Genomic DNA, 104811 nt, shown 5'->3' with positions numbered 1-104811 from the left:
CTTTGCCAGGTTGAAGCGGACGCCGGTCAGATCCTCGGACAGCCGCCACAGTCTTTTTGCGAGGTCGGGGTCGCGTGCCGCATCAATTGGCTGGACAACCTTGGGATAGCCGCTCATTTCGCGCCTGCCGTCCGGCCCGATGAACTGCCCGCTTGCTGCTGTCGGTGCGGTTGCCGCGTAAAGCTGGTTGAGTGCGCCCATGGCCACGTCCTGCGCAAAGAAGCGGTTGCCGAAGCGCATGAACAGTTTGAGGATGCCGGTCGGGCCGCTCAGCTGCAGATTGGTGGCGGCATAGCCGGGATGGGCGAGCAGGCTGCGCACCGGCAGGCCCACGGCCTTCAGGCGACGGTCGAGCTCCAGGGCAAACAGCACATTGGCGAATTTCGACTGGGCATAGAACGCCATGCGGCCATAATCCCGCGCTCCGGAAAGGTCGTCGAAATGGATCTTCCCGCGCTTGTGCAGGTCGGAGCTGACGGTGACCACCCGGCCGTCGCTGCTCTGCGCCAGATGATCGATGAGAAGCGCCGTCAGCACGAAATGGGCGAGATGATTGACGCCGAACTGCTGTTCGTAGCCCTGCTTGGTCAGGCTGCGCGGCGGCATCATGATGCCGGCATTGTTGACCAGCACATCTACGGGCAGCCCGTCCGCGATGATGCCGGCGGCAAAGCGCTTCACATCGTCAAGATCGGCAAGATCGAGCTTGCGCAATTCGAGCGAGCCGCGGACACGCTCGGCTTCGATCCTGGCCTTTGCCACCCGGCCTTTTTCCTCGTCACGCGCGGTCATAACGACATGGGCGCCGTGGCGCGCAAGTTCGAGCGCCGTCTGGAAGCCGAGACCGCTGTTGGCGCCGGTGACGATGATCGTGCGCCCGGACTGGTCGGGAATATCGGCGGCTGTCCAGTGACTTGGTGCAGGAGGATCATTGACGGCGGCATGCGGGATTGCCGACAAGACTGCAAACGAGGGCTGGGTAGCTAAGCTGTAAGTGGATAAGGACTGGGTAGACATTGGGGGGATGTCTCCTGGGGTTGATGTGCGGTCATCTTAACAGCGTTAAGTGACAAGTAACGCAAAATCTGTACACTGTAAAGATTGGGTGCGGGAGAAATCGAATGGCCGTCGAAACGACGCGTGACGCCTATCACCATGGCGACCTAAGGGATGCCCTGATCAAGGCGACGGACACCATACTCGCCGAGCGCGGCCTCGAAGGTTTTACGCTGCGCGAGGCGGCGCGGCGCGCCCATGTGTCGCCTGCAGCCCCCGCGCACCATTTCGGCAGCTCCGCCGGGCTGCTCACCGAAGTCGCCATTCTCGGCTTTGAGGAACTCGCCCGCCATATCGAGGTTGAAGGGTCGGCCGAGAGCGCGACCGCGCGGCTGAAACAGCAGGCGGCCGGCTATGTGCGTTTTGCGCTGGCCTATCCCGGCCGCTTCCAGCTGATGTTCCGGTATGATCTTCTGCTGCCGGACGACGCACGGCTGGCGGCGGCGTCCGAACTGGCAAAGGTACCGATCGCTCGCACGATCCTTGCCTTGCGCGGGTTGCCCGAGGATGCCGAGCTTGACGCGCCAACGAACGCCACGATGCTGGCAGCCTGGTCAACCGTGCACGGCTTTGCCCATCTGGCGCTCAGCGGCAAGTTTTCGAAGCTCACACCGGAGGCGAAGTCCCAGCATCTGCTAGACGACCTGTTGCCGCAGATGCTGGACATATTGTGGCCGGAGCAGCCTACAGGATCGCGCTGATCAGCGGGAGGATCTCGTAGTGGAAACCGCGGCCCGAACTCGACACTGGATCGCCCGTCGGTCACCGCCCTCGCCTCGGCTTCGCTGCCGACACGCAGGATCAGCAGCCCCCAGGGGCCAGCCGGGTCAGCGACCGGGCCGGCCAAAATCATGGTGCCTTCGCGCAGCTTGCCTCTGAGATAGTCGGCATGCCTGCCCATCAGCTCCCTCTCCTCCTCCGTCATGGTGAAGGCGAAGTCCGGCCGGGGCGGGATCAGCCGGCAATGGAAGATTTTGGGCACCTTGGTCTCTGCCTTGCTGGCCATCGGTTGCTCCCGAAGTGCAGCCCTATTCGTCCGGGCCGGGCTCCGGCCACGTCTCCTTCGCCGCTTCCGCATACCAGTGCCGCATCGCCGGCGTCGCCAGCACCGCGTCGACATAGGCGCGTGTATCCGGCGCTAGGTCGCCGCCATAGGTGTCGAAGCGGGTGACGATCGGCGCGTACATGGCATCTGCCGCGGTGAAATGGCCGAACAGGAACGGGCCGCCCTTGCCATATTGTTCCCGGCACTGGCGCCAGATCGTTTCGATCCGCGCGCGCTGCAGTTCGCCTTCGGCGTCGAGCGGCTTGTGCCCCTTTGGCCGGCGCAAATTCATCGGCCAACCATAGCGCACCTCGCGAAAACCGGAATGCATCTCGGTCGCCACCGAGCGCGCCAAGGCACGAGCGCCAATATCCTGCGGCCAAAGCCTCTTCTCGGGAAACAGGTCGGCCAGATATTCAAGGATGGCAAGGGTTTCCCAGACGATCCTGCCATTGTGATTCAACACCGGCACGAGGCCGGTCGGCGACACTTTCGCCAGATTGGCAAAGGTCTCGGGCGTGCGCAGGCGCACAAAACCTTCCTCGAACGGTATCTCCAGATGCTTCATCGCCACCCATGGCCTCAGCGACCAGGACGAAAAGCATTTGTTGGCGATGATCAGCGTGAATTCGGCCAAGATGGTCTCCCCAAAATTTTCGTCACACTAGCCATTCGACATCATGGCGGCAAAGCGCTTCGGCGACCAGATAAGCGACCAATGCGACGATGATTTGCGTTCTCATCGGAACCTAAGCCAGCCGGCTCCGTTTGCTTCTGGCGAAATGAAATCCCAGGAGATGCAAAGATGGTGAACAAGGATCAAGTTGCTGGCGTGGCCAAGCAGGTCAAGGGCTCGATCAAGGAGGCCGCCGGCAAGGCGACCGGCAACAGGCAGACCCAAGCCGAAGGCACGGCCGACAAGATCGCCGGCAAAGTGCAGAAGGGCTATGGCGACGTGAAGGACAAGATCAAGAAAGCGCTCTGACCCGTTCATGGTTTTTGCAGGCAATGAAGAAGGCGGCTCAAGGCCGCCTTTTTCGTGGGAGGTGTCAGAAGGTCAGTTTCTTGCTGAAGGCGTTGGTGAACTTTACCTCGCCATGGTCATCGGTGGCCTCGCCCAGCACCACATCCATGGCCTCGCCGGTTACCCTGGCCAGCGCGAAGCCACCCATATAGGCGGCCTTGGGCTTGAACAGGTCGAGGCCATCGCTGTTATAGATCATCGGCACTTCATGCTGGTGGCCATGGAAGATGGCGATGACATTGTAGCCCTTCAGCGCCGCCAGCAGCGCCTGACGGTCGGCCTCGCTCCACCAATGCGGCGCGCCTGAGCCGTCATCGTCATAGGTGCGCTTTGCCGGATCCCAGCGCTCGACCGAAAAAGTATCCCAGCCATAGTGCTGGAACAGGATGACGGGACGCCCGTCCGCGGCGTAGGTCGCCAGGTCCTGCTTCAGCCATGGCAGGCTGCTCACCGCGCCGTGGCCGGTGTCGCCGGCAAAGCGATGCGTCTGGACGAGATGCAGACCGCCCCAGTCCCAGGAATAGCAGTCGGTGTCGACATCATATTCGGTGGCCGGCACCGGCGGCTTGAAGAACACGCCAGGGCGGTGGTTGACCTCGACATAGTCGCGCAATTCACGCCGATACCAGTCGACATGCGGCGGCGAGCCGTTCTGGTCGAGATCATGATTGCCGAGCCCGACATAGACCGGCATGTGCACACGGTCCTGGCCGACGCCCTGTTGATAGCGCTGGCTGAACTGCAAAAGCTGCGTACCTTCGCTGGGCTCGGTGATCTGGCCGCCGCCATCGTCGGTGATGTCGCCGCCGACGACAAGGCCGAGCGGCGCGCCGATGCGGCCGCCGGCCGAACGCAGGCCAGTGGCAACGCCGCCGATCTCGGCCGGCCACTGCCGGTCGGCGAGGCCGTTAAGGGCCGCGACGTTGCGCAACAAAGCGGCGTCGGTCTTGCCTTCCTGCTGGCAATTGGGGCTCAAGCCGCTCGCCATGCGACAGGCGTGGACGTCGGCGATGAACAGGAAGGTAGCGTCGATAGGCTGGATGCGCTTTCCGGTCTGGCCAAAGGCGGCGCGCGGCAGCAGGCCAGACATGGCAAGGCCGGCTGCCTGTGCGAGGAAATTGCGCCGGGTGAAGATGCGATTCATGGCCTGAGTTTCAGCACAGCCGATGCCCCGCCGTCCAGTTGCCACGATTGGCAATCAATAGTGCATCATAGTTCCGGCATTTCTTGCTAATATTGGCGCATGGCAGACTGAGCAGAGGGGGAAGCATGAAAACCGCATCGATCGGGATGATTTTGGTTGTGTTGTTGTCGGCAAGTGCGGTGCATGCCGCCGATTGCGTCGACGCAAAATCCGCCAAAGCCGGCTTCGTGCTGGAAATGCCCGGCGTCCGCAGCGAGTTTCGGCCGGTGGCCGGCGACATGGTCTCCGTCACCAACGCCTACGAATCGCAATCCCCGCAGACGCAATACCTGTACGGCCTGGTCGAAGTGCTTCGCGACAGCGATACCGGCCGGGTGGCCTCGATCCCGTTTTCGGATCTGCGAAAACTGTTTCCGCTGAAGACCGGGGCAAAAAGCACGATTGAATTCGTCGAGCTGTCGCCGAGCAGACAGCCGAAGAGCACCAAGACATTGAGCCTGGTCGTCAAGGGCAAGGAGACGTTCAGTGTCGGCGGCTGCAAGTATAATGTTCTGGCCGTCACGGAGACTTTCAAGAACGGCGCCGGCGAGACGCTGGACACATTCACCGCGCTCTATGCGCCCGATCTGCAAGCGGCTCTCGCCCGGCGCTACGACGAAGGCACCAGCTCGGAACGGTGAACGGTTACGAGACGATCAAACCGCTTTCCAACTAGGACAGCGCTGTAATGACCTCAAGGTTTTCCCGGCCGCAGCAGAATCCTGCGACGTCGCTTCGCTAGGCTCGGGAATGGCGGCGTTGGGCTTGGCTCAAGCTCGGCCAGGCAATCGCGCAACACGCTGGCGTCCTGCGTCGTCTTGGCCATCGACATGGCGCCGGAATAGGCAGCGATGGCGAGTGCCGCAAAGCGTTCGGGGTCGGTGCCCTGCTCCCTCCCTGCTTGCTGATCGGCCCTGATCTTGTCGGCGATCGCCTGGCGCCATCCGGCAAAGATGCCGGCCAAAGCGGCGCGGAAATCCGGGTCGGCGAGCGACAATTCATGCGCCAGATTGTTGAGCGGGCAGCCGCGTACAAAGCCCTGCTGCTCAAGCTCGGCCGCCACCGCTTCGAAGACCGCGCGCACACCTTCGCGCGCCGTATCAGCCGCCCTCACCGGGCTGATCCAGGTCTCGTCCAGGGCGGCAGCCACCCGCTCCTCGATCACCGCCAAGGCCAGCGCTTTCTTGGTCGGGAAATGGTGATGCAACGCGCCGCCGCTGACGCCGGCGCTAGCCATCAGCTCGCCCAGGGCGGAGGCGTGATAGCCGCGCGCCTGGAACGATGCTTCGGCGACATCGAGCACCTTGTTGCGCAGGCCTTCGGGATCGTTGGTGCGTTTTCGCGGCGGCCCTTTTGAGACCTGAGCAATCTCTGCTGACATTCGCGGACGATAGCAGATTGACAAAACAGGACAACCGGTCTGTTTTATAAACCGGATGATCATCCTGTTTTGGAGACGACACCAATGACCGTGCCCCTGAATGTGCCTGCAACGACCAGTCTGCTCGCTTCGCGGGTCGTCGAGTTGCGGCAATACACGCTGAAACCCGGCCAGCGCGAGACGCTGATCGACATCTTCGACGGTCGGTTCATCGAAGGCCAGGAAGACGCCGGGATGACCATCATTGGCCAGTTTCGCGACCTCGACCGGCCCGATATGTTCGTCTGGCTGCGCGGTTTTGACGGCATGGAAGCGCGCAAGGAGGCGCTCACCGCCTTCTATGACGGGCCGGTGTGGACGACGCACCGCGACGCCGCCAATGCGACGATGATCGATTCCGACGATGTGCTGCTCTTGAAGCCGGCATGGCAAGGCGCCGGTTTCGACCTGTCTGGCGCGCGGCGAGGTGCTTTGCCAAAGGAAGGAAAGCCGAGCACAGACAATCGCTTGACCGGTGTTGTTGTCATCCGGATTCATCATCTGCGGCCCGGCGCCGAGGCCGATTTCGCCGGCCGCTTCGAATCGGATGCAGGTCCGATCCTTGCGGCCGCCGGCGAGAGATTGCTCGGGGCCTTCATCACCGAACACGCCGAAAACAGCTTTCCCCGCCTGCCCGTGCGCCTGGGCGAAAACGTCTTCATCGCCGTCACGGGTTTCGACAGTGTCGAAGCGCATGGTCGCCACGAGGCAGCCCCGGCGAACGCGCCGCAGTGGCAGGCGTTCCTGCAAGCGGCGCAGTCGGCCATCGCCAAACCAAGCGAAACGTTGCGCCTGTCGGCGACCTCGCAATCGCTGCTGAGGTAGCCCCTCGTATCAGGCCCCTGCCCTGAATTTGCCGGCAATGGCTGCGGCGACGAGCGCTGGATCCTCCCAGTGCGGATTGTGGCCACAGCCCGGTGCCCAGATAAGACGTGACCCGGCCAGCGCCTCGGCCAGAGCCTGTTGGTGCGCCGCGCCGAAAAGCGGATCGCAAGCGCCGGCTATGATCAGCGTGCGAGCGTGGATGGTCCGCGCGGTGGCGGCCAGATCAGTGCGGCGGACTTCCTCGAGGATCGCCCGCCAACGCGCAGCAGGCATCGCCGAGGCGTCCCTGGCCAGGCTGGAGAGAAAAGCCTGAGGCACTCCTGGCCCGCAGGCATGCCACCAGTCGAAAAATGGATCGGAGGGCGAAATCGGGTCGTGGAGCGCCGCCACGCCGACAACCAGGGGATGATCAGGCGGTTGTTCGGGCTTCAACGTACTGGCCATGACAACCAGCCCATCGACAAGCTCACCATGCCGCGCGGCCAATGCGATGGCCACCATAGCACCAAGCGAATGGCCGACGACGACTGGCCGCTCGAGCCGCAGGCGCCGGATCAGCCCGGCAATGTCTTCGGCGAAATCTGCGACGCTGCACCCCCTGCCTGCCTGCGAGGCGCCGTGGCCGCGCAGGTCCGGCATGATCAGCCGGCGGCCGGAAAGATGCGGCGCCAGCAGCGAAAAGCTGCGGCTGGTGTCGGTGAAACCGTGCAGCAAGAGCAGCGGCGGCTCCACGCCGGCAATCTCGACATATGCAAGGTCGAGCCCACCGACATCGATGACCTTCTTGCGGCCGGTCCAGGCGTCCTGCTCAGCCGCGAGCGCCTCATTCTCGGGCGGGGCTCCCGGAACCGCAGGCCTCATAGTCCGAGCTTCTCCTTGACAGCGGCGAGACCTGGCTTGCCATCGAACGTGGTGACGTCGGCGAGCCATGCGTCCAGGCGTCCCTTGTTCAGCGTGATCGCCTTCAGCGCAGCCTCTTTCGGCTGCATGCCGTCATTGATGAGGTAGCCTATGCCGACATTTTCGAGATCCACGTCGAAGGTGAGGTTCTTCAGGAACTGGCCGACGTTCGGGCATTCCTGCAGGTAGCCCTTGCGCACCTGGGTCGTCACCGTCGCGGCGCCGAAATTGGGGCCATAGAACTTGTCGCCGCCGGTCAGGTACTTGATGTCGTACATCGTGTTCATCGGATGCGGCGCCCAGCCGAGGAAGACGATGAAGTGTTTTTCCTTGATCTCGTAACCGACCTCCGAGAGCATGCCTGCCTCGCTGGACTCGACCACCTGCCAGCCGTCGAGGCCGAGCGACGGGTCGGCGATGGCGTCCATCATCAGTTTGTTGGATCCCGGCTCGATGCCGTACATCTTCCTCCCGAACTTGTCGGCGAACTTGTGCAGGTCGGAGAAGTCCTTGACGCCGGCTTCCCAGACATAGGTGGGCACCGCGAAAGTGAACTTGGCGCCGGTAAGATTAAGGCGCACGTTCTCGATCAAACCGTCTTTCTTGTAGGGTTCGAAATAGGTGACCCCGGCGGGATCCCAGTAGCCCAGAAACGCGTCCAAATCCTTGTTCTTCATGCCCTCGTAAATGACGTTGATGCCGAGCACATCGCTTTTCGTCTCGTAGCCGAGGGCTTCCAGCAACACGCCAGCTATCCCCGTCGTAAACGCCAGGTCGTTCCAGCCTGGCTCCGCCATCCGCACCGCCCTGCACTGTTCAGCCTCGGCGGCCCAGGCCACCGATGGGGCCAGTATGAGGGTGGCGAGGCAAACGCCATTTGCAAGCACGCGCAACATCCAGGTTCTCCTCTTAAATTGACCCGCTGGTCATATTATTGTCCCATTGGTCAATCATTGATCTGAGCGGGCGAAGATGTCAACATGGATTCGCTACCAGGGATCGATCCATTGAAGCTCACGCGTCTCAGCGACATACGCCGGAAGGAGTTGCGGCAAGCTGCTCTCACATTGCTTGAGCGCGAAGGCATTGCCGGAGCCACGTTGGAAAAGGTCGCGGCCCAAGCCGGCGCCTCCAAGGGCATCGTGCTGCACTACTTCCGCAACAAGAGGGAACTGTTCGAGCATGCGATGCGCGAGGGCAACGCCGTCCTGCGCGACGCCGTGATCGCAAGACTGAAGCGGGCGCGGACACCGCTCGAACGGCTGGACGCCGTGATCGAGGGCAATTTCGAACCGGATCAATTCCGGCCGGCCCTTTGCCACGCCTGGCTTTCGCTGTGCGCCGAGGTGCCACATGACGAAAAGCTGGCGCGTATCCAAAGGGTGATTCACGCCCGCATGCGCTCGAATCTTTTGTCCGGCCTGCGCGGCCTTGCGTCGCCGCAAGAGGCCGACGAGATCGCGCTCGGCGTCACGGCGCTGATCGACGGGCTGTGGCTGAGGCTCGGCCTGCAGCCGGGAAGTGTGTCGCGCGAACAGGCGATCCGCCAGGTGAAGAACTATCTCGGGGGGCGACTGGCCATGCGTGAGCCTGTACCAGCCGGCGCTTAGGCGCAGCCTGCCCGAGCCAGCCGAAGTTCATACTGTGCGATACGCCTTCGGCTTGACCGCGCTTGCCCGTCAGCGCTGCATTCGTTGCACCAAAATCACGGGAGCATACCATGAGACTTCATGGCAAACGGGCGCTGGTGACGGGCGGGTCGGACGGGATCGGCCTGGCGATAGCGGGGGCGTTTTCGCGCGAAAGCGCCGACGTGCTGATCGTCGGCCGCGACGGCAACAAGCTGGAGGCGGCACGCGACATGCTGGCCAGGGAGGCGAAGGATGGCGCTGCAATCGAGACACTGTCGGCCGATCTCGCCACCGAGGCCGGCATCGATGCGGTGGTTTCCCGGGTGAAAGCAACCGGCCCGCTCGACATCCTCGTCAACAATGCCGGCGTCGCCTATCTGGTGCCGTTCGAGACCGTCACCGAAGACCAGTTCCAGCAATCCTTCTCGCTCAATGTGACGGCGGCGTTCTTCCTTACCCAGCGGCTGCTGCCGCATTTCGGGAACAAACCCTCGGTCATCAACATCTCGTCCTACTTCGCCAACAAGATGATCCCGAAGCGGCCGTCGAGCCTCTATTCCCTGTCCAAGGGCGCGCTGAACTCGCTGACCAAGTCGCTGGCCTTCGAGCTCGGCCCACGCGGCATCAGGGTCAATGCGATCGCGCCCGGCACGGTCGACACCGCCATGCGGCGCAAGTCGATCGAAAACCTGCCGGCGGCTGCGCAAGCCGACCTCAAGGCCTATGTCGAGCGCAGCTACCCGCTCGGCCGCATCGGCCAGACCAGGGATCTTGCCGGCATCGCGGTGTATCTCGCCAGCGATGAGGCGGCGTGGACAAGCGGTGGCATTTTTGCAATCGATGGCGGGTATACGGCGGGTTGATCCTCGTAGCTGTCTCCACCAAGCAGCGCTTGACCAGCCTCTCAATCCCGCGTCTGTCTAGCCATCGAGCAATATTTCAGACACTCATGGCGCCATGCCGTCAAACGATCCCCTCATTCTTTTCTACACGACGGTCTTCGGCAAACCCGTCGACATAGCGTCGATACAGTGCGAAATGCCCGGGAGGTGGACGCTGGACAAACGCCAGGTATCCGAGGCAGCGGCGGTTGTCTTCCATCTTCCGGACTATCGCGAAATCGGCGATGCCTGCAAATATCCCGGCCAATACTGGGTGGCCTGGTCGATGGAATGCGGTCAGAACTATAAACGCGTCACCGATCCGAAGTTCTTGCAGCACTTCGACATCACGATGACGCATGAATCGCGGTCCGATGTCTGGACGCCCTATCTTCCGCCCGCTCCGTGGTGGAAGGGCGTGCTGACGAAACCAATCATGCCCAAAATGGAAGAAGCACCTGTCGCACTCTTCCAATCGGCCGGCACGAATTCCAGCAGACGGGTCGATCTGGCGACCGCACTGGCACGCCACATCAAGATCGATTCCTATGGCCGCTATCTCAACAATCGATCTGTCGCAGGCCCCGATCTCGGGCCGCAAACCAAGATCGAGACCATTGCGCGGCACAAATTCTGCTTCGCCATGGAGAACGCGATCGAGGCCGACTATGTCACCGAAAAAATTTATGACGCGTTCCTGGCCGGCACGGTGCCGGTCTACCTCGGCGCTCCGAATGTGGGCGAGTTCGTGCCGGCGAATTCCTATATCGACGCCAGTGCCTTTGCCAGCGCCAGGGAACTCGCAGCCTATCTCCAGCACCTGATCGAAACGCCGCAAGAGTACGAGGCCTACTTCGCCTGGCGCTCAAAGCCATTGCCCGACAGCCTCGTCAAACGCATGCGAATGCTCGAAACTCCGGCCCGTTGCAGACTGATGGGTCTCGTGCATAGACGGCTGGAGGAGCGGTCGTATCAGCCGTCCGGACGGCGGACACTTCCATTCGGCTATATGTCCTATCTGCGAACCAAGCTGCGCCGTTGGCGGAAAAAGATTCCGAGCTGACAGCCGCCAGCGCGGCGTTCAGAGCGCTTCAACCGATTTGTATCCTTGACCACTGCAATCTCTGCTTGAAGGCCATTGTGCAACGCGATACGCCGTTGCCGAATTCGATCGTCGGAGAGACACGTGACCGCTGCCAAGACCAGAACCGAAACCGACACGTTCGGCCCCATCGAGGTCGCCGCCGACCGTTATTGGGGCGCGCAAGCGCAGCGTTCCCTTGGCAATTTCAAGATCGGCTGGGAAAAGCAGCCGGCCTCGATCGTGCGGGCGCTAGGCATCGTCAAGCGGGCGGCGGCGGAAGCCAATATGGAGTTGAAGCGGCTCGATCCGGCCATCGGCAAGGCGGTCGTCGAGGCGGCGCAAGAGGTCATCGACGGCAAGCTCAACGACCATTTCCCGCTGGTGGTCTGGCAGACCGGCTCGGGCACGCAGTCCAACATGAACGCCAACGAGGTGATCTCCAACCGGGCGATCGAATTGTTGGGCGGCGTCATGGGCTCGAAGAAGCCGGTGCACCCCAACGACCACGTCAATATGAGCCAATCGTCGAACGACACCTATCCGACGGCCATGCACATCGCCTGCGCCGAGCGCATCGTCCATGACCTGTTGCCGGCGCTGAAGCATCTGCATGCCGCGCTCGAAGCCAAGACCAAGGCCTTCGCCCACATCATCAAGATCGGCCGCACCCACACGCAGGATGCCACCCCCCTCACCCTCGGCCAGGAATTTTCGGGCTATGCCGCGCAGGTGGCGTCCTCGATCAAGCGCATCGAGATGACGCTGCCCGGCCTGCAGGAGCTGGCGCAGGGCGGCACCGCGGTCGGCACCGGCCTCAACGCGCCGGTCGGCTTTGCCGAAAAGGTGGCGGCGCGTATTGCTGACATCACCGGCATCGCCTTCGTCACCGCGCCAAACAAATTCGAGGCGCTTGCCGCGCATGATTCCATGGTGTTCTCGCACGGCGCCATCAACGCGGCCGCCGCGGCGCTGTTCAAGATCGCCAACGACATCCGCTTCCTCGGCTCAGGCCCGCGCTCGGGCCTCGGCGAACTGTCGCTGCCGGAAAACGAGCCGGGCTCCTCGATCATGCCGGGCAAGGTCAATCCGACGCAGTGCGAGGCGATGACGCAGGTCTGCGTGCAGGTGTTCGGCAACAATGCCTCGCTGACCTTCGCCGGCAGCCAGGGCCATTTCGAGCTCAACGTCTACAACCCGCTGATGGCCTATAATTTCCTGCAGTCGGTGCAGCTGCTCTCCGATGCCTCGATCTCCTTCACCGACAATTGCGTCGTCGGCATCGAGGCACGCGAGGACAACATCAAGGCGGCGCTCGACCGTTCGCTGATGTTGGTGACCGCACTCGCCCCGACCATCGGCTACGACAATGCCGCCAAGATCGCCAAGACCGCGCACAAGAAGGGCACGACATTGCGCGAGGAAGCCCTGGCGACCGGGCTGGTCAGCGCGGCCGATTATGACCGGCTGGTGCGGCCCGAGGACATGACGCATCCGGGATAAGCAGTTCCAGGCGCCTCGCGATTCCCTGGGGAATTGCGTCGACCAGCCGTCAGGAATTTGGCGGTGGGAAAATGTACTGCCGTTGAAGGCTGATCCGACAGGAATTTTGCGCCTTTCGACCGATCACGGAAATGTACATTCTGTGAACAATGCGTCGCCGAACTGACGGCTTTGGTGAACAGTCGGCTTGGTCTATCTGACAGGGCATCAACCCATTTCGGAGAGCCACCATGTCCATCAACACTTCCACCGCCGGCGCCGGCACCGCGTCCAACAGCTCCACCACCATCCTGCTCGGCCGCATCCTGCTCGCCGCCATCTTCCTGCTTTCCGGCTTCGGCAAGCTCACGGCCATTGCCGGCACCGCCGGCTACTTTGGCGCCATGGGCCTGCCGGTGCCGACCGTAACGGCCATTGTCGTCGGCCTGATCGAGTTGGTCGGCGGCATTGCCATCCTCGTTGGTTTCCAGACCCGCATCACCGCCTGGGTGCTCGCTATCTTCACCATCGCAACGGCTCTTGTGGCCCATACCGGCTGGGCCGACCAGAACCAGATGATCCATTTCCTGAAGAACGTCGCCATCACCGGCGGTTTCCTTGTGCTGGCTTCCTCCGGCCCCGGTGCCTACTCGATCGACGCCAGGCGCGGCTGAATTTCCTCCCAAGCCTGAAAAAAGCGGCGCGGAATTTTCCGCGCCTCTTTTTCGTTGTCCCTCTAAGAGCGCCCGCGTCCCATCCCTGCTAGGATCGGCTCAGAACAGCGGGCGGACAGACAACGGAGATGACCATGCCCCGCGACGCACTGCTTCTGCTTTCCCGGCTGCTGCTCGCCGCCCTGTTCATCCCGTCCGGCTATCATGCGCTTGCCGACATTGCCGGCACGACTGGCTATTTCGCCGATCTCGGCCTGCCGCTGCCGACGCTTGCCGCCTGGGGCACAGGGCTGTTCGAGCTGATCGCCGGGCTGTTGATCCTGGTCGGCTTTCAAACGCCGGTGGTCGCGTTGCTGCTTGCCGCCTTCTGCATCGCCGCAGGCGCCATCGGCCATTATGGCCAGGGGGGCGACGATCCAATGCTGGCTTTCCTGCACCAGCAGATGCTGATGAAGGACATTGCCATCGCCGGAGGCTTTGTGGCGCTGGCCATGGCTGGCGCCGGCGCATGGTCGATCGACGGGCGCCGCGCCGCAGCCTGACTGCGTCAGGCGCGCCGGAGATTTGCCAGGATGATCTCGCGCCAGACACGGGTCGGAGTCACCCAGGCATCCCAGGCATTGTATTTTCCGGCATAGATCACGGCGGCGATGTCGGCCTCGGGCATCAGCCAAAGCCGCTGGCCACCATTGCCGAAGCCGGCATACCAGGGTTTTGGAGCCTCGAATGCAGGCGCAGGCGCATCGCCGATGAACCACAGCCGGCCATAGCCCAGGCCGTCCGGCGTCGAGATTGCGGGCGTGAACGACGCCGCTATCCAGCCCTCGGACACGATCCTTTGTCCGTTCCAAATGCCTTTGCGAAGAAGCAGTTGGCCGATCTTCAGAAGATCCGGCGCGGTCAATCGGAGCCCGGATGCCGCCGAAGCGACGCCGTCATTGCCGCCTGACCAATGGAAGTGCTCGATGCCGAGCGGCGTAAACAACGCGTCGCGTGCAAAGTCCGGCAGCGTCTGACCCGTGCCTCTCGCGATAATCGCGCCGATGAGCGCAACGCTGCCGCCGGAATAGATCCAGCGGCTTCCGGGCTCGGCAATGATCGGGCGATCGATGACGAAGCGATAGCGGTCGGGGGCGAGTTCCATGGCGATCTCGCTGTTCAGCGGATCGCTGTAGGGGCGGTTTTCATCCCACTCCATACCGAGCGTCATCGTCAGCGCGTGACCGATGGTGATCCTGGCGCGAGCCGGATCCACAGCGAGATCGGCGTACTCCGGAAACTGCCCCAATAGCGTTGCTTCGAGTGGCGGCACCAGTCCCCTATCGAGCGCGATGCCATAGATCAGGCTGACGATGCTCTTGGTGACCGAGCGCAGATCGTGCAATGCGCCAGCGTCGAAGGCGACTTGCCCAAGCGGGCGACCCCATTCCTCGTCGTTGCCCTGCGTGTAGTGATCGAGAAAGACGCTCCCGGAACGGGCGGCCAGAACGACATGCAGGTCGCGCAACAGGCCAGCCTCGATGCCGGCAAGCAATTTGCGCTTGATCGCCGGATCGAAGCCGAGCGCTTCGGCTGTGGATACCGACGAAGACGATGGTTCTGCGCTGGTCATAGATTTTCCGCTCCGCGTTTGCCCACCGTCACGAAGTTCCAGATTGCTTCACCGAGGCGTCTACCCGACGAAGAGCCTTACTTCACCGACACGCTCGGCCCACCCTCGACCGCCAGCACCAGCCGGCGGTTGGTAATCCGCGCCAGTTGCGCCAAGCGTCCGGCCGGGCGCTCGCCATAAAGGTCGGAAAGTGCCGCCGGCAGCACCAGCGCCAGCGTGCCATTGCCGCGGTTTTCCCATTTCAGCCTTGGCATGACGCCAGGCATGGCCGCCGTCAGCAGATAGACGACGCGCAGCACCGCTGCCAGGATGCGGGCGCGTTCGAGATAGCGCGGCGTCGCCAGGCCGCGGATTTCCGGCGCGGCATCGTTGAGTACACCTTCATGGCGAAACAGGCCGACCAGCGCCAGAAAAGCGCGGCCGGGATGATCGACGCCGATGAAGGAGGCGTGAGCGATGATGTTGAGCGACTGCTTGCCCCGATATTCCGGGTGCGCGCGCCAGCCTATATCGGCGAGCAGACAGGCGGCATGACGATAGCGCGCCTCGTCCTCGGTCTCGTCGATGCCGAAGGCGGCAAAGGTCTTGCCCGTCCATTCGACAAGCTCATGCGCATGGGTGACCGAACGCGAGCGCAGCCGGGCAAGTTCCTCCGAAGCGGAGACCAGCGGATCCGCCTTCTGCTCGGCCTGGTCGAGCAGCGAATAGAGGAAGCCTTCGCGCACGCCCAGCGCCGAAACGATGATCTTCGACGGCTGCATCGCCGCCATGATCTCCTGCAGCACGACCGCGCCATAGGGCAGCAATGAGCGGCGGTTCTTGGAGACGCCTTCGATACCCTTGACCTTCTCGATCTCGCCTTTCGCAACCTGCCGGAGGAAGTTGGCGGCGCTTTCGACACCGATCTCGTAGTGGTGCATCACGCCAAGCGGGTAGTTGGTCATTTCCATGTGCAACCGGGCGAGGTTTCGCCAGGTGCCGCCGACGGAATAGAAGGGCCTGCCCTGTCCACCCTTCAACAGCTTTGCCCGCGCCAGTTGCTCGCGGGCGATCTTGGCCGCCTGGCCGAGCGAATTCTTCGCCATGTCCTGCAGCCGCAGGCCGCCCAGCGGCAGCGTGATGCCGTCGCCGATCGCCTCGCCATTGATGTCGATGAGTTCCAGGCTGCCGCCGCCAAGGTCGCCGGCAATGCCGTTGGCTGGGTGGAAGCCGGAGATGACGCCGAGCGCCGAATAATGCGCCTCCTGACGCCCGGAGAGCACGCGGATCTCGGTCTTGAGCACATCCTCGGCGCGGTGGATGAAATCGGGGCCGTTGATCGCTTCGCGGGCCGCGGCCGTTGCCAGCACATACATGTGCTCCGCGCCGGCCTGGTTGGACAACGCACGGAAACGGCGGAACTCTTCCATCGAACGGGTCACCGCCTCGGGATCGAGCTTGCCGGTCGAAACGATGCCGCGGCCGAGGCCAGCCAGCATCTTTTCGTTGAACAGCACGGTGGGCGAGCGCGCCAGCCCTTCATAGATGACAAGGCGGATCGAGTTCGAGCCGATGTCGATGATGGACAGCGGTCGGCGATCCTGCAGCCGGCCCTGGGATGATGAAATCATACGCCGGCGTTCAGCTTCTTGCGACGCTTGAACTGTGCGATGCGCTTGGGCGCATGCGACTTCAGCGCGTCACCCCGTCCGGACAGGCTCGGATTGGTCATGAAATATTCCTGCGCGTTGAACGGCTCCTCACCCTCCTCCAGCGCCACGCGCCGGGAGGTCCCGTCAGCCAATACGTCGAAACTTTGCTGGTTGTCCATGATGTTGCCCAGCATGATCTGCCCCAGTATCTGTTCATGCACAGTTGGATTGGTGATCGGCACCATGGTCTCGACGCGGCGGTCGAGGTTGCGCGGCATCAGGTCGGCCGAGGAGATGTAGACGATCGCCTCGTCCGACGGCAAGCCATGGCCGTTGCCGAAGCAGTAGATGCGGCTGTGTTCGAGGAAGCGGCCGACAATCGACTTGACCCTGATGTTTTCCGACAGGCCCGGCACCTGCGGCCGCAGGCAGCAAATGCCGCGTACGACGAGGTCGATTTCGACGCCGGCGCGGCTGGCATCATAGAGCGCGTCGATGATGTTCGGATCGACGAGCGCGTTCATCTTCATCCAGATGCGCGCCGGCCGGCCCGCCAGCGCATGGGCAATTTCGTCGGCAATATGCTTCAGAATGCGGCTGCGCAGCGTAAACGGCGAGATGGCGATCCGCATCTCATCAGTCGGCTCGGCATAGCCGGTGATGAAGTTGAACAGCTGCGCGACATCGCGCGCGATCGTTGGATCGGTGGTGAAGAAGGACAGGTCGGTGTAGATGCGCGCGGTGACCGGATGGTAGTTGCCGGTGCCCAGATGCACGTAGTTGCGCAGCTTGCCATCCTCGCGCCGCACCACCAGCGACATTTTCGCGTGGGTCTTCAGTTCGAGGAAGCCGAACACGACCTGAACGCCGGCGCGCTCCAGGTCGCGCGCCCAGCGGATGTTGGCTTCCTCGTCGAAGCGCGCCTTGAGCTCGACAAGTGCGGTCACCGACTTGCCCGCCTCGGCGGCGTCGACCAGCGCGCGCACGATCGGGCTGTCATTGGAGGTGCGATAGAGCGTCTGCTTAATCGCCACCACTTCCGGGTCGGCCATCGCCTGGCGCAGGAACTGGACCACGACGTCGAAGGATTCGTAGGGGTGATGGACGACGATGTCCTTCTCGCGGATAGCCGCGAAGCAATCGCCGCCATGCTCGCGGATGCGCTCGGGAAAGCGCGGATTATAAGGGGTGAACTTGAGGTCGTCGCGCGGCACGGAAACGATCTCGGAAATCTGGCTGAGCGCCAGCGGGCCGGTCAGAACGCTGATGCGGCTCGACGAGACGCCAAGTTCGCCGGCAACGAACTCGCGCAATTCGCCGGGCATCAGCTTGTCGAATTCGATGCGGATGACCGAGCCGCGGCGGCGGCGCTTCAGCGCCGTCTCGAACAGGCGCACGAGGTCTTCAGACTCCTCCTCGACCTCGATATCGCTGTCCCGGATGATGCGGAAGGTGCCGGATCCCTTGACCTCGTAGCCGGGGAACAGCTTGCCGATATAGAGGCCGACCGCCTCCTCGAGCGGAATGAAGCGAACATGCTGCTTGCGGTCGGGCAAACGGATGAAGCGCTTCAGCGCCACCGGCAGGCGCAGAAGCGCGCTCATCTCCTCGCCATTCTTGCGATGGCGCAATTGCAGCGCCATCGAGAAGCCGAGATTGGGAATGAACGGGAATGGATGCGCCGGATCGATCGACAGCGGGGTCAGCACCGGGAACACCTGGTCCTGGAAATGGTCTTCGAGCCAGACCTTCTCATCCTTGGTCAGTGCATCGCGGGTGATGCTCTCAATGCCTTCCTTGTTGAGCAGCAGCATCAGCGCCGACAGGCTGTTCTGCTGGTCCTCCTGCAGCCGCTCGACCTCGCGCAAAAGCTGTTCGAGCTGCTGCTCGGGCGTGCGGCCGTCGGGGCTCTTGAGCGCAATGCCTTCGCGCACCTGGCCGGCAAGGCCAGCGACGCGGACCATGAAGAACTCGTCGAGATTGGCGGCCGAGATCGACAGGAAACGGACACGCTCGAGCAGCGGGTGGTGCGCATTCTGCGATTCCTCGAGTACGCGCCGGTTGAACTGCAGCCAGGAGAATTCGCGGTTGACGAAACGGTCGGGATTGCCACCCTCGGGGCTTGCCACCTCGACATTGATGAATTCGCTCTGCACCGGCTTCAGTTCATTCATGGTTTCCTGCCCGCAACCGTTCCTTTTGGAGCGCCGCATATGCCGAGATGGCCATGGACGCTTTAACATGTGTTTGTGACGCACGATCCGTCGCGGAATCGCTCAGCTTCCGGGGTCATGCGCTTAACCGGCTCAACTTATCCTCTGCCAGCCTTTTGCGACAGTTTCATTTCATCGATCTTGCAAAGAGAGCTGTTATGATCCAGATGCAGACGAGACTGCGTTAAGGAGACGACGATGGCAGGCGGTTCCATTCCCCATTTCCAGAACGATGCCGGCCATCCGGCGATCGACATCGGTGTCAGGGAATTCATGTGCACCGGCGCCAACCCACCCTTCGACCATCCGCATGTCTTCCTCGACATGGGCGACGACAATGAGAAGGTCTGCCCCTATTGCTCGACGCTGTACCGCTATTCGGCGAAGCTGAAGGCGACGGAAACCCAGCCGCCCGGCTGCCTCTATATCGACCAGGCCGCCTGAGCCTTTCGCGACAAGCCCGATGCAGGACGCACAGGCCCGGCAGGTCATTATCGCCGGGGCTGGCATCGCCGGGCTGACCGCGGCGCTTGCCTTCGCCGAACGCGGCTATCCCGTAAAGCTGTTGGAACAAGCGTCGCGCCTCGAAGCGGCCGGCGCCGGCATCCAGCTTTCGCCCAACGCAACGCGCATCCTTCGAAAACTCGGTGTGCTCGACCGCCTGCTGCCGGCGGCCTTGCGGCCGGAAGCGGTGGTGCTGAAGGACGCGGCGACGCTGCGCGAACTGGCCCGGGTGCCGCTGGGGCAAGCCGCCGAAGCGCGTTGGCAGGCGCCCTATCTGGTCGCCCACCGCGCCGATCTGCAGGCGGCCCTGCTGGCGCAAGTGGCCGAACGGCCGGGGATTGAGCTCATCACCGGCGCACGCGTGGCCGGCATCGCCATCAACCCGCAAGATGTTGTCGTGACCGCCGAAGCGGATGGCCGCGCGATCGAGGCGCGCGGCAAATTCCTGGTCGGCGCGGATGGCGTCTGGTCGTCGGTTCGGGCGCAGCTCGCAGGCTTCGGCAAAAGCCGCTTCTCGGGCGAACTCGCCTGGCGGGCCACGATCGCAGCCGAGAGCGCCGCCGGCGAAGCCTTTGCCGCCATCGGCGCCGTCGACTGCGTCACCACGTTCCTGCATCCCGGCTTCCACATGGTCGCCTATCCCGTCAGCAACGGCCGCGCCTTCAATCTCGCCGCCTTCACCAAGGGCGAGCGTATTGCCGAAGGCTGGTCGGGCCATGCCGACCCGGACATCCTCGTCGGCGCCACCCGCGGCACTGCGCCCGGCCTGGCGAAGCTTGTGGCGCTGGCCGGCCCGTGGACAGCCTTTCCGATCCATACGGTTGTGCAACAGCGGTGGACGAGCCCGCAAGGCATCGCCCTGATCGGCGACGCCGCGCACGCGATGACGCCGTTTGCGGCGCAAGGTGCAGCCATGGCCATCGAGGATGCCGCGACGCTGGCTGACGTCTTCGCCGATTTCCCAGCCGATCAGGCCGGAAGTCTTCAAATCTGGGAAAAGCTGCGGCGGCCACGAGTCGCCAAAGCCGCACGTCGCGGCGCCGTCAACCGCCTTGCCTGGCATGCCGCCGGCCCGGTGGCTGTCGCCCGCAACCTGTTCCTGGCCGTGCGCCCACCCGAAAAGCTCGCCGCCGACCTCGACTGGCTCTATGGATGGGAGGCGCAGAAAGTTATCCGGCGCTGAACGGCGCCGGGATGCCGTTTTCAGCTAGTTATACAGCCGCATCGACAGGCCGAGCGAGGCCGGCAGTGGGTTCCACCAGCCGGTGCGCAGACCGGCAGTGCGCAGGCCCGCAGCCGTCCAGGTGTTGCAGCCGACCAGCGCGTTGAAGTGGCCGTTCGCCTCGAAGAAGCGGTCGAAGCGGGAATAGGCGGCGTTCTCGATGACAACCGGACCGTTCGGCCCCTGCTGGAAACTCGCATCGATGTAATCGAGCAGTGCTGCAAAACGCTGCTCATCGATGTCGAAGCCGGTGACGGCGGGATGCGGCTCGGCGATGTTCCCGGCGATATCGACATGCATGACCGAGGCGTCCAGCGTCAGCGCCTTGAGCACCGGCACCGCTTTCAGTTCAGACCAGGTCGGCGTCTCCAGATAGAAAGCACGGCCGCCCCAGCCGAAGACAATGTAGCGCACCTCGGGAGCGTCGGCAGGGATGCCGGCATCGACCAGGAAATGAAAGCGCTGGCGCACGGCATCGTCGACCGGAATGGCGATGTCGGTGTGGATCGGGTTCTTCAGCACCAGAATATGGCGCGTGCCCTCACCCGCCGCCGATGCCGGCCATAGCGGGCGCGGCACCAAAGTGCCGAGCGTTGCGGCAAGCGCGACCGCGACAACCAGCATGGCCAGGAAACGCAGGGCTTTTCTCATGCGGCGGCGGCTTTGCGGTCTCGCGACGTCATCGTCCGGTCCCAAATAGCAAAAGAGCCCGGCCGCATTGCGGCCGGGCTCTTCTGGTTTGGATGAAAATGCTCAGTGCAGGATCTGCGACAAGAACAGCTTCGTGCGCTCGTGGCGCGGATGGTCGAAGAACTCGGCCGGCGTGTTCTGTTCGACGATCTGCCCCTGATCCATGAAGATCACCCGGTTGGCGACCTTGCGGGCAAAGCCCATCTCGTGGGTGACGCACAGCATGGTCATGCCTTCCTCGGCCAGGCCCACCATCGTCTCCAGCACTTCCTTGATCATTTCGGGATCGAGCGCCGAGGTCGGCTCATCGAACAGCATGATTCGCGGGTTCATGCACAGCGAGCGGGCGATCGCCACGCGCTGCTGCTGGCCGCCGGACAACTGGCCCGGATATTTGTTGGCCTGTTCCGGGATTTTCACGCGCTTGAGGAAGTGCATGGCGATTTCCTCGGCCTGCTTCTTCGGCGTCTTGCGCACCCAGATCGGCGCCAGCGTGCAGTTCTCCAGGATGGTCAGATGCGGGAACAGGTTGAAGTGCTGGAACACCATGCCGACCTCGCGGCGCACCTCGTCGATCTTTTTGAGATCGTTGGTCAGTTCCTTGCCGTCGACGATGATCTTGCCCTTCTGGTGTTCCTCCAGCCGGTTGATGCAGCGGATCATGGTCGACTTGCCGGAGCCCGAAGGACCGCAAATGACGATGCGCTCGCCGCGCATCACCTTGAGGTTGATGTCCTTCAGCACGTGGAACTCGCCATACCATTTGTGCATGCCGATGATGTCGATGGCGACATCGGTGGTCGAGATGTGCATCTTCTTGGCATCGACCTTGATCTCTTCGGCGCTGACGGCGTTTTCTATGACCATGGCAGGTTCCCCTTTTTGTTCTTAGCGTTTGTGGCCGGTGTCGAGCCGGCGTTCTGTGTACATCGAATAGCGCGACATGCCGAAGCAGAACAGCCAGAAGACGAAGGCTGCGAAGATGAGGCCGGACTTGGCCGTTACCGGCGTCGCCCAGTTTGGGTCGGAGAAGTTCTGCTTGACGATGCCCAGCAGGTCGAACATCGAAATGATCGAGACCAGGCTGGAGTCCTTGAACATGCCGATGAAGGTGTTGACGATGCCTGGAATGACCAGCTTCAGCGCCTGCGGCATGACGACGAAATACATCTTCTGCCAATAGCCAAGGCCGAGCGAGTCGGCGCCTTCATACTGGCCTTTCGGAATGGCCTGCAGGCCGCCGCGCACCACCTCGGCCATATAGGCGGCCGAGAACAGGGACACGCCGATCAGCGCGCGCAAATACTTGTCGAAAGTGACGCCGGCCGGCAGGAACAGCGGCAGCATGACGCTGGCCATGAACAGCACGGTGATCAACGGCACGCCGCGCACCGCCTCGATGAAAATCACGCACAGCATCTTGACGATCGGCATCTTCGAGCGCCGGCCGAGCGCCAGCACGATGCCGAGCGGCAGTGACACGACGATCGCCACGAAGGACAAGCTAAGCGTTATCAGCAGACCGCCCCAGCGCGGCGTCTCGACGTGAGGCAATCCGAACGTCCCGCCGGAAAGCAGGAAGAAGGACACGATCGGCAAGACGACGAGCAGAAGGACCGCGTTGAGGCCCTTGCGCGGCGCCTTAGGCATCAGCATCGGCACCAGCAGCACGACAAGCAATATGCCGACCACGATCGGCCGCCAACGCTCCTCGATCGGGTAGGTGCCGAACATGATCTGGCCGAACTTGGCGTTGACGAAGGCCCAGCAGGCGCCGGACCAGCCGTTCGGCTGGATGCCGCCCTGCGCCTGCGCTGCCGTGAGACAGACGGTGCGGTCAGGGCCAGTCCACTGGGCATTGATGAAAGCCCAGTTGATAATTTGCGGCACGATCAGCGCCACCAGCGCGATACCGATGATGGTCAGGACTGTATCGCTGACCGAACCGATCAGGTTCTTGCGAACCCAGGCGCCCATACCGGTTACCCCGGCTGGGGCAGGCTGCGCCAACACCATTTCCGTACGGACCCAAGACATGTCGTGTTCTTGCATGGCCCTACCTCTCCACCAGCGCCATCTTGGCGTTGAACCAGTTCATGAAAAGCGAGGTGAGCAGGCTGATCGACAGGTAGACCGTCATCATGATCAGCACGCACTCGATCGCCTGGCCGGTTTGGTTGAGCACGGTGCCAGCTGTTGCCGTCAGATCGGGATAGCCGATGGCGATGGCGAGCGAGGAGTTCTTGGTCAGGTTGAGGTATTGGCTCGCCAGCGGCGGGATGACGATGCGCATCGCCTGCGGTACCACGACCAGGCGCAACGCCTGCCCCGACCGCAGGCCGAGCGCTGCCGAGGCCTCGCTCTGGCCCCTTGCCACGCCGCGAATGCCGGCGCGCACGATCTCGGCGATGAACGCTGCCGTATAGAAAGACAGAGCCAGATAGAGCGACAGGAATTCCGGCTTCACCACGAAGCCGCCGGTCAGGTTGAAGGTCGATTGTTTTGGAAAGTCAAAGCTCAGCGGGAAGCCGCTCAGCGCGTAGGCCAGCACTGGCAGTCCGACGATCAGCGCCAGCGAGGTCCAGAACACCGGGAATTGCTGACCGGTCGCCATCTGCCGCTGACGCGCCATGCGGGCGACGAACCACGCCATCGCGATGCCGACCAGAAAAGCGACGAAGATCAGCCAGGAGCCGTCGCCCCACACGGCACGCGGAAAGTAGACGCCGCGCTGATTTAGAAGGGAGCCGAACGGCAGATGGATGCTTTCCTTCGGTGTCGGCAGCACAGCCAGCACGCCGGAATACCAGAAGAAGATGACCAGCAGCGGCGGGATGTTGCGAAAAACCTCGACATAGACCGTGCAGATCTTCTGGATCAGCCAGTTGTGCGACAGTCGGCCGATGCCGACAAAAAAACCGATGATGCTGGCCGTGACAATGCCGACGGCGGCGACGATCAGCGTGTTGATGATGCCGACGATGATGGCCCGGCCATAGGTCGAATCGGAGGTATAGGCGATCGCACTATCGCTGATATCAAAGCCGGCGCGCCCTCTCAGAAAGCCGAACCCCGATGCGATGTGAAGTCGCGTCAAATTGTCGATGACGTTGTTGACGATCCAGTAGACGCCACCCACCAGCAGGACGACGACCACAGTCTGGAAGACAAAACTGCGGACTTTTGGATCGTTGATGAAGGAACCGCGGCTCGGCTCCTCGCGAAGAACTTCCTGCGATGCCATTTGACCGTCCCCTGGAAAGAGAAACCGGAAGGCAGAGAATCTGCCTTCCGGATCACATTTCGATCAGCGGATCGGCGGAGCGTACTGCAGGCCGCCCTTGGTCCACAGTGCGTTGATGCCGCGCGCGATCTTCAGCGGGCTGCCCGAACCGACGTTGCGTTCGAACATTTCGCCATAGTTGCCGACAGCCTTGACGATGTTGACGACCCAGTCATTGGAGACGCCGAGATCGGTACCGATCTTGGTATCTGCTTCCTGGCCGAGCACGCGCTTGATCTCAGGGCTCTCCGATGCCTTCATCTCTTCGACATTGGCCTGGGTGATGCCCAGTTCCTCGGCCTGCAACAGCGCGAAGTAAGTCCACTTGACGATGTGGTACCACTGGTCGTCACCCTGGCGCACGGCCGGGCCGAGCGGTTCCTTGGAGATGATCTCGGGCAGCACGACATGATCGGCCGGCGCGCTGAGCGTCAGACGGATGCCATAGAGACCCGACTGGTCGGTGGTGTAGACGTCGCAACGGCCAGCGTCATAGGCGGCGTTGACCTCTTCCAGTTTTTCGAAGACGACCGGATTGTACTCCATCTTGTTCGCCTTGAAGTAGTCGGCAAGGTTGAGCTCGGTCGTGGTGCCGCTCTGCACGCAGACCGCCGCACCCGAGAGCTGCAGCGCCGAATTGACGCCCGGCAGCTTCTTGGCGTTGATCATGAAGCCCTGGCCGTCATAGTAGGTGACGCCGATGAAGTTCAGGCCGAGCGCGGTATCGCGATTGATGGTCCAGGTGGTGTTGCGCGACAGGATATCGATTTCGCCCGACTGCAGTGCGGTGAAGCGCTCCTTGGCGCTAAGCGGGGTGAACTTGACCTTGGTGCCGTCACCGAAGACGGCAGCCGCGACAGCGCGGCAGAAATCAGCATCGATGCCTTTCCAGTCGCCCTTGTCGTCAGGCGCCGAGAAACCGGCCAGACCAGTCGAGACACCGCACTGGATGAAGCCCTTCGCCTTGACGTCGCCGAGCGTGGTCGCCGACGCAGACGAAGCCATCCATCCAAGCGCAGCGGCGCCGAGAATGCCAATTGCAATGTGTTTCATAACCCACAGACCCTTTTCTGTTTTCAGGTAAACCCTGATCCTCAGGCAAATCCTGATCTTTTTCCCGCGTGAACCCGGCTCCCATCCGGTGCATTCCGGAACCCCGCGTCGTAACCGACGCCCGGCCCCTCCCATTCACGAACTGCATCGAAGGCGATTATTCCTGTGAGGTCAAGGGAAATGACCGATTCACGACAGCTTTGAAAACCAATTGCCGCGAATGCCTGAAATGCGCACAAGAGCACCAGGAAATCGGCAACCCGTGCAAACAAATCAGTCAAAGAAGCAGCCCCACAAGTCCATAGCTCCCGGCAGACTCCGCCGTCACTACAGCTATGCTTTGCTGGAGGCGCGAACCGATGGATTGGCCCATGTAAACCCCACCGCTTGGCGGATCCACGGCTGTTGCGCGGGCTTTGCCGCCGCTTTATGGCTGATCTCCTGACATCCTTTGACAGGCGGCGAACCATGGCGACAGACAGCACCGAACTGGGCATCAACACGCGGCTTGCCCATTCGGGCAACGATCCGCACGACTATTTCGGCTTCGTCAATCCGCCGATCGTGCATGCCTCGACCGTGCTCTATCCAAATGCGGCGACGATGGCGGCGCGCAGCCAGAAATACACCTACGGCACGCGCGGCACGCCGACCACCGACGCGCTGGCCCATGCGATCGACGCGCTCGAAGGTTCGGCAGGCACCATAATTGTGCCGTCGGGCCTGGCGGCGGTGACGATCCCGCTGCTGGCGTTTCTCTCGGCAGGCGATCACATTTTGATCGTCGATTCCGTGTATCATCCGACCCGCAATTTCGCCGATACGATGCTGAAGCGGCTGGGCGTCGAAGTCGAATATTACGATCCGCATGCCGGCGCCGGCATCGCCAAGCTGATCAGGCCCAACACCAAGGTCGTGTTCACGGAATCGCCGGCCTCCAACACCTTCGAGGTGCAGGATGTCCCGGCCATCGCCAAGGCGGCGCACGCGGCCGGCGCCATCGTCATGATGGACAACACCTGGGCGACGCCGCTCTATTTCCGCCCGCTCGACCACGGCGTCGACATCTCGATCCATGCGGCGACGAAATACCCGGCCGGCCATTCCGACGTGCTTTTGGGCACGGTGTCGGCCAATGCCGAGTGCTGGAAACAGCTTTGCGAGACGTTCTACACAATGGGCTGCTGCGCCGGCCCCGATGTCGTCTACCAGGTGCTGCGCGGCTTGCGCACCATGGGCGTGCGGCTGGATCACCATCAAAAGAGCGCGCTTGCCATCGCCAGCTGGCTGGAGAGCCAGCCCGGCGTGGCGCGCGTGCTGCACCCGGCACTGCCCAGCCATCCCGACCACGCGCTGTGGAAGCGCGATTTTTGCGGCTCGAGCGGCATCTTTTCCATTGTGCTCAAGGGCGGCGGCCAGAAACAGCAGCACGCCTTCCTCGATGCGCTGAAGATCTTCGGCCTCGGCTATTCCTGGGGTGGCTATGAGAGCCTTGCCGTGCCGGTCTTCCTCGGTGATCGCACCGTCGCCAAGGGCCCCTATGACGGCCCGCTGCTGCGCCTGCAGATCGGGCTGGAGGACGTCGAAGACCTCAAGGCCGATATTTTGCGCGGACTCGCCGCCGCAGCCGCTGCGGTATGACACAAGCAGACCTGCGATGCTGATTCCGCAAACCCGCCCAACGTGTTGAAAGGACTTGCCAGGCGGCTTTCGCAGGACGATCGGCGTCGCAAAGCCGCTCATTGCCCGATCGCGCGCAATGTTATTTTCCCCAATGCGCACCTTTCCGGATTGGTTTGACTTTCAAAGTCGGCGGTCCGGCGTCATTGCAGGCGCTTCGTGCCGCAGATTCCAGCCAGACTGAGCTTGCTATGGCCTTTCGTCTCTTTGTCCCCATTCTCGCCGGCGCAACGCTGCGTGAGCGCCTCATCGCCTGTATCGGTGCGATGATCGGCATTGCGCTGACCGGGGCGATCGGCGCTCTGGTGCTCGGCAACGGCCCGCATGTGCCTCTGCTTGTGGCGCCGATGGGCGCGTCGGCGGTGTTGCTGTTCGCAGTGCCTGCAAGCCCCCTGGCGCAGCCATGGTCGATCGTCGGCGGCAACACCATATCCGCGCTGATCGGTGTGATCGTTGCGCATTTCGTGCACGAGCCGGCACTCGCCACGGGCCTGGCCGTGGCGTTGGCCATCGCCGCAATGTCGTTCACGCGCTGCCTGCATCCGCCGGGCGGAGCCGCCGCGCTGACCGCGGTGCTTGGCGGACCGGCTGTGACCGGCGCCGGCTTCCTGTTTCCCTTCGTGCCGGTGGCGCTGAACTCCATCATTCTGGTCGCACTCGGCTACGCTTTCCACAGGCTGTCGCGCCGCAGCTATCCGCACCGGCCCGCCCCTGTCGCCAACAGCCATGGAACGGCCGACCCGCCGGCGGTGCAGCGCGTCGGCTTCCGGCCCGAAGATATCGATGCCGCTCTCGGCGCTCTGGACGAGACCTTCGACATCGACCGCAGCGATCTCGAACTGCTGCTGCGCCAGGTCGAACTGCAGGCCATGGTCCGCTCGCACCGGACGTTGCTGTGCGCCGACATAATGTCCCGCGACGTGGTGTCGGTGCCTGAACACGCCTCGCCCGATCAGGCGCGACAGCAACTCCTCGACCACAACATCCGCACCTTGCCGGTGGTCGACGCGGAGACAAGGCTGGTCGGCGCCGTCGGCCTGCGCGAATTGACGAGAGCCACAGAAACGGTGAAAGGCGTGATGTCGAACGCCGGCACCGCCTCCCCCGACACACCGGCGATGAGCCTGCTTCCCGTCCTCACCGACGGGCGCAGCCACGCCGTCGTCATTGTCGACAGCGAGCGGCACATTCTCGGCTTGATCACGCAGACCGACCTCCTGGCCGCAGCCGCGCGGGTGCAGACGGCAGACAAGCCGCGGCCAGAGGCTGTAGGATAGATCGCTCCAGGTGGAGAAAGGTTGGGAACCTTTTGCCCGCGGCCGCGTCCAATGTCCCGAGCAAGCGTCTGTCCAGGGAGTGCGGTCGTGATCAGGAAGTCAGCAATGCAAACTGCCGCGGTTTCCGCGTCCGGCGAGATGCTGCTTGTCCACCGCGCAATGGCGCACGAGGCGGACGCCTTCCGCGCCATCATCAAGACGCACAACCAGCGGCTCTACCGCATCGCGCGCGGCGTCGTGCGCAGCGACAGCGAGGCCGAGGACATCGTCCAGGAGGCTTATGTCCGGGCCTTTGCCGCTCTGGCGACGTTTCGTGGCGATGCTTCCCTGGCGACCTGGCTGTCGCGCATCGTCATCAACGAAGCGCTCGGCCGCTTGCGCAAGAGGCGGCGCACTGTGGCGATGCCTGCGAACCCAGAAGCACAAATCATCCAGTTCCCCTTGAACCCAAGTGACGATCCGGAGCGGACGATGGCGCAGCGGCAGATCCTCAGGCTGGTCGAGCGAGCGACCGACAACCTTCCCGACGTCTATCGGACAGTCTTCATCGCCCGCGTTGTCGAAGGCCTGAACATCGAGGAAACGGCTGATCTGCTTGGCGTGCGTCCCGAGACCGTCAAGACCAGATTGCACCGGGCGCGAGCGCTGGTGCGCAAGGCGCTGGATGACGAAATCGGCCCGGTGCTGCTCGATGCATTTCCCTTCGCGGGCCGGCGTTGCGAGCGATTGACCGAAGCGGTGATGAAGCGGCTCGGCCTGCAAAGCTGATCTTCGTTCTTCGCCGATTCCTAGAGCGTTTCACCGTTTCACGGAAACGGCGAACCGCTCTATCTATTTTTATTTCTACGCAATTCCGGTCGGAAAACCGCTCACACTTTTCCTGGAATTGCTCCAGGGAACGTTTCTTCCCCTCCCGCATCCAATACGCGTCAACCCAGATGAAGCCCGCTGCCTTCGCGGTCGGGCGAAGGAGATGCCATGATTACCCGACACATAGCCGCGCTCGCCACCGTCCTGTTGATGGGCACGGCCCCGCTTGCGCAGGCTGCGGACAAGCCCACCGATCCGCAGATCGCTCATATCGCCTACACCGCGGGCGCGATCGACATCGAGGCAGCCAAGTTGGCTATCAAGACGTCAAAGACCAAGGAGATTGTCGATTTCGCCAAGGACATGGAGCGCGACCATGAGGCGGTCAACAAACAGGCACTCGACCTGGTCAAGAAGCTCAAGGTGACGCCGGAAGACAACGCCACCAGTCAGGCGCTGAGCGCGGCGGCGAAAGAGGAGCGCGCCAAGCTCGCCAAGCTCGAAGGTGCCGCCTTCGACAAGGCCTATATCGAAAACGAGGTCGCCTACCACAAGCAGGTCAATGGCGCCCTTGAGACGCTTTTGATCCCCTCGGCCAGCAATGCTGAGCTGAAGGACCTGCTCGAAACCGGCCTCAAGATCTTCCAAGGCCACGAGCAGCATGCCGAACATGTCGCCGGCATGCTGAAATGACAATGGCTGCGCTGATATCGACGCTCTCGGTCGCGCTGGTGCTTTCCGCGTCACCGGCGATGGCGGCAACGATCGACGTTACGATCGAGAAGCTTGTCTTCTCGCCGGCAAGCGTCGAGGCCAGGATAGGCGATACGATCGAGTGGGTGAACAAGGATGCTTTCGCCCACACCGCCACGGTGAAAGGCGGCTGGGAGGTGACGATCCCGCCCAGGTCAACGGGAAAAATGACCCTGAAAGCAGCAGGAGCAGTCGACTATTTCTGCCGCTTCCACCCCAATATGAAGGGTCACCTGGACGTAGCGCAGTGAATCCACAAGGGTTGGCGGCGGAAAGAGAACCGCCGCCGCTCGCCGAAAGCATCAGACCTGCTCCTGCGCAAGCAGCCAGTCGATCATCTGCGCCGCCTGCGCCGGCGGGCGGTCCGGCGCCAGGATCGACAGGGTGAGGCCGGTGGCGACGCGCCTCGGGAACGGCGCCACCAGCGACCCGGCGGCGAGCGCGCGCGACACCAGCGCCTCATGCCCCATCAGCACGCCGGCGCCGTCGATCGCCGCCTGCAGGGCCATGCTGTAGAGCGAAAACTCGGAGCCGGTGTCGATCGATGGCCCCTTCACCCCGGCAGCCTCGAACCACAGGCTCCAGTCGCCGGTCCAGGTGGTGTCCCAAAGCAGAAGCTGCGACGACAGATCGGCCGGCGTTTTCAGCTGCTGCGCCAGGGCCGGCGCGCAGACCGGAAAGATGACGTCGTCGCAAAGCTTGAACGCGCGGCTGCCCGCTGGGGCATGCCTGGTCAGGAAGATTGCGAGGTCGAACGGCTCGCGCCTGAAGTCCGGCGGCTCCTCCAGCGCATGAATGGATGGGCGAAGCGCCGGAAGGGCTGAACGAAGCGCCGGCAGGCGCGGCGCCAGCCAAAGCTGGGCGATCGACGGCAGCGCGGCGATGCTGACCTGCGGCCTCGGCGCCGAGATGCGCAGCTCCTGGACGGCAAGGCCCATGGCGTCGAATGCCGTGGAGAAGGCCGGCAACGCTGCCCGGCCGGCCTCGGTCAAATGCAATCCTTGTGCATGGCGTGCAAACAGCGCCGAGCCCAGCCATGCCTCGAGCGCCTTGACCTGATGCGATACGGCCGCAGGCGTGACGCCGAGCTCGTCGGCAGCCTTGGCAAAGCTTTCGTGACGGGCGGCCGCCTCAAAGGCCCGCAAAGCGTTGAGCGGCGGCATTCGGGGTCGAGGCGGGTTGACGGCCATCGTCCGGCTCCCAGAAGCATCGGCGACGGGTTGCCTCGACGCCGATGCAAAGTTCGATCTTATTTGAGGGCAACAGGGGTTAGCTTGCCCTCGACCTCCCGCCACTCAAATACGACGAAGCCCGGCTGCTTGATATCCCCCTTGCCGTCATAGGAGATCGAACCAAGCACGGTCGAAATGCCTGCGCCGGAATGGAGATAGTCGGAAGCGGCCTTGGGATCGTCGGCCTTGGCCTTGGCGATCGCCTCGGCGATGATCTGCGTCGCGGCGTAGGCATAAAGCGTCACCGCCTCGGTCGGCACGTTCCTGGCTTTCAGGTCGGCAACGGCGTCCTTGGCCTCGGTGAAGGTGGCAGGGTCGGGAAACGACGTCATCAAGGTTCCGGCAGCGCCCGCGCCGCCAATGGCGCCGAACTCGCTGTTGGAGATGCCGTCGCCGCCCATCAGGATCGTTGAGGCGCCCCGGTCATGCATCTGCCGGACGATCAGCCCAGCCTCGGTGTGCTGGCCGCCATAGTAGACGAGGTCCGCGCCAGACTGCTTGATCTTGGCGACGAGCGCGCCGTAGTCCTTCTCACCGGGGTTGATCTCCTCGTGCAGGACTTCCTGGCCGCCGCCGGCATTGTAGGCCTTGGCCATCTCGTCGGCGAGGCCTTTGCCCGCGTCGACTTGTCGTCGACAATCGCGATCTTCTTGTCCTTGAAGCGCTCGAGCACGAACTTCGCTGCGATCATGCCTTGCTGGTCGTCGCGGCCGCAGGCCCTGAAGGCGTTCCACAGACCGCGCTCGGTCACCATCGGGTTGGTGGCTGTCGGCGTGACGAACAGAACGCCGTTCTCGGCATAGACCTCGGAAGCCGGAATGGTGACGCCGGAATTGTAGTGGCCGACGACATAGTGGACACCGTCGGCCACGAATTTGTTGGCGACGGAGACGCCCTGCTTCGGGTCGGAAACATCGTCGCCGACCGAGACGGCAAGTTTCTGGCCGAGCACGCCGCCATTAGCGTTGATGCGCTCGACCGCCGTTTCGACGCCGATGCGATACTGTTCGCCATAGGCGGCGTTCGGTCCCGACATCGGGCCGGCCACACCCAGCACGATATCCGCCCTCGCAACACCGACGGCGGCGGCCGTCATCAGGGCAGCAGTCATCATCCGCAAGATCATGCGCATTTTATTCCCCTTTGTTTTTTGAGAAAGCGGGCTTTGCCCGCGGGTTCAGGCGGTCAGTTCACGAAATGCATTTTCTGGAACCGGCGCCGCAATAGCGTGACATCGGCTGCGACCGCTTCGCTGGCGTCGTTGCCGCGCAGCCCCCTGGCGATAAGGGCGGCCAGCTCGGGCATGTCATGCTCGGTCATGCCCCAGCGCACAATTTCCGGTGTGCCGAAGCGCAGGCCGTTCATGTCGCCCTCGACCGCGTCGATGGGCAAGCCGATGCCGCAGGTCAGAATATTGGCCCGCCGCAGTTTCTTTGCCGCCGCCTGGCCGCCGCCGAACTCGGCCGCGCGAACCGCGAACTGGTGCGAGGTCGTGTGGCCCTTGCTCGTCGAGAAGACCGGCAGGCCGCGATCCGCAAGCTCGCGCGCCAATGCCCTGGCCGTCCCGGCCATGGTGGCCGCGTAAGCCTTGCCATGGTCTTTCCAGTCGAGCAGCGTGATGGCCAGGGCAGCCGATTTGGCGGCATCGAAATTGGCCGTCATGCCGGGAAAGGCGATCCTGTCCAGCTTTTCGGCGACATCGGCATCGTTGGTCACGATCAGGCCAGAAGGCGGCCCGCCGAGGCTTTTGTAGGTGCTCATCGTCATCAGATGGGCGCCCTCTTCCAGCGGCTGCTGCCAGGCGTGCCCGGCGATCATGCCGCAGAGATGCGCCGCATCGAAGAGCACCAGCGCGCCGACCTCGTCGGCGATCGCCCGGATCTCGCGGATGGGATGCGGCAGAAGGTTGAGGCTGCTGCCGATGGTGATCATCTTCGGCCGGACCGCGCGGGCGAGTTCGCGCAGCCTTGCGACATCCACCGTATAGCCATCGGCATCGACAGGTGCGGCATGGATGTCGAGCCCATAGAGCCCGGCGCAGCCCGCCATGTGATGCGTGACATGGCCGCCGATGGCAGGCGAAGGCACGATGATCGCGTCCCCCGGCCGTGCCGCGACCATGAAGGCATAGAGATTGGCGATGGCGCCGGACGGGACGCGGATCTCGGCATATTTCGCGCCAAAGACTTCAGCTGTGAGCTCGGCCGCGATGATCTCGATCTGCTCGACGCCTTCCAGCCCCATCTCATATTTGTCGCCGGGATAACCGAGCGAAGGGCGGGATCCGAGGCCGGATGACAGCGCCGCCTCGGCTCTCGGATTCATCACATTGGTTGCCGGGTTGAGGTTGATGCAGTCAGCCTCATGGATCGACCGGTTGAGGGCGATGCCGCTCTCGATCGCGGCAAGCACGGCCGCGCCCCCCTGCCCGCTCGTCGTCTGGGCGAGCCGTTGCGCGAAGTCGTCGCAATGCCAGGGAACCCAGGGCCTGCGAGCAAGAGCGACCATTTCCGCCTCCGATCTGCCAACCGCCGACGCCGGCATTGGATGAGGGATGGTGGCTTTGGTGGCTGGCCTGATGCAAACGAGTAGTTCTAGCGCCTAGGCTTAGAAAAATTAGGTCTATCGATGCCCATTGGTCCCGTTATCCCGACTTCGATCGCGATGCAGGTGGCTATGGAGCCCCGGCCTGCGCGGCCTGGTCGAGCCGCAACGAAGCGCGCCTTGCCTCGTCCGGCCGCGTGACGTGCGTCCATGAACCGTCATAGCCGGGCCTGCGCCGTTCGATCCAGGCGTCGAGGCCTTCGCGCAGGTCGGCGGTCGGAGCCATGCGGGCGAACTGCTCGGCCTCGACCAACAAGCCTTCGGCTATGCTGTGGTTGAGGCCGCGCGCCACTGCGGTGAGGATCGCGGAAATTGCCGCAGGCGAGTGCACGACGATGCGCCGGGCGAGATCGAGCGCGGCCGGCATCAGTTCCTCGTGCGGCACCACCTGGTTGACGAGGCCGAGGTCGAGGGCGCGCGGCGGCGGGAACCAATCGCCGGTCAGCAGCAGTTCTAGCGCCCGCTTGCGCCCGGCCAGTCTCGGAAGCCGCTGCGTGCCGCCGAAGGTAGGTGGCATTGCGAGGTTGATCTCGGGCTTGGCGAAGAGCGCGCGGTCGCTGGCGATGGCGAGCGGCACGGCTTCGGTGATCTCGCAGCCGCCGCCGAAAGCGATGCCGTTGACGGCGGCGATGACGGGCTTTCGGAACGCTTCCAGCCTCGTCGTCAGCCGCTGTCCGCGCATGACGAAATCGCGCAGCGCGACATCTGCACCCCTGGCCACGCTGCCTGAAAATTCATGGATATCGCCGCCTGCGGAGAAGGCGCGCTCTCCTGCTCCGGTGAGGATGATGGCGCGGATGGCATCGTCCGTCTCGATCGCATCCAGGAGCGCGAGCAGGCGATCGATCAGCGCATAGTTCAAGGCGTTGAGCTTTTCTGGGCGATTGAGCGTGAGGATGGCGATCCCGTTGCGGGCCTCGGTGAGCACAAGCTCGGTCATGTCTCTTCCCTTTCCTGCGTTTACCACCGGAAAAGGATCAGGCTTTCGATTGTATGTATATTCACTAGTCGGTATACTTGGCGTATGATCGAAGCACCGAGCCCTACCCGCAAACGCCTTGTCGATGCCGCAACGAAGCTGTTCTATGCGGAAGGGATCGGCCGTGTCAGCGTCGATGCTGTGGCTGAAAAAGCCGGGCTCACCAAGCGCACGCTCTACTATCACTTCAAGAGCAAGGACGACTTGATCGCCGCCTATCTCGACGGTCGTGACCAGCCGAACGTCAGACAGATGGGAGGCTGGTTCGAAGCGGCCCAAGGCAATGTCGAAAGTAAGGTCGAGGCCATCTTCACCAATTTGGCGCGTGTGGCGCGACATCCCAAATGGAAAGGCTGCGGCTTCCTGCGCACGGCAGCTGAACTCGCTTCGATGCCCGGACACCCGGCGGTCAAAGCCGGGTCACGGCACAAGAAGAATTTCGAGGCATGGCTGGCCGGCGCACTCTCAGATCATGGCGTCAACGAACCGCAAATCCTGGCGCGCGAAATCGTGCTTTTGATGGACGGCGCCTTTTCGATCATGCTGGTCCACCGCAACCCCGATTATGTCGAGGCGGCCGGGCGTGCGGCAGCCATGCTGGTCCGGGCAAGGTCCGGATCAGCGACTGTCTAAAAGCCCGCCGCCAGCCAAGCCGTGCCGGCGGCAAGCGTCAGCAGTGTCAATGGCAGACCGACCTTGAAGAAGGCTGAAAAGGACAGCTGCGTACCGGCGGCCCGCGCCTGTTCGGCGACGATCAGATTGGCGACCGAGCCGAGCAAGGTGAAGTTGCCGGCCAGCGTCGAACTCATCGCCACCACCAGCCAGGCCCGCTCAGGGTTTTCAAGACCGGGTATGAACGGCCTCAGCGCCAGTACCGCCGGAACATTGCTCATGACGTTGGAAAGCACAGCGGTAAAGCCGGAGAGACGCCAGACGTCGTCCAGGCCAAGGCCTTTGGCCGAGGCGATGATATCCGGCGTCAGCAGTGTTTTCTCGGCGCCGGCGACGACGATGAATAGGCCGGCGAACATGAACAGCAACGGGCCGTCGATCTCGCGGTAGATGCGCGCCGGTTTGATGGCGCGGGTGAGCAGCAGAATGGCGCCGCCGATCAGTGCTGCCTTGGCAACCGGAACGCCGGCGAAGAAGGCAACCGCCAGGCCGACGCAGACAACCACCGCCTTCAGCACCTGCCCGGGCAGCATGCGGCCGCGATAGACTTCCGGGCTGAGTTCGGCGCTACGCGCGAATTCGGTGCGGTAGACGATGCGCACGATGACGATGACGGCGACAAGGCCGAACAAGGCAACCGGCGCAAGAGCGGCCGAAAAGGCCGGATAGGAGATCCCCGACAGGGCGCCGATGACCATGTTCTGCGGGTTGCCGGTGATTGTGGCGACGCTGCCGCAGTTGGACGCGGCGGCGGTGGCGATCAGATAGGGGATGGGATTGCGGTTGATGACGCGGGTGACGTGGACAACGATCGGCGCCATCACCAGGCAGATGGCGTCGTTGACCAGGAATGCCGAAAGGATGCCGGTCAGGAGCGTCACCATCACCAAAAGCATGAACGGCGCGTGTGCATGCTCGATCGCGTAAGCGCCGAGAGCGCGGAAAGCGCCCGAGACTTTCAGGTGCGCAACGACGATCATCATGCCGAGCAGCAGCGTGATGGTGTCGAAATTGATGGCGCGATAGGCGTCTTCCATACTGAGCGCGCCGATGGCGATCATCGCCGCGCCGCCGAGCAAGGCGATCCCTGCGCGGTCGAGACGCAGGCCCGGGATGCGGCCGATGGCGACGCCGGCATAGGTCAGGATGAGGATCAGCAATGCCGCCGCGCCCATCAATGTCATTGGCAAACCATCCCTGTTCAAATGAACCGACGCCGGGATGGATCGTTCCCGCTCAGGCATTTGCCGCGCAGCTTTAACGTCGCTCCAGCAAAGCGAAAGCGCCTATGACGATCCGAGCGCGAAAATCAGTGGGCAAATCGCGGGCTGACGGAAGCGAACACAGCCGGCCGCCAGCGCGGCGTGTCCCGGCGGCCTGTGGCTGACACGCCGTCGCGAAACTTCTCTGTTGCCAAGGTCGTGGCTTATATAATTAAACTCTAATTTATCCTTTCAGGGTATGGATAGGTTAGCCGTATTTCGGCCTTGGGTTTTTTAGATGGTCCACAGCCTTGAGAGGGAATGCCGCGTTTCAGAGAAGGAGACCTTGCTGGCGCGCGCGATGGAATGTCCGCGTTGCCAGGGAGCTCGCAAGGTCTTTGTTTGCGCCCGGTGGGTCAGTTCGAATGGCCATTGCTGCCCCGGGGGGACACATCGGCTCAACTGCCCAGGTCACAGCGTCGCGTGCCTGGAGTGCGGCGGACGGGACTCTTGAGCTGATCTGAAGCGATTGCGACAAGATTGGTGTAAGCCGTCCAGCGTGCCGATGCGCAAGTGTCCTGAAACGAAAAAAGCCCGCCCCGGCGAACCGGAGCGGGCCTGCAACCATAAGCGGAGAATGCCATGGGCACTCCCTATAGATAACTCAACGGTTGGCCGTCTTGATCATCAGGCACAAAGCACGCAGGTCGCTGTCATAAGCACCTGAATTCAGCACATCGACGCAGCGGAGCTTCATTTTCGCCAGCTGGCTGTTCGACATGCTCGCGATGGCGCTCGGCAGCCCAGGCTTCGCCGGGGTAGCGGGGTTGGCCGGGTTGGTGCCAATGCCGACACCGACCCCCGCGGCGACGCCATTGCCGATGCCGACACCAGCGCCGACCCCGACACCACCAGTACCGCCGACGGTTGCACCGACGCCGGCCTTGATGCCGCTCGCACCACCGACGGATGCGCCGGCCCCTGCATTGACGCCGTTGCTACCACCTATGGAGGCGCCTGCACCGGCATTCACGCCGCCGCTGCCGCCAATCGAAGCGCCAGCCCCGGCGTTGACGCCGCCGCTACCGCCGACGGACGCCCCGGCGCCGACGCCAATTCCAGCCGCATTGGCTTGCATGCCAAGGGCAGCCAGAATCGTGGCGGCCGCCAATGTCATGCCAATCCTGCTCACAATGTTCATGATGCTCTCTCCTTGGTTTGCTTGAAGCAAGCCGGATTTCCGGGATGCATGGAGGAACAACAATCTTCTCTATTTTTAGTTGCATTTCTTTGTCATGCAACTATAAGTTTGGTTACGGAATTGCTGTGCGCATAATGAAAATTAGAGACGAATCAGTGGGTAACCTTGCCGGAATTTCGATGCGACATGGCGGGAGGCAAAGACGTGACGCTGGCGCCAACCACGCGCGAGCGGGCTCGCGCGTCCTCGCCACACACGGCCGCAAACAATTGATAGCGGCATTTTCAAACGCAGTGATTAGGGGTTAGCCGCGCCGGATTATTCGCCCGACGATCCGTCGCCATTCGCGCTGCTGCCCAGAATTCCAAAGTCCTGCGACTTTGCTCCTTGCCCAGCAGTCAGAAATCCGTCGGCATCGAGGCCGCGCCGCAGCAATTCCCGCACCGCCGCCGAACGACTTGGCATGCGCTTTTCGAAGCGCCAGTTTTCCAAGGCAGCCAATTCCTCGGCCGTCAGCATGATCTGCAGTCGCTCGGGTCGTTCCAGTTCGGCCATCTTGCGCTCCAACGCCAGGACCAAAAATACGGTGAGTTAGTATGTGGCTCAATAAGAGTATAATTAGGAGTCTACGCACAGCGCGTCAAGAGCGGCTGATAGGCAACCCACACACATCACCAACGATGCGGATGAAACGCCGATTACACAACCAGCGTCATCTACTAACTAATTGATTTATTTAAGAATATTGAAGATTTCGCTTGTCATTCGACGATGGCCGGCGCATGTTGAAGAGGAGGGATAAACCACTCTCAACGGGAGGTTTTCCATGCGCTACGGATATTCGGATCGGCTGCGGGAGGACCTCAACTCACAGGTCCTGGCTGCCCTTCGGTCCAGGGGAATAATCAATATCGCGACGGTCGCCGAGCAAGTGCGATTGCGCAATCTGGACGAGAACATCGCGCTCGAAGACGTCGAGCGCCTCGTGATGCAGGTGGCGCAACTCTACGGCGCGGTCATGGAATTCGACGGGCTTACCGCCATCGAAGCGGGGAGATTCAACCCAATGCCGGAAAATCGGGATGAAATGCCTGGCGACAGTGTCGACGCCACCGATAGCCATACCCGAAGTGTCATGCTGGAGGGATAGCCGCACCATCAGCCGGCAAATCGGCCCTGCCCTATCTGTTCTTCAGTATGCGCGCCTCGCGCAACAAGGAGTTGCGATCAGTACCGATCATCTCGATGAGGCTGCGCGCCTCGTCGAATGTGATGCCCGTTTCTTTGGCCAGTGCGCTTGCCAGGAAAGCCTCTTCGTCCATCTTCCGGGCACGTTCGTCATTTTCCATCGACCGTGCCTTCTCTCGGTATGGCAGAATCGCGCGGCGGAACGATTGTTACCTTCAATCGAGCGCAATATCGGCGAACGACGTTTGGACGGAGCGCAGAGGTGCTTCGAGGGTCCAAACGACGCCTTCTTCCCTAAAATCCAACTGTCCGGTGCCGCCGACCGCCTGTGGCGCGACCCGCTTGAGGACCACAGATCCAAAACCGCGGCGCGTTATCCCGCCCATGGTCGGCCCACCCAGCTCACGCCAGGTCAGGCGAAAGTTATCGGTGCCGTCGGTCGTCGGTGCGGTATCCCATTCGATTTCGACTCGTCCGCCGTTGCGCGACAGCGCTCCGTGCTTTGCTGAATTGGTGGCCAGTTCGTGGAAGGCGATGCCGAGATACTGCACGGCATTCGGCTGAAGCGTGATCACCGGTCCAGTCACCGACAGACGGTCTTGCATCGCGAAGGCCTTGAGCTGCGCCTGGATCAGGTCGCCGACGGTGGCGCCCCGCCATTCGGCGTCGACCAGAAGATCGTGGGAATCCGAAAGCGCCGTGATGCGCTCACGTACCTGTTCGACGAAAGCGGCCGGCGTGCCCGCCGATTTGCTGGTCTCGCGGATCATCGAAATGATGACCGAATATTGGTTCTTCACCCGATGGTTGACTTCGCGCATGAGCAGACGGATGCGTCGCTCGCTCTCCTTGTGGGAGCTGATGTCACGCGCGATCTTGGAAGCGCCGATGATCCGCCCGATGCCGTCACGGATCGGTGAGACGGTCAGCGAGACCGGGACGAGGCTGCCGTCCTTGCGCTGGCGCATGGTTTCGTATGACGGCACACGCTCGCCGGCGCGTATTCGCGAGATGATCGAGGCCTCCTCGCCGAGGCGCTCGGTTGGAATAAGCATCGTTACCGGCCGGCCTACTGCCTCGGCGGGCGTGTAACCGAACAAATGTTCGGCTGCATCGTTCCAACTGGTGATGGTGCCGTTAATGTCTTTCGAAACGATTGCGTCCATGGACGATTCGACAATCGCGGCAAGTCGCATGCGCGCCTCGTCCGCCTGCGTCTGCGTGCGCAGATCAAGCAGCGTGTTGATGGCGCCGAGAATTTCGCCTGACTCGTCGCGAACCAGGCGTGGGTGGGCTCTGAACGGAACAAGTTCGCCGTCCGGTCGCTCCGCAATCGCCTGATCCCAGGGGATATCGCGTCCTTCAAGCATGGAGATTGCCATTGGGCACTGGCCATGCGCCATAGGCCGGCCATCGAGATGGCGCAACTTCCAGGAGCCGCACCAAAGGTCTCGGCCTATAACCGGACGGTGTCCCCACAGATCAGCTGCGGCCTCATTGAAGAATGTGATGCGGCCCTGTTTGTCGATTGTGTAGACGGCAACCGGCAACGCCTCCATCAAATGGGCAGAGGAAATTCCTGGAATTCCAGGCTCCAGCCTTTGGATGACATCAGCGTATTCCCCTGCCACGAATTCCCCTAGCCGCTCGACTTCAAGCGCTTGCTACCAGCAACTGAAATGCCTGGGAAAGGTTTCGGTTCCCGCCGCCCCTTCAGATGCGGCATTGTCGTCTGGCGCGCGCCGGTTCCCCTACAAGCAGCGCCCCGATCGGGGGCGCTTGCGCAATGCTGACAACGGAGCGCAACTCGCGCAAGTCGCCCGCTATCTACCCAAGGCACCGCGCGCCTGTGCCACAGCCTGGCTATTGCACCTCGGCATCGCACGGGCAGGAACCAATTGACGGTCGGAGCGTTTGCCGCTGCGTACTCTTTTTCAGATATAGCCAAACGGAGTGAGGGACATGGCTTCATCGGTACTTATCGGCATCCTGATCACCTTTCTGGTGATCATCCTGGTGCTCTATCTCGTCCAGCGCCTGCCGCTCGACGGCCGCACCAGACAGATCGCACAGATCGTCGTCATCATCATCGGCATCATTTCGCTGCTGAAATATCTGGCGGTGTTCTAGTATAAGAACCGCTATGAGATTCCAAAGGCTCGCATGGATCGCCGGAACAGCGTTGTTTGCTGCGACCACCGCCTATGCGCGACCGGATACGCGCACGATGACCTGCGATGAGACACAGCGCCTGATCCAGAGCCATCACTCGGCCGTGCTGACGACAGGCCGAGACACTTACGATCGCTATGTCCGCCAATTCGGCAACGATTGCGACTGGCCGGAGGTGCCGGTTGCCGCCTCCGTTCCAACACGTGATGGACAATGCCGCGTCTATTGGTGCCGGGAGCCGGTATTCGACCTCCCGAATTGATAGAACCAGCAGGGGTGGCGACGGCACCTGCAAAAGCACTCGGCGAGGCGACGTGGAACCCTTGCGCTTCGCGTGAATTGATTCTGCGCACGGCGCTGCGAGGTGTAGCAGTGTGATGCCCAACAAGACGGAGGAGCGGTCATGCCCAATGACACAAGGCGGAGCGGCAGCTGCCTTTGCGGCGGCATCCAGTTTTCGGTGACGGGAGATCCCTTTCGGATCGGCCTTTGCCATTGCAAGGATTGCCGCAAGTCCAGTGGGTCGACTTTTTCGGCGTTCGCGGTGTGGCCGCTCGAGGCGTTTGAAACCACGGGTATCGTCAACAGCTATGGCGACAGAAGCTTTTGTCCAACCTGCGGCGGCCGGGTGCCCTTGGTTCGTGAAAATGAAGTCGAGGTAACGATTGGCAGCCTCGATGAGGTGCCCACCGAAGGGCTGGAACCCAGCTATGAACTCTGGGTCAACCGCCGCGAACACTGGTTGCAACCGTTGCCTGGCGCCCGGCAGTTCGAGCACGACCGGGTGGAAGACGGTCCGACAAATGATGGCCTGACAGCTGAACCGGCTTCTGAAGACGCTGAAACACCGTCAAGCCATTTTCCGCGACGCAAATCTGCCTAGTGTACGCGCTGTAGAGCCTTAGCCAGTCGGCGGACAGGAATCGTTCTCTAACACCCCGATGCGACAAAACCGGGCTTCGACACCATTTCACCACGCGGAAGCCAAACGCAAAAAGGACCCGCCTTGGCTTTGAGCCAAAGGCGGGCGGTCGATTGTCTGGGTTGCGCTGCCGGCAGCCTCGGCCGAAGCCTGGTTCAAAGCTCGCTGCTTTCTGTAACCGGAAATCGATTTATTGTACCAGCAATCGATTTACCGGGGCCGCGCATCAGTTGGAATTCGTCTTGCGATTGCAGAGCGGTGCTGGCTTGTTTAAAAACGAGAGCTTAAGACCGCGTAGTATCGTTACGTCAACTAAGGTGTCCAAGTATGTTCTGGCGTGACATAAAGAAATCTTGCCACCTCGTACAAAAGGACAACTTGTTTATTTCCTTTTTTGTTACATAGTGTAGCGAATCTTGAAGCCGAATGGGGCGGTTTTCATGCAGCCAGCGCCAGGACAGGGCCGCGGTCCACACGTGCAATATCCACCGATTGATGGGTTCTGGACCTGGGATATCAAGCGCGACCGTGTTTACGACGACGCAAATCTCTCGGACTATTTCGGGCTGACGCTCGAAGAGTTCTCGCATGGCGCATCCATGGAAAGATGCATGCAGAGCATCGACGCCGAAGATCGGCCCCGGGTGCAAATCGCGATCCGCAAGGCGGTGGAGCGGAGAGCGGGGTTCAGGGAAATCTATCGCGTCCGCTCGGACAAGATGGGGCGTCGCAGAATTCTGGCGGTTGGCCAATGTTATGTTGACGGTCAGGGAGAAGCGGCCTTGTACCCCGGCTGGTTCATCGATCTGACCCGCGACGTCGATTTGGGTGAGACAGCACTTCGTGAGGTCCACCGCCATATCGAACAGGCCAAGGAAATCTCGCAATCGATGGGACAGGACCTGCTGTTCTACCTTCTCGAAAATGCCCAGGAAGAGGCGCAGCAACGCCTTGACGGCAGGGCGATGAGGCGCAAATCGGCTTGGAGCAGATCTTGTTAGCTTGTGCGGGAAACCTTGCCGCGGCCGCGCAGTTCAGCCGTCACCATGCGGGCAAAATGGCTTTGAGGCGAGCGGCGCTCCAACAGGCTGGCGCGCTCAAGAGCAGCGTCGCCGTAAAACTCGACTAACACCGTCGCGGCGCTGGCGGCGTCGACCCTGAGCCGGCCAAGGTCGGCGTGTCCGTCCCGACTGGACGACACGCTGCCGCCAATGACATCCATCATGGCCTGCAACTTGTCGGGGAAACTGCCCTCGTCTTCGTGCATCGTCGCGGTCCGATTGCCGGCGTAAAATATCGACATTTTCGCAAAAAGTGCAATAGGGTCGTTGATCAAGCGCTAATACAACCTGATACAGCTCCACCGTGAGCTTTTTCGCAATCTTCATGCAAGCATAGTCGGCGCAAAGTTCCTGCGCAGACATTGGGGGCACCGATGGACCAGCCGAGCAAGATGGAGAACCTGCAGTTCGCGCAAGGCATATTGCGGGAACTTCGGCAGAAAGCCGAAGCCGACGGCGAGAAGCTTCTGACCTATCTCATCGACATGGCTTACCTTGAAGCCAGTGATCGCATCCGCGCGCATTGGGTCGGCAATCACGAGCCCGAAAGCCGCAGGGCCAAGGGGTAAACGGAGCGCTGGCGGCGCCCTCAAGGGGCGCGTTGGATCAGGCGCTGGAGGCCATCCAGCCTACTGTCAGTTGTGACTACCGACTGAAAGGCCAGCCAGCGCCTCCCTTACCCGGGTTTCGCTGATCCCGCGCGTATCCTCGACCCAGCTGGGCGTCGAGAGCGGCGGCTCGATGAAGCGAACATGACTGTTTACCGGACCGTGCACGTAGGGGCGATTTAGCCCATAAATGAGCGCACATGGGACGTTCAGGGCAGCGGCGGCGTGCGAAATGCCGCCGTCAACCCCCAGGAACACGGTCGACGCAGCGATCTGGCACATCGCATCAGCAATCGATGGGGTCGAGGTGAAGTCGATTGCCTCAGGAATGGCGGCGCGGATTTTTGCAGCACCGGCCCGCTCGCGCGGTCCGCCGACAATCCAGATTGCCCAGCCGCGATCATGGTGGTCTCTGGCGACCGAGATGAAGCGCTCGATGGGCCACGAGCGGAAATTTTCGATGTCTGCCGTATACAGCGCCAGCGCCGGCCGGCCGGCATCGATCTTCTGGCGCTCGCGCCATTCGTCGAGCTCAGCCGGATCGACCACAAGCCGGGGCGCCGGCCATTCTGTCCCCGCAGCCGGCTTTTCGCCAAGAGAGGCAATCGAGCAGACCTCCTCGAAGAGCCGCGTCTTGCGCGGGCCGAAAGCCCATAGATGTGCAAGCCAGCCGGCGGGGAAGCGATTGAGGAGGCCGAATTGCAATTCCTGCGGATAGCCGATGCGCTCCTCTATGCCGGCCATGAACACCATCACCGCCGCCTTGGTGCTGCTGGTCATCAGATAGGCCGCGCGGTAATTTTCCTTGCGCAACTCGGCGACAAGGCGGCTGCGCTCTGCAAAACCAGGGCGCTGATGACGCTTGGCAAGCGCCCAGCCTTTCCGGACATGCGGCATCAGGCGTGCCAGCGGTGCTGCGACCGGCGAGGTGACGACATCGATGGGGCGATCAGGAAATCGCTCGGCAATGATCTGGATGGCGGAGTGGCAACGGACAAAGTCGCCGACTGCGGGAAAGCCGACGAAGAGGATTGGATCACCGGTCATCAAGTAAGCGCTTCGCCGTAGAGGACACGGAACGTCGAGGTCCTGCGGATTGGCTGCGCGGCATTGGCCAGCCATTCGACCTGACGCTGGATCCCGCCGTAGCCCCGACAGGCTATCACGCCCTTCAAAACGAGCGTCACCCGCATTGATCCTGCCTCATAATCCCTGTCAAAGCCGGTCTCAGTTGCGTCACGGGCTGGGCATTGTCAAGGTCGCGCCGGAATCGCGAAAGGCCGCGCCTGCTGTCAGCCTTTGTCACCGGGTTACGGAATCGTTAATCAGCGCTTGCTACTATGCCGAATGACCAAGAATCTCGGCAATGCACCCAGGATCCTCCCCAGGCAACAGCCAAAGAGCTCCGCTCTTGGTCGGCTGGCGCCTGCCCTGTTTCCGCTGGTCGTCGTTGCGCTTGGATATATGATCGGCCGTCAATTCTTCGGCTTCTAGGCCACCGCTCTCCGGATGCGCTCGCGGTGGAAACGCCGCGAACAAACGCAAAAAACGCCACACCCTTTCGGGTGCGGCGCTCTGAAGCGATACCGGTATCGGCCGGTCATGAGTGTGTTACGAAACGGCCTTTTCGCGGACCGGAAGCTTCCAGCCCGGCCTGACAAAGTGGCAGGTGTAGCCGTTGGGGTATTTCTCGAGATAGTCCTGATGCTCGGGCTCGGCCTCCCAGAAATCACCCACCGGGGCCAGTTCGGTGACGACCTTGCCGGGCCACAGCCCCGAGGCATTGACATCGGCAATGGTATCCTCGGCGACGCGCTTCTGCTCGTCGCTGGTATAGAAAATCGCCGAGCGGTAGCTCATTCCGACGTCATTGCCCTGGCGGTTCTTCGTGGTCGGATCGTGGATCTGGAAAAAGGATTCGAGCAGCGTGCGAAAGCTGATCCTGGCCGGATCGAAAATGATCTCGATGGCTTCGGCATGAGTGCCGTGGTTGCGGTAGGTGGCATTGGGGACATCGCCGCCGCTGTAGCCGACGCGCGTCGAAATCACGCCGGGATAGCGCCGGATCAAATCCTGCATGCCCCAGAAACAACCGCCGGCAAGCACTGCACGTTCGGTGGACGTCACCATATCATACCTCCTTTGGATTGCTCCTTAAGTAGGCATTGTCGCTGGCTTCTTCCAGCACCTCAAGTGCATCACGGCGTCGGTCGTTGTAGTCGAAAACGTATAGCCAAGTGCTGCCACCGATGTTGCCGCCGCCAACGCGCTGGCCGCGGCATTGGTGGCGGAGGTCGCTGCGTTGGTCGCCGAGGTGGAAGCAGCGGTGGCTGAACCTGAAGCGCCACTCGCAGAACCGACCGCCGCCGTGGCCGAGTTGCTGGCGTTGGTGGCACTGGTCGCCGCGCCCGACGCAGACCCAGCAGCCGCCGTCGCCAAATTGGCTGCATTGGTAGCGCTGGTCGCGGCCGTCGTGGCGGAGCCCGATGCTGCCGTGGCCGACCCCGCGGCTGCGGTGGCTGAGGTCCCGGCATTGGTGGCGCTGGTGGCGGCAGCGTTCTTCGAGGTCAGCGCCGCGGCGGCGCTGGCAGCGGCGGCGCCGGCTGCGCTCACCGCATCGCCCAGCGTGTCATCGGACAGGTAGAAGGCGAGTGCAATCGCGTCGGCGCCGATCACCGGGTCGAGTGTTTCGAAGACATAGACGAAGTCGGCCGAGACCGTGCCCTCCTGCACATGCACCGTCGTGCCCTTCTGCATGGTGCGGCTGCTGCGGGCGTCGGCGGCGCGGAACCACTCGCCTTCGCTTGCCGTATAGATGCCGTTGTCGCGGGCTTCGGTCTGGTTCTTCACCAGCACGCGGTCGCCGACCTCGGCAGGCACGCCGTCGATGGTCTGCAGGCCGTAGAGGGTGACGTTGTTCGTCGTCGCCAGGCGCACGGGTTCGCGTTCGCCGGTCAACAGGCGAACGGCGGCAGTTGCAGGTCGGGCCATAAGGCTTGCTCCATGAAAAAAGCCCCGCGAAAGCGAGGCTGAAAGATTTCGGGTCGGTGGCGGGCTGGCGCTTTGGTCGGCGGAGCGGCCCCCGCCCGTTTTGGCCGGGTGCTCTCGTTGTTCCCGGATTGAAAGCACTTGCGCCTGGACTGTCCCATCACCTTCGAGGCGCTGACTGGTGGTGTCCCGCGACTAAGGGGGGCAGATCAACTCCGAAGCTCTGGCAGAATCCTCTCATCGAGGAACTTGAGGCGACCTGCCAGCATCTCGGCGTTGGCGGGAGTCGCATCGACATTGACTGGTATCAACTTCGCCACGGATTTTCCCTGACGCGCGGCATCGACCCAGTCTTCAAGCGCACCGATGTAACCATCGAGAGCCTCGAAAGGGGTCCTGGTGTCGTCGGCCGGGATATATGTCGGCGGCACGTCGCCGACGATCACCCAAATCCATGCTGGTATGTCCGGCCTTCCAGGCTCAATCTCGAACAGAAAGATGTAGATGATACCTTCGGCGCCGTAGCCGAGATACTCGCCCTTGACGGACAAAACCCAATCATAGAATTCGAGGTGTTCGCGAGCCTCAACGCGGGTGGAGTCAAGTTCGCTCTCGCCGGTGCTGACATTCACCGGCGGCAATCGCACGACATTCGCTAGGTCTGGTTTGTCCATCACCGTGCGCCGCCCAACCCGCCAGCCACCTATCGGTCAATGCAAAAATACTCACCGGTCATTAAACGGGTTGCTGGATGAGATAGCCAAGCAACTTTTCAGTTCAACCCTAGGCACGAACCGGCGTCCCCGGTGGAAGCTGTTACCTTGGCGATGACTTGGCCCATGATGTGCCAATACACTTCCAGGTCGATGAGTTCCTGATTGGAGATGTCATCTTCTCCCCCAAGAAACAGTGGTTTCTTGTAGCCGATGCATTGATCAAAGGCAGGTTGTGCCCCGCCGGCCGCAAGCCAGTCCTCAACGTATATGTTGGCTGTCAGCGCAGCATCCGGATTTTCTATCATCAGCGCATCGTGGAAGGTTTCGATGTTCGCAGGGATCTCAAGTATTTCGGCTGTACCGGGCTCGAACATGAGGACGCCGGGCTGTCCCTCCTCCAACCTTTGAGTATCGACCCCAAGGCAGTGCCCTGCCAATCGTAACCAAAGCAGGTGATCCGTCCCGCGAACTCTGGGAAGCCCAGGTTCCCCCTCGCGTTCCACGCTGCGAGGTCCTGCGCTCTGATAATCCGGTACAAGCCTTGCTTGAATGAGGCGCCGCCGAAGCTGGCAAGCAACTCGCCAAGTCCCACTATGCGTGTATCCGGGAGAGGATTTCCGTCCGCCGGCGCCCTGGTTTCGATAGCGAAATTTTGACGGAATGTCTCGAACACCATCGCTCTCCAATCATGACCTTATCTGAGTGGACAGCGGATATTCCGTCGAAGACCTTTCCGATTGCAAGCTCGCGGACGGGTGTCCCTCACGCTTTTGCATTTCATGCTGCGTGGCCAGTACGCATCATTCGTCTTCAGGATAATTGCGCGCCCAGGCTCTTAATTCTGGACTGCCAACATTTGGCGAGTCGTGCTCTCGGAGATATTTGCGCAAGGCCTTCTTGTCGATCGACACAAACACCTTGCAGCCCGTTTTCTTTTCCCAGGCAAGATCCTCTTGCTCGGACTGGGCCGCCAGCGCTTCGTATTCGGCTGGATCGCACGTCGCCAAGCGCCACTGCCAATTTATCTTCGCCGAGGATTGTTCGCTAACTAATGCCTGGTGTTCAGTTTGGTCCGGGTTGTCGGCCAAAAAATAGCTCGCCGATTTCAGGCCGGAACCGCGAAACCGCAAACGCCCGTTCCGCTCCGGCAGATCCTTCAGAAATTCGCTAGGCGGCTTGGTCATGCGTAGCCCTATCAGGCGGCGCGACGCAAGTGCGCGCCCAACCTGCTCACATCCTATAACCACTGGAGTTTTGGAGCAACGCCTCAACCGTCTCGGCAATCCGTGCGCTACAGCTTGCCGCCTTGTAGGCTGCCACTCTCCGCCCTGCTGGCAACCGCAATACCTGCAACGGTTCCAGCGGCTACGAGCAGGCTGTTGAATTGGATTATGTGCTTCAACACAGGATGCATATTGACCACATCCTGTATCTTTGCAGCAAAAATAGGAGCAACTGTTTTGAAATAGTTTGGATTTGCCATATATGCCCGGATAGCTTCGGCGACGTATTCGTACTGTGCTATTTGATCTTTATACCCTTGGCGATGCGGAGTGATTACATTTTCCGAAGTATCGCCCCCAGCCAGGATCGAATAATTTGGCGCCACCTCGTGCAGTGCCCCTTGAGGAGATATTGGGCCTGCCGTGAGGTCTATCGCATGCGCAACCTCATGTAGGATGGCCTCATTATACTCCTTTTCACTCAATCCAGACTGAATGTATATCTGGACAGGTCGGCCAGATTCATCGACCTCGATTTTGCCAATCCAGGCTCCTTCCCCCGGCTTTGGAAATTCAAATTTTATTGGATTTCCTGTAATTTTCTCTCCAATCACGCGAACATCTGTCGGTGCTATTGCCAGATCGGCCCCGCCAACATGGTTTCTGCCTGCAACATATTTTGCGACGAGTTCGTGATCTCTGCTGCTGACTCGCAGTTGGATCTTTTCGTTAGCAAACGGCCCATTCGGGTAGTCTTCTTCAAAAGGCCTCTGTGGTAGATCTGGAACGTCTGAATAAAGGTCTGATACCTTGGAAAAAAGCTTGTCCAACTTGGCGAATTTGCCCAACCGCTTGAAGCCCGCCGCCGCCGGGCCGGCAGGAATAGCGCCTGCTGCATTCAAAGCAGCTTCACCGTAGTTGCCTTTGTCAAAGGCTCTCTTCGCCTCATCAGCCGCAAAGAGGGCGCCAAGCGGCGTGAAATCGACCAAGGAACTCTGAGTTTTCATAAATTCCTCGGCTGCCAAGCGTACCCAGGACGAGATTCCCCCAGGTGCTGCTTGCTCGCTGGTCTAGCAGCGCCCATGCCGCAAGCCGCTGGCGCATTGTCGGCCTTGTCGGGTCACTAGCGTCGGGACTTTGCCCCCACCGAGCCAATAGCGCATCACGCTCCTGCTTCTCCGCCACCGTACTCGGCAATTCGAACGCTGTGTCTCGCAGTAGCCGGGATAACCCCTCGCGCGCGAGTTGTCCGGACATGGCCGCAAGAACATTCGGATCTGTCGTTCCTGCAAACAACGCGCTGAAAGCTACATCCTTCTCGCGTTGCGATCTGGTCCGGTCGAGCACGATGTCTATGTAGGTTTTAACAAGCCTATCCGGCAGCGGTTGGATGTCCTTGATGCCAAGCTGCTTTTGCACGGCGACAGAGCGGGCAATCGCCTTCTGATAGCCAGCTAGATCATAGCTGTCCGCGCTCAATGTCGCGTCCCAGTAGCTGTCCGCCATCGGATCGATCTTGCGAACAAGATCGGCAGGATCGGCGGCGCGAGCCTGCAAAACCTGCCTGGCTGCGGACGTGGTTATGTCAAACTGCGCCTGGTCCTGCTCAGGGGTCGCACTGCCTGGCTTGGGCTTGGCCGCGAGCACTTTCGCCTCGACGGAGTCCTTCGGCATTCTGACCATATCGAATGCCTGAGCTCCGACCTTGAAGGTCCGGTCGAGCTCAATAGACTGTCTGCCGCCCTCCTCAACGCCATAGACCGCAGCAAGGTCTTCGTCGCCCGGCCTCTCTCCGGAGTAGGTGCCGGTGTACATGAGGGCGTCCGGCGCATTCTGATAAGCGAGTTGGACGTTGGTGCGTGCATCAAAGATCTGGTCCGTCATCGCGACCTCGGCCTTCTGGCCAAGATCCTGCAGATCATTCGGCGGCAGGTCGGCAATCCATGGAGATGCCGCTCGCACAGCCATTCCGTTGGACTGTGCCTCACCTTCTTCGGGCATAAGCTCGCTGACGTGATCGCCTGTTGAAGCCAGGGCGCTTGTGGCACTCCTCGGCTGATCGCTAACAGCCTCTGCCGTGCCATCCTCGGCCCGCCCTCCCGCCTGCACCGCCCCCAGCATCTCGGCAGCCCGCTTCGGGTTTGTGGCGATCATCGCCTGAACCAGCGCCTTGGCCGAGTTGGTGCGCCACGATGCTTCCGCGGCTTGCCGGGTGAGCGGGTTGCCGATCTTGGCGATCAGGTCGAGCCCGCTCTGCCGGATCGCCTCGAAGGTCGCGGTGTCGTTCGGGTCGCCTTGTGCGATCGCGATGGCATTGGTCGTCAGCGTCGTGTCAACGACGGCCTTCTCGTAGTCGTCGCGCTTTGTCTTTTGCCGCAGCGCCATGCGGTATGCGCCAACGACGCGCTTGTTTTCCTTCTCACCTGCGAAAGCGGCTTGCTGGCTTTCGGGCATCGTCCGCTTCGCATCGTCGAACAGTTTGTCGAACAGGCCTGTTTTCACCACCCGGCCGGCGCGCAGGTCGACCTCGCCATACATGGCTTCATGCATACCCGCGCCATCCTTCGGCGCGTTCGCCGTCACGTCACCTTCGGCCTGCGCGATCCGCGCGTCGAAGCTGCGACGCGCCAGCTCGGCGTCGAACGCGTCCTGCTGGTCTTTCATCTGCTGGTAGCGTTCGGCCAGAGCGGAAAGGTGGTCGCCAAAACCCTGCATGGCGCCGCCGATCGGCGACCCTTGGGGATACTGCACCGCATTGCCGGTATCGAGCCGGCGCTGGCCGACGGAAAGGGGGATGATGTGAACCATCTAGGTGTTCCCCACCCACGGAGCCCTGACGGCTGAGCCCCCGAAGATCACGGAACGACCTGGCACGGTGGTCGCACTGGAAGCCATCGCCTTCGTCGGGTCGTAGATTTTGGAGAGGCCGCCAACCAGCGCATCGCCTGCCTTGAAGAGCGACGCTGTCACCGCCTGCTTGCCGGAAAAGCGCGAGATGGCGGCCTGAGTGTTCAGATTGTTCTGGCGCAGCTTCGAGCCGTAGAGCAGCGCGCCGAGATCCGTCTGGCCCTGGCGGGCGTTGGCCGCCAGCACCTCGGTCGGCGAGCCGGCAATGCCGACGCCGGACGCGCCGGCCTGGGCGAGGGCCTGCGCCTGCAGCAGATCCTGCTTGTGGCGCTCCTGGGTCTGGTCGAAGGCGGCTTGCTGGGCGTCGGCTTGCGCCTGCTGCTCGTAGACCTTGGCCTGATAGTCGGCCACCTGCTTCGACTGCTGGCCCTCGACCAGCGCGCCGCCGACAGACAGGGCAGTGCCTGCCAGTCCGAGAAGGGCAAGTGTGCACATGGTTCAGCCTCGCGCCGTTGCAGGAATGAATTTGGTTTTGACGCCGGCGACCGGCGCGCCGAGCTGCGGGCGTGGGTCGAGCGCGCCACCGGTGGCGAGCAGGGACAGAAGCAGCCGGTCGGCCTGGAGGCCGGCGCGGCTGAGGCGCGCCGGTGCGGCGGCGCGCGCGCCGGCCATGGCGGCACGGCGGGCAGTGGTGAGGTTGACCTTCAGCTCGGTGACACCGGCGGCATCGAACAGGCCGTTGGCGGTGGCGATGGCGCGGACAAGCGCATCTGCCTCGAACAGTTCCTGGCGAAGCTGCTCGACCAGGCGGGCGGCCGTGCGCCAGCGTTTGCCGAGCGCTTCAGCCTTGGCCGCGATCTTCTCGCCGAGCGTGGCAATGTCGGCACGGGCTTCGCTCTCGGCGGCTTCGATGCGGCGCGTGTCGGCGGCGCAGATGGTCTTTTCCAGCAGGGCGATATCGTCGTTGCAGGCATCGAGCGCGGCACGCGCGGCGGCGAGATCACCGTCGCCGAAGACCGCCTGGTCCTCGGCCTTCTCGAGGTCGCGCCGGCGGGAGACGGCGTCGTTGAGGTCGGTATCGAGCAAGGCGATGACGGCAGCGAAATCGGCAGCCGTCCGCGCCCTGCCGAGGGTTTCGGCATGGGGGGTCATGGGAGTGGGTTCCTTGGTGAGAGGAGCGGGGCGGCGAAGAGCCGATCTCCCCCACGTGGGGGAGATGCCCGGCAGGGCAGAGGGGGGCGCGAAGGATCGCTGCGCTGGAGTTAACTCAGATGTACTGAAGACCTGCCGAGGGGGTTTCGATCTTCTGAGACGCCAGCGGGACAGCGCCCCCCTCTGGCCTGCCGGCCATCTCCCCCACGAGGGGGGAGATCAGCAGTTTCTACGGTTCAGCATCAAACACCGGCGTGAAAGCCCGGATCGTGCAGGGCGTGGGATTGACGTGGCGGATCCTCACCCGGCCCTGCCCCTCCCAGCTGTCGTCGATCGGTACATCGACATTGCCGCTGTACAGTTTCGCCTTGCCGTCCGGCGCGACGATGCTTGGCATGCGAACCGGTTCCCAGCGGCCGCGGAGGAAGGACTGCACCTGAAGTCCGGTGGTGTCGGTTTCCAGCAGCGACAGGATGATCCGGGCCACCTTCTTGCGACGGCCGACGATTGAACCGTCCCTGCCGCCGACATCGAGTTCCAGCGTTGCCACCTCGGCCGCATAGGGCAAGCCGACCTGCCATTTCGCCGCGGTGGCGCCGCCGGGAAGCGTGACCTGCCCTGAGCCGACGGTCAGGCTCTTGTAGACATTGCCGTCGGCCAGCACATCCACCGATTGCCCGTTGAGATGCGAGAGCCCAGAAACCGTGGCCACGGCCACGCCCGAATAGGTCAGGCCGCAGTCGACCTCGAAAGCATCGCTGATGTCGCCATATTCGAAGGGTGACGTCTTGATTTCGATATAGCGTTTGGTGGCGCCGCCAATGGTGCGCTTCACGATCAGCCACAGATCGTCATTTCCATCCTGCCCGGGGGTGACACATGCGCTTTCGACCATCCCCCAGGCCGAGCCCGAAAACGAACCGGCGATGTCGTGCCGGTGCATGCCCCGGACTTCCTGCGAAGGCTGATGTGTGTAGCCGCCCAACTCGCCATTATCGAGCGGGAACCACAGCAACGGATCGGGATCGGTCTGGAAGGCGAGTTCGATGACACCCTGCTTCGGGATGTGCTCGGAGATCTGCCCGACATCGTCCGAGGTGTATTTGCCGGTCGCTGCCTGGGTGAGCTCGGCGATCGCCATGCGCGAGCGGGTGACGTAGAGGAACGACTGTCCCGCATCGACCGGCCGTATGGCAGCCGCGCCAAACGTGCGCGATTTCCTGTTCTTGAATGACGAAGGGGTCAGGGCTTCATCGACACCGGAACCCGACATCGCCCGGATACCGCCGGCGGTCGCAATCAGAAGCGCGCCATCGGCGTCCGCAACCCATGCGATGTCATTGGCCTGGCCGCCGCCGGCCTGGATGAACTCCAGCGCGTCGGTGTTCTTTTCGCCGAGCGCGAAATTGTCGAAGTCGCCGGTCTGCGAGGCATAGACGGAAAACTTTCGGCTGAAGGTTAACCGCTCTTCATAGAGGGAACCGCTCTCGACATATTTGCCGGGCACAAAAGTGCCGAGCCGCCAGCGCGTGATCGGGCTCAGGTCCGGCAAGGCGTGTCCATACATGCGAACGGTAACGACCGTCGCGCTCGTGCGCGCGACAATCTTGGCCCAGCGCCACCGTCCGTCCGAACCGAGCAGCCGGATGGCGCGGCCGACATCCGATGTCTGAAACCCGGCGCCGTCGTTGATGCCGGCAATCGACGATGCCGTCAGGTTGAACGGCGTCATCGTGTCGCCGTCTTCGTTGGGCGCCCACTCCGCGAAATCGGTTCTGGTGCTGTCGGCACCGCCGCCGCCTTCCACGTCCATGCGCAGATATTCGAAAGCAGTCTTGTTGACGAACTCGAAGAAACGCCGCTCGGAGTTTCCCCATCCCATCTGCCCTACCTGCGAATCGATGGTTGTCCATGTCGACCCGTCGTTGGAGCCCTGGATTTCCCATTGCGTCGGCATGTTTTCGGCTTCGGAAGCACTGTTGGCAGCCTGCACCCAGTAGGCGTTGCAAACCTTCTGCGCACCACCCGGCTGCCGGTACTGTATCCAGCCATTTGTTCCCGAGCCCACCTCGGCAACCGTCCTGCTGTTCTTGTCCATGATCAGATATGCATCACTGGACGCGTTCGATGCACTTACTGTTCCGCTCGGTGCCGTGTTGCTCGTCATCTTTGGCGCGTAGCCGCCGTAGCTGGCCGACGTCATCGTCGTCCCGGTTGTATTGATCGGGTCATAGGGCCCGTCGAGAAATTCGAAATCGGTCAGCGTCCAAATCGTGTGGGCCGTACGGGTCAGCACCTTGGGCGGGTAGTTGCGATGCGTGATCCACATCTGATCCGCGGACTGGACGTATTGCAGATCGAACAGGTCAGCCTCGAGATACGGGCTTGCCACCTCGACCGTGCCGACGCGCGCACCGTAGGCGTAGACACGGATGTAAAGGTCGCCGAATTCCAGCGCATAGGCCTGGTCGGCGCTGAAGATGAACGGGATCAGCCGCGTCGCCTTGGCGGGGGTTTTTACCCCGCCAACGAAATACGTCCCGCCACGCTTCCTGATGCCGCCATGCGGCAAGGTGACGAAGTTCTCGCATTTCGCCAGCGCGGCGCGATAGAAATCGAGCGAAGCACGGGCGTGCAGCCTGGGCGAGATCTCGCCACGCGTGAAGACGTCCTGGACGGGATAGAGCGCGGTCATCGGCCAAACACCCGGAAGTCGCCGCGCTGCTGCGCCCAGGAGGCGGTGTAGAGCCGGCCGCCGCGCTGGATGGCATTTGCGGTAAAGGCGGCGTCGAGCGCACGGTCATAGGCCGAGCGGGCAATGTCGATCATGCCGGCCTTGTGGGTCAAGGGATGTGCGATCTTGATGGCAAGGGCGGCCACCAGCACTTCGGTGAACAGCGCGTCCCAGTCGTTGGGATCGGTGAGATTGGCGATGTAGCGGATGACCAGCGGACCGGAGCGGTCTGAGTAGATCAGCCCGGCCTCCTGGCGCCAGGAGATCGGCACGCCGTCGGGCTCGCCATTTGCAGTCGGCGGCAGCGGCCGCAGGCAATCGGCGGGCAGTTCATAGGCGAAGTTCAAGGTGCAATCGCCGCTGCCGGTGTCGGCGCCGGCAACGCTGGCGGCGAGGATCGCGAACACCCAGGCGTGTTTGGTGAGTTCCGCTTCCCGCGTCAGGTCGAAATGCAGATTCAAGAGACGCGCCGCCTTGACGTCCTGGTCGAGACTGTCCACCGGCGCCTCGTCGAGGACGGCGAGCGCCATGTTGGCGATGTCGAGCGGGGTGATGGCCATCGGGTCAGACCTTCACGGTCACAGTCGCGTAGTGCGGTTTGCGGCGTGGCAGGCCGCGACTATCGAGCGGGACAACACCAGGATTTGGCGCCAGCCTGAGCGCCTGTTCGCGGAATTGTCGACGCACCGCTTCCTTGCGGGTTTCTTTCGGTTTCCGTTTGGATTGGATCATGTCGGTCCTCGATAAGAAAGGCGGACAGCTGGAGCCGCCTGTTGCTGTTCAGCCTAATCAGGCTTCAGTCGTCTTCAGCGCGATGAACGTCATGTTCTTGACGCTGGACGCGGTGCGGTCCCAGTTCGCCGCCAGCGCGAGTTCCGCGTCGGTGGCGAATTCGCCGGCCGAGGACGCGTCGAGGAAACGGGTGCCGGGCACATGCGGCACGAAATGCCGGCGTCCCACCATTTCGGTGACGCCGCCGCCATGGCCCTGGCGCGGCTTGCGGTCGAACTCCAGCGGCCCGCCCTCGGTGTTGACCGGCAGCTCGTTCCACAGGATCGCCTTGTCCTTGAACATGAAGGCGGTGTAGACGCCCGCCGCCACCGGAATGTCGTCATCGACCACGCAGCGCAGCCCCATGTAATAGGGGATGAGCGGCCCGCCCTGTTCGGAAGACGGCACATAGTCGATGAGGTCGGCGAGCTTCAGCGCCTTCATCTGCTTGGAGTGCATCCAGATCGTCTTGAACTTGTCGGCGCGGTCGCCCATGAGATAGGCGGCCTCGATGATGTCGGTGTCGACGATGGAGGCGCCGGTGACACGCACCAGGTCGCCGCCGTCATTGGCGATGTTGTCGGCGACGACGCCTTTCAGGATGCCGAGCAGGGTCAGCTTGTTGGCGCGCTGCCAGTACTCGGTCTGCCGTTTGACGATCAGTTTTTGCGGATCGTCGCCGGCCAGGATCGAGGTCAGGTCGGGCACGCCCCAGGCCTGGGCACGGACATTGCGGGCGGCGACCTCGCGGCGGGCGCCGATCTTCTTCATCTCGATGGAATCGGCCGGATCGTCATTGACGGGTTCCGACGGGTCGTTGCCGAGATCCTTCCAGCCAGGCATGTCGACGGAGCGGCCGCCCAGCGAGAGCTTGGCGGTGATGGCCGGGTCGTTGAAGAGGATGCCGGCCTGGTAGATTTCCAGCGACTGGACATGCTCCTCGAACGAGTACTGGGCATAAACGGACGGAACAATCGCGTCCGCGATGCGGGTATAGGCGTCTGCCATTTTTTGACTTCCTTTGAGGTTTGATGTGGCGGTGATCCGCTCGTCAGAGCGGGTTGTTGGGCATCCAGAGGTCCGGATTCTCTCCGGCCTCGCGTGCCAGCCGCCGGGCGCGGGCGGGGTCGCTTTTGACAAGGGCTGAAATCGCCGAAATGTTGCGTTCGCCGGCGGCGTTGCGTTTGAACGGATTGCCCGTGCCCAAACGCCCACCGCCGTCGATCGTGTCTTCCCTGAACATCGCCTCGCCGATGGCGTGAAACGCCTTGGCTATCTGCGGATCGGTCAGCGCGCCATCAGGCAGAAGGATGCCCTTTGCCTTGTAGGCGTCGACCAGGCCGAGCTTCTTCATCGCCCGGTTGGCGACTTCGAGCTTTTGGCGAAAGCCATCGCTCTGGGTCGGTCCCCAATCCCTGACAAGATCGTCGTGCGTGGCTTCCACCGAACGGGCAAGGGCGACTTCCTGCACCCGCGCCTGCTCGGCCATGTAGCCGACGAACTTGTCGTGATAGGCCTGCGCGGTCTTCGGCGAAGCACCCGCTTCGACCGCCCAGGCCTTGGACGCATTGGCGAGCTCGTCCGAATAGGCGAAGTTTTCCGGCAAGCCGTCCGGCCGTCGGTATTCGAGCTTTTCGGATGAGGTGACCGGCCGCATGGTCTCGGGAAGCCGGGCATGAAATTTGTCCCAGTCTTCCCGCGATGCGTCAGGTCCGGGAACGCGCAGGCTTTCACCCTGCTGCCGTTCCAGTTCGGCGTAAGATGTGAAAAACCGATCGAGGTTTTCGGCCTTGGTCCAGCCCTTGGCTTCAGCGAGCTTGCGGTTGCCTTCGGAAAGACCGTCAAACCAACTTTTGCCGGCCGGCGGGGCGGACCCGTTGTCCCCGCCGGCCGGAGGCGTTGCCAGGTTGCCCGCCGGCCGCGAGGCCACGGACCCGGCGTCTGCCAGATCTGTCATGTGAGATTTCCTTGTGTTGAGGTGATGAAGCGCCGGCCGCGAAGCTGCTGATCTCCCCCTCGTGGGCAGGGCAATCGCATATGGACTCTTTCGAGGAATCGAACGGCGAACAAATCGGAATCGCGTCGAGAACAAACGTCGCGAGATTCCATCTTTGTTCCGCATATGCGATTCCCCTGCCCTCGTGGGGGAGATGGCCGGTAGGCCAGAGGGGGGCGCGAAGGAACGCGGCGTTCGCGTCCACTTACAGCGCGCTACCCTTGAAGGATTGAGTTTGGATCGGCGGAAAGGCCGGCGGGACAGCGCCCCCCTCTGCCCTGCCGGGCATCTCCCCCACGAGGGGGGAGATCAGCAGTTCGGGCGCCTACGCGTTGTCGCCCCAGTTCTCCCACAGCAGCGTGATCGTGCCGGTGATTGCCAGCATACCGTCGGCGTCGATGTCGGTGCCGGCGGCAAACGCCAGGTTGAGATAGAGATCCACCGGCGTCGCCGTGCCATCCAGCGTCGCTGCAGCAGCGACATCCGCGGTCGAGGCGGTCGACAGCGCAGCACCAACACCGTCCAGCGTGCGGCTGGTCGAAGCCAGCACATTGACCATGGTGCCGGCGAGCGTGGCGCTCGATGCCGCGGCCGAACCCAGCGACCAGGTCAGCGCCGCATTGTCGTTGATGGTCGCCGCGCGGGTGCTCAGCACCGCAAATTGCAATCGTGCCGTGCCGCCTTTGATGCGCACCTTGCCGTCGGCGAAGTCGAAGAGTTTCTGGCTGGCGTAGGCCAGCGCATCTGTCACCGGCACCTGCATGCCGGCAAGGGTGAACACGGTGCGGTACGATCCGCCCTGCCCCGTGGTGACGGCCTTGAGACCGAATCTGGGCGGGGCAAGTCCGGATTCGCGCGCCGCGGCACGCGACAGCGTCCGGGGAAGACCTCGGGTCATTGGTATCTCCATTCTTGGGGGGAATTTTCCGGGAAGGACGTCGTTCAGAAAGCGCCGGATCAGCGCTGGCGTATCGATTCAAGCCGAGGCGCTATCGTTTTGTTCGCGAAAGGCGTTTCCGCTTTGGCGACCATCATCTTCAAGGCCTGAGAAACCATGTCTCATTTCGTGAGCCTGCGTGCCGCCGTTTGGCCGCAATGCGCCAGCAACTGGCAACCATTCGCCCCATTCCGCGTTTGGGGCTTCAAAGGAGTTCCAAGATGATGATCAGACAAGCCATTGCCGCCGTGCTCATGACTGCCGCTCTGGCGGGCTGCGCGACACAGACCGAACAGCAGCAGAGGGCAACCACCGGCGCACTCATCGGCGGCGGCGCCGGCGCCCTCGCCGGCCAGGCGCTGGGCGGCAACACCAAGAGCACGGTGATCGGCGCCGCCGGCGGCGCCCTGCTTGGCGCCGTCATCGGCCAGGCCACCACGCCGCAGCGCCGCGGCGAACAGCTCTGCCGCTACCAGGACCGCTACGGCCGGATTTACACCGCGCCCTGCGACGACCGGTATTACAACGGCGATTATTGAGGGCTGGCTCGGCTCTGAATCTTCCCTTCTCCCCGTTCACGGGGAGAAGGCGCCCGAAGGGCGGATGAGAGGCAGCGCCAGGCTCTGAAAAGCTGGCGCTGCCGAATAGACATCCAAGTCCGACAACTCGAACCTGCTGCATAGCTATCGGCACAGCCGAGCAATTGTCCCTCCGAAGGATTGCGGCCGGAAGTTCTCAGTGGCTGGCTAACTCCGTCACGCTTTTAAAAGTTTCATTACGCCGAATTGCAGACTGAAAGGGAACTAATAAAAAGCCCAGAAACATCAACCAAATAGGGGCAAGGACGGCCAGCTGCTCTGTTATTTTACTGCTCTCAAACTTTGTAGGATTAATCCGTCGCTCATTTATCGTCAGCGATCTAGCCGTGCCCAGGAATCTTATTTTGCCGCCATCAGTGCCTACTGCCCGGAACGCTCCAATGGCTCTGTATCGGTCTGTCGGTCGCACGTCTTGCTGCTGCCCATCGACATCCATCGACAAATTTCCGTTGCCCTCGATCAGACTCGCGACGCCTTGTGGCATATCCTGAATTGATTGATCGTCGATGTCATCCACGGCGAGCCACCCACTTTCGCCGGCTATGCTTAGTTCGCTGTCTTGGCTCGAAACCATCTCAGTTGGCCGTATTGAAATGGTAACTCTTACTCCGACATTTAGAGCCGAGTTGGGCAGCGTAAGACCACCGTTTTCGAAGGGGCCGCGACTTGCAATGAATTTGCACTCAACCCGATCTTGAGCTTTGGATGGCGGTGTAACGAAGTTGATTTGGTGCGGTTTGCCGTCGATCTCCACATGAAGCTTTCGTTCGCCAAGTTCTATGATGTCAGCTTCGTCGTGTGGCTCCAGAAAGGATGTGCCGGCGTAGAAGGTAAGCGTTCTTCCGCCACTTCCGTACGCAAGAGCCGACTTACTGCCAATGAATTGCCAAATATTCTTGAAACCAGGCTTGCTACCCTTTTCGATTCCAAATGAAGTAGCCAATTCTGTCATCACAAGGGATAATTTCGCCGGACCCCGGTCCTTCGTTAGGATCCAAATATCCGAAGCGCCGCCGTCGAAAGAGACTGACATTCGTCTGACATCGTTAACGCGGAAGCTCGACTTCTCAGTTCCCCGATCGGGAATCCAGTCGCTTTGCAGGCACCCGGACAGAATGTCGACTTTCAAGTCGAACTTTGCATTTGGGTTGGTAGCATGCCACGCCGCGCTCAGGCCTCCATCTGGATTATACCACCTAATAGGCGACGCCTTGAAGCTTGTAGGAAACAGCGAGAAAGGCGTTTCCCCGTCATCGAAGCTTGATAGATCTGTTCCAAGATCTCCATTCAGCGGCGCGTCCAGATAGGTGTCTATTTGAACAGGTAGCGGCCTGTAGAAAAAATCTGCAGCATAGAAAATGATTACATTGGATACGAATCCAAGTGCACAGACTTCGGCGCATACGTACAAAAGAACATACGCCTTATGTACCTGGAGGTAATCAATCGTCCACTCCACGACTTGTGTCCAGGTGACGATTGCGCATGCCAGGAAAAATGCTCCTAGCAGGTTGGAAAGCAAGGATTCGGCCAATATAGAAAGGTCGAACGGATTTAGGATTAGATCATTTATTGCCAGTGCGCCGAATCCAATCGCGGTTGCTCGTCCCAGCATACGGCGTGGAGATCCTTCCGTGATCGATAAAACGGAGATCGCAAATGCGATGAGTATAAAGTTGGGTTGATAAGCTTCGGTAAGCCATTCGCCCAAGGTTGCAAAGAGGGTTACCCGATCACCATACGCAGCCTTATAAATTGACGCGGAATCGCCATTGAGGATGCTTATCAAGAACCCTTGGAGGCGGGGACCAGGCCCAAGGAGCAGCGTGACAGCGATGCAGTACGACACGATAACCGCAGCACTTCGCAATGGTTCTATATTTTGGAACGGGAACGCGAAGTAATGTTTAGTCATCAAAAATCAGCTCACCAGAATCGACTCGCGGGACGTTCGCCACATTTCTGTGCACTTTTCAGCTTGGGAAGCTAGGCCTTTCGCAGTTACGCGAAATTCGTCTAGGTGGCCCATCATCAGATCTTCACCAAAGATGGGGGCGCCGATCTAGTCCTAGGGCTCCATCCTCGCCGCCTTCTCCAACGCAGCCAGCTGCGCCGCGTCCAGCGTCAGGAACCCCATAATGTGCTGCACCACCTCGGCGCGCGCATTGCTCAGCGCACTGTGCAGCTCGAAGCCGTTGGGCGTCCTGGTCCTCGCCATCCACTCGCCATAGGATGGGCGGCGGTAGTACCCGACGGTGGCCGCGAGGTCGGCCAGCACCATTTCGCCGTCCTCGCCGGAAAACACCCTGAGATAGGCCTTGGTCAGCGCGTCGCGCGCCCTGACGGGGCCGCCGGCCTGGCCGGCACGGGCGAAGCGTTTGGCACTCATGCGCCCTGCTCCGGCGCGGCCGTTCCGGCCGTCGCTTGCCCGGCGCCCGCCGCGGCCGATCCGGCCGTCGCCTCTCCGCCGCCGCCTGCCTGCTGCATCAATGCATCCAGCAACCCGCTGTCGCGCGCCTGCACGGCTGCCGGCACGGCGTCCTTGGCGACCTTGCCGGCGGTGGCGATCGCCGCCATGCCGGCCTGCGCCTGTTGGGCTTGCGCCCTGGCTCCGCGCATCCCCTCCACCTCCTCCTTGCGGCGAAAGATGCGCTGCGGGCTGCGGCCGGCGCTCTGCACGATCTTCAGCGCCTCGTCGCCGTCGATATTGTCCATGATGCCGGGATCGAACTGCGCCATCTGCATGGCCGTCGTCACCACCTGGATGGTGTCGCGCGCTTCGGCCGAACGGCGCAGCACATCGAGCGGGCCGGTGAAGGTCGGGCGCACCGCCTTGCCGGCGAGGCTGTCCGGCGGCGCGAAGCGGCTGTCCTCGTCATAGAGCCCCTTGTCCTCGAGAATGCCGAGCTCGCGGTCGAGATTGCTGGCAAAGCCGGCCTGGATGATCGAACCCGAGGGGCCGAGCAGTGCGCCCTTCTCCTCCTGGCGGATCAGCGCCTCGGTCGCCGTCATCTGCGGGTTCTGCACCAGCGTCTGGAACAGATTGACGAACATCATGTCGCGGATTTCTTCCGCCCGGTTCGCCGCATAGTTGAAGGCGTAGGTCGGGTTCTGTCCGGTCGCGATCGGCTGGATCAGCGGCCTTCCATTGTCGTCGATGAGGCCGGGATAATTCTCGCCGGGATTGAGCACCGGCACATAGTCCAGCCGGGCTTTCGAGGCCGTGGCCGGGTCGGTGATCTGCTGCAGCGCGCGCAGGCCGGAGCGGCGCACGGCGTTTTCCTCGCGCACCGTGGTCAGCGCTTCGATGGTCGGCGAAATGCCGTAGGGATCGCCCTCGTAGCGGCGCCAGTTGAAGGTCGACACCGGGAAGGAGCGGAAGCCGCTTTTCCTGACAATCTCCTCCTCGTCCTCGATGACGTGATAGGAGGCAAATTCCGTGTCAAGATACTGGTAGGCGCCGCCGAGCCGATACATTTTGCGCTCGTCGCGCGGCTGGATGCACTGGATCAGCGAGATCCTAGTCTCGCATTTGGTGGGATCGTCGACCAGCATTTTGATGCGCGCCGGCAGTTTGTCATAGCCGAGCAGCTGCGCCGCCTGCCTTGCCGTGCGCTCGTAGCGGCGGTGGAAAATGTCGACCTGGCCCCAGCGGTTGCGTGCGAGATAGCCCTCGACCACCGGAATCGAGGCATAGCGGATCAACGTGCCGCCAAAGCCTTCCTCGGCATAGAGGTAGGCCGGGCCATAGCGAACGACGTTGCGCAGGCAAGCCTGCGTTGCGGGGACAAAATTCGAATTGGCGGAATAGCGCAGCGCGAACAGGAAATCGCGCAGGTTTTCCGCCCATTCCTTCTCCTCATCGGTCTCCTCGTCGTTCATTTCGGCGGTGGTCAGCCCGTGCCATTTTTCCGACTGCGGGATGATCAGGCTTTCGAGCCCGGCGGCCAGCCGGTTGGCGGCCGAATTGATGGTGTTGGCATAGACGCGAGCGCCGCGCCGCTCCTGACGCTCGGCCTGCGAGTCCGGGCCGCCGCTCCTGCGGCCGTTCCAGACATCGGGCGCATCGGGATCGCAGAATTCCGCCACCTGCTCCCACACCGCCTCATACTGGCAGCGCTCGGTTTCGAGCTCGGACTGGCGGGAGAGAATATCGCGGGCGCGGGAATCGGTCATGGGAGGCTCGCTGGGTCAGGAAGGGATGGACGGCGAAGCGGCTAATCTCCCCCCTTGAGGGGGAGATGGCCGGCAGGCCAGAGGGGGTCGCCGCGCGTGGAGCGCTAGCGTTATCTGTTGATGTAGGGAGGTCGCGTCAGGACGCACCGACCCCCTCTGTCGCCTTCGGCGACATCTCCCCCTCAAGGGGGGAGATTATCCGCGCCTCTTCAACAACTTCGCGTGCCGTCGCCAGAACCACCACGCCAGCACCCGCTTGCGGAAGCTTCGCTTCATCGCGGTCATTGCGTCACACTCCCAAAAGCACGCGGCGCTGGCCGGTGACATCGCCGGGCGCGAGGTCGGTTTTCACAGTGCTCAGCGTGCCCTGGCGCTGTTCGAGCTCGGTCCGCAAGGCGGCCTCGCGTGCCTGCACGTCCTTGTCTTCAGCGGTCGGCACCGGTGGCAATGGTTTCAGCGCCGGTGGTTTTTGAAACAGACACATGGTTCCAGCCTTCTCTTGTCCAGTCGTAGAGGAAAAAATCTTCGCCGTTCTTGCCATAGGCCGGCAGCAGGCAGCGTTGGGTGGCGCCGAGCCGGCCGAGCCAGCGCAGCGCAAGTTGGTTGACGGCAAGCGCTCGCGCCTCGACCCGCCAGGCGCCGCGCGCCGCCACGTGCGGCCGGAGCACGGCATGGAAGTGCGCGGTGATGCCAGGCACGCAACGCTTCATGCGGCGCGTGCCCCAGCTCCAGGCGATCCACAGCCCGCAGCGCTGTTCGGCAGCGCCGAAGCCGGCCTCCGGATTGCCGTCGAGCTCGGCGACATAGGCAAAGCCCTGCAGCGCGGTGAGCGCCAACAGCGCCGGCGACCAATGATCCAGCTGGCAGTCGATCTCAGCCCGGTCCTCGGCGCGCAGATTGGCGGCGATGTAGGAGAGATCGCGCAGCGTGGCGGGGATGATGCGGAGGGTCATGCAAGGGCCAGAGCCATAACGGTGCGAATGGGAGTGGAGGGCTGCGGCCTTGACCGGCCCAATCGCTGGTGAGCTAATTCGGACGTCGAACGCGCACGTACAGAAACATGATGCCGAGTGCCGGATTGTGTCGCGCGGGAGAGCTGGAACCCGCAGTTTGCCGAGACCTTACGGCGCGGTATGTCGGCGCAAGATATTGGGGGCAATGATGGCAAGTTTCCCGGAGATGTACGAGCGGTGGCTCGCGGGCCCCCTCTTCCAGCCGTGGGTCGAAATGATTCTCGACGAGGTGAAGTTGTCTCCAGGCGATCGTGTCCTCGACATCGCTTGCGGAACAGGAATAGTGGCCCGCGTTGCAAGGGAGCGGCTCGGTGACACCGCATACGTCGTCGGCATCGACGTCAGTTCGGAAATGCTTGCCGTTGCGCGCGCCGTGGCACCGGGCATCGACTGGCGCGAAGGCAATGCCAGCGCCTTGCCTCTCCATGACCGAGAGCAGTTCGAAATTGTCGTCTGCCAGCAGGGACTGCAGTTCTTTCCTGACAAGCCCGCGGCGGTGGCGCAGATGCGGCGGGCGCTGGCGAATGGCGGCAGGCTGGCGGTAGCCACATGGCGATCCGACGATGAAATCCCGTTCTTTCGGGAACTGCGCCGCGTGGCGGAGCGCCGCCTGGGCACCATCGCGGATCAGCGGTACGGCTTTGGCGACGCGACCGCGCTTGAGGCACTGCTCCGGGACGCCGGCTTCCACGCAGTCCGGTCAACGACGGTATCGCGCACAATACGCTTCCAGGACGGCGCACCCCTCCTGCGATTAAACACGATGGCGCTCGTCGGCATGAGTGCCGTCGGGAGGGAAATGGGCGATCAGGAACGCAAGCGCGTCGTGGAGGCCATCGTGAGCGAAAGTGCGCCCGTGCTGCGCCCCTACGCCGACGGACCGGGACTCGCTTTCGAGGTCAGAACCAATTTGGCGACAGCCAAAGGCTGACGTGTTCCATCGCTGTGTCGATATCGCCATAGTGGTCATGCGACTGGAGGAGACGGGCGAATGGACATTCGATCGACACTGACGGAGCTATGCGATGCCTTCAACGCGCACGACCTCGATCGCATCATGGCGTTCTTTGCCGACGACTGCGTCCTGGAGATGCCGCGGGGAAGCAACCCCTGGGGCTCTCGCTTCGAGGGCAAGCACAGCGTACGTGATGCGCTGGCGACACGCTTCGAGGGCCTGCCCGATGTCCACTACGGCGACGGCGAGCATTTCGTCGATGCGGCTGCCGATACCGGCATGTCCAAATGGATCCTCACCGGCACCACCCGCGAGGGCGTGAAAAAGAAGGTCCGGGGTTGCGACTTCTACACGTTCCGCGACGGCAAGGTGATCCGCAAGGATTCTTACTGGAAGATCGTGGAGTAGAAGCTGGCGAGGGGTCGCGCCCCGAGTAATATGCTCAGTCCCGGCTCGGCTTCGCCGCCAGCCGGTTGTCCATGTCGGTCAGTTTGGCCAGGATGCCCTCCGGCGCTCGCACCATCGCCTTCAGAACGCGGATGAGTTTGAATGTGAGCCAAATTTGGATTGCGAGATACATCAGGTATGGCAACCAGGACATGAAGTAACCGAACAGTGAATTTCCCGATTCCATAATACCCCCGAATTATTGATGCCGTGATGTCCTCTATTGCCGCCCGGGCACGCATAAAGGCAAGCCTCAAGCTTGCAATATTGATGAACTGGCTAGTCGCCGGCGATGCACGCATTCGTTCACCGAAACGCCCCCAGCGGATCGCTCTGCCCCGCCGGCCTTTTCGCCGCCCTGAACTCCGCCGGATCGACCACCGCTTCCCGCAGCATCATCACGCCATAGCGGGTCGCGGCCATCAGATCGTCGCGCAGCTTCACAACCTTGCCGTCCTTTCTGTGGAACAGCCGAAACTCCTCGAACCAGGGCAGCAGCGTCGAAAACACCTTGAAGCGGCCGGATTGCATGCGGTCGAGCATGTCCATCAGCCCGGCCTCGACCGAGACCGAGCCGTCGGCGAAGCGGGCGTGGCCGATGAGCATGTTCAGCCCGTGCGCGGCATATTGTTTGGCAAGCGCGGTGCCCGCCCCTTCCAGCGTCTCGCGGCGGCCGTCGCGCGGCCACGCCCAGGGCAGCCATTCGCCCCACGGTTTTAGCGCCAGCACCTGCATGGCCGGCGTCTGCTGCGCGGCCCGGGCTGCCTTGGTGACGTAAACGACATCGGCTTCCGTATCCCAGGCGAGCTCGACCGCGGCCGACGGGTGGTCCCAGCCGAAATCGAGCGCGCCGATGCGCGGCCAGTAGCGCGGCAGCCGGAACGGCTCGCAAGCGATCAGAGCTTCGGCGATCGGGAAGATGCGGCCGGAGCCCATGACCGGAATGCCCTTGGCCCTGGCTTCACGCTCATGCTCGGGATAGGCGGCAACGATCGCGGCCCGCTCCTGCGGCGAATAGTGCCCGGCATCGTCGATGGTCATGAAGGTGACGTGACGGGACATGAGCGTTTCCATCTTCGTCAGATGCCGAGATTTCGCTTGGTACGACAGGAGAGACAACCCTGCGGCAGTCTCCCCCATTCCGTCGGGCGGCTGCTCTCAACCGTTTTGAACAGCACCCACAGCTTTCCGGATTACGTCGATGACGACGGCAGGCTGAGAGAGCATCGGTACATGGCTGCTGGCCACCTCGGTGACGGTCGCTCCCATCCGCTTCGAAACCCAGCGCTGGAGATCGGGATGCACGGTGTGGTCGTTCGTCGCCAGCACATACCAACTCGGCTTCGACTTCCACGCAATGCGATCGGCGCTCAGCTTCTGCTGGTGGAATAGATCGAAGACCGGTGCATAGTGCGTAGCCCAGACGAGCTTCTGCTCTTCCGCGGAGAGGTCGCCGGCAAAGAACTCCGTTCCGCTCGGAAGCATCCAGGCACGCCCATCCGCGACCTCGACGCGAGAGAAGATGTCCGACGGATACTTGTCGAGCTGGTCTTGCACAGTCTCGCCGACATCCGGGGCAACGGCGGCGACGTAAACCAGGCCGATCACACGCTCATCGACGCCCGCAGCTGTGATCGTGGCGCCCCCGTAGGAATGGCCGACGAGAATGACTGGGCTGCCGACGCGATTGAGCGTGCGTTTGACCGTCGCCACGTCCTCTTCGAATGAATCCAGACCATATTGGACAGCAACCACTTCATGTCCGTCCGCCTGTAATGCCGGGATCACCTTACTGAAGCACGAACCATCGGCCCAGACTCCGTGGCAGAACACGATGGTAGGCTTGGGTGCTATAGTCATATTTATTTCTCCTTCGTTGACTTCAGCGCGAAGGTAAATGGACCTTTTATCGGTGACAAAGACCTTGTACGTTCGACCTATGCCTTGGAGGTATAGCGGGGACCCGATGGAACTTCGCCATTTACGCTACTTCATTGCAGTTGCCGAGGAAGGCAGCTTGTTGACCGCCGCCCAGCGGCGACTGAACACCTCGCAGCCGTCGTTGAGCCGGCAGATTCGCGATCTCGAAACTGAAGTCGGCGCACAACTGCTGGAGCGGCAGGCGCGCGGCGTTGTACTGACCGCTGCGGGGCGCGTTTTTCTGGATCACGCTCGGCTGGCACTTCTCCAGGTCGAGGCTGCGGTCGAAGGCGCCCGGCGGACGGCACAGCCGAAAACGCCCGTACTTGCCATGGGGTTTCTCGTTGGGCTTGAGGTCACATGGCTACCTCACCTATTGCGCATGATTCGTGAGGAAGCGCCGGAGATCGAAGTCACGCTGTGTAGTCAGTCCTCCCCGGAACTCGCTCTTGCGTTAATGCGCGGGAAGTTGGACGTAGCCTTCCTTCGCCCCGAGAAACAGAGCTTGGGCCTATCCTTCAAATTGTTAGCGAAAGAGCCTCTGATCGCCGTGCTGTCGGCAGGCCATCGCCTGGCGTCGCAAAAAAAGATTCGGCCGCAGGATCTTGCCCGTGAAATTTACGTCAGCTCGGCGAGAACATCTCCGGTGTTGCAATCTGTGATCCAGGATTACGCATTAAGGGCCGGGATCACACTCAAGGCAAAATACGAAGGCGAGAACATATCGTCGGCAATGTCGCTCGTCGCGTCCACGGGCGGAATTACTCTCGTCCCGCTTTATGCGCAAAACATGCTGGCACCAAACGTTGTTGCCAGAGCGCTCGATGGTGTACCTCCGACAGTCGATCTCACTTTGGGATACAGCGATGCAAATTCCTCTCCCTTGCTCCGCCGGCTTTTATCTCGTGCGGATGAATTGGTCGAAAACGTGCAAAATCAGAGCATCATCCGATACGCTGAAGCTCTACAATGAGAGCGAAAATAGCTGCTTGCCAGGCCTTTGCCTTCACCATTGAATTGACCTAGTCGGCCAACAAAAATCGCAGCACCACATCGCTCATGCCGAGCGGCGGCGTGAACGTCACGATGCCGCCCGTCGCATTGGTGCGGGTCAGGCTTCGGAATGGTCGGCATCGATGGTCATGAAGGTGACGTGACGGGACATGCCTCACCTCGGTCAATGATGGCCAGGAAGGGTCAAGCCAATCTTGCCGGAGCTGCGTCTGTCAGTCCGGGGCCAATGGTATTCTCACCGAGACGCTAATATACCTACACGCTCCAACGAGCAGCGCCTGCCAGATGCTTGAGGAATGCCATGCGAAGATTCATCTTCACGGCCATGTGCATCGCCGCTGCGACAGCCGCCAGCGCTCACGATTGGTACGAAGACAGGATTGACCCACAGACGAAATTCAAATGTTGCGGCGGTTCCGATTGCCGCGCCATACCTCGGTCCTCGGTGCGGTCCAGGATGGACGGTGGTTACATCTATCTGCCGCATAATTTCATCATCCCCCCGGACCGCGTGCAGGACTCCCCGGACGGCCAATTCCATATCTGCGAAAGTACCTACGTCATAACTAATCAGCTGTATTTGCGCTGCTTCTTTGCACCGCGTGTAAAGGTCTCTCTGCTTCTTCCGCGTTGAAGGCTTGGGCTCCTCGCCAGGTCGGAAGATATCGGAGGGAGTTGCTCCCTCATCTTTTCCTTTGTCGTTTTATGCGCTAGGTGTTGCCGCGCATCGGTGACACCGGTGCGTCTTGGGCTGATGCTTCTGCGCGGCCTCTCCTCTACGCGGGTGGGAAAGCCACTCTTTGCCATGACAGATCTATTCGAGGCGATGCGCCTGTCCGCCGAGGACAGCGAGGTTGCTCATCTCTATTTCAGCGAAGGCGGCAAGATCCTGCTGCCGCTCGGCAAATCGACAAACGGGATGACAGGTCAGGAGATGCTGGAGCAGCTGCTGTCGCCTCCCGATAATGACGATGGCACGCTTGCCAACGATCTTCTTGGCGAGCTTGGCAGGACGGTTCCGTTGGAAAGCCTGCGTCTCCTGCTCACATCGGGCAATGCAAGGACGCGGGCGGCAGGCGCGTTTCTTGCCACGTTTCAAAACCAGAACATCAGTTCGATGGTGGGCGAGCTGGCCGCGCTGCTGGGGGATGACAACCCGCGCATCCGCTTCGATGCCGTGGAGTCTATCTTGCGATGCAGCACGCGCAACGATGGTGAGCATCTGGCGCAAGCCCTGTTTGCGCTTGATGACGAGCATGAATTCGTGCGCATGGGAGCCGTCCTGTTCGTGCGCTTTGCAAAAGACTGGCAGCTGAAGCTTGCGCGCCAGCACGCCGCATTGCTCAGGTCGCAAACGGCGTTTTCGGCGATAGCGGATGTCTCCGAACAATGGCGCGACAATGCATCGGGCATGATCCGCGCGATGCTGGAGCATGCCGAACCGGTGGTGCGGCGCTACGGTGTTGGGCTGGCCGGCCGGGCGAGACTGGTGGTCGTCGATGCTTTCGTCGAATGGGCGCGTGCATCGGCCGATCCTGAAATCAGCAAACTGGCAACGGATTGCATCGAGCACAAACAGATATCGCACCACGCGGTCTGGTATTCGTCGCTGCCGGCAATCGCCTGAACTGCCGCTGATCGGCAGCGCAGGAGATGGAGTGAGACTTCCCAGAACCTGGGTTCCTCGCCCCCACGAATGTGGGGGAGAGGTGGCTCGGCGAAGCCGAGACGGAGAGGGGATGGCCCAGACGTAGCAAGGTAAAGCGTAGTTGAACCCACCTCCAGGCCAGAGCTCTACGAAGCCCCCTCTCCGGCCGCTTCGCGGCCACCTCTCCCCCGCCAGGGCGGGGGCGAGGAACCCAAGTCCCGAGAGGCCATCGCCTGCGCATCCAAGAACCGCAGCACCACATCACTCATCCCAAGCAGCGGCGTGAACGTTACGATCGTTATCCCGCCCGTCGCATTGGTTCGCGTCAATCCTTCGGAATAAATGTCGAGCGGCGGCTCCTCGTCGAACCAGACGCCGTGCAGCGTTTCGCCCTGCCACTTCTCGCGGCCTTTCTCGAAACTCTTGAACGACAGCACGGACTCATCGGCCTGCACGTCGCCGCCACCGCCCCAACGTACCACGACGCTGTCGAGCGCGCCCGGCGCGCCGCGGCCCATGGTGGTGTGCAGGATGGCGTCGGCGGGGATCATGCCGGTGCCCCAGGCGGACTGCTGCTGCGGCGGGCCGACCAGCACGCGCTGCGGGTTGTCGCGCGTGCCCTCGCCGGTCACGCCGGCCGCCCATAGCCGCACGGCGCTGTCGAAGGTCTTGCCTTGCCACCACCGGGGATAGCGGCCGGTGAGGTGCATGGCCCATTCGGCGCCGCCGGCTCGCGTCTTGCCGAGTTGGTTGCCGGCCATGAACAGCCGCTCGCGGTTTTCGGCGCCGGCGGCGTGAAACTCGGCCTGGCGTTCATACGGCGTGTAAGATGCAAGCAGGTTAGTCCTGCGTCTTCGATCCAGCTCCTGCAGCAGCGCCAGATAGTGGCGGTGTGCCGCCCGGCTGGTCGCCGAACGCACCGAGGACGGCTTCGAGGCCGCGGATGCGGCGGCGGATCTCGTCATCGCTCAGGCTCTCCAGGCTGTCGGTGGAGGCGTGCAAACCCTTGGGCAGATTGCTGGCCAGATCCTTGGGCAGCACCGATTGCACGATCTTCAGATACTGGTCGGGCTTGTCGGCCCGGACCGCGGCGATGACGCCGGCGCCATGGGCGCGGAAATCGGCGCGCACCGCGTTGAGAAAATCGTCGCCAAGCGTCTTCTTCGTCCGCTTCGGGGCGGCGGCGGGCGCCTTGCGGCCAGGGCGCGAACGCGCCGTCCGGTCAGCCATGATCCGGACTCCCGGCGGGTTCTGCCAAGGTCTGCTTTGCCGGTCTCGCCCGCTTGATTTTGGCCGGCTTGCGCCGTTTTGCCTTCGCCGGTTTCCGGGTGGTCTTGCGGCCGGCCGCATCACCGGCTTCGACACCCTGAGCTGGCTTTGCTTCCGCCCGCTCCTTCAGCTTCGCCCTGACAAGACCGATCGCCCTTTCGTCGACGCCTTGCGTACCGCGCGGAAAGCCGAAGCCGCCGATGGCGTCGACGGGACCGCCGCGAACCATGCCGATCAGCACGCCCGGCACGACCGGCTCGACGCGGCCGATCCGCGCCTGCGGAGCCGTGCCTTCGAACAGGCCGATGGCGCTGACGACCTCGCGGCCGTCATCGTCGGCGATGATGGTGGCATAGCGGTGGGACATCGAGTTTCTCGCGGATATTGCGTTGCGGATTGAGCGGACCGGCGTCTGAACCAGAAGATCACCAGCGCAGGCGTTTCTTCACACCCCCCCTCTGTCCTGCCGGACATCTCCCCCTCAAGGGGGGAGATTAGCAGCTTTGGGCTTATCGCCCATTCTGCACTGTTGACGATTCGCGAAGGCTGCTGTGAAGGCTGATCTCCCCCCTTGAGGGGGAGATGGCCGGCAGGCCAGAGGGGGGTGCTGGCCCGCCAACATCAATGTTGGCGCATTTTCGAGTGTGCCAAAAACACAAAACCCGCCTCGGCGGCGGGTTACTGGCGCAAATCAGCACCATGGAGAAATGATACGATAGCTGCCCCCATGCGTCAACAGGAAATAAGAAACAATTCCTACATCGGTCAGCGACTCAGCGATGTTAGCGCTACCATATTTGGCGTCAAGTCATATGCGTATGTCCTAAAGTGCCATGCCGCCGGCGGGTTTTGTCTGATAATTTATCCTTTTGCATTATGGGGGCAAAAGAAGCCATGTCTGACGACAAAATCCGAAATATAAATTTGACCGCCGACATCGTCGCGGCTTTCGTGCGCAACAATTCAGTACCTCCGGACGGTTTGCCGGCGTTGATCGAGAGCGTCAATTCAGCGCTCGCGGCCGTAGACAATCCCGTTGCTCCTCCGCAGCCGGCACCGGAGCCTGCCGTCAATCGCAAGCGCTCGGTGACGCCGAATTTCATCTACTGCCTCGAGGACGGCAAAAAGTTCAGGTCGCTGCGGCGCCACCTCGGCTCCGCCCACGGCATGACGCCGGAGGCCTATCGCACCAAATGGGATCTGCCCGGCGACTATCCGATGACGGCGCCCAGCTACGCCGCCAAGCGATCGGAGCTGGCAAAGGAGTTTGGGCTCGGCATCCGGACCGAGGCGCCGGCCGCCAAGGCGCCGGCCAAGCGCAAGACCAAGGCGTAAGGCGACGCCCTCTGCGCCACCGGAGGACGATCATGGTGGCCGACGAGCCCAATGACGTTCGTGTCGAACGCATCGATCGCCGCCAATGGGCGGTGCTGGTTGCCGAGAACGGCACGGTGACCCAGCGCCTGTTCGAAGCCCAGGAAGCAGCCGAGGATTTTGCCGATGGCGAGCGGACCAGGCTCGGCCTGCCCGCCAGACCGCCGGCGGTGGATCCGCTGGCCTGAGCGTGATGACTGTCAGCTGGCTGCGGGATATCGCCAAAAAACGAAAAACCCGCCTCGGCGGCGGGTCGTCGGCGCAAATCAGCACCATGGAGAAATCATAGCATAACTGCCCTCAGCCAGTCAATCTACTATAAGAAAAAATTCCTAGGCTTGTACCTGACATAGCCGAATCTGTGGTATGCGCGAGATGCGTACAGGTCGGCAGTCGGGGAACCTGAAGAGGGGGATCGGGACTTCTACCGAGACGTTACTCGCTATCTTCTGGATCGTCCCGATATTCTTCGGTCGGCGCTCCGGGAAGTTGGCCACTAACAAGCGTGTATGGCGGAGCGCCTTTGTTGGCGAATAGCCGAAACATGACCGCGATATAGTGACGCTCTTTGTTGATCCAGAACTCTTGAACGATGCAATGGTGGAGATGACGCGTCGGGACATTCATTGCCGGATCGTCACACCGCCCTATCAAATAGCCGGCATTTTCTACCGATACCCCGTGGATGATATCGAGCAACATGGGCTCGAAATTCCCTAATCCGTATTTGGCCACCGTAAGGCAATGGGCGATCTTGGCAAGCGTCCGAAAGAACGCGGGCATGTCGATTGTAATTTCAAGGCCGAAGTTGGCGGGTTTGTACGGTGCGCGAACCGGGTATGCCGGGATAAATGCCACATCGAGGTCATAGATGGTTTTGAGCCAATCTCCTGTCATGATCGAAGGGATTCGCTTCAGCTTTGGGAATGCAAGGAAGCCGGGATGTTCGCTCGGATTGATCTGGACTTCTTCGGAAGTATCACTCCCATGGTCAAATTTGCGGCCAGGATATGAAACCGAACGCCGGTCGTTCCTCTTAAGACCGGCGTGGTGTCGTGCTATCTCCATGGGCTTCATGGTCTTGGTTTCGAAATCGCGGGTCATGTTTTGGCACGTCGGGCACGACGCGCGCCTTAGAACAAGAGCCTCTGATGTCATGGAAAAAGGCCGAAAACCTCCCAAGCCGCGAGCGAGTACGTGCTCTCGCGTCAAAGGTGGGTTATCTTTAAAGCAGTAAATGCATTTCCCAATATCTCGGAACGGGAATTCCAATGAATAACAAAGCCTCCGACAACGGCACAGAACTGAGCCAAGCGGAGATTGACAAGCGCCGCGACAATGCGTTGCGCCGCGCGCTGAATACCCCTCCGTCCAAGCACGAGACGAAGGGAAGCCAAAGGATAAGAAGAGTCAATCTTCGGATCGTCGGTGACGTTTTCGCCAACGCATAAAGGCAGCCCCTTTCTGCTTAGGAGTGAGCGGCATCGTCAGTCCGTCGGCTGAGGCCGACACCGACTGGCCATTAGCCGGCGCTTATGGAATCATTTCGCTCCGACTCGGGGAGAATGCAGCATGGACAAACCAGCCATGGCATCCGTGTTCAGGATGCGGCATGCGCCAGCCACTGTTTCGGGCGTCCGCAGTGTCGGCCGGGGCCAGGCCGATCCGGTCATCAGCAGAAGGCCGCTTGGCGAAGCGATCCGCTTCGTCGTCGACGCCGACCCCCACTACGACATCAGCGCCGTTTCGATCGCCTTTGGCGACGGCTCGGCCCCGCGCCTCGGCAGCCGGGAGGTCAAGGCGCTATGGGCCGAATATGGCCGCCGCTGGATGGAGGAGTAGGACCATGCCGGGCCTTCCCGGCATTCGTCTCCCTGGATCGGAACAGCCGCTCATGCGTTGAGCCTGGAGTCTTTTGACGCAATTCCTGGGGGGAAACCGCTTCACACTTTCCTGGAATTGCTTTAGCCAATGGGAGCAACAGCCATGAATGTCGCCAATCTGCAACTCGAAGGCCTGCTGATGGCCGTCGCCTCGATCAACCAGGTGCTGGTCCGAAAGGGCGTGCTTACCGTCGAGGACATCGACATTGCGCTGCGCAAGGCCGAAGCCGGCGAGACCGGTGAGGAGCGTTCCGGCGGCATGTCGGCGTCGAGTCGCGATGCCGTCAATTTCCCGATCCGGCTGCTGGAACTGGCCAATCAGTGCCAGCCGGAGACGGACATGCCTTCGTTCTCGAAACTGGCGCGCATGGTCGGCCAAATGAAGGAACCCTACAACGACCAGCTGTGAGGACTGCCGGCGCGCGAGCAGCTGACCTCAATACCGTCCCTGCAGGATCTTGATGAGCTTGCTGTTGTCAGCGCTGGGCGACAGCATCTTGCGATAGTCGGCGTAAGTGATCTTGCCATTGGCCAGCGCATTGACGAGCCGGTTGCAGAAGGCGGTTTCGTATCTTGCCGGGCTTACATTCATGAGCGCCGACAAATTGTTCTTGTCGGCCTGCGACGTGGCTCTTTCGTCGGCGACGCATTCGTTGATGACATAGCGCTTGGCGGCCGGGCTGCCGAGACCGGCATGCATGGTAGTGAACTCCCCCTCCGACATCGAAGTGCAGCCGGCAACCAGTGACGTGCCGACAAGAACGGCAGCAAAACGCATGGCTATGTTCATGAATTCCCCCTTGGACCTGTCACCGTGCTTATCGCGCCAAAACGCGCAAGTACAGTGACAATATCGTCGTATTCGGGCGCAAGGCTTAGGCCAGACTAGTCGCCGTCGCCCTGGCCCAGGGGCAGACATTCACCCCCGGCCGAGCCTCAACGCCAGCACGCTGCCCGGGCCGTGCACGGCGGCAAACAGCAGGCCGGCGGCGAACGGGAAATGCGACATGAAGGCGCCGAACTCGGCCTGGTTGCCGGCCCAGTGCGACGGACCGTGGAAGGCAAAGCCGAGGAAGACCACATAGACGGCGGCGACCAGGGCCGCCGGCGTGAAGAACGCGCCGGTCAGGAAGGCGATCACCAGCAGCGTTTCGAGGATTGCGGCGCACCAGGCCAGAAAGAGCGGGAACGGGAAGCCGGCGGCGGCGATGTAGCCGGCGGTCATGCCCATGTCCATGAACTTGAAGGCCACGCCCATCGCGAACATGGCGGCCAGGATCAGGCGGGCGATGAGAAGGGCCGCGGTCTGCCACGGCGATTGAACGGTTTCCATAGTGTTTCCTCCGGGTTGAAGCTGTTGATGCTCCAAGGACGGAGGAAGGGCGGCGGTTCCGACAGGGGTGAGAAAAATTGTTTGGGCGGTCTCCCCTACCCCATCGTCTCCGGATGGCTGATCGAGCCGCGGAGCGCCCGTACTCGCCGCCCCGGCGAAGGCCGCCCCGTGGCGAGCCCTGACTTTTTTTGGGGTGGGTCGAAAAACACCCGTCGAAGCGGTTTATAGACCGGACGGGATAGTCGGATGGCGGATGAGGCCTCAATGAGAATCGGTGCGGAGCCTGTCGGGTCGGCAGGACGCTCAGGGTTTTTCGCATCCATTGCGGATGCCAATGTCGCGCGCCATTCCTTCCCGCAATTCTGGAGCATTCTGGCGGCGACGCTGCTCGCGTCGACCATGCTGCTGCCGACAGTCACGGCAACCCGCGCGGCGTCGGTCCTGCCGGACCCGCGAGACGGATTCCACGGACCGATGGATCCGAAAGCCCAATTGCAAGAGGCCAAGCGCGCTCTTCTGGCGCGAGCCGCAGGCGGCAATGGTGGGAATGGCGGAAATGGTGGCGGCGCCGGCGGAAATGGCGGCAACGGTGGAAACGGCGGTAATGGTGGCGACGCCGGTGGTAACGGCGGCAACGGTGGAAACGGCGGCAATGGCGGCGACGCCGGTGGAAATGGCGGCGGTGACGCCGGTGGAAATGGTGGCGGCGCTGGAAACGGCGGTAATGGGGGCGCCGGTGGGAATGGCGGCAATGGCGGCGCCGGAAACGGCGGCAATGGTGGCGCCGGCGGAAATGGCGGCGACGGCGGTGCCGGAAATGGCGGCAACGGTGGCGCCGGTGGGAATGGCGGCGACGGCGGTGCCGGAAATGGCGGCAACGGCGGCGCCGGCGGCAATGGCGGCAACGGCGGGGCTGGAAATGGCGGCAACGGTGGCGCCGGTGGCAATGGCGGCGACGGCGGTGCTGGAAATGGCGGCAATGGTGGCGCCGGCGGCAATGGCGGCGACGGCGGGGCCGGCAATGGCGGCAACGGAGGCGCCGGTGGCAATGGCGGCGACGGCGGTGCTGGAAACGCGGCAATGGTGGCGCCGGCGGCAATGGCGGCGACGGCGGGGCCGGAAATGGCGGCAATGGCGGAGCCGGTGGCAATGGCGGCGACGGCGGTGCCGGAAACGGCGGCAACGGTGGCGCCGGCGGCAATGGCGGCGACGGCGGTACCGGAAATGGCAGCTCCGGCGGCAACGGCAGCTCAGGCGGGAATGGAAGCTCCGGTGGCAATGGCAGTTCCGGCGGCAATGGCGGCGGCCATCACAACACCACCACTCCCGGCCACTCGGACGGCGCCCGCTCCTGCGGAACCTCTCAGAGAACGTCTTGCTGACGCGGCTTAACCTCAGGCCACCTCGGAATCACCGGCAACGGCCGCAACGGCCGCTTGCTGCGTAGGCAGCGCTACGGACCGGTGCGATAGCCGAAATCGTCGATCGCGGCCTGCCAGTAATGCTGTGTCCGGATCTCGAGCCGCGTGATACGCCTATAGTCACCCGCGAAGTAGACCAGTCCGTTGGCCGACAGCACCAGTCGATCCTCATAGGCGGGCTCGTCGCCCCGCCAGGCCTTGAGAATGAGCGTCTCGCCTTCCGCGCCGTCCCAGCCGGCACCGAAATAGGCGCCCGTGAAATCGAACGGCTTGTCACTGAACACCTGGGCCGGGTGGCCAGAGCTGTTGTATGCGATGAATTCGCCCGACATGGTCGTGTTGATGTAGCCCGGGCCGTCGGTGAAGCGCTGGTGCATGGCAACGAGATTGTACCAGTCGAGCCCGCCATAGCCGGAGGGGACCTCGAACACGCCCGGCGTCGTCATCAGGTCGTCGAAACCGACGACATGCTGGTTGGGCCGCAGCTCCTCGGGAGGTCCGCCTTTGCCCGAAAACGCGGAGAGCACAACCGGCGCCGCGCCGACCACAATTTTGCGCCGCTCAGTCACCCCGCTGGCCGAAAAATCGACCAGCCATTGGCCTGATGTCACGGCTGCGCTGAAGCGCCCATCCGGGCCGACCTTGGCGGCGGCAGTGGTGCCGTCCGGCCCGGTGAGGGAGACGCGCGACCCGGCGGCGACCGCACCGCTGATCGTCAGGTCCGCCGCAAGCCCGACCGGGTGCGTCGTGCGCGAGGCAATCATGTCGCCTGGCGATCCAGGTGAAACGACGTAGTCGCTCTCCTGCGAGGCGTTGCCGGTGGTGACGGAATAGCCTGGCGGAGGCACAACCTTGAACGCGTAATGGCCGGGATCGACGACTTCGAGATCGCGCTGGATGACCGACATGCGGAAGTTGGCGAAGCCGCTCACATTGGTCAATCGCATGATGGTGTCGCCCTTCGGCTTGTCGAGCTCGACAGCCACACGCGACATCGGCCGGTCGCCGAGATCGTAGACGCCGTTCCGGTTGAGGTCGCGGAACACCAGCAGCGACGTGTTCATCTGGCCACCGTTGAAGGGTCCCCATGCACGCTTGGGATAGTAGTCCTGCGCACTGCCGGCACGCGCCGCGCCGCAGACCATGGCCAGGCCGATGGCGGCCGCGACGAAGACGGTGCCCGAAAACAACAAACCACGCTTCACGAAATTTCCTCTTTCAATCCGATCCCCTGGAGACGCGCGATGACCTTGTCGACAGCATCCGCATCGAAATAGGCGAGATAGAGCAACACCATGGTGGCGCTGAACGTATAGACCGGCAGCGTCAGATAGATGATGGCGTGGAAGGCCAGGCCCGGCAGGACGAGATAGCACCTGCTGCGGTGAAACGGCAGGCCAAAGGCAAGGCAATATTCGAGCGCGACTACGGCGGGCGACATGATCGTGGCGGGCCAGGCAAGGCCGACCGGATAGTCCGAACCCGCATAGTACCAGAGGAATATCGCTTCGAGCCGCGCGCCGCTCAGAAAGGCGTAGCTTGTCTTGTCGAAGGCGGCGAAGAAGTAGAGTACCGAGAGCTGCACCACGATCAGCCGCAGCCCCCACAGATTGCCGCGCTCCGCCGGCGGCGGCAGACCCGCGCGTTCGGCGCGCATCACCGTGAGGTAGCGGTCCAGCGAATACGAGCGGCCGCAGGGGGTGAGCGCGATCAGCAGCGCTGCGACGGCAAGCAGATAGGCATGGTGGTGGGTCCAGGGTTCGCGACCGAGCTGGAAGCCGAAATAGTGGTACATCACCAGCCCGACCGCGCCGGCCCAGGCAGCGGCGATGCGGCTGTGATAGCCGATGAAGAGCAGCACGGTGGCGAGGAAGAAATTGACTGCCAGAAACAGGCCGACCGGAGATTGATCCCTGTAGAGCAACAACTCGCCCGCCCAGCGCGACCAGAACAGGATGGCCAGGCCGATGCGGATCAACGCCGACGAACGCGACGACCCCTCGGTGCCGACCGCCCAGTCGACGAAGCGTGCGGCGATGGCGTGCATCAGCCACCAGCCGGGCCAGTCATCGATGGCGTCAGCCGGCGCAGGCATTTTTGGCATCGGTGTGGATGATCTGCCAGCCGCTGCGCGTGGCCTGCCGGGCACAGACACGGATGTCGGCGCCCTGCCCGGCGGCCGAGCAGAGCCGCTTGATGACGGAAGCCAGCTCGTCGCGGCTTTCGATCCGCTTCAGCTTGCCGTCGCGGGGAGCGCCGAGCATCTCGAAGCGGTCGAGCGGAAGAAGAGCGCCATCGGGCTTGCGGATTTCGAAGGAAGCGTCGATCACGCCCATCCCGATCGCACTGAACATGGTCCAGGAGCGCAGCCATGCCGATTGCGCCCCGAAGACCTGCTCGGCGACCGGACCGGCGATCATGAACGCGGCAATCGCCATGAATGCGAAAACCCGTAGGCGTCCCGCCGACACCCGCCCGGCAGAGCCCATACCAATTCTGATTGAGACGACATTCGCCACTTTTGATTGAGACGACATCCGCCACCCGCGCAACCCGCCCCGACCATAGACCGATTCAACACCCGTTTTTCAACCCATCCCAGAAAAAGTCAGGACTCGAGGAGCGACGCGAAGGAGCGCAGATCAAGGGCCTGATGCTGCGCGAAGAACTCAGCCGCCTGCCCGGCATGCGGCGCACGATCACCTCGATGGCGATGCGCGAGATCAAGAGCGATGTTTGGTTCGCCGATGCTGTTGGGCATACGCAGAAGCGGTGACACGGCTGGCGAGGCTTCCTAGTAAAATCCCTTCAGGACGTTTTTGTTGGCGCACTCAATGTGCGCATCCTTCGGACTCATCGCCGTTTCAGTGATGTCTGAAGTATCGATCTTGTCCAGCAACCTGCCAAAGCAGATGTCAAAATTGTCGACGCCCTGATCAAATCCCGGTGGTGTATTTCTGCACGTTTCGAAGGACGGATCGTAGTATCTGCTTTCCTTGTTCGCAATCAGGCGCTGAACCAAGCCTTCGACCACCATCAACGGAAGAGATAACGAATCCTGTTCGTATTGGTCTGCCAATTTCCCAAGTGCATTCAGGCTAAGAATTTGCCCGTGTCGATGGGCCAGGACCGCGTATTTGAAAGCAATCTCACCGTCTTCGATGTCATTGGCTGGCTGCCAGGGGTGTTCTCCAGCAACGGCAAGCGAAGACAAAAGCACATACGGCTGGATCTTGTTGTTGGCGCGGTTTTCCCAAAGCAGCCGCCAAGCGCCATCGCAATCCTTGGCATCAAAGAGGCGTCCCACCTTTGTCTGCATCGTCTCGAAAGTCTCTTCAGACTTTGTCTCAGCGGGGAAGGTCGTAACAGCTGACGCTGCCAGCAGGATGGCTGTCGCAAGAACGCGGCTTGTAGGCATCGCCTTCATCACTCTTTTCGCTCTATTGGATTTATCAAAAACTCAAAGAGACAAGAACAGTATTGACCCGGCTGCCTTATACCCGGACGATAAAGCGGCATGCTCTCAGGCAAATACAGTTACTTTATGTCGAAAGCCTCTATCCTCCCGCACTCGCTGATCCTGAAGCAGCCGAGGGTTTGGCGCGCTGCAAGGCGGCGAAGCTGAAGCGCTCGATTTGCTGGCACCTGGGCGCAAGTTCCGAACTGTCATGCCCTCGTCATCAGTTCCCGTCCCAGCCGCTTCGGCGGCTCTGCCCGCAGCACCACATTGGTCGTCACCGCGCCGTAGCGGCCGATGGCGTCGACGATGCTTTCCAGGTCGGGCGGCGACGGGACGACGACCTTGACGAGAAAGCAGTCCTCGCCGGTCACCCTGAGCACCTCGACCACTTCCGGCATGGCGGCGAATTTCTTCAGGCAGGTCTGGATGTGCTCATGCGTGGTGCGCAGGCGGATCATGGCCATGGTGCCGAGACCGAGGGCGGCGGGATCGATCGCCGCCCGGTAGCCGGCGATGATGCCGCGCTCCTCCAGCCGCTTCACCCGCTCCGACGTTGCGGGCTGGGACAGGCCGACGCGGCGGCCGAGTTGGGAAATGCCGATGCGGCCATCCTCCTGCATGATCTCGATGATCGCAATGTCGGTGGGGTCGAGCCGCGGCCGGTAATCGCCATTTGCCATAAGCACCTTCAATCCATCGGAATTCTTCGCTGCTTTCCGATGATCTCTCATTCCGCGGGCAAGGAGAAGACCTAGAATTGGCCGGCATCGTTCACCGGGAGACAGGACCTTTCATGACCGACTTCATCATCTTGCCGGGCAGCGGCGGATCGGGCGAGGCCCATTGGCAGACACGCTGGCAGCAGGCCGATCCGGCGATGCGCCGCTTCAGCCCGGCGAGCTGGGACCTGCCGGATTTCGACGATTGGTTGGCCGCGCTGGAAACCGCGGTGTCACAGGCAACAGCGCCGCCGGTCCTCATCGCCCACAGCCTCAGCTGCCTGCTGGTGGCGCATTGGCAGTTGCAGTCGAGCCGTGAGATCGCCGGCGCGTTTCTGGTTGCGGTTCCCGATCCGGCATCGCCGGTCTTCCCTGCCTACGGGCGCCCCTTCGCCGACACGCGGCGCCGCCCGCTCCGCTTCCCCTCGCTGATCGTCGCCAGCACCGACGATCCCTACGACCCGCATGGCTATGCCAGGACGAAGGCCGGGCAATGGGGCAGCGCGCTGCACAACGCCGGGCCGCTCGGCCATATCAACAGCGACAGCGGGCTGGGCGACTGGCCGGCGGGGATGGAACTGCTGATGGCCTTCGTGACAGAGATACGCTCTGCCGGCCAGGAACCCGCGATCGCACCGTAGGCGCCCGCGAAACGTGCGCCGGCGGCTTGCCGCGACTTGTCCCGCCAGCTATCTCTCGAGAGGGGCGTTTGTGAGGGAGCCTGCGGATGGTGTCCGTCCGGTATCTGGTCCGCGATGTCGAAGCGTCCATCGCGTTTTATACGAGCCATCTGGGCTTCGCGCTGAAGCAGCAGTTCGGTCCGGCGATGGCCATCCTGACGCGAGGCGACCTCTCGCTCTGGCTCGCCGGCCCCATGGCGTCGGCCGCCAGGCCGATGCCGGACGGCCGGACGCCCGAGCCGGGCGGATGGAACCGCATTGTGCTCGAAGTCCAGGAATTGCCGGCGATCGTCACGGAGATGCGCGAGGCCGGCGTGCGGTTCCGCAACGAGATCGTCGAAGGTCCGGGCGGGCGGCAGATTCTTTGTGAAGACCCGTCCGGTAACGTGATCGAGCTGTTCGAGCCCAGGTAGGTCGCGAACCTCACATGCTGCGCTAGCTCAGTTTGGCGCGGCCGCAGGCGTGCCGAACTCGATACACGAATCGGCATGCGCCAACCCCGGGATTCGATAGCGCGAAGATTCAAGGGGTCTGTTCGGTCTCAAATCCGGCATGCTGCTCCGGATCGGCGAGCCCTTCATTCTGCCGCTCGGCATCGGCTTTGCGTTTCGGGCAATCCTCGTAGTCATGTTCGCGCGAACCGCAATAAGAGCAGCATTTTGCCGGCGTGTCGGGGCGAAGCGTCATGGCCATGCACAAGAATGCACGAAAACTCATCCGGTTGCAGCAGCGTCTGCGACGTCTCGCATATTCGTCCTGCCTATATCAAAGTTAAATGCGGGCAGCTGTCGCGAGATGCTAGGGATCGCGCATGGGGGACTCTACAGGAGGAGTCCATGGACGTTCGAAATCTGATTGCCAAACTGTCGGCCACAGTGTTGCGCCGGCGCGCCGCATCTCCACAAATACTGTTCAGGCCGATCCGCAACTCGCTCGCCGACATCCCGTTGAAGTCGCAGTCGCGACCGCCCTACCGGCCACGCCAACCCATCCGGCCGGCAAGCAATATGTAGCCCGCCCAAGCCTGCAACCACTTCGCGGTTTCCCCGTTTATGGCGATCCCGTTTCCGGAGGCTATGCATGAAGTCGATATCAACAAACAATCCCATTCTCGTTCTGGGTGCAGCTGCCTTTCTGGCCGCGCCTTTCGCCGGGCTTTTGTGGCGGACGCGCGAATGGTTCGGATGGTGAATTTCTCATGAGCCGGTTTCTTCCCCTGACGATCAAATTCGTGGATTGCAGCACGATGACGGTGTCGTCGATCGCCGACGCCAAGAAGGCGCTGGGCGGGACGTGGAAAAACAAGGACGCTCAGGCCTACAAGGCGGCCGTCCGACTGGTGGATGACGCGCTGAACGGCATTTGCCGCCCGGCCATCGCCTTTGCCGCTTTCAAGAATGCTGCCGCCCAGCAGGGCTTGCTCAAGCCTGCGAAACCAAGCGCCGCCCTTGCCATGCTCGACGAATTGGCGTCGCTGAACGGGCATCATTCCAAGGCCAACTGACGGGTTGCAGGCCCCGGAACGCCGATGACCTATCTCGGCTCGCGGTTCATGCTGAGATAGGTCGGGTCGAACTCGGCGATTTCCACCAGCCGCTGCCAGTCAAGAATCGTCACCATGTGGTTGACCCAGCCAATGACGCCGACCCGGCGCAGCGCGCCGATGACGCGGTTCATGTGAACGACGGACAACCCTAGTACGTCGGCCAGTTCGGCTTGCGACAAAGGCAGACGGAAACTCATGCCATTGGTCTGCTTGACCACCTGAAGCCTGATGAACAACTCGCACACCAGATGCGCCAGATGCGAGGTCTTGGAGCGCCGGCCCATGGCCACGATCCATTCGCGGTGGATGGCGCCGTCGACGAGCGTGTCCAGCCACAACAACCGGGTCAGATGCGGCGCCTGTTCGGTGATGGCGCGCAGCCGGCTGTGGTCGGCGGCGATCACCCGGCATGGCGACAAGGCGATGATGCCATGATCCATGGTCTTGAGCAGAAAGGCGTGCAGGTCGACGAAATCGCCGGGCACCTGCAACGAGGTGAATTGCCGGCCGCCATCCTCGAGCACCTTGTAGCGTGCGGCCAGCCCTTCGATGATAAGCGTGCTGTAACCGGGTCTCGATCCCTCCGAGACAATGTCCTGGCCGGTGGCAAAATCCAGCTCGACGGTCATGGCGCCGGCGAGCAGCCCCTTCTCCTCTTCCGAGAGGGCGTCATGCTGGCCAAGGTTCAGATACAGCGATTCTAGCATTGAGGGGTTTCTTCCATCCGGGATCGGTTGCTGTGGCTCAACGCCGGAGATCGGGTGCGGTTGCACTCAGCCGGCATGGCGGGCGTTGGCGCCCGGCAGCAACGGCGAGAAATCTGTTTGAGAATCAGCCGGATGGAACCATGGCTGCGGACAGGGGTTTAGCGTTTCATACAGGATGCGTGCGCCATGGAACGGTTCTATTTCGATCTCTACAACACCGAAAACCAGATCGATGAAGAGGGGCAGTTGTTCCCAAGCCGCGAGCGTGCGGGCGCCGAGGCGCTGCGGATATTGCACGATGTCGCGCGCGACGAGATGCCGGAGGGCGAGCACCGGCAAATCACCGTCAAGATGCTGAACCAGAACAGGGAGCAGATCTTCGAAGCGTCGTTGACCATGGCGTCGCTGTGGAGTTGAACCTCGGCCGCCCTGTCGACGACGGCATGGAACCTCTTGCCTTCCCCTCTGTTTCCTATGGGAGGACCAACCGCAGAAGCGGCTGTCCGAGCTGATTTGACCGGAGGCACGAACCCATGTCCCTGCAAAAACTTCATCCCGAGCAAGTTGACGCGACGCGCCAGCAAGCCTACTCGACCTTTGGCCCCGTGCTGATCAGTTCGCTCACCCAGCGGCTGGCGCGCGGCCAAGGCGCCAAGGAACTGGGCGACGTGGAAAAGTCGCTGATCCGCCTGATCGAAGGTTTTGAGGTCGATGAACCGCAAGCCGAGGCGATGAAGGAGTTCGCCATCGAGCTGGTGGTGTCGACGATATCAGAAGCCCGCAATCACCCCGACTCCAAGAGCGATGTCGAGGCCGTTGGCGAGCGCCGCACCGAGGGTCGCTCCGAAAATCCCGATACGCTCGAGGAACAGCTGCAATCGGGCCTGGAAGACAGCTTTCCCGCCAGCGATCCGCCCGCCGTTGTCTCGACCTCGATTTCCGGCGGGTCGAAGAATCTCGTCGGCACCGACGAAGTGCTGCGCCGCAAGAAGGAGGCAGCACAACGCAAGCAGGAAAAGGCCGAGGCCGGCTGAGCTGAGGAACGCACCTCAACGGGCGGTTCGGTAACGGCTCGGCCGCGTCAGCCGAACCGCTTGCGCGGCGCCTCGGCGCTCGCCCTTGCGACGATCGCCTCCAGCGGCTCGGGCCGATGCAGCAGAAACCCCTGGCCATAGGCGACGCCCATGTTGCGCAGAATGTCGAGCGCGGCCTGCTCTTCGATCTTTTCGGCCACCACCGCGCAGCCGAGGCTTTTGGCGATGCCTGTTATGGCCGAGACGATCTCGCGGTCGAAGCGGCTTTGGGCGATGTTTTCGATGAACGAGCCGTCGATCTTGATCTGATCGACAGGAAAGCGCCTGAGATATTCGAACGAGCTCATGCCGGCGCCGAAATCGTCGAGGCTGACGCGGCATTGCCGCTCGCGCGCCTTGCGCACGAACTGTTCGGCGGCGTCGAAATTGGTGACGGCGGCGGTCTCGGTGATTTCGAAGCCGATGCCGGAATGCGGCGCCCCGGTCTCGGCGATGACGGCATCGACGAAATCCCACAGCAGCGGGTCGCTCAGCGTCTGCGCCGACAGGTTGAAGCCGAGCGTGATGGCGCCCGATTTCATGGCCGGACCATGCTGCGACAGTGCGGTCCTGATGATCCAGCGGTCGAGCCGCGAGGCTATGCCGAAGCGCTCGGCGACCGGAATGAATTCGCCCGGCGGGATCAGCTTGCCATTCTTGCCCACAAGCCGCGCCAGCACTTCGACATGACGGCTCTCGCGCCAGGGTTTGCCAAGCAGATGGATTTCCTGGCCGAACAGTTTCAACCGCCCGTCGTCCATGGCGTCGACCGTGTCGGCGGCGACGCGCGCGGCGTTGAGGCCGCCGGAACCCGACGCCGCGTCGGCCGAAAACACCGCGAAGCGGTTGCGCCCCGCGGCCTTGGCCGCGTAGCAGGCGTCGTCGGCGCAGGCCAGCGCATCGGCCACCGTCGTGGTGGTGTCGTCGACAAAGGCGATGCCGATGCTGGCCGCGAGCCTGCGCGACGTCACCGGCAGGCCGAGATCGGCGTCGCGCACGGCCGCAAGAATGGCGACGGCCAGCGCCTCGGCCTCGGCCGGTTCGCAACTGGGCACCAGCAGCGCGAACTCGTCGCCGCCGAGGCGCGCGGCGCGCGCCGAAGCCGGCAGGCAGTCCACTATGCCGGCGGCGACGCCCTTCAGCGCCAGGTCGCCGGCGGCGTGGCCGGCAAAGTCGTTGAGCGCCTTGAAGTAGTCGAGATCGACATAGAACACCGCCAGCGGCAGAACCCGCTCGGTGGCGATGTGTTCGGCCAGCAGCCGGTCGAAGGCGGCGCGGTTGAACAGGCCGGTCAGAGCATCGTGGTGGGCGGCGTAGGCGAGTTCGCGTTCGCGCTTCTTGTCCTCGGTGATGTCGCGCACGGTGCCGAGGATCTGGCCCGCAGAGTCTGGGGCTGCGATGAAGCGCACCAGGGATTCGACATGACGGATTTCGCCGTCTCGCCGGACGATGCGGTATTGCGAGGCGACGACTGCGTCGGTCGCAAGCGGCGCCAGATGGGCGCGCTCGGTGGCGTCCTTGTCGTCGGGGTGAAGATAGGTGTGCCAGAGGTCGGCGGTCACCTCGTCCGTGTCGGCGACGAGGCCGAAAATCTCCCTGGTGCGGGCGTCCCAAAAACTCTTGTTGGCGTCGATGTCGTGATGCCAGATGCCGGTCCCGCTGGCCGCCAGCGCCAGGCGGAAGCGCACATTGACCCGCTCCAGTTCGGCTTCGGCCTCTTTCTGCCGGCTGATGTCGGTCTGGACGCCCATCAGTCTGACCGGCTTGCCTGTCGCGTCACGCTCGACAATGCCGCCGCGGTCCAGCACCCAGATCCAGTGGCCGTCCTTGTGCTTCAGGCGCAGCTCGGTCTCGATCGACGTGGTCAGGCCGGCAATGTGGCGCTCGCCGCTGGCCAGCGCCCGCTCGCGGTCGTCGGGATGCGTCAGCTTCAGCCAGAGATCGCTGATGTTGGCAAGTTCGCCATCCTCGTAACCCAGCATGTGCGACCAGGTCGGCGAATAGAAGCAATCGCCGCTCAAAATATCCCAGTCCCATACGCCGAGATGAGCGCATTCGAGCGCCAGCGCCCAGAACTCGCCGTTGCGTTTTTTCTCTTCAGCCATGCCCTGGTTTCGTCCACCCCATCGGCGCCATTATACACGCAAGCAGACAAGAATCCGTTACCGGATGCGTGCGCGTACGAGGCGCAAGACCTGCAATGGTGCCGGATCATGCCGCGAGGCTTCATCATGCGATCGGGGTTCGTCATGCCATGGGCGCCCTGATTGGAGTTGCCCGGCCCGGCCCGGGTTCGACGATCCTTATGGCGCGGCGGCGCGCACTGTCCTCGAGCAGACCGCGCAGTTCCTCACGGCCACGCGCAATGCGCGACATCAGTGTGCCGGCCGGCACGCCGAGCGTTTCTGCGGCCTCGGCGTAGGAAAAGCCCTCGATGGCGACCATGGTCAAGGCGGCGCGGCGGTCAGGGCTGATCGCCTGCAGCGCGTCGATGATCTCGCGCGCGGCGACGTTCTCCAGCTGGTCGGCGGGAGAGGCCTGCACCTCGCCGGCTTCCAGCGGCAGCATCGAGGCTTCGCCACGCCGGTTCACCTTGCGCATCTGGTCGATGAACAGATGATGCATGATCGTGAACAGCCATTTTCGCGGGCTCTCTCCCGTCTGCCAGTTGTCCAGACGCAGCAGCGCCCGTTCCAGGCAGTCCTGGACGAGATCGTCGGCGGAATCGCGGTCGCGCAGCAGCGAGCGCGCATAGCGCCGCAGACGCGGGATCTCGTCGAGGATGGCTCTCTGCTTTTCGTCCATGACCGTATTGTCTTCGTTGTCGGCACGCCGCCGATGCGAAACCAAAACGTCCTCCGGTTCGGCCCGAGGGCAGCGTTGGCCAGCATGAAAATCGCTGCCCGCGCTCAGCGCGGCGCAGCGTCGATGGTGACCCTGTCGGGATAGAAGGCGCCGTGGTCGCGGATTGCCGCCATTTCGTCGAAAGGCTGCACGTAGGCCCACATGGCGTCGTTGCCGAATTCGGCCGCCGGCAGCACGTTCCAGTAGCTGGCGATGCCCTTGTAAGGACACTCGGTCGACAGGTCGGTCTTCTCCAGCTTGCGAAAATCGATGTCCTCGAACGGGATGTAGAAGCTGAAGGGATAAGGCGGCTCGGTCACGATCCTGGCTTTCGCCGACGAGGCGATGATGACGCCATTGGCAAACACGACGACACGCCCCCTGAAGGGATCGACGGTGATCACCTTGCCCGGATTGTGCCGAAAGCCCGGTGACGGGTTCGCATGCTGATCCATGGTCGTTCTCCTTGTCCGCAGTGGTTCGATGCCGATCGAAGGCGTCAGCTGCCGTTTTCGATTGGCCCTGACACAACAACCGCTGTGACGCAGGACAGCTTCTGGCGCTTTGCGAGGGTTGGCTTTTCATAGATCTTCTTCATCGTTCTTCCGTTTTCTTGACGTCTGGCAGTCGGTCGGCGCTGCTGCCGCCTGTGCGACCATGGCTCCAAGGGACAACAAGCGCATCTCCCGCACGGCCGATGTGCTGCCGCAGGAAACCGGGGCGAGCATGGCCAGAACGATTCGCATGTGTCTCCCGCGATCCGACGGCGGTGGATTTATCTCAGCCGGGACGGCGATGCTTGGGCTGGGCGGAACAGGGTTTTGGCGAATGCGGCCCTGGCAGCGCGATTGCCAGGCTTGGGCAGGTCGGAACAGCGTTTTGGGCTATGCGACCAGCGGGCGCCGACGGCGGTGGCCGCTTGGCGTCGGTATCCTCCGCGAAATAATCGACAATAAGAGACAACAAGTCAGACTCTATCAAATCAAGATGATTCAGCCTGCATTTTCGCCGTTTCAGCAAAATAGCTAAAATAAATTATCGACAACCGAATTTTCACTTTCAAAAAATGTCGATTTTACCCATCTTAACGAAATATTAACCAAAATTATCTGATACCTCCTTGAGGTTATTCATCTATGATATCCGAACCTAAGTTGTAATAATCATGGTGCAGCTCGCTTTTGACATTGCCTATATCGCTGATGTCTTTGCGAAGCTTGCAGCGGGAGGAGCTGCAGGGGTGAAATCCGGGTCAAGACTGTTTGCGAGGAACGATCTGCCCCGACGGAGGAACACAGGCATGAGATTGCTGAAATACGCACTGCTGCTGGGAGCGTCGCTGCTTCCAACCCTGCCCGCGATCGCCGCGACGGCGACCGGCAGCATGAATGTCCGCATCACCATTATCGACGAATGCAAGGTGCAGACGGCAAGCGATCTTGATTTCGGCTCGCACGGCGTCATCGATGCGAATGTCGACCAGACCAGCACCATCAACGTGCAATGCACGACCGGCAAATCCTACAATGTAGGTCTGAGCGCCGGAGCGGGCACGGGCGCAACGGTTGCGGTTCGCAAGATGACCGGGCCAGCGTCGGCGACGATCGACTACACCATCTACAGGGAAAGCACCCGGACGCAGCTTTGGGGCATCACGATCCCCACCGACACGGTCGGCGGAACCGGCAACGGCGCCATCCAGCCGCTGACCGTCTACGGGCGCGTTCCGCCACAGACGACACCGGCGGCGGGCCTCTACACCGACACCGTTTCGATCACCATAACGTACTGACCATCGATACCAACACGAGGACGATCATGCGATCCATGCTTTCATGCATCGGCGCCACGGCTGTTCTGTTGCTGTGCGCTGGGACGTCACACGCTGCCTCGCTGAGAGTGGCGCCGACAGGTCTCGAGCTGATCGCGCCCGACGCCTCGGCGGTTCTCAACCTCAGCAACGATGACACCAAGCGGCCGATCAATGTGCAGATCAGGGTCTTCGCATGGAGCCAGTCCGGCGGCATCGAGACGCTGACGCCAACCACGGACGTGGTCGCCAGCCCGCCATCGACTAAGCTCGGACCCAGTGCCCAATACGTGGTTCGCGTCGTGCGCGTCTCGAAGGCGCCGGTGCGGGCCGAGGAGAGCTACCGCGTCATCGTCGACGAACTGCCGGACCCATCTCGCAAGAGGGCCGGTACGGTTGCGCTTGCGCTGCGCTATTCGGTGCCGGTGTTCTTCCGCAACGCCGACGCAGCAGCGCCGGCGATCGCGTGGAGCCTTTCGCGCAATGGCGGCAGCCTGATGCTCACCGCCAGCAACAGCGGCGAGAGCCGCTTTCGCCTGTCCAACCTGACGCTGACCCAGGGCGCCAAGAAGCTCGGCAACCGCAACGGGCTTGTCGGCTATGTGCTGGGCGGCGCGACCATGCAGTGGCCGATCGGCAGCAGCAAATCACTGTCCGCGGGCTCCGTGCTTTTGAAGGCACAGAGCGATCTTGGACCCTTCGATGCCAAAGTTGCCGTCAAGGGCCGCTAGAACCGCGATTGTCGTCGCGCTCGCGACTTTCACACCTTGCCCGGCAGTGAACTCGCAAGAGCTGCCAGCCGTGACGAACCCTGAAGCGCCCGATCCTGTTCTGCCGGCCGGCCGCAGCCTCTATCTGGAGGTGTTCATCAACGACGTTTCGACCAAGCTGATCGGCAATTTCACCGAGATGGCGGATGGCGGCCTGGCGGCGACGCCGCAAGAGCTGAAGGACGTCGGGTTGAAGCCGCCGGAGGGTGCTGCCGACGCCGGCGGCCTGGTCAGGCTCGACCAGCTGGCCGACGTTTCGTTTCAGATCGATGAAGTGGCGCAGCGCCTCTACGTCACCGCCGCCAATGACAGCCGTGAGGCGCGCATCGTCGATCTCGGCTTGCGCTTGCAGGACCGGCCGGCGCCGCAATCGGGCTATGGCGCGGTGCTCAACTACTCGCTGTTTGCCAGCTCCAACACACTGTTCGACGGCGACAACGAACTGTTCCAGGGCGTCTCGGGCGGCTTCGACACGCGTGTGTTCAGCCCTTATGGAACGCTCAGCCAGTCGTTCATCGCCGGCTATTCCGACGGCAGGCTCGGCGGCTTCACAAGGCTCAACACGACGTGGAGCTATTCCGACCCCGACCGGCTGATGACCTACCGGGCCGGCGACTTCGTCTCCGGCGGACTGTCATGGACGCGGCCCGTCTTTCTCGGCGGTATCCAGGCGCAGCGCAATTTCAGCCTCCGCTCGGATCTGGTGACATTGCCCCTGCCCTCCTTCGGCGGCACGGCGGCGGTGCCGTCGACACTCGAAATCTATACGCAAAACGTGCGCACCTATTCCGGCGATATCCAGCCCGGACCGTTCCAGGTCACCAATCTGCCGGTGTTCACCGGCGCCGGGCAGGCGCAGGTGGTGCTGCGCGACAGCCTCGGGCGCGAGACCACCGCAACCTTGCCGTTCTATGCCTCCAGCATGCTGCTGCGGCAGGGCCTGCTCGACTTCTCCGTCGAGGCGGGCATGGCGCGGCGCAATTTCGGCATCTCCTCCGACGACTATGACGGGCGCGTCATGGGCGTCGCCACGGCGCGCTACGGACTGAGCGACAAGCTGACGCTGGAAGCCCATGCCGAGGGCGGTGCCGACCTGATCAATGGCGGCATTGGTGCGGCCTTCCTACTCGGGCCTTACGGTGCGGCGTCGATGGCTGTTGCGGGCAGCCATCATGACGGGCGCACAGGCTCGCTGGCCGATGCCAGTGTCGAATTCGGCTATGACGGCTGGGCGATCAAGGCGCACATGCAGCGGGCCTTCGGCGGCTATGAAGACATCGCCTCGGTGACGGCGCAGCCGGTTCTTGACCCTGACGACTTCACTCGTTTCAGCGCCGGCGTGCCGCGCGCGGTCGACCAGGTGACGCTCAGCGTGCCGATGCCGCTCGATTTCTCCAGCCTCAACCTCTCCTACACCCATTTGAAGAGCGCCGAGGGCGATACCAACCAGATCGTCGGCCTCTCCTACAGCCAGGCGCTCTTCAAGCGCAGCACGCTCTATGCCACGGCCTTTGCCGATCTCGACGACGACAGCAGCTATGGCGTGTTCGCCGGGATTTCGATCCCGTTCAACGACGACATCACAGCTTCGACAGGCGTCGAGCAAGGGCCTGACGGCCTCAATGTCTTTGCCGACCTCGCCAAGTCGGAACGGGCGGAGGACGGCAGCATCGGCTGGCAGTTGCGTACCTCGGAAGGTGAAACGCCCAACCGCTCGGCAGCCGTCAGCTATCACGCGCCGTTTGCGCGTTTCCAAGCCGGCGCCCAGCAATTCGACAAGGATTTTCGCGTGACCGGGCAGATGGACGGGGCCATCGCGGTGGCGGGCGGCGGCGTGTTCGCCACCAACCGCATCGACGATGCCTTTGCCGTCGTCGATGTCGGCACGCCTGACGTCGAGGTGCTGCATCAGAACAGGCCGGTCGGAAAGACCGACAGCAAAGGCCGCATCCTGGTCACCGGGCTCAACTCCTATGAACTGAACACGGTCTCGATCGACCCGAAGAACCTGCCCGTCGATGCCGATGTCCCGACAACCAAAGAGACGGTCGTCCCAGCCGACCGCAACGGCGTGGTGCTGAAGTTCGGCGTGTCGGAGGCGGCGCAGGCAGCCCTTGTGACGCTGGTCGATGCGAGCGGCACGCCGCTCGAAGCCGGACTGTCGGGGCGTGTCGACGGCGGCACCGAAGACTTCGTCGTCGGCTATGACGGGCAGGCCTACATCAAGGGCCTCGCCCGGCAGAATTCAGTGCTGGTCGATCGCGGCGACGGCAGTTCGTGCCGGGCGACGTTCCCGTTCGAGGCGGTGCGCGGCCGGCAAGTGACGATCAAGGACGTGGTGTGCCAATGACAATGCCGGGCCAAATGCTGCGCGTCGCAATCGTCGCTTTCCTGACGCTGCTGCCGTCGCTTGCCCTGGCGCAAACCTGCACCTTTACCGTCACCAATATGAATTTCGGCGCCGTCGACACGCTGCCGGGAACCGCGGCGACATCGACGGCCACGCTCAGCGTGACCTGCAGCGGCAGCTTGCCGTTGCTGCTGCCCATCCTGGTCTGTCCGCATCTCGCCGCCGGCACCGGCGGCGCAAGCTCGGCGGCGGCCAGGCAGATGCTGAGCGGCGCCAACAGCCTCGATTACCAGATCTATTCCGACCCGGCGATGAGCGTCGTCTGGGGCTCCTATGCCTGGGCCTATGCCTCGCGCCCGCCGCCGCTGACGCTGAGCCCCAGTCTGCTGGGCAACTCGTCCGGCACCTTGACGCTGTATGGCCGGGTTCCCGGTGGCCAGGCGACCGTTCCGCCCGGCACCTATCTTTCGACGTTTTCGACCGGGCCGGTCGAGTTCCGCTACCGGACAACCCTGTTGGGCAGCAGCTGCAACACCGGCGCGGGCACCCTGGCCACCTCTCCGACGTTCACCATCAACGCCACCGTTGCGGCCAATTGCCTGGTCACCACCCAGAACATCGATTTCGGCCCCAAGGGCGTGCTCGACGCCAATGTCGACGCCACCGGCCAGGTTTCGGTCACCTGCACCCCGTCGACCGCCTATACGGTGTCGCTCAACGGCGGCACGACAGGCGGCACGCCGACTAACCGCAAGATGTCGAAGGGCGCCGAGCGGGTGACGTACGGTCTCTACAAGGACAATGCGCGAACGCAGCCCTGGGGCGATGCGGGAACGCCAGGAAGCACGGTCGCCGGCACTGGAACCGGCGCCGCGCAGCCCCTCACCGTCTACGGCCGCGTGCCGCCGCAGACCACGCCCTCGGCCGGCGTCTATACTGACACGGTGGTGGTGACCATCACCTACTGATCGCGGCCGGCGCTGGCGGGCGCCAGCCACCGCGCGTAGATCTCGCCGACGATGCCGCGGCGAAAGACCAGCACGCAGATCATGAAGATCAGGCCGGTGGCGATGGTCACCGGGAAACCCGAGGTGGCGAGCGTGTTTTCCAGCCCGACGACGAGGCCGGCGCCGACGACGGGACCGACCATGGTGCCGATACCGCCGAGCAACGTCATCAGGATCACCTCGCCCGACATCTGCCAGGTGACGTCGGTGAGCGTGGCGAACTGGAAAACGATCGCCTTGGTGGCGCCGGCAAGCCCGGCGAGCGCTGCCGACATGACGAAGGCGGCGAGCTTGTAGCGGCCGACCGAATAGCCCAGCGAGATGGCGCGGGCCTCGTTCTCGCGGATCGAACGCAGGATCATGCCGAAGGGCGAATTGACGATGCGCCAGACGGCGAAGACGCCGATGAGGAAGACGGCGAGTACGACAAAATACATATTGAGGGTGACGTTGAGGTCGATGACGCCGAACAGCGTGCCGCGCGGTACGCCCTGGATGCCGTCCTCGCCTTCGGTGAACGGCGCCTGGACGCAGAAGAAGTAGAACATCTGCGCCAGCGCCAGCGTGATCATCGAGAAATAGATGCCTTGCCGGCGGATGGCGAGGAAGCCCATGACCAGTCCGAGCACGGCCGCACCGGCGGTGCCGAGCAGGATGCCGGCTTCCGGTGGCCAGCCCCAGTCCTTGACGGCGTAGGCGCAGAAATAGGCGGCCGCGCCGTAGAAGGTGGCATGGCCGAAGGACAACAGCCCGGTGTAGCCGAGCAAAAGATTGAAGGCGCAGGCAAACAGCGCAAAGCACAGCATCTTCATCAGGAAGATCGGGTAGACGAAGAAGGGCGCGGCGATGAGGGCCAGTATGGCCAATGCTATCAGCACCCGCTCAAGCCGAACGGAAGCGGCGGTGCGCTGCTCGTGAAGGGTCGCCTCGCTCATCTCAGGCATCCCTTCCGAACAGGCCAGCGGGGCGCAGCAGAAGCACGATCGCCATGATGACGAAGACGACGAGGTTCGATGCCTCGGGATAAAAGACCTTGGTCAGGCCTTCGGCGAGGCCGAGCATGTAGCCGGTGACGATGGCGCCGAGGATCGAGCCCATGCCGCCGACCACGACGACAGCGAAGACGACGATGATCAGGTCCGAGCCCATCAGCGGACTGACCTGGTAGACCGGTGCTGCGAGGATGCCGGCCAACCCCGCAAGGGCCGCGCCCAGCCCGTAGGTGAGCGTGAGCAGCAATGGCACGTTGACCCCAAAAGCCTGGACCAGCTCCGGATTCTCGGTCGCGGCGCGCAGGTAGGAGCCGAGCCTGGTCTTTTCGATCAAGAGCCAGGTGCCGATGCAGACGATGAGCGAAGCCACCACCACCCAGCCGCGATAGTTGGGCAGGAACATGAAGCCGAGATTGGTGCCGCCGGCGAGCTGCGGCGGCACGGCGTAGGGGTTGCCGGAGACACCGTAGTAGAAGCGGAACACGCCTTCGATGACCAGCGCCAGGCCGAAGGTGAAGAGCAGGCCGTAGAGCGGATCGAGCCGGTAGAGCCGCGACAGCGCCAGGCGCTCGACCGCCATGCCGAACACGCCGACGACGAGCGGCACCAGGACCAGTGCCGGCCAGTAGCCGATGCCGAGATGAACGAGCATCAGATAGCCGATGAAGGCGCCGAACATGTAGAGCGCGCCATGGGCGAAATTGATGATGCGCAGCAGGCCGAAGATGACGGCCAGCCCAAGGCTGAGCATGGCGTAGAAGGAGCCGTTGATCAGCCCGACCAGCATCTGGCCGAGAAGCGCCTGGACGGGGACGCCGAAGATCATCGTCATGGCGTCATACCCCAAGCACCTCGTGCAGCTGTTGCGTGTGAGCAGAAAGCTCGCTTACGGCAAATCCCTCCACCACCTTGCCGTGCTCCATCAGATAGAAGCGGTCGGCGATGCGGGCGGCGAAACGGAAATTCTGCTCGACGAGCAGGATGGTCATGCCGCGCCTTTTCAGGGTCGCCAGCAACTCGCCGATGCGCTGGACGATGACCGGCGCCAGGCCCTCGGTCGGTTCGTCGAGCAGCAGCATCTGCACGCCCGTGCGCAGGATGCGGGCGATGGCCAGCATCTGCTGTTCGCCGCCGGAGAGTTTCGTGCCGGGGCTGTTGCGGCGCTCCTTCAGATTGGGGAAGAGATCGAATATCTCCTCGACGCTCATGCCGTCCTTGGCCACCACCGGCGGCAGGATCAGGTTCTCGTCGACGGTCAGCGTGGCGAAGATGCCGCGTTCCTCCGGCACGAAGCCGATGCCGCAATGGGCGACGCGGTGCAGCGGCAGGCGCATCAGGTCGCCGCCGTCGAAAGTGACGCTGCCGCTGCGCTTGCGAACCAGCCCCATAATGGCGCGCAAGGTGGTGGTCTTGCCGACGCCGTTGCGGCCAAGCAGCGTTACCGTCTCACCGCGGACGACATCGAGGTTGACGCCGTGCAGCGCATGGCCCTCGCCATACCAGGCGTGGAGATCGCGCACGGCAAGCAGCGGCTCACTCATGCTCGGTCCCCATGTAAGCGATGCGGACACGCTCGTCCGTGCTCACCGTTGCGTAGTCGCCGGCGGCGAGCACCTGGCCGCGTTGCATGACGGTGATCCAGTCGCAAAGATCGGCGACGACGGTGAGGTTGTGCTCGACCATTAGCACGGCGCGGTCCCTGGCCAGCGAACGGATGATGCCGGAAATCGTGCCGACATCCTCGTGCCCCATGCCGGCCATCGGCTCGTCGAGCAAAAGCACCTTCGGATCGAGCGCCAGCGTGGTGGCGATCTCGAGCACGCGCTTTCTGCCATAGGAGAGATCGCCGGCCAGACGATGCGCGACATCGTCGAGGCCGACAATGGCGAGAAGTTCGCGCGCCCGCGGCGTCAACTGGTCGAGTGCGGCCAGCGAGCGCCAGAACTGGAAGCCCAGCCCGCTCGGTCGCTGCAGGGCGACGCGGACATTGTCGAGCACGCTCAGATGCGGAAAGATCGCCGATATCTGGAACGAGCGGACGAGGCCCATGCGCGCTACCCTGGCCGGAGGCGTGCGGGTGATGTCGCTGCCCAACAATTCGATCCGGCCGCTGGTCGGCTGCAGGAATTTGGTCAGCAGGTTGAAGATAGTCGTCTTGCCGGCGCCGTTCGGCCCGATCAGCGCATGGATCTGGCCGTGATGGACGTCGAGGTCGACATTGTTGACGGCGACGAAACCAGCGAAATCACGCCTGAGGCCGCGGGCGGAAAGCACCACCCGCGACGTGTCCTTTGTGCCGCCCGACTGGACAGCTACGGCTTCTACCGTCGTCACTTGGTGACGAGCGGGCAGCCGCTGTCTTCGGCCTTGATGAAGGCTTTGTCGCCCGGGATGGTCGCCAGATAGGTGTAGTAGTCCCAGTCCTTCTTCGACTCTTCAGGCTTCTTGACCTGGTAGAGATACATGTCGTGCACCATCGCGCCGTCGGCCTGCACCTTGCCGTTGGCGGTGAAGACGTCGTCGACCGGCAGTTCATGCAGCTGCTTGGCGACCGCCTCGGTCTCGTCGGTGCCGGCCTTGTCGATGGCCTTCAGGTATTGCAGCACCGCCGAATAGGTGCCGGCCTGGACCATGTTGGGCATGCGGTTGGTGCGCTTGAAGAAGCGGTCGGCAAATTCGCGGCTCTTGTCGTCGCGGTCCCAGTAAAAACCTTCGGTCAGCACCACGCCCTGTGCGGCCTGCAGGCCGAGCCCATGCACTTCGGCAAGGGTGAACAGAAGGGCCGCCAGCCGTTGGCCGCCGGCGACGATGCCGAACTCGGCCGCCTGCTTGATCGTATTGGAGGTGTCGAGACCGGCATTGGCGAGGCCAACGACCTTGGCGCCGGAGGACTGCGCCTGCAGCAGGAAGGAGGAATAGTCGGTCGAACCCAGGGGGTAACGCACCTCGCCCAGCACCTTGCCGCCGCTTGCTTCAACCACCTTTGAGGTCTGCTCCTTCAGCGAATAGCCGAAGGCATAATCGACAGTGATGAAATACCAGCTGTCGCCGCCCTGCTGCACCAGCGCACCGCCGGTGCCGACCGCCTGGGAGTGGGTGTCGTAGACCCAGTGGAAGCCATAGGGCGAGCACTGCTTGCCGGTCAGGTCGGCGGATGCGGCGCCGGTGACGATGTCGATCTTCTTCTTTTCCTTGGACAGCCCCTGGACGGCCAGCGCCACCGAGGATGTCGTCAGTTCCATGATCGCGTCCACCTGCTCCGTGTCGTACCACTGGCGGGCGATGTTGGAGGCGATGTCGGGCTTGTTCTGGTGGTCGGCGTTGACGATTTCGATCGGTGCCCCTTGCACCTTGCCGCCAAAGTCCTCGACGGCCATCTTGGCGGCCTCGACCGACCATTTGCCGCCGAAATCGGCATAGACGCCCGACTGGTCGTTGAGGATGCCGATCTTGACCTTGCCGTCGGAAATTTCGGCCGCTGCCGCGGGCATGGCGGTCGCCGCAAGAAGCGCGGCGGAGACGAGATAGGATGCTTTCACAGGTGGGTTCCTCCCTTGTGGCCGACGCCGGGAAACGCGGCAGCCTTGCAATGGTTCAACAGTTCCGTCCGGTTCTCGCTGAAAATCGGGCTGTCGCGCCCGCCACTCCTCCTGTTGCGCCCCTCCGCCCGGGTGCATCGCGAAGCCTAGCATCAGATTTCGCGTGGCGAGAATGCTATTTTCGTAGCATGGCGTGGGGGCCGAACGGGAAAGCCTGATCAGCCAATCACCACGGCAGCCTTTTGCCGTCGCGGAAGAAGCCGCCGGTCGGGCCGTCATCCGGCAAGGTGGCGGCCCAGACGATGCCGGCAGCCCCTTGCGCCACCGGACGTCCGCCGGGACCACCCATGTCGGTCGCCACCCAGCCGGGGCAGATGGCGTTGACCAGCACACCGGCGCCGCGCAATTCGGCGGCGAGAATGCAGGTCAGCGCGTTGAGCGTCGCCTTGCTGGTCGAGTAGGCCGGCGCGCCGGCGCCCATCGTGGCAAGCGATCCGCCCTCGGAGGAGACGTTGACCAGCCGGCCATGGCCGGAGGTGGCAAGCAGCGGCGCGCAGGCGGCAGCGACGCGCCAGGCGCCGAAGACATTGGTCTCGAAGGCCTCGCGGATCACCGTCCAGTCGGGTTTTAGCGCCCGCGCACGCGGGTCGTAATGGATGGCAGCGTTGTTGACGAGCACGTCCAGCCGGCCGAAGCGGCGCTCGATTTCGGCCGCTGCAAGGACCGCCGCGTCGGGTGCGGCGACATCCAGCGCGATGGCCTCCACCTCGCCGCCGAGCTGTCTTGCCGCCGCCTCGCCCTTGGCCAGGTCACGCGTGCCGAGCAGCACGGTGAAGCCGAGCGCCGCCAGCTGGCGGCCGGTCTCCAGGCCGATGCCACGATTGCCGCCGGTGACGAGCGCGACTTTGCCGGAATGGGGCGTGGGAGTGGTCATTGGCGGGGTCCTTGGTCCATATCGATCATTCCATCGAAGATGGCATGAGTGAGATCGAATGATTAGGCGTGGGGAGCGCAATCATCGTGCGGTGCGGTGCATGAATGGCAAGCAGTCGGTGAGAGAGGTCGAGTTCCGTCACACCCCCCTCTGTCCTGCCGGACATCTCCCCCTCAAGGGGGGAGATTGGCAGCTCCGCCGATGATGCCCTTCTCGCAACGGTTGTGATTGGCGAAAGCCATTGAGTGCTAATCTCCCCCCTTGAGGGGGAGATGGCCGGCAGGCCAGAGGGGGGTGCTCAAGCGCGAGCTTATCAAGGGGCGGGCGAGCCCCTCACCTCCTCTGCGGATAGATCGTCTCGCCGCGCTTCAGCATCTCGACAAAAGCCTCGATCTTCTTCTTGCGCCCCGCCTCGGTCTTCATATTGTGCGTTCGAAACGCCAGCGCGAAGCGGTTCTGGGCGGAGAGTTTTGCCAGCATCGCTTTCGCCTCAGGTTCGGCATCGATGGCGGCCTGCAGATCGTCGGGGATCTTCATGTCTTTGCCTGAGGCATAGGCGCGGTCCCAGCGGCCGTCGGCCTTGGCCGCCTCGACCTGTCGCAACCCGTGCTCGGTCATGCGCCCCTCCTCGATGAGACGAGCGACATTGTCGATGTTGATCTTGCTCCAGATGCTCTTCTTGCCGCGCGGCGTGTAGCGCTGCAGAAAGCTCTTGTCGTCGAGCGATTTGCGTATGGCGTCGATCCAGCCGAAGCACAGCACCACGTCGATGGCCTGTTTGGGCGTGATCGAGGCGAGGCCGGAGCCGACCTTGTGCACCTTGATCCAGACGTCGCTCTCCTCGGCGTGGTTCTCGCGCAGCCAGGCATAGAAACTTTCCGGATCGGGAAATTCGCGAACCTTTTGCGGATCGACCTTGAACGGCGCCATCATCACCTCGTTTGTTGCCGGACCGGCTCTATCGGCTGTCGATGCCAGTTTCTGTCAGCAGCGTCGATAACCCCCTAGCGTATTTCGGAGTTGGCTTGCGCCGCAGCCGACGCCCATGGCAGGTTCCCTGCTCGTCGCGCCAGGCAAGGCTGCAATTCGGGGGACACGCCATGCGATCGCTGTTGTTGAGCCTGGCGCTTTTGCTGCCGACCGCCGCGCTCGCCGAACCCATCGAAAGCCAGAAGATCATCACGGCGCTCACCGGCGACTTCAACGGCGATGGCGCCCCCGATCTGGCGATGATCGTCGAGACCGAGCCCGACAATGCCATGGACATGCATTTCTTCCTGCGGGACAAGGAGCACAATTTCCTCAAACCCGCCGGCATCGTGCATCAGCAGATCAACGGCGAATGGAACGACTACGACCAGCCGCACTATGAGGGCTCCAACATCGAGCCGGAGCTGAGCGCGCTGCCGAACGGCTCGATCAAGCTCACCATGCCGGGGCTGATCGGCGCCGGCGAACGGACCAACATGACGCTGACCATCGCCTGGCGCAACGATGCCTTCATCGTCGCCGGCGTGGCCTATGACTATTTCCAGTTCCAGACGGACAAGATCGCCAGCAGCTGCGCCTACGATGTGCTGACCGGCAAGGGCACAAGCGTGAAGACGCAGGACGACGGCAGCAAGGTGGAAAACACCGTGTCGGTGGAGGGCCGGGTTGTGCCTTTCGCGGAGTGGGATGCTGCGACGGCTTTCAGTGCATGTGGGGATTGAGGTGGCGGCGGCGCCTTCCCTTCTCCCCTTGTGGGAGAAGGTGGATCGGCGCGCAGCGCCGAGACGGATGAGGGGTGTTCCAGCGGAATGAGACGTCGGCGTTCCCTGGAACACCCCTCATCCGTCGCCTTCGGCGACACCTTCTCCCACAAGGGGAGAAGGGGGAGCCCTACTGCAAATGCGGCTTCTTCAAAAAGCTGTTGCGGTCGGCCGATTTCACCCTGAGCCAGGTTTCGCGGCCGTCGCGTACCACCCTGAGAGGGATCTCCGACCCAGCCGGGTTCTGCCATAGCTTGCGGTAGAAATCGGCGAGACCGTCGACCTCGCCGTCGCGCACGTCGGAGATGATGTCGCCCTGGCGCAGGCCCGCCTTGGCGGCGGGGCCGCCTTCGGCGACGCTCATCACAATCACGGCGCCGTTCGACTCCGCCGAGAAAGCACCGAGCCACGGACGTGGCGGCTTCGCCACCTGGCCGCGCGTCAGAAGATCGTCGAGGATCGGCGTCAGCAGGTTGATCGGCACGACCATGTTGATGTCGGCCACCTCGCCGTTGCGGCTCATCTGCAACAGCAGCGAGCCGATGCCGAGCAGGCTGCCGTCCTGGCCGAGCAGCGCAGCACCCCCCCAGGACGGGTGCGCCGGGGCGATGAAGATCGCCTCGTCGAGCAGATATTCCCAATAGCCGGCGAATTCCTGCTTGGTGACGATATGCGCCTTGACCGAGCGGCCGGTGCCGTCGGCAAACACCACGGGGTCGCCGACCTTGGCTTTCTCGGCATCACCCAAGGCAACAGCCGGCAGGCCGAGCGGCGCCAGCGCCTGCACCAGGCCAAAGCCGGTCTCCTGGTCGTAGGCCAGCGCATGCGCCGGCACGACGCGGCCGTCCTGGTCGGTCAGCCAGACTTCTTCCGCCTCGGTGATGAGATAGCCGATGGTCAGCACCAGCCCGTCACCGCGGATAACGACGCCGCTGCCTTCCCGGCGTGTGCCCAGAGCGTTCGCCGTAAAGGCGTCGTCGGGCACCGTGGCGCGCACGGCGACGACGGAGCGCAAAAGCGGGGACAGGGGATCTATGGGCATGCTTTCATCCTGGCGGGCGGGGATTACCCTCTATAGGTATGCCGCGCTGCACGAGACGCAAGGGGCGCTCTTCCCTTCTCTCCTTGTGCGAGAAGGTGGATCGGCGCGCAGCGTCGAGACGGATGAGAGGGGTGTTCCAGCGGAGTGAGGCGTCGGCGTTCCCTGGAACACCCCTCATCCGTCGCCTTCGGCGACACCTTCTCCCACAAGGGGAGAAGGGAAAACCGGCACCACCATTGATAATAGTTCAACGGAAGTTGAACCTTTCTGAATTGCACCTATCTCTGTCAGTATCTACGTTCCGCCGACTTTTCCGCCATCAGTCTCGCGCCGGTTGCGCAAGTCGTTTCCGCCCCGCCAAACCCAAGGAATTCCTCGCATGACCGAATACACCCCGCCGAAAGTCTGGAGCTGGAAGAAAGCCAATGGCGGCACGTTCGCCAGCATCAACCGGCCGATTGCGGGCCCGACGCATGACAAGGTGCTGCCGGTGGGCAAGCATCCGCTGCAGCTCTACTCGCTGGCGACGCCGAACGGGGTCAAGGTGACCGTCATGCTGGAGGAACTGCTGGCGCTCGGCCACAAGGGCGCCGAATACGACGCCTGGCTGATCAAGATCAACGATGGCGACCAGTTCGGCTCGGGCTTCGTCGACGTCAACCCCAACTCCAAGATCCCGGCGCTGCTGGACCGCGGCGGCAAGACGCCGGTTCGCGTGTTCGAATCCGGCTCGATCCTGCTTTATCTCGCGGAAAAGTTCGGCGAATTCCTGCCGACCGAACAGCCGGCGCGCGCGGAAACCTTGTCCTGGCTGTTCTGGCAGATGGGCTCGGCCCCCTATCTCGGCGGCGGTTTCGGCCATTTCTATGCCTATGCGCCGGAAAAATTCGAATACGCCATCGACCGCTTCGCCATGGAGACCAAGCGCCAGCTCGACGTTCTCGACCGGCGGCTGGCCGAGACCGAATATCTCGGCGGCGCGGGCTACTCGATCGCCGACATGGCGGTGTGGCCCTGGTATGGTGGGCTGGCGCTCGGCCGCATGTACAATGATTCAGCCGAGTTCCTGTCGGTGCAGGACTACAAGCATGTGCAGCGCTGGGCCAAGGCGATCGACGCCCGCCCGACGGTGCAGCGCGGCCGCATGGTCAACCGCGCCTTCGGCGACCCGGCAATGCAGCTGCACGAACGCCACGACGCCGGCGATTTCGAGACCAAGACGCAGGACAAGCTGGTGGCGGCGGAGTGAGGCTGCCAATCTCCCCCTCGAGGGCAGGGCAATCGCATATGGACTCTTTCGAGGAATCGAACGGCGAACAAATCGGAATCGCGTCGAGAACAAACGTCGCGAGATTCCATCTTTGTTCCGCATATGCGATTCCCCTGCCCTCGAGGGGGAG

Annotated in this window: 119 protein-coding genes and 2 pseudogenes (1 of these 121 only partly in view); 47 read left to right on the top strand and 74 right to left on the bottom strand. The window is 62.5% G+C overall.

Annotated features, from left to right (window positions below; genetic code table 11):
* Window positions 1-1017 carry the 5' portion of an oxidoreductase gene (locus AC1DZ8_RS14595; RefSeq protein ID WP_477401094.1) on the bottom strand. It extends 24 nt beyond the left edge of the window, so the window shows 1017 of its 1041 coding nt (coding positions 1-1017); it begins with the start codon at window positions 1015-1017; its stop codon lies off the left edge, out of view.
* A gap of 104 nt (window positions 1018-1121) precedes the next feature.
* Here AC1DZ8_RS14595 and AC1DZ8_RS14590 point away from each other — a divergent pair, with 104 nt between their 5' ends.
* On the top strand, window positions 1122-1757 hold the full coding sequence (locus tag AC1DZ8_RS14590) for a TetR/AcrR family transcriptional regulator (RefSeq protein ID WP_477309193.1): 636 nt from the start codon (window positions 1122-1124) through the stop codon (window positions 1755-1757).
* A 98-nt stretch (window positions 1758-1855) separates the two neighbouring features.
* On the opposite strand, the pseudogene AC1DZ8_RS14585 reads toward AC1DZ8_RS14590, so the two are convergent.
* Together AC1DZ8_RS14585 and AC1DZ8_RS14580 are read right to left on the bottom strand one after the other, a co-directional pair.
* Window positions 1856-1981 (bottom strand): annotated as a pseudogene (locus tag AC1DZ8_RS14585) (YciI family protein); the annotation flags it as partial.
* 103 nt (window positions 1982-2084) lie between these two features.
* Window positions 2085-2738, bottom strand: a complete 654-nt coding sequence (locus AC1DZ8_RS14580; protein WP_477309195.1) for a glutathione S-transferase family protein — start codon at window positions 2736-2738, stop codon at window positions 2085-2087.
* 168 nt (window positions 2739-2906) lie between these two features.
* On the opposite strand from AC1DZ8_RS14580, the gene AC1DZ8_RS14575 reads away from it, so the two are divergent.
* Window positions 2907-3086 (top strand): CsbD family protein, encoded by a 180-nt coding sequence (locus tag AC1DZ8_RS14575; protein WP_192252721.1) that lies wholly within the window; start codon window positions 2907-2909, stop codon window positions 3084-3086.
* Window positions 3087-3150: 64 nt separating this feature from the next.
* On the opposite strand, the gene AC1DZ8_RS14570 is transcribed toward AC1DZ8_RS14575, so the two are convergent.
* Window positions 3151-4269, bottom strand: coding sequence for a metallophosphoesterase (locus tag AC1DZ8_RS14570; protein WP_477309196.1), 1119 nt, complete (start codon window positions 4267-4269; stop codon window positions 3151-3153).
* A 125-nt stretch (window positions 4270-4394) separates the two neighbouring features.
* On the opposite strand from AC1DZ8_RS14570, the gene AC1DZ8_RS14565 reads away from it, so the two are divergent.
* Entirely contained in the window at window positions 4395-4949 is a 555-nt protein-coding gene (locus AC1DZ8_RS14565; RefSeq protein ID WP_477401091.1) for a hypothetical protein, read from the top strand.
* 53 nt (window positions 4950-5002) lie between these two features.
* Here AC1DZ8_RS14565 and AC1DZ8_RS14560 read toward each other — a convergent pair whose 3' ends face one another.
* A complete protein-coding gene (locus AC1DZ8_RS14560; RefSeq protein WP_477309198.1) occupies window positions 5003-5689 on the bottom strand; it encodes a TetR/AcrR family transcriptional regulator in 687 nt (228 codons plus the stop codon).
* An 84-nt stretch (window positions 5690-5773) separates the two neighbouring features.
* Between AC1DZ8_RS14560 and AC1DZ8_RS14555 the strand changes: the two genes are divergently transcribed.
* Window positions 5774-6553 (top strand): NIPSNAP family protein, encoded by a 780-nt coding sequence (locus AC1DZ8_RS14555; RefSeq protein WP_477309199.1) that lies wholly within the window; start codon window positions 5774-5776, stop codon window positions 6551-6553.
* A 9-nt stretch (window positions 6554-6562) separates the two neighbouring features.
* Here AC1DZ8_RS14555 and AC1DZ8_RS14550 read toward each other — a convergent pair whose 3' ends face one another.
* Window positions 6563-7414: an alpha/beta fold hydrolase gene (locus AC1DZ8_RS14550; RefSeq protein WP_477309200.1), complete on the bottom strand. Its 852-nt coding sequence runs from the start codon at window positions 7412-7414 to the stop codon at window positions 6563-6565.
* A complete protein-coding gene (choX, locus tag AC1DZ8_RS14545) occupies window positions 7411-8349 on the bottom strand; it encodes a choline ABC transporter substrate-binding protein (RefSeq protein WP_477309201.1) in 939 nt (312 codons plus the stop codon). Before choX ends, AC1DZ8_RS14550 begins: the two co-directional genes overlap by 4 nt.
* A gap of 111 nt (window positions 8350-8460) precedes the next feature.
* Between choX and betI the strand changes: the two genes are divergently transcribed.
* From betI to AC1DZ8_RS14515, 6 genes are all read left to right on the top strand, one after another.
* The gene (gene betI, locus AC1DZ8_RS14540) at window positions 8461-9063 is read left to right on the top strand and encodes a choline-binding transcriptional repressor BetI (RefSeq protein WP_477309248.1); all 603 of its coding nucleotides are present in this window, start codon (window positions 8461-8463) and stop codon (window positions 9061-9063) included.
* Between the two features lie 110 nt (window positions 9064-9173).
* Window positions 9174-9947, top strand: a complete 774-nt coding sequence (locus AC1DZ8_RS14535) for an SDR family NAD(P)-dependent oxidoreductase (protein ID WP_477309202.1) — start codon at window positions 9174-9176, stop codon at window positions 9945-9947.
* Window positions 9948-10041: 94 nt separating this feature from the next.
* Window positions 10042-11028 carry a glycosyltransferase family 10 domain-containing protein gene (locus AC1DZ8_RS14530; RefSeq protein ID WP_477309203.1) on the top strand — a complete coding sequence of 329 codons (987 nt, stop codon included), beginning with the start codon at window positions 10042-10044 and terminating at the stop codon, window positions 11026-11028.
* Between the two features lie 123 nt (window positions 11029-11151).
* Complete coding sequence (gene fumC, locus AC1DZ8_RS14525; RefSeq protein ID WP_477282257.1) at window positions 11152-12549, top strand: class II fumarate hydratase; 1398 nt, start codon at window positions 11152-11154, stop codon at window positions 12547-12549.
* A gap of 230 nt (window positions 12550-12779) precedes the next feature.
* A complete protein-coding gene (locus AC1DZ8_RS14520; protein WP_477309204.1) occupies window positions 12780-13202 on the top strand; it encodes a DoxX family protein in 423 nt (140 codons plus the stop codon).
* A gap of 134 nt (window positions 13203-13336) precedes the next feature.
* Window positions 13337-13744: a DoxX family protein gene (locus tag AC1DZ8_RS14515; protein ID WP_477309205.1), complete on the top strand. Its 408-nt coding sequence runs from the start codon at window positions 13337-13339 to the stop codon at window positions 13742-13744.
* 5 nt (window positions 13745-13749) lie between these two features.
* Here AC1DZ8_RS14515 and AC1DZ8_RS14510 read toward each other — a convergent pair whose 3' ends face one another.
* The 3 genes from AC1DZ8_RS14510 to AC1DZ8_RS14500 all read right to left on the bottom strand — a co-directional run bounded on the left by AC1DZ8_RS14510 (window position 13750) and on the right by AC1DZ8_RS14500 (window position 18619).
* Window positions 13750-14814, bottom strand: a complete 1065-nt coding sequence (locus AC1DZ8_RS14510; RefSeq protein ID WP_477309206.1) for a serine hydrolase domain-containing protein — start codon at window positions 14812-14814, stop codon at window positions 13750-13752.
* Between the two features lie 77 nt (window positions 14815-14891).
* A complete protein-coding gene (gene ppx, locus AC1DZ8_RS14505) occupies window positions 14892-16424 on the bottom strand; it encodes an exopolyphosphatase (protein WP_477309207.1) in 1533 nt (510 codons plus the stop codon).
* Window positions 16421-18619, bottom strand: coding sequence for an RNA degradosome polyphosphate kinase (locus tag AC1DZ8_RS14500; protein ID WP_477309208.1), 2199 nt, complete (start codon window positions 18617-18619; stop codon window positions 16421-16423). Before AC1DZ8_RS14500 ends, ppx begins: the two co-directional genes overlap by 4 nt.
* Window positions 18620-18856: 237 nt before the next feature.
* Here AC1DZ8_RS14500 and AC1DZ8_RS14495 point away from each other — a divergent pair, with 237 nt between their 5' ends.
* Both AC1DZ8_RS14495 and AC1DZ8_RS14490 read left to right on the top strand, forming a co-directional pair.
* A complete protein-coding gene (locus AC1DZ8_RS14495; RefSeq protein WP_436259442.1) occupies window positions 18857-19102 on the top strand; it encodes a zinc-finger domain-containing protein in 246 nt (81 codons plus the stop codon).
* A 19-nt stretch (window positions 19103-19121) separates the two neighbouring features.
* On the top strand, window positions 19122-20345 hold the full coding sequence (locus AC1DZ8_RS14490; RefSeq protein ID WP_477309209.1) for an FAD-dependent monooxygenase: 1224 nt from the start codon (window positions 19122-19124) through the stop codon (window positions 20343-20345).
* Between the two features lie 24 nt (window positions 20346-20369).
* Here AC1DZ8_RS14490 and AC1DZ8_RS14485 read toward each other — a convergent pair whose 3' ends face one another.
* The 5 genes from AC1DZ8_RS14485 to AC1DZ8_RS14465 all read right to left on the bottom strand — a co-directional run bounded on the left by AC1DZ8_RS14485 (window position 20370) and on the right by AC1DZ8_RS14465 (window position 25410).
* Entirely contained in the window at window positions 20370-21035 is a 666-nt protein-coding gene (locus tag AC1DZ8_RS14485) for a TIGR02117 family protein (protein ID WP_477401086.1), read from the bottom strand.
* A 102-nt stretch (window positions 21036-21137) separates the two neighbouring features.
* A complete protein-coding gene (locus AC1DZ8_RS14480) occupies window positions 21138-21941 on the bottom strand; it encodes an amino acid ABC transporter ATP-binding protein (protein ID WP_023671483.1) in 804 nt (267 codons plus the stop codon).
* Between the two features lie 21 nt (window positions 21942-21962).
* On the bottom strand, window positions 21963-23126 hold the full coding sequence (locus tag AC1DZ8_RS14475) for an amino acid ABC transporter permease (protein WP_477309211.1): 1164 nt from the start codon (window positions 23124-23126) through the stop codon (window positions 21963-21965).
* Window positions 23127-23130: 4 nt separating this feature from the next.
* The gene (locus AC1DZ8_RS14470; RefSeq protein WP_477309212.1) at window positions 23131-24318 is read right to left on the bottom strand and encodes an amino acid ABC transporter permease; all 1188 of its coding nucleotides are present in this window, start codon (window positions 24316-24318) and stop codon (window positions 23131-23133) included.
* 63 nt (window positions 24319-24381) lie between these two features.
* Window positions 24382-25410 carry an amino acid ABC transporter substrate-binding protein gene (locus AC1DZ8_RS14465; protein ID WP_477309213.1) on the bottom strand — a complete coding sequence of 343 codons (1029 nt, stop codon included), beginning with the start codon at window positions 25408-25410 and terminating at the stop codon, window positions 24382-24384.
* A gap of 468 nt (window positions 25411-25878) precedes the next feature.
* On the opposite strand from AC1DZ8_RS14465, the gene AC1DZ8_RS14460 reads away from it, so the two are divergent.
* From AC1DZ8_RS14460 to AC1DZ8_RS14440, 5 genes are all read left to right on the top strand, one after another.
* Window positions 25879-27051, top strand: coding sequence for a cystathionine beta-lyase (locus AC1DZ8_RS14460; RefSeq protein WP_477309214.1), 1173 nt, complete (start codon window positions 25879-25881; stop codon window positions 27049-27051).
* A gap of 230 nt (window positions 27052-27281) precedes the next feature.
* A complete protein-coding gene (locus AC1DZ8_RS14455; RefSeq protein WP_477309215.1) occupies window positions 27282-28367 on the top strand; it encodes an HPP family protein in 1086 nt (361 codons plus the stop codon).
* Window positions 28368-28472: 105 nt separating this feature from the next.
* Window positions 28473-29135 carry an RNA polymerase sigma factor gene (locus AC1DZ8_RS14450; protein WP_477309216.1) on the top strand — a complete coding sequence of 221 codons (663 nt, stop codon included), beginning with the start codon at window positions 28473-28475 and terminating at the stop codon, window positions 29133-29135.
* A 210-nt stretch (window positions 29136-29345) separates the two neighbouring features.
* A complete protein-coding gene (locus AC1DZ8_RS14445; RefSeq protein WP_477309217.1) occupies window positions 29346-29870 on the top strand; it encodes a DUF4142 domain-containing protein in 525 nt (174 codons plus the stop codon).
* Between the two features lie 2 nt (window positions 29871-29872).
* Window positions 29873-30181 (top strand): cupredoxin domain-containing protein, encoded by a 309-nt coding sequence (locus AC1DZ8_RS14440; RefSeq protein ID WP_477309218.1) that lies wholly within the window; start codon window positions 29873-29875, stop codon window positions 30179-30181.
* Window positions 30182-30232: 51 nt separating this feature from the next.
* Here the strand turns inward: AC1DZ8_RS14440 and AC1DZ8_RS14435 are convergent, their stop codons facing one another.
* The 4 genes and pseudogenes from AC1DZ8_RS14435 to AC1DZ8_RS14420 all read right to left on the bottom strand — a co-directional run bounded on the left by AC1DZ8_RS14435 (window position 30233) and on the right by AC1DZ8_RS14420 (window position 34706).
* The gene (locus tag AC1DZ8_RS14435; protein ID WP_477309219.1) at window positions 30233-31120 is read right to left on the bottom strand and encodes a LysR substrate-binding domain-containing protein; all 888 of its coding nucleotides are present in this window, start codon (window positions 31118-31120) and stop codon (window positions 30233-30235) included.
* Between the two features lie 59 nt (window positions 31121-31179).
* Window positions 31180-32294: pseudogene (locus tag AC1DZ8_RS14430) on the bottom strand (branched-chain amino acid ABC transporter substrate-binding protein).
* A gap of 53 nt (window positions 32295-32347) precedes the next feature.
* On the bottom strand, window positions 32348-33670 hold the full coding sequence (locus tag AC1DZ8_RS14425; protein ID WP_477309220.1) for an aminotransferase class I/II-fold pyridoxal phosphate-dependent enzyme: 1323 nt from the start codon (window positions 33668-33670) through the stop codon (window positions 32348-32350).
* Window positions 33671-33836: 166 nt separating this feature from the next.
* Window positions 33837-34706 (bottom strand): crotonase/enoyl-CoA hydratase family protein, encoded by an 870-nt coding sequence (locus tag AC1DZ8_RS14420; protein ID WP_477309221.1) that lies wholly within the window; start codon window positions 34704-34706, stop codon window positions 33837-33839.
* An 84-nt stretch (window positions 34707-34790) separates the two neighbouring features.
* On the opposite strand from AC1DZ8_RS14420, the gene AC1DZ8_RS14415 reads away from it, so the two are divergent.
* Window positions 34791-35378, top strand: a complete 588-nt coding sequence (locus AC1DZ8_RS14415) for a TetR/AcrR family transcriptional regulator (RefSeq protein ID WP_477401081.1) — start codon at window positions 34791-34793, stop codon at window positions 35376-35378.
* Here AC1DZ8_RS14415 and AC1DZ8_RS14410 read toward each other — a convergent pair.
* From AC1DZ8_RS14410 to AC1DZ8_RS14400, 3 genes are all read right to left on the bottom strand, one after another.
* On the bottom strand, window positions 35375-36601 hold the full coding sequence (locus tag AC1DZ8_RS14410; protein WP_477309223.1) for an anion transporter: 1227 nt from the start codon (window positions 36599-36601) through the stop codon (window positions 35375-35377). The two genes, AC1DZ8_RS14415 and AC1DZ8_RS14410, sit on opposite strands and share 4 nt — an antisense overlap.
* 682 nt (window positions 36602-37283) lie before the next feature.
* Window positions 37284-37820 carry a hypothetical protein gene (locus tag AC1DZ8_RS14405; RefSeq protein WP_477309224.1) on the bottom strand — a complete coding sequence of 179 codons (537 nt, stop codon included), beginning with the start codon at window positions 37818-37820 and terminating at the stop codon, window positions 37284-37286.
* A 318-nt stretch (window positions 37821-38138) separates the two neighbouring features.
* On the bottom strand, window positions 38139-38375 hold the full coding sequence (locus AC1DZ8_RS14400) for a hypothetical protein (RefSeq protein WP_477309225.1): 237 nt from the start codon (window positions 38373-38375) through the stop codon (window positions 38139-38141).
* Window positions 38376-38646: 271 nt separating this feature from the next.
* Here AC1DZ8_RS14400 and AC1DZ8_RS14395 point away from each other — a divergent pair, with 271 nt between their 5' ends.
* Window positions 38647-38970, top strand: coding sequence for a hypothetical protein (locus AC1DZ8_RS14395; RefSeq protein WP_477401079.1), 324 nt, complete (start codon window positions 38647-38649; stop codon window positions 38968-38970).
* Window positions 38971-39001: 31 nt separating this feature from the next.
* Here the strand turns inward: AC1DZ8_RS14395 and AC1DZ8_RS14390 are convergent, their stop codons facing one another.
* Together AC1DZ8_RS14390 and AC1DZ8_RS14385 are read right to left on the bottom strand one after the other, a co-directional pair.
* On the bottom strand, window positions 39002-39169 hold the full coding sequence (locus tag AC1DZ8_RS14390) for a hypothetical protein (RefSeq protein ID WP_477309227.1): 168 nt from the start codon (window positions 39167-39169) through the stop codon (window positions 39002-39004).
* A 54-nt stretch (window positions 39170-39223) separates the two neighbouring features.
* The gene (locus AC1DZ8_RS14385; protein WP_477309249.1) at window positions 39224-40567 is read right to left on the bottom strand and encodes a PAS domain S-box protein; all 1344 of its coding nucleotides are present in this window, start codon (window positions 40565-40567) and stop codon (window positions 39224-39226) included.
* Between the two features lie 403 nt (window positions 40568-40970).
* On the opposite strand from AC1DZ8_RS14385, the gene AC1DZ8_RS14380 reads away from it, so the two are divergent.
* From AC1DZ8_RS14380 to AC1DZ8_RS14370, 3 genes are all read left to right on the top strand, one after another.
* Window positions 40971-41138, top strand: a complete 168-nt coding sequence (locus AC1DZ8_RS14380) for a Thivi_2564 family membrane protein (RefSeq protein ID WP_023694668.1) — start codon at window positions 40971-40973, stop codon at window positions 41136-41138.
* A 445-nt stretch (window positions 41139-41583) separates the two neighbouring features.
* Entirely contained in the window at window positions 41584-42063 is a 480-nt protein-coding gene (locus tag AC1DZ8_RS14375; protein WP_477309229.1) for a GFA family protein, read from the top strand.
* 479 nt (window positions 42064-42542) lie between these two features.
* Window positions 42543-43103, top strand: a complete 561-nt coding sequence (locus tag AC1DZ8_RS14370) for a hypothetical protein (protein WP_477309230.1) — start codon at window positions 42543-42545, stop codon at window positions 43101-43103.
* On the opposite strand, the gene AC1DZ8_RS14365 is transcribed toward AC1DZ8_RS14370, so the two are convergent.
* The gene (locus AC1DZ8_RS14365) at window positions 43100-43438 is read right to left on the bottom strand and encodes a hypothetical protein (protein WP_477309231.1); all 339 of its coding nucleotides are present in this window, start codon (window positions 43436-43438) and stop codon (window positions 43100-43102) included. The two genes, AC1DZ8_RS14370 and AC1DZ8_RS14365, sit on opposite strands and share 4 nt — an antisense overlap.
* A gap of 99 nt (window positions 43439-43537) precedes the next feature.
* Here AC1DZ8_RS14365 and AC1DZ8_RS14360 point away from each other — a divergent pair, with 99 nt between their 5' ends.
* Window positions 43538-43732 (top strand): hypothetical protein, encoded by a 195-nt coding sequence (locus AC1DZ8_RS14360; RefSeq protein ID WP_112392710.1) that lies wholly within the window; start codon window positions 43538-43540, stop codon window positions 43730-43732.
* Between the two features lie 66 nt (window positions 43733-43798).
* Here the strand turns inward: AC1DZ8_RS14360 and waaF are convergent, their stop codons facing one another.
* The 17 genes from waaF to AC1DZ8_RS14275 all read right to left on the bottom strand — a co-directional run bounded on the left by waaF (window position 43799) and on the right by AC1DZ8_RS14275 (window position 59096).
* The gene (gene waaF, locus AC1DZ8_RS14355; RefSeq protein WP_477309232.1) at window positions 43799-44818 is read right to left on the bottom strand and encodes a lipopolysaccharide heptosyltransferase II; all 1020 of its coding nucleotides are present in this window, start codon (window positions 44816-44818) and stop codon (window positions 43799-43801) included.
* Complete coding sequence (locus AC1DZ8_RS14350) at window positions 44818-44964, bottom strand: hypothetical protein (RefSeq protein WP_477309233.1); 147 nt, start codon at window positions 44962-44964, stop codon at window positions 44818-44820. The genes waaF and AC1DZ8_RS14350 overlap by 1 nt, the downstream gene beginning before the upstream one ends.
* A 418-nt stretch (window positions 44965-45382) precedes the next feature.
* Window positions 45383-45901 (bottom strand): peptide-methionine (S)-S-oxide reductase MsrA, encoded by a 519-nt coding sequence (gene msrA / locus AC1DZ8_RS14345; RefSeq protein ID WP_477309234.1) that lies wholly within the window; start codon window positions 45899-45901, stop codon window positions 45383-45385.
* 24 nt (window positions 45902-45925) lie between these two features.
* On the bottom strand, window positions 45926-46762 hold the full coding sequence (locus tag AC1DZ8_RS14340; protein ID WP_477309235.1) for a hypothetical protein: 837 nt from the start codon (window positions 46760-46762) through the stop codon (window positions 45926-45928).
* A 206-nt stretch (window positions 46763-46968) separates the two neighbouring features.
* Window positions 46969-47433, bottom strand: a complete 465-nt coding sequence (locus AC1DZ8_RS14335) for a hypothetical protein (protein ID WP_477309236.1) — start codon at window positions 47431-47433, stop codon at window positions 46969-46971.
* 98 nt (window positions 47434-47531) lie between these two features.
* The gene (locus AC1DZ8_RS14330) at window positions 47532-47849 is read right to left on the bottom strand and encodes a T6SS immunity protein Tdi1 domain-containing protein (RefSeq protein ID WP_477309237.1); all 318 of its coding nucleotides are present in this window, start codon (window positions 47847-47849) and stop codon (window positions 47532-47534) included.
* Between the two features lie 426 nt (window positions 47850-48275).
* A complete protein-coding gene (locus tag AC1DZ8_RS14325; protein ID WP_477309238.1) occupies window positions 48276-48659 on the bottom strand; it encodes a hypothetical protein in 384 nt (127 codons plus the stop codon).
* A gap of 107 nt (window positions 48660-48766) precedes the next feature.
* Window positions 48767-49705 (bottom strand): hypothetical protein, encoded by a 939-nt coding sequence (locus AC1DZ8_RS14320; protein WP_477309239.1) that lies wholly within the window; start codon window positions 49703-49705, stop codon window positions 48767-48769.
* The gene (locus tag AC1DZ8_RS14315) at window positions 49647-51506 is read right to left on the bottom strand and encodes a hypothetical protein (protein WP_477309240.1); all 1860 of its coding nucleotides are present in this window, start codon (window positions 51504-51506) and stop codon (window positions 49647-49649) included. The genes AC1DZ8_RS14320 and AC1DZ8_RS14315 overlap by 59 nt, the downstream gene beginning before the upstream one ends.
* Window positions 51507-52040 (bottom strand): hypothetical protein, encoded by a 534-nt coding sequence (locus AC1DZ8_RS14310; protein ID WP_477309241.1) that lies wholly within the window; start codon window positions 52038-52040, stop codon window positions 51507-51509.
* Window positions 52041-52043: 3 nt separating this feature from the next.
* Complete coding sequence (locus AC1DZ8_RS14305; RefSeq protein ID WP_477401074.1) at window positions 52044-52697, bottom strand: hypothetical protein; 654 nt, start codon at window positions 52695-52697, stop codon at window positions 52044-52046.
* 229 nt (window positions 52698-52926) lie between these two features.
* Window positions 52927-55392: a phage tail protein gene (locus tag AC1DZ8_RS14300; RefSeq protein WP_477401072.1), complete on the bottom strand. Its 2466-nt coding sequence runs from the start codon at window positions 55390-55392 to the stop codon at window positions 52927-52929.
* A complete protein-coding gene (locus tag AC1DZ8_RS14295) occupies window positions 55389-55991 on the bottom strand; it encodes a phage connector family protein (protein WP_477309244.1) in 603 nt (200 codons plus the stop codon). The genes AC1DZ8_RS14300 and AC1DZ8_RS14295 overlap by 4 nt, the downstream gene beginning before the upstream one ends.
* Before the next feature lie 4 nt (window positions 55992-55995).
* Window positions 55996-56163, bottom strand: a complete 168-nt coding sequence (locus AC1DZ8_RS14290) for a hypothetical protein (protein WP_477309245.1) — start codon at window positions 56161-56163, stop codon at window positions 55996-55998.
* A 57-nt stretch (window positions 56164-56220) separates the two neighbouring features.
* Window positions 56221-57210 carry a Coat protein gene (locus AC1DZ8_RS14285; RefSeq protein ID WP_477309246.1) on the bottom strand — a complete coding sequence of 330 codons (990 nt, stop codon included), beginning with the start codon at window positions 57208-57210 and terminating at the stop codon, window positions 56221-56223.
* Between the two features lie 43 nt (window positions 57211-57253).
* Window positions 57254-58159: a hypothetical protein gene (locus AC1DZ8_RS14280; RefSeq protein WP_477309247.1), complete on the bottom strand. Its 906-nt coding sequence runs from the start codon at window positions 58157-58159 to the stop codon at window positions 57254-57256.
* A gap of 364 nt (window positions 58160-58523) precedes the next feature.
* Window positions 58524-59096, bottom strand: coding sequence for a hypothetical protein (locus AC1DZ8_RS14275; protein WP_477310664.1), 573 nt, complete (start codon window positions 59094-59096; stop codon window positions 58524-58526).
* A 260-nt stretch (window positions 59097-59356) separates the two neighbouring features.
* Here AC1DZ8_RS14275 and AC1DZ8_RS14270 point away from each other — a divergent pair, with 260 nt between their 5' ends.
* Entirely contained in the window at window positions 59357-59674 is a 318-nt protein-coding gene (locus tag AC1DZ8_RS14270; RefSeq protein ID WP_477310662.1) for a YMGG-like glycine zipper-containing protein, read from the top strand.
* A 196-nt stretch (window positions 59675-59870) separates the two neighbouring features.
* Here the strand turns inward: AC1DZ8_RS14270 and AC1DZ8_RS14265 are convergent, their stop codons facing one another.
* The 5 genes from AC1DZ8_RS14265 to AC1DZ8_RS14245 form a co-directional block, all read right to left on the bottom strand.
* The gene (locus AC1DZ8_RS14265; protein WP_477310660.1) at window positions 59871-61649 is read right to left on the bottom strand and encodes a hypothetical protein; all 1779 of its coding nucleotides are present in this window, start codon (window positions 61647-61649) and stop codon (window positions 59871-59873) included.
* 153 nt (window positions 61650-61802) lie between these two features.
* The gene (locus AC1DZ8_RS14260) at window positions 61803-62123 is read right to left on the bottom strand and encodes a Bbp19 family protein (RefSeq protein WP_477310658.1); all 321 of its coding nucleotides are present in this window, start codon (window positions 62121-62123) and stop codon (window positions 61803-61805) included.
* The gene (locus AC1DZ8_RS14255; RefSeq protein WP_477401069.1) at window positions 62120-63910 is read right to left on the bottom strand and encodes a portal protein; all 1791 of its coding nucleotides are present in this window, start codon (window positions 63908-63910) and stop codon (window positions 62120-62122) included. The genes AC1DZ8_RS14260 and AC1DZ8_RS14255 overlap by 4 nt, the downstream gene beginning before the upstream one ends.
* Window positions 63911-64199: 289 nt before the next feature.
* Window positions 64200-64349, bottom strand: coding sequence for a hypothetical protein (locus AC1DZ8_RS14250; protein WP_477310654.1), 150 nt, complete (start codon window positions 64347-64349; stop codon window positions 64200-64202).
* Window positions 64336-64863, bottom strand: coding sequence for a hypothetical protein (locus AC1DZ8_RS14245; protein WP_477310652.1), 528 nt, complete (start codon window positions 64861-64863; stop codon window positions 64336-64338). The genes AC1DZ8_RS14250 and AC1DZ8_RS14245 overlap by 14 nt, the downstream gene beginning before the upstream one ends.
* 208 nt (window positions 64864-65071) lie before the next feature.
* On the opposite strand from AC1DZ8_RS14245, the gene AC1DZ8_RS14240 reads away from it, so the two are divergent.
* Both AC1DZ8_RS14240 and AC1DZ8_RS14235 read left to right on the top strand, forming a co-directional pair.
* Window positions 65072-65854 carry a class I SAM-dependent methyltransferase gene (locus AC1DZ8_RS14240; protein ID WP_477310650.1) on the top strand — a complete coding sequence of 261 codons (783 nt, stop codon included), beginning with the start codon at window positions 65072-65074 and terminating at the stop codon, window positions 65852-65854.
* A gap of 60 nt (window positions 65855-65914) precedes the next feature.
* Window positions 65915-66286, top strand: coding sequence for a nuclear transport factor 2 family protein (locus AC1DZ8_RS14235; RefSeq protein WP_477310648.1), 372 nt, complete (start codon window positions 65915-65917; stop codon window positions 66284-66286).
* A 34-nt stretch (window positions 66287-66320) separates the two neighbouring features.
* Here AC1DZ8_RS14235 and AC1DZ8_RS14230 read toward each other — a convergent pair whose 3' ends face one another.
* The 3 genes from AC1DZ8_RS14230 to AC1DZ8_RS14220 all read right to left on the bottom strand — a co-directional run bounded on the left by AC1DZ8_RS14230 (window position 66321) and on the right by AC1DZ8_RS14220 (window position 68185).
* On the bottom strand, window positions 66321-66512 hold the full coding sequence (locus AC1DZ8_RS14230) for a hypothetical protein (protein WP_477310646.1): 192 nt from the start codon (window positions 66510-66512) through the stop codon (window positions 66321-66323).
* Between the two features lie 119 nt (window positions 66513-66631).
* Window positions 66632-67387 carry a phage terminase large subunit family protein gene (locus AC1DZ8_RS14225; RefSeq protein WP_477310644.1) on the bottom strand — a complete coding sequence of 252 codons (756 nt, stop codon included), beginning with the start codon at window positions 67385-67387 and terminating at the stop codon, window positions 66632-66634.
* Between the two features lie 96 nt (window positions 67388-67483).
* A complete protein-coding gene (locus AC1DZ8_RS14220) occupies window positions 67484-68185 on the bottom strand; it encodes an alpha/beta fold hydrolase (protein ID WP_477401067.1) in 702 nt (233 codons plus the stop codon).
* Between the two features lie 106 nt (window positions 68186-68291).
* Here AC1DZ8_RS14220 and AC1DZ8_RS14215 point away from each other — a divergent pair, with 106 nt between their 5' ends.
* Window positions 68292-69218 carry a LysR family transcriptional regulator gene (locus AC1DZ8_RS14215; RefSeq protein ID WP_477310640.1) on the top strand — a complete coding sequence of 309 codons (927 nt, stop codon included), beginning with the start codon at window positions 68292-68294 and terminating at the stop codon, window positions 69216-69218.
* Window positions 69219-69998: 780 nt separating this feature from the next.
* Window positions 69999-70886 carry a HEAT repeat domain-containing protein gene (locus AC1DZ8_RS14210; RefSeq protein WP_477401065.1) on the top strand — a complete coding sequence of 296 codons (888 nt, stop codon included), beginning with the start codon at window positions 69999-70001 and terminating at the stop codon, window positions 70884-70886.
* Between the two features lie 167 nt (window positions 70887-71053).
* On the opposite strand, the gene AC1DZ8_RS14205 is transcribed toward AC1DZ8_RS14210, so the two are convergent.
* Genes AC1DZ8_RS14205 through AC1DZ8_RS14195 form a run of 3 tightly spaced genes read right to left on the bottom strand, consistent with a single transcriptional unit; the run spans window position 71054 to window position 72543 of the window.
* Entirely contained in the window at window positions 71054-71827 is a 774-nt protein-coding gene (locus AC1DZ8_RS14205) for a terminase large subunit domain-containing protein (RefSeq protein ID WP_477401063.1), read from the bottom strand.
* Window positions 71748-72137 carry a hypothetical protein gene (locus tag AC1DZ8_RS14200; RefSeq protein WP_477309369.1) on the bottom strand — a complete coding sequence of 130 codons (390 nt, stop codon included), beginning with the start codon at window positions 72135-72137 and terminating at the stop codon, window positions 71748-71750. The genes AC1DZ8_RS14205 and AC1DZ8_RS14200 overlap by 80 nt, the downstream gene beginning before the upstream one ends.
* Window positions 72130-72543 carry a hypothetical protein gene (locus tag AC1DZ8_RS14195; RefSeq protein ID WP_477309370.1) on the bottom strand — a complete coding sequence of 138 codons (414 nt, stop codon included), beginning with the start codon at window positions 72541-72543 and terminating at the stop codon, window positions 72130-72132. The genes AC1DZ8_RS14200 and AC1DZ8_RS14195 overlap by 8 nt, the downstream gene beginning before the upstream one ends.
* A 527-nt stretch (window positions 72544-73070) precedes the next feature.
* Between AC1DZ8_RS14195 and AC1DZ8_RS14190 the strand changes: the two genes are divergently transcribed.
* Both AC1DZ8_RS14190 and AC1DZ8_RS14185 read left to right on the top strand, forming a co-directional pair.
* Complete coding sequence (locus tag AC1DZ8_RS14190; RefSeq protein ID WP_477309371.1) at window positions 73071-73511, top strand: Ros/MucR family transcriptional regulator; 441 nt, start codon at window positions 73071-73073, stop codon at window positions 73509-73511.
* Window positions 73512-73543: 32 nt separating this feature from the next.
* Window positions 73544-73738 carry a hypothetical protein gene (locus tag AC1DZ8_RS14185; protein WP_477309372.1) on the top strand — a complete coding sequence of 65 codons (195 nt, stop codon included), beginning with the start codon at window positions 73544-73546 and terminating at the stop codon, window positions 73736-73738.
* A gap of 247 nt (window positions 73739-73985) precedes the next feature.
* Here AC1DZ8_RS14185 and AC1DZ8_RS14180 read toward each other — a convergent pair whose 3' ends face one another.
* Window positions 73986-74654 (bottom strand): hypothetical protein, encoded by a 669-nt coding sequence (locus AC1DZ8_RS14180; RefSeq protein WP_477309373.1) that lies wholly within the window; start codon window positions 74652-74654, stop codon window positions 73986-73988.
* Window positions 74655-74821: 167 nt separating this feature from the next.
* On the opposite strand from AC1DZ8_RS14180, the gene AC1DZ8_RS14175 reads away from it, so the two are divergent.
* From AC1DZ8_RS14175 to AC1DZ8_RS14165, 3 genes are all read left to right on the top strand, one after another.
* Complete coding sequence (locus AC1DZ8_RS14175; RefSeq protein ID WP_477309374.1) at window positions 74822-75001, top strand: hypothetical protein; 180 nt, start codon at window positions 74822-74824, stop codon at window positions 74999-75001.
* Between the two features lie 121 nt (window positions 75002-75122).
* Window positions 75123-75392, top strand: a complete 270-nt coding sequence (locus AC1DZ8_RS14170; RefSeq protein WP_477236275.1) for a hypothetical protein — start codon at window positions 75123-75125, stop codon at window positions 75390-75392.
* A gap of 144 nt (window positions 75393-75536) precedes the next feature.
* Window positions 75537-75842: a hypothetical protein gene (locus AC1DZ8_RS14165; RefSeq protein ID WP_477309375.1), complete on the top strand. Its 306-nt coding sequence runs from the start codon at window positions 75537-75539 to the stop codon at window positions 75840-75842.
* A 27-nt stretch (window positions 75843-75869) separates the two neighbouring features.
* On the opposite strand, the gene AC1DZ8_RS14160 is transcribed toward AC1DZ8_RS14165, so the two are convergent.
* Window positions 75870-76223, bottom strand: coding sequence for a hypothetical protein (locus tag AC1DZ8_RS14160; protein ID WP_477309376.1), 354 nt, complete (start codon window positions 76221-76223; stop codon window positions 75870-75872).
* Between the two features lie 129 nt (window positions 76224-76352).
* Complete coding sequence (locus AC1DZ8_RS14155) at window positions 76353-76766, bottom strand: DoxX family protein (protein ID WP_477309377.1); 414 nt, start codon at window positions 76764-76766, stop codon at window positions 76353-76355.
* Between the two features lie 264 nt (window positions 76767-77030).
* On the opposite strand from AC1DZ8_RS14155, the gene AC1DZ8_RS14150 reads away from it, so the two are divergent.
* Complete coding sequence (locus AC1DZ8_RS14150) at window positions 77031-78158, top strand: hypothetical protein (RefSeq protein ID WP_477309378.1); 1128 nt, start codon at window positions 77031-77033, stop codon at window positions 78156-78158.
* Window positions 78159-78219: 61 nt separating this feature from the next.
* Here AC1DZ8_RS14150 and AC1DZ8_RS14145 read toward each other — a convergent pair whose 3' ends face one another.
* From AC1DZ8_RS14145 to AC1DZ8_RS14135, 3 genes are read right to left on the bottom strand one after another with little or no spacing between them, the layout of a single operon-like run.
* Window positions 78220-79392 (bottom strand): SdrD B-like domain-containing protein, encoded by a 1173-nt coding sequence (locus AC1DZ8_RS14145; RefSeq protein ID WP_477309379.1) that lies wholly within the window; start codon window positions 79390-79392, stop codon window positions 78220-78222.
* Window positions 79389-80282 carry an HTTM domain-containing protein gene (locus AC1DZ8_RS14140; protein ID WP_477309380.1) on the bottom strand — a complete coding sequence of 298 codons (894 nt, stop codon included), beginning with the start codon at window positions 80280-80282 and terminating at the stop codon, window positions 79389-79391. Before AC1DZ8_RS14140 ends, AC1DZ8_RS14145 begins: the two co-directional genes overlap by 4 nt.
* Window positions 80266-80625, bottom strand: a complete 360-nt coding sequence (locus AC1DZ8_RS14135) for a hypothetical protein (RefSeq protein ID WP_477309381.1) — start codon at window positions 80623-80625, stop codon at window positions 80266-80268. The genes AC1DZ8_RS14140 and AC1DZ8_RS14135 overlap by 17 nt, the downstream gene beginning before the upstream one ends.
* Window positions 80626-80708: 83 nt before the next feature.
* Here AC1DZ8_RS14135 and AC1DZ8_RS14130 point away from each other — a divergent pair, with 83 nt between their 5' ends.
* Window positions 80709-80963: a hypothetical protein gene (locus AC1DZ8_RS14130; protein ID WP_477309382.1), complete on the top strand. Its 255-nt coding sequence runs from the start codon at window positions 80709-80711 to the stop codon at window positions 80961-80963.
* 18 nt (window positions 80964-80981) lie between these two features.
* Here the strand turns inward: AC1DZ8_RS14130 and AC1DZ8_RS14125 are convergent, their stop codons facing one another.
* Both AC1DZ8_RS14125 and AC1DZ8_RS14120 read right to left on the bottom strand, forming a co-directional pair.
* The gene (locus tag AC1DZ8_RS14125; protein ID WP_477309383.1) at window positions 80982-81614 is read right to left on the bottom strand and encodes a hypothetical protein; all 633 of its coding nucleotides are present in this window, start codon (window positions 81612-81614) and stop codon (window positions 80982-80984) included.
* Between the two features lie 239 nt (window positions 81615-81853).
* Complete coding sequence (locus AC1DZ8_RS14120; protein ID WP_477309384.1) at window positions 81854-82327, bottom strand: Lrp/AsnC family transcriptional regulator; 474 nt, start codon at window positions 82325-82327, stop codon at window positions 81854-81856.
* Window positions 82328-82440: 113 nt separating this feature from the next.
* On the opposite strand from AC1DZ8_RS14120, the gene AC1DZ8_RS14115 reads away from it, so the two are divergent.
* Together AC1DZ8_RS14115 and AC1DZ8_RS14110 are read left to right on the top strand one after the other, a co-directional pair.
* Window positions 82441-83007, top strand: a complete 567-nt coding sequence (locus AC1DZ8_RS14115; protein ID WP_477309385.1) for an RBBP9/YdeN family alpha/beta hydrolase — start codon at window positions 82441-82443, stop codon at window positions 83005-83007.
* 86 nt (window positions 83008-83093) lie between these two features.
* On the top strand, window positions 83094-83459 hold the full coding sequence (locus AC1DZ8_RS14110; RefSeq protein ID WP_477309386.1) for a VOC family protein: 366 nt from the start codon (window positions 83094-83096) through the stop codon (window positions 83457-83459).
* Between the two features lie 109 nt (window positions 83460-83568).
* On the opposite strand, the gene AC1DZ8_RS14105 is transcribed toward AC1DZ8_RS14110, so the two are convergent.
* On the bottom strand, window positions 83569-83739 hold the full coding sequence (locus AC1DZ8_RS14105; RefSeq protein WP_477309387.1) for a hypothetical protein: 171 nt from the start codon (window positions 83737-83739) through the stop codon (window positions 83569-83571).
* A 143-nt stretch (window positions 83740-83882) separates the two neighbouring features.
* Between AC1DZ8_RS14105 and AC1DZ8_RS14100 the strand changes: the two genes are divergently transcribed.
* Together AC1DZ8_RS14100 and AC1DZ8_RS14095 are read left to right on the top strand one after the other, a co-directional pair.
* Window positions 83883-84059, top strand: coding sequence for a hypothetical protein (locus tag AC1DZ8_RS14100; protein WP_477309388.1), 177 nt, complete (start codon window positions 83883-83885; stop codon window positions 84057-84059).
* Window positions 84060-84166: 107 nt separating this feature from the next.
* Window positions 84167-84550, top strand: coding sequence for a DUF982 domain-containing protein (locus AC1DZ8_RS14095; protein ID WP_477309389.1), 384 nt, complete (start codon window positions 84167-84169; stop codon window positions 84548-84550).
* A gap of 29 nt (window positions 84551-84579) precedes the next feature.
* Here AC1DZ8_RS14095 and AC1DZ8_RS14090 read toward each other — a convergent pair whose 3' ends face one another.
* Window positions 84580-85299: a Crp/Fnr family transcriptional regulator gene (locus tag AC1DZ8_RS14090; protein ID WP_477309390.1), complete on the bottom strand. Its 720-nt coding sequence runs from the start codon at window positions 85297-85299 to the stop codon at window positions 84580-84582.
* Window positions 85300-85485: 186 nt separating this feature from the next.
* On the opposite strand from AC1DZ8_RS14090, the gene AC1DZ8_RS14085 reads away from it, so the two are divergent.
* Window positions 85486-85716, top strand: a complete 231-nt coding sequence (locus AC1DZ8_RS14085; protein WP_352593112.1) for a DUF6894 family protein — start codon at window positions 85486-85488, stop codon at window positions 85714-85716.
* Window positions 85717-85832: 116 nt separating this feature from the next.
* Window positions 85833-86333: a hypothetical protein gene (locus AC1DZ8_RS14080; protein WP_477309391.1), complete on the top strand. Its 501-nt coding sequence runs from the start codon at window positions 85833-85835 to the stop codon at window positions 86331-86333.
* Between the two features lie 47 nt (window positions 86334-86380).
* Here AC1DZ8_RS14080 and AC1DZ8_RS14075 read toward each other — a convergent pair whose 3' ends face one another.
* The 3 genes from AC1DZ8_RS14075 to AC1DZ8_RS14065 form a co-directional block, all read right to left on the bottom strand.
* Window positions 86381-88477 (bottom strand): EAL domain-containing protein, encoded by a 2097-nt coding sequence (locus tag AC1DZ8_RS14075; RefSeq protein ID WP_477309392.1) that lies wholly within the window; start codon window positions 88475-88477, stop codon window positions 86381-86383.
* Window positions 88478-88619: 142 nt separating this feature from the next.
* A complete protein-coding gene (locus AC1DZ8_RS14070) occupies window positions 88620-89177 on the bottom strand; it encodes an RNA polymerase sigma factor (RefSeq protein WP_477309408.1) in 558 nt (185 codons plus the stop codon).
* Between the two features lie 104 nt (window positions 89178-89281).
* Complete coding sequence (locus AC1DZ8_RS14065; protein WP_477309393.1) at window positions 89282-89671, bottom strand: DUF427 domain-containing protein; 390 nt, start codon at window positions 89669-89671, stop codon at window positions 89282-89284.
* 845 nt (window positions 89672-90516) lie between these two features.
* On the opposite strand from AC1DZ8_RS14065, the gene AC1DZ8_RS14060 reads away from it, so the two are divergent.
* From AC1DZ8_RS14060 to AC1DZ8_RS14045, 4 genes are read left to right on the top strand one after another with little or no spacing between them, the layout of a single operon-like run.
* Window positions 90517-91008 carry a Csu type fimbrial protein gene (locus tag AC1DZ8_RS14060; protein WP_477309395.1) on the top strand — a complete coding sequence of 164 codons (492 nt, stop codon included), beginning with the start codon at window positions 90517-90519 and terminating at the stop codon, window positions 91006-91008.
* Window positions 91009-91034: 26 nt separating this feature from the next.
* Window positions 91035-91757: a fimbrial biogenesis chaperone gene (locus AC1DZ8_RS14055; protein WP_477309396.1), complete on the top strand. Its 723-nt coding sequence runs from the start codon at window positions 91035-91037 to the stop codon at window positions 91755-91757.
* Window positions 91729-94146, top strand: coding sequence for a fimbria/pilus outer membrane usher protein (locus AC1DZ8_RS14050; protein ID WP_477309397.1), 2418 nt, complete (start codon window positions 91729-91731; stop codon window positions 94144-94146). The genes AC1DZ8_RS14055 and AC1DZ8_RS14050 overlap by 29 nt, the downstream gene beginning before the upstream one ends.
* Window positions 94147-94160: 14 nt before the next feature.
* Window positions 94161-95114: a Csu type fimbrial protein gene (locus AC1DZ8_RS14045; RefSeq protein WP_477309409.1), complete on the top strand. Its 954-nt coding sequence runs from the start codon at window positions 94161-94163 to the stop codon at window positions 95112-95114.
* Here AC1DZ8_RS14045 and AC1DZ8_RS14040 read toward each other — a convergent pair.
* From AC1DZ8_RS14040 to AC1DZ8_RS14010, 7 genes are all read right to left on the bottom strand, one after another.
* Complete coding sequence (locus tag AC1DZ8_RS14040) at window positions 95108-96088, bottom strand: branched-chain amino acid ABC transporter permease (protein WP_477401058.1); 981 nt, start codon at window positions 96086-96088, stop codon at window positions 95108-95110. The two genes, AC1DZ8_RS14045 and AC1DZ8_RS14040, sit on opposite strands and share 7 nt — an antisense overlap.
* Window position 96089: 1 nt before the next feature.
* The gene (locus tag AC1DZ8_RS14035) at window positions 96090-96977 is read right to left on the bottom strand and encodes a branched-chain amino acid ABC transporter permease (protein WP_477309399.1); all 888 of its coding nucleotides are present in this window, start codon (window positions 96975-96977) and stop codon (window positions 96090-96092) included.
* 4 nt (window positions 96978-96981) lie between these two features.
* Entirely contained in the window at window positions 96982-97686 is a 705-nt protein-coding gene (locus tag AC1DZ8_RS14030; protein WP_477309400.1) for an ABC transporter ATP-binding protein, read from the bottom strand.
* On the bottom strand, window positions 97679-98479 hold the full coding sequence (locus AC1DZ8_RS14025; RefSeq protein WP_477309401.1) for an ABC transporter ATP-binding protein: 801 nt from the start codon (window positions 98477-98479) through the stop codon (window positions 97679-97681). Before AC1DZ8_RS14025 ends, AC1DZ8_RS14030 begins: the two co-directional genes overlap by 8 nt.
* The gene (locus tag AC1DZ8_RS14020; protein ID WP_477309402.1) at window positions 98476-99684 is read right to left on the bottom strand and encodes an ABC transporter substrate-binding protein; all 1209 of its coding nucleotides are present in this window, start codon (window positions 99682-99684) and stop codon (window positions 98476-98478) included. The genes AC1DZ8_RS14025 and AC1DZ8_RS14020 overlap by 4 nt, the downstream gene beginning before the upstream one ends.
* A 226-nt stretch (window positions 99685-99910) precedes the next feature.
* A complete protein-coding gene (locus AC1DZ8_RS14015) occupies window positions 99911-100618 on the bottom strand; it encodes an SDR family NAD(P)-dependent oxidoreductase (protein WP_477309403.1) in 708 nt (235 codons plus the stop codon).
* Between the two features lie 333 nt (window positions 100619-100951).
* Window positions 100952-101548 (bottom strand): YdeI/OmpD-associated family protein, encoded by a 597-nt coding sequence (locus tag AC1DZ8_RS14010; RefSeq protein WP_477309404.1) that lies wholly within the window; start codon window positions 101546-101548, stop codon window positions 100952-100954.
* Window positions 101549-101718: 170 nt separating this feature from the next.
* On the opposite strand from AC1DZ8_RS14010, the gene AC1DZ8_RS14005 reads away from it, so the two are divergent.
* Window positions 101719-102330, top strand: coding sequence for a hypothetical protein (locus AC1DZ8_RS14005; protein WP_477309405.1), 612 nt, complete (start codon window positions 101719-101721; stop codon window positions 102328-102330).
* A gap of 169 nt (window positions 102331-102499) precedes the next feature.
* On the opposite strand, the gene AC1DZ8_RS14000 is transcribed toward AC1DZ8_RS14005, so the two are convergent.
* Complete coding sequence (locus AC1DZ8_RS14000) at window positions 102500-103411, bottom strand: S1C family serine protease (protein WP_477282085.1); 912 nt, start codon at window positions 103409-103411, stop codon at window positions 102500-102502.
* Between the two features lie 379 nt (window positions 103412-103790).
* Here AC1DZ8_RS14000 and yghU point away from each other — a divergent pair, with 379 nt between their 5' ends.
* The gene (gene yghU, locus AC1DZ8_RS13995; protein WP_477309406.1) at window positions 103791-104660 is read left to right on the top strand and encodes a glutathione-dependent disulfide-bond oxidoreductase; all 870 of its coding nucleotides are present in this window, start codon (window positions 103791-103793) and stop codon (window positions 104658-104660) included.
* Window positions 104661-104811 lie beyond the last annotated feature (151 nt).

It is taken from the genome of Mesorhizobium sp. P2_F7, from assembly GCF_056403695.1.
This window is presented reverse-complemented; position numbering and strand designations above follow the sequence as displayed.

Excerpts from the sequence above, each read along its gene's own strand:
- AC1DZ8_RS14590 (WP_477309193.1), top strand. The coding sequence starts at position 1,122 with ATGGCCGTCGAAACGACGCGTGACGCCTATCACCATGGCGACCTAAGG.
- AC1DZ8_RS14575 (WP_192252721.1), top strand. The coding sequence starts at position 2,907 with ATGGTGAACAAGGATCAAGTTGCTGGCGTGGCCAAGCAGGTCAAGGGC.
- AC1DZ8_RS14570 (WP_477309196.1), bottom strand. The coding sequence starts at position 4,269 with ATGAATCGCATCTTCACCCGGCGCAATTTCCTCGCACAGGCAGCCGGC.
- AC1DZ8_RS14565 (WP_477401091.1), top strand. The coding sequence starts at position 4,395 with ATGAAAACCGCATCGATCGGGATGATTTTGGTTGTGTTGTTGTCGGCA.
- AC1DZ8_RS14560 (WP_477309198.1), bottom strand. The coding sequence starts at position 5,689 with ATGTCAGCAGAGATTGCTCAGGTCTCAAAAGGGCCGCCGCGAAAACGC.
- AC1DZ8_RS14555 (WP_477309199.1), top strand. The coding sequence starts at position 5,774 with ATGACCGTGCCCCTGAATGTGCCTGCAACGACCAGTCTGCTCGCTTCG.
- AC1DZ8_RS14550 (WP_477309200.1), bottom strand. The coding sequence starts at position 7,414 with ATGAGGCCTGCGGTTCCGGGAGCCCCGCCCGAGAATGAGGCGCTCGCG.
- choX (WP_477309201.1), bottom strand. The coding sequence starts at position 8,349 with ATGTTGCGCGTGCTTGCAAATGGCGTTTGCCTCGCCACCCTCATACTG.
- AC1DZ8_RS14535 (WP_477309202.1), top strand. The coding sequence starts at position 9,174 with ATGAGACTTCATGGCAAACGGGCGCTGGTGACGGGCGGGTCGGACGGG.
- AC1DZ8_RS14530 (WP_477309203.1), top strand. The coding sequence starts at position 10,042 with ATGCCGTCAAACGATCCCCTCATTCTTTTCTACACGACGGTCTTCGGC.
- AC1DZ8_RS14520 (WP_477309204.1), top strand. The coding sequence starts at position 12,780 with ATGTCCATCAACACTTCCACCGCCGGCGCCGGCACCGCGTCCAACAGC.
- AC1DZ8_RS14515 (WP_477309205.1), top strand. The coding sequence starts at position 13,337 with ATGCCCCGCGACGCACTGCTTCTGCTTTCCCGGCTGCTGCTCGCCGCC.
- AC1DZ8_RS14510 (WP_477309206.1), bottom strand. The coding sequence starts at position 14,814 with ATGACCAGCGCAGAACCATCGTCTTCGTCGGTATCCACAGCCGAAGCG.
- ppx (WP_477309207.1), bottom strand. The coding sequence starts at position 16,424 with ATGATTTCATCATCCCAGGGCCGGCTGCAGGATCGCCGACCGCTGTCC.
- AC1DZ8_RS14500 (WP_477309208.1), bottom strand. The coding sequence starts at position 18,619 with ATGAATGAACTGAAGCCGGTGCAGAGCGAATTCATCAATGTCGAGGTG.
- AC1DZ8_RS14495 (WP_436259442.1), top strand. The coding sequence starts at position 18,857 with ATGGCAGGCGGTTCCATTCCCCATTTCCAGAACGATGCCGGCCATCCG.
- AC1DZ8_RS14490 (WP_477309209.1), top strand. The coding sequence starts at position 19,122 with ATGCAGGACGCACAGGCCCGGCAGGTCATTATCGCCGGGGCTGGCATC.
- AC1DZ8_RS14485 (WP_477401086.1), bottom strand. The coding sequence starts at position 21,035 with ATGAGAAAAGCCCTGCGTTTCCTGGCCATGCTGGTTGTCGCGGTCGCG.
- AC1DZ8_RS14480 (WP_023671483.1), bottom strand. The coding sequence starts at position 21,941 with ATGGTCATAGAAAACGCCGTCAGCGCCGAAGAGATCAAGGTCGATGCC.
- AC1DZ8_RS14475 (WP_477309211.1), bottom strand. The coding sequence starts at position 23,126 with ATGCAAGAACACGACATGTCTTGGGTCCGTACGGAAATGGTGTTGGCG.
- AC1DZ8_RS14470 (WP_477309212.1), bottom strand. The coding sequence starts at position 24,318 with ATGGCATCGCAGGAAGTTCTTCGCGAGGAGCCGAGCCGCGGTTCCTTC.
- AC1DZ8_RS14465 (WP_477309213.1), bottom strand. The coding sequence starts at position 25,410 with ATGAAACACATTGCAATTGGCATTCTCGGCGCCGCTGCGCTTGGATGG.
- AC1DZ8_RS14460 (WP_477309214.1), top strand. The coding sequence starts at position 25,879 with ATGGCGACAGACAGCACCGAACTGGGCATCAACACGCGGCTTGCCCAT.
- AC1DZ8_RS14455 (WP_477309215.1), top strand. The coding sequence starts at position 27,282 with ATGGCCTTTCGTCTCTTTGTCCCCATTCTCGCCGGCGCAACGCTGCGT.
- AC1DZ8_RS14450 (WP_477309216.1), top strand. The coding sequence starts at position 28,473 with ATGCAAACTGCCGCGGTTTCCGCGTCCGGCGAGATGCTGCTTGTCCAC.
- AC1DZ8_RS14445 (WP_477309217.1), top strand. The coding sequence starts at position 29,346 with ATGATTACCCGACACATAGCCGCGCTCGCCACCGTCCTGTTGATGGGC.
- AC1DZ8_RS14440 (WP_477309218.1), top strand. The coding sequence starts at position 29,873 with ATGGCTGCGCTGATATCGACGCTCTCGGTCGCGCTGGTGCTTTCCGCG.
- AC1DZ8_RS14435 (WP_477309219.1), bottom strand. The coding sequence starts at position 31,120 with ATGGCCGTCAACCCGCCTCGACCCCGAATGCCGCCGCTCAACGCTTTG.
- AC1DZ8_RS14425 (WP_477309220.1), bottom strand. The coding sequence starts at position 33,670 with ATGGTCGCTCTTGCTCGCAGGCCCTGGGTTCCCTGGCATTGCGACGAC.
- AC1DZ8_RS14420 (WP_477309221.1), bottom strand. The coding sequence starts at position 34,706 with ATGACCGAGCTTGTGCTCACCGAGGCCCGCAACGGGATCGCCATCCTC.
- AC1DZ8_RS14415 (WP_477401081.1), top strand. The coding sequence starts at position 34,791 with ATGATCGAAGCACCGAGCCCTACCCGCAAACGCCTTGTCGATGCCGCA.
- AC1DZ8_RS14410 (WP_477309223.1), bottom strand. The coding sequence starts at position 36,601 with ATGACATTGATGGGCGCGGCGGCATTGCTGATCCTCATCCTGACCTAT.
- AC1DZ8_RS14405 (WP_477309224.1), bottom strand. The coding sequence starts at position 37,820 with ATGAACATTGTGAGCAGGATTGGCATGACATTGGCGGCCGCCACGATT.
- AC1DZ8_RS14400 (WP_477309225.1), bottom strand. The coding sequence starts at position 38,375 with ATGGCCGAACTGGAACGACCCGAGCGACTGCAGATCATGCTGACGGCC.
- AC1DZ8_RS14395 (WP_477401079.1), top strand. The coding sequence starts at position 38,647 with ATGCGCTACGGATATTCGGATCGGCTGCGGGAGGACCTCAACTCACAG.
- AC1DZ8_RS14390 (WP_477309227.1), bottom strand. The coding sequence starts at position 39,169 with ATGGAAAATGACGAACGTGCCCGGAAGATGGACGAAGAGGCTTTCCTG.
- AC1DZ8_RS14385 (WP_477309249.1), bottom strand. The coding sequence starts at position 40,567 with ATGGAGGCGTTGCCGGTTGCCGTCTACACAATCGACAAACAGGGCCGC.
- AC1DZ8_RS14380 (WP_023694668.1), top strand. The coding sequence starts at position 40,971 with ATGGCTTCATCGGTACTTATCGGCATCCTGATCACCTTTCTGGTGATC.
- AC1DZ8_RS14375 (WP_477309229.1), top strand. The coding sequence starts at position 41,584 with ATGCCCAATGACACAAGGCGGAGCGGCAGCTGCCTTTGCGGCGGCATC.
- AC1DZ8_RS14370 (WP_477309230.1), top strand. The coding sequence starts at position 42,543 with ATGCAGCCAGCGCCAGGACAGGGCCGCGGTCCACACGTGCAATATCCA.
- AC1DZ8_RS14360 (WP_112392710.1), top strand. The coding sequence starts at position 43,538 with ATGGACCAGCCGAGCAAGATGGAGAACCTGCAGTTCGCGCAAGGCATA.
- waaF (WP_477309232.1), bottom strand. The coding sequence starts at position 44,818 with ATGACCGGTGATCCAATCCTCTTCGTCGGCTTTCCCGCAGTCGGCGAC.
- AC1DZ8_RS14350 (WP_477309233.1), bottom strand. The coding sequence starts at position 44,964 with ATGCGGGTGACGCTCGTTTTGAAGGGCGTGATAGCCTGTCGGGGCTAC.
- msrA (WP_477309234.1), bottom strand. The coding sequence starts at position 45,901 with ATGGTGACGTCCACCGAACGTGCAGTGCTTGCCGGCGGTTGTTTCTGG.
- AC1DZ8_RS14340 (WP_477309235.1), bottom strand. The coding sequence starts at position 46,762 with ATGGCCCGACCTGCAACTGCCGCCGTTCGCCTGTTGACCGGCGAACGC.
- AC1DZ8_RS14335 (WP_477309236.1), bottom strand. The coding sequence starts at position 47,433 with ATGGACAAACCAGACCTAGCGAATGTCGTGCGATTGCCGCCGGTGAAT.
- AC1DZ8_RS14330 (WP_477309237.1), bottom strand. The coding sequence starts at position 47,849 with ATGTTCGAGCCCGGTACAGCCGAAATACTTGAGATCCCTGCGAACATC.
- AC1DZ8_RS14325 (WP_477309238.1), bottom strand. The coding sequence starts at position 48,659 with ATGACCAAGCCGCCTAGCGAATTTCTGAAGGATCTGCCGGAGCGGAAC.
- AC1DZ8_RS14320 (WP_477309239.1), bottom strand. The coding sequence starts at position 49,705 with ATGAAAACTCAGAGTTCCTTGGTCGATTTCACGCCGCTTGGCGCCCTC.
- AC1DZ8_RS14315 (WP_477309240.1), bottom strand. The coding sequence starts at position 51,506 with ATGGTTCACATCATCCCCCTTTCCGTCGGCCAGCGCCGGCTCGATACC.
- AC1DZ8_RS14310 (WP_477309241.1), bottom strand. The coding sequence starts at position 52,040 with ATGTGCACACTTGCCCTTCTCGGACTGGCAGGCACTGCCCTGTCTGTC.
- AC1DZ8_RS14305 (WP_477401074.1), bottom strand. The coding sequence starts at position 52,697 with ATGACCCCCCATGCCGAAACCCTCGGCAGGGCGCGGACGGCTGCCGAT.
- AC1DZ8_RS14300 (WP_477401072.1), bottom strand. The coding sequence starts at position 55,392 with ATGACCGCGCTCTATCCCGTCCAGGACGTCTTCACGCGTGGCGAGATC.
- AC1DZ8_RS14295 (WP_477309244.1), bottom strand. The coding sequence starts at position 55,991 with ATGGCCATCACCCCGCTCGACATCGCCAACATGGCGCTCGCCGTCCTC.
- AC1DZ8_RS14290 (WP_477309245.1), bottom strand. The coding sequence starts at position 56,163 with ATGATCCAATCCAAACGGAAACCGAAAGAAACCCGCAAGGAAGCGGTG.
- AC1DZ8_RS14285 (WP_477309246.1), bottom strand. The coding sequence starts at position 57,210 with ATGGCAGACGCCTATACCCGCATCGCGGACGCGATTGTTCCGTCCGTT.
- AC1DZ8_RS14280 (WP_477309247.1), bottom strand. The coding sequence starts at position 58,159 with ATGACAGATCTGGCAGACGCCGGGTCCGTGGCCTCGCGGCCGGCGGGC.
- AC1DZ8_RS14275 (WP_477310664.1), bottom strand. The coding sequence starts at position 59,096 with ATGACCCGAGGTCTTCCCCGGACGCTGTCGCGTGCCGCGGCGCGCGAA.
- AC1DZ8_RS14270 (WP_477310662.1), top strand. The coding sequence starts at position 59,357 with ATGATGATCAGACAAGCCATTGCCGCCGTGCTCATGACTGCCGCTCTG.
- AC1DZ8_RS14265 (WP_477310660.1), bottom strand. The coding sequence starts at position 61,649 with ATGACTAAACATTACTTCGCGTTCCCGTTCCAAAATATAGAACCATTG.
- AC1DZ8_RS14260 (WP_477310658.1), bottom strand. The coding sequence starts at position 62,123 with ATGAGTGCCAAACGCTTCGCCCGTGCCGGCCAGGCCGGCGGCCCCGTC.
- AC1DZ8_RS14255 (WP_477401069.1), bottom strand. The coding sequence starts at position 63,910 with ATGACCGATTCCCGCGCCCGCGATATTCTCTCCCGCCAGTCCGAGCTC.
- AC1DZ8_RS14245 (WP_477310652.1), bottom strand. The coding sequence starts at position 64,863 with ATGACCCTCCGCATCATCCCCGCCACGCTGCGCGATCTCTCCTACATC.
- AC1DZ8_RS14240 (WP_477310650.1), top strand. The coding sequence starts at position 65,072 with ATGGCAAGTTTCCCGGAGATGTACGAGCGGTGGCTCGCGGGCCCCCTC.
- AC1DZ8_RS14235 (WP_477310648.1), top strand. The coding sequence starts at position 65,915 with ATGGACATTCGATCGACACTGACGGAGCTATGCGATGCCTTCAACGCG.
- AC1DZ8_RS14230 (WP_477310646.1), bottom strand. The coding sequence starts at position 66,512 with ATGGAATCGGGAAATTCACTGTTCGGTTACTTCATGTCCTGGTTGCCA.
- AC1DZ8_RS14225 (WP_477310644.1), bottom strand. The coding sequence starts at position 67,387 with ATGTCCCGTCACGTCACCTTCATGACCATCGACGATGCCGGGCACTAT.
- AC1DZ8_RS14220 (WP_477401067.1), bottom strand. The coding sequence starts at position 68,185 with ATGACTATAGCACCCAAGCCTACCATCGTGTTCTGCCACGGAGTCTGG.
- AC1DZ8_RS14215 (WP_477310640.1), top strand. The coding sequence starts at position 68,292 with ATGGAACTTCGCCATTTACGCTACTTCATTGCAGTTGCCGAGGAAGGC.
- AC1DZ8_RS14200 (WP_477309369.1), bottom strand. The coding sequence starts at position 72,137 with ATGGCTGACCGGACGGCGCGTTCGCGCCCTGGCCGCAAGGCGCCCGCC.
- AC1DZ8_RS14195 (WP_477309370.1), bottom strand. The coding sequence starts at position 72,543 with ATGTCCCACCGCTATGCCACCATCATCGCCGACGATGACGGCCGCGAG.
- AC1DZ8_RS14190 (WP_477309371.1), top strand. The coding sequence starts at position 73,071 with ATGTCTGACGACAAAATCCGAAATATAAATTTGACCGCCGACATCGTC.
- AC1DZ8_RS14185 (WP_477309372.1), top strand. The coding sequence starts at position 73,544 with ATGGTGGCCGACGAGCCCAATGACGTTCGTGTCGAACGCATCGATCGC.
- AC1DZ8_RS14180 (WP_477309373.1), bottom strand. The coding sequence starts at position 74,654 with ATGACCCGCGATTTCGAAACCAAGACCATGAAGCCCATGGAGATAGCA.
- AC1DZ8_RS14175 (WP_477309374.1), top strand. The coding sequence starts at position 74,822 with ATGAATAACAAAGCCTCCGACAACGGCACAGAACTGAGCCAAGCGGAG.
- AC1DZ8_RS14170 (WP_477236275.1), top strand. The coding sequence starts at position 75,123 with ATGGACAAACCAGCCATGGCATCCGTGTTCAGGATGCGGCATGCGCCA.
- AC1DZ8_RS14165 (WP_477309375.1), top strand. The coding sequence starts at position 75,537 with ATGAATGTCGCCAATCTGCAACTCGAAGGCCTGCTGATGGCCGTCGCC.
- AC1DZ8_RS14160 (WP_477309376.1), bottom strand. The coding sequence starts at position 76,223 with ATGAACATAGCCATGCGTTTTGCTGCCGTTCTTGTCGGCACGTCACTG.
- AC1DZ8_RS14155 (WP_477309377.1), bottom strand. The coding sequence starts at position 76,766 with ATGGAAACCGTTCAATCGCCGTGGCAGACCGCGGCCCTTCTCATCGCC.
- AC1DZ8_RS14150 (WP_477309378.1), top strand. The coding sequence starts at position 77,031 with ATGAGAATCGGTGCGGAGCCTGTCGGGTCGGCAGGACGCTCAGGGTTT.
- AC1DZ8_RS14140 (WP_477309380.1), bottom strand. The coding sequence starts at position 80,282 with ATGCCTGCGCCGGCTGACGCCATCGATGACTGGCCCGGCTGGTGGCTG.
- AC1DZ8_RS14135 (WP_477309381.1), bottom strand. The coding sequence starts at position 80,625 with ATGGCGATTGCCGCGTTCATGATCGCCGGTCCGGTCGCCGAGCAGGTC.
- AC1DZ8_RS14125 (WP_477309383.1), bottom strand. The coding sequence starts at position 81,614 with ATGAAGGCGATGCCTACAAGCCGCGTTCTTGCGACAGCCATCCTGCTG.
- AC1DZ8_RS14120 (WP_477309384.1), bottom strand. The coding sequence starts at position 82,327 with ATGGCAAATGGCGATTACCGGCCGCGGCTCGACCCCACCGACATTGCG.
- AC1DZ8_RS14115 (WP_477309385.1), top strand. The coding sequence starts at position 82,441 with ATGACCGACTTCATCATCTTGCCGGGCAGCGGCGGATCGGGCGAGGCC.
- AC1DZ8_RS14110 (WP_477309386.1), top strand. The coding sequence starts at position 83,094 with ATGGTGTCCGTCCGGTATCTGGTCCGCGATGTCGAAGCGTCCATCGCG.
- AC1DZ8_RS14105 (WP_477309387.1), bottom strand. The coding sequence starts at position 83,739 with ATGGCCATGACGCTTCGCCCCGACACGCCGGCAAAATGCTGCTCTTAT.
- AC1DZ8_RS14100 (WP_477309388.1), top strand. The coding sequence starts at position 83,883 with ATGGACGTTCGAAATCTGATTGCCAAACTGTCGGCCACAGTGTTGCGC.
- AC1DZ8_RS14090 (WP_477309390.1), bottom strand. The coding sequence starts at position 85,299 with ATGCTAGAATCGCTGTATCTGAACCTTGGCCAGCATGACGCCCTCTCG.
- AC1DZ8_RS14085 (WP_352593112.1), top strand. The coding sequence starts at position 85,486 with ATGGAACGGTTCTATTTCGATCTCTACAACACCGAAAACCAGATCGAT.
- AC1DZ8_RS14080 (WP_477309391.1), top strand. The coding sequence starts at position 85,833 with ATGTCCCTGCAAAAACTTCATCCCGAGCAAGTTGACGCGACGCGCCAG.
- AC1DZ8_RS14075 (WP_477309392.1), bottom strand. The coding sequence starts at position 88,477 with ATGGCTGAAGAGAAAAAACGCAACGGCGAGTTCTGGGCGCTGGCGCTC.
- AC1DZ8_RS14070 (WP_477309408.1), bottom strand. The coding sequence starts at position 89,177 with ATGGACGAAAAGCAGAGAGCCATCCTCGACGAGATCCCGCGTCTGCGG.
- AC1DZ8_RS14065 (WP_477309393.1), bottom strand. The coding sequence starts at position 89,671 with ATGGATCAGCATGCGAACCCGTCACCGGGCTTTCGGCACAATCCGGGC.
- AC1DZ8_RS14060 (WP_477309395.1), top strand. The coding sequence starts at position 90,517 with ATGAGATTGCTGAAATACGCACTGCTGCTGGGAGCGTCGCTGCTTCCA.
- AC1DZ8_RS14055 (WP_477309396.1), top strand. The coding sequence starts at position 91,035 with ATGCGATCCATGCTTTCATGCATCGGCGCCACGGCTGTTCTGTTGCTG.
- AC1DZ8_RS14050 (WP_477309397.1), top strand. The coding sequence starts at position 91,729 with ATGCCAAAGTTGCCGTCAAGGGCCGCTAGAACCGCGATTGTCGTCGCG.
- AC1DZ8_RS14045 (WP_477309409.1), top strand. The coding sequence starts at position 94,161 with ATGCTGCGCGTCGCAATCGTCGCTTTCCTGACGCTGCTGCCGTCGCTT.
- AC1DZ8_RS14040 (WP_477401058.1), bottom strand. The coding sequence starts at position 96,088 with ATGAGCGAGGCGACCCTTCACGAGCAGCGCACCGCCGCTTCCGTTCGG.
- AC1DZ8_RS14035 (WP_477309399.1), bottom strand. The coding sequence starts at position 96,977 with ATGACGATGATCTTCGGCGTCCCCGTCCAGGCGCTTCTCGGCCAGATG.
- AC1DZ8_RS14030 (WP_477309400.1), bottom strand. The coding sequence starts at position 97,686 with ATGAGTGAGCCGCTGCTTGCCGTGCGCGATCTCCACGCCTGGTATGGC.
- AC1DZ8_RS14015 (WP_477309403.1), bottom strand. The coding sequence starts at position 100,618 with ATGACCACTCCCACGCCCCATTCCGGCAAAGTCGCGCTCGTCACCGGC.
- AC1DZ8_RS14010 (WP_477309404.1), bottom strand. The coding sequence starts at position 101,548 with ATGGCGCCGTTCAAGGTCGATCCGCAAAAGGTTCGCGAATTTCCCGAT.
- AC1DZ8_RS14005 (WP_477309405.1), top strand. The coding sequence starts at position 101,719 with ATGCGATCGCTGTTGTTGAGCCTGGCGCTTTTGCTGCCGACCGCCGCG.
- AC1DZ8_RS14000 (WP_477282085.1), bottom strand. The coding sequence starts at position 103,411 with ATGCCCATAGATCCCCTGTCCCCGCTTTTGCGCTCCGTCGTCGCCGTG.
- yghU (WP_477309406.1), top strand. The coding sequence starts at position 103,791 with ATGACCGAATACACCCCGCCGAAAGTCTGGAGCTGGAAGAAAGCCAAT.